The 96,368-nt window shown below is 60.7% G+C and carries 81 protein-coding genes, 2 rRNA genes and 1 riboswitch (1 of these 84 only partly in view); of the genes, 52 read left to right on the top strand and 31 right to left on the bottom strand.

Features of this window, described 5'->3' with window-relative positions:
- Together GM668_RS04710 and rrf are read left to right on the top strand one after the other, a co-directional pair.
- Positions 1-80 (top strand): 23S ribosomal RNA (locus tag GM668_RS04710); the annotation flags it as partial.
- 105 nt (positions 81-185) lie between these two features.
- A 5S ribosomal RNA gene (rrf, locus tag GM668_RS04705) occupies positions 186-298 on the top strand.
- A gap of 47 nt (positions 299-345) precedes the next feature.
- Here rrf and GM668_RS04700 read toward each other — a convergent pair.
- Together GM668_RS04700 and GM668_RS04695 are read right to left on the bottom strand one after the other, a co-directional pair.
- A complete protein-coding gene (locus GM668_RS04700; RefSeq protein WP_155437712.1) occupies positions 346-933 on the bottom strand; it encodes a C39 family peptidase in 588 nt (195 codons plus the stop codon).
- A 12-nt stretch (positions 934-945) separates the two neighbouring features.
- Positions 946-1,668, bottom strand: coding sequence for a hypothetical protein (locus GM668_RS04695; RefSeq protein ID WP_155437711.1), 723 nt, complete (start codon positions 1,666-1,668; stop codon positions 946-948).
- 210 nt (positions 1,669-1,878) lie between these two features.
- Positions 1,879-1,970, bottom strand: a riboswitch (glycine riboswitch).
- A 254-nt stretch (positions 1,971-2,224) separates the two neighbouring features.
- On the opposite strand from GM668_RS04695, the gene GM668_RS04690 reads away from it, so the two are divergent.
- Complete coding sequence (locus tag GM668_RS04690; RefSeq protein ID WP_155437710.1) at positions 2,225-3,952, top strand: M4 family metallopeptidase; 1,728 nt, start codon at positions 2,225-2,227, stop codon at positions 3,950-3,952.
- A gap of 105 nt (positions 3,953-4,057) precedes the next feature.
- Here GM668_RS04690 and GM668_RS04685 read toward each other — a convergent pair whose 3' ends face one another.
- Positions 4,058-4,600: an acyloxyacyl hydrolase gene (locus GM668_RS04685; protein ID WP_155437709.1), complete on the bottom strand. Its 543-nt coding sequence runs from the start codon at positions 4,598-4,600 to the stop codon at positions 4,058-4,060.
- Between the two features lie 127 nt (positions 4,601-4,727).
- Here GM668_RS04685 and GM668_RS04680 point away from each other — a divergent pair, with 127 nt between their 5' ends.
- On the top strand, positions 4,728-5,618 hold the full coding sequence (locus GM668_RS04680) for an NAD(P)-dependent oxidoreductase (protein WP_155437708.1): 891 nt from the start codon (positions 4,728-4,730) through the stop codon (positions 5,616-5,618).
- Between the two features lie 7 nt (positions 5,619-5,625).
- Here GM668_RS04680 and GM668_RS04675 read toward each other — a convergent pair whose 3' ends face one another.
- Positions 5,626-6,816 (bottom strand): M20 aminoacylase family protein, encoded by a 1,191-nt coding sequence (locus GM668_RS04675; RefSeq protein WP_155437707.1) that lies wholly within the window; start codon positions 6,814-6,816, stop codon positions 5,626-5,628.
- 157 nt (positions 6,817-6,973) lie between these two features.
- On the opposite strand from GM668_RS04675, the gene GM668_RS04670 reads away from it, so the two are divergent.
- From GM668_RS04670 to GM668_RS04655, 4 genes are all read left to right on the top strand, one after another.
- A complete protein-coding gene (locus GM668_RS04670; protein WP_155437706.1) occupies positions 6,974-9,055 on the top strand; it encodes a molybdopterin-containing oxidoreductase family protein in 2,082 nt (693 codons plus the stop codon).
- A gap of 41 nt (positions 9,056-9,096) precedes the next feature.
- Positions 9,097-10,224, top strand: coding sequence for an aminopeptidase (locus GM668_RS04665; protein ID WP_155437705.1), 1,128 nt, complete (start codon positions 9,097-9,099; stop codon positions 10,222-10,224).
- 233 nt (positions 10,225-10,457) lie between these two features.
- Positions 10,458-12,149, top strand: coding sequence for a long-chain fatty acid--CoA ligase (locus GM668_RS04660; protein WP_155437704.1), 1,692 nt, complete (start codon positions 10,458-10,460; stop codon positions 12,147-12,149).
- 35 nt (positions 12,150-12,184) lie between these two features.
- The gene (locus GM668_RS04655; RefSeq protein ID WP_155437703.1) at positions 12,185-13,867 is read left to right on the top strand and encodes a long-chain-fatty-acid--CoA ligase; all 1,683 of its coding nucleotides are present in this window, start codon (positions 12,185-12,187) and stop codon (positions 13,865-13,867) included.
- A 59-nt stretch (positions 13,868-13,926) separates the two neighbouring features.
- On the opposite strand, the gene GM668_RS04650 is transcribed toward GM668_RS04655, so the two are convergent.
- A complete protein-coding gene (locus GM668_RS04650; RefSeq protein ID WP_155437702.1) occupies positions 13,927-14,376 on the bottom strand; it encodes a nuclear transport factor 2 family protein in 450 nt (149 codons plus the stop codon).
- Positions 14,377-14,466: 90 nt separating this feature from the next.
- Between GM668_RS04650 and pdxR the strand changes: the two genes are divergently transcribed.
- On the top strand, positions 14,467-15,927 hold the full coding sequence (gene pdxR, locus GM668_RS04645; RefSeq protein ID WP_155437701.1) for a MocR-like pyridoxine biosynthesis transcription factor PdxR: 1,461 nt from the start codon (positions 14,467-14,469) through the stop codon (positions 15,925-15,927).
- Between the two features lie 4 nt (positions 15,928-15,931).
- On the opposite strand, the gene GM668_RS04640 is transcribed toward pdxR, so the two are convergent.
- The gene (locus GM668_RS04640; protein WP_155437700.1) at positions 15,932-17,758 is read right to left on the bottom strand and encodes an ABCB family ABC transporter ATP-binding protein/permease; all 1,827 of its coding nucleotides are present in this window, start codon (positions 17,756-17,758) and stop codon (positions 15,932-15,934) included.
- 63 nt (positions 17,759-17,821) lie between these two features.
- Between GM668_RS04640 and GM668_RS04635 the strand changes: the two genes are divergently transcribed.
- Positions 17,822-18,247 carry an acyl-CoA thioesterase gene (locus GM668_RS04635; protein WP_155437699.1) on the top strand — a complete coding sequence of 142 codons (426 nt, stop codon included), beginning with the start codon at positions 17,822-17,824 and terminating at the stop codon, positions 18,245-18,247.
- Between the two features lie 13 nt (positions 18,248-18,260).
- A complete protein-coding gene (locus GM668_RS04630; protein WP_155437698.1) occupies positions 18,261-19,850 on the top strand; it encodes an alkaline phosphatase D family protein in 1,590 nt (529 codons plus the stop codon).
- Between the two features lie 18 nt (positions 19,851-19,868).
- Here GM668_RS04630 and GM668_RS04625 read toward each other — a convergent pair whose 3' ends face one another.
- Together GM668_RS04625 and GM668_RS04620 are read right to left on the bottom strand one after the other, a co-directional pair.
- Positions 19,869-20,975, bottom strand: coding sequence for a serine hydrolase domain-containing protein (locus tag GM668_RS04625; protein WP_170305476.1), 1,107 nt, complete (start codon positions 20,973-20,975; stop codon positions 19,869-19,871).
- Between the two features lie 185 nt (positions 20,976-21,160).
- The gene (locus tag GM668_RS04620; RefSeq protein WP_155437696.1) at positions 21,161-22,453 is read right to left on the bottom strand and encodes a dicarboxylate/amino acid:cation symporter; all 1,293 of its coding nucleotides are present in this window, start codon (positions 22,451-22,453) and stop codon (positions 21,161-21,163) included.
- 183 nt (positions 22,454-22,636) lie between these two features.
- On the opposite strand from GM668_RS04620, the gene GM668_RS04615 reads away from it, so the two are divergent.
- The 8 genes from GM668_RS04615 to GM668_RS04580 all read left to right on the top strand — a co-directional run bounded on the left by GM668_RS04615 (position 22,637) and on the right by GM668_RS04580 (position 29,986).
- A complete protein-coding gene (locus tag GM668_RS04615) occupies positions 22,637-23,362 on the top strand; it encodes an amino acid ABC transporter ATP-binding protein (protein WP_155437695.1) in 726 nt (241 codons plus the stop codon).
- Between the two features lie 23 nt (positions 23,363-23,385).
- On the top strand, positions 23,386-24,336 hold the full coding sequence (locus tag GM668_RS04610; RefSeq protein WP_155437694.1) for an amino acid ABC transporter substrate-binding protein: 951 nt from the start codon (positions 23,386-23,388) through the stop codon (positions 24,334-24,336).
- A 6-nt stretch (positions 24,337-24,342) separates the two neighbouring features.
- Entirely contained in the window at positions 24,343-25,095 is a 753-nt protein-coding gene (locus GM668_RS04605; RefSeq protein ID WP_155437693.1) for an amino acid ABC transporter permease, read from the top strand.
- Positions 25,095-25,787 carry an amino acid ABC transporter permease gene (locus tag GM668_RS04600; RefSeq protein ID WP_155437692.1) on the top strand — a complete coding sequence of 231 codons (693 nt, stop codon included), beginning with the start codon at positions 25,095-25,097 and terminating at the stop codon, positions 25,785-25,787. Before GM668_RS04605 ends, GM668_RS04600 begins: the two co-directional genes overlap by 1 nt.
- Before the next feature lie 86 nt (positions 25,788-25,873).
- On the top strand, positions 25,874-26,923 hold the full coding sequence (pyrC, locus tag GM668_RS04595) for a dihydroorotase (RefSeq protein ID WP_155437691.1): 1,050 nt from the start codon (positions 25,874-25,876) through the stop codon (positions 26,921-26,923).
- Between the two features lie 14 nt (positions 26,924-26,937).
- A complete protein-coding gene (locus tag GM668_RS04590; protein WP_170305475.1) occupies positions 26,938-27,744 on the top strand; it encodes a DUF3025 domain-containing protein in 807 nt (268 codons plus the stop codon).
- A complete protein-coding gene (locus tag GM668_RS04585) occupies positions 27,745-28,755 on the top strand; it encodes a Gfo/Idh/MocA family protein (protein WP_155437689.1) in 1,011 nt (336 codons plus the stop codon).
- Between the two features lie 10 nt (positions 28,756-28,765).
- Positions 28,766-29,986 carry an MFS transporter gene (locus tag GM668_RS04580; RefSeq protein WP_155437688.1) on the top strand — a complete coding sequence of 407 codons (1,221 nt, stop codon included), beginning with the start codon at positions 28,766-28,768 and terminating at the stop codon, positions 29,984-29,986.
- A 182-nt stretch (positions 29,987-30,168) separates the two neighbouring features.
- Here the strand turns inward: GM668_RS04580 and GM668_RS04575 are convergent, their stop codons facing one another.
- On the bottom strand, positions 30,169-30,867 hold the full coding sequence (locus tag GM668_RS04575; RefSeq protein ID WP_170305474.1) for a M23 family metallopeptidase: 699 nt from the start codon (positions 30,865-30,867) through the stop codon (positions 30,169-30,171).
- Between the two features lie 166 nt (positions 30,868-31,033).
- Between GM668_RS04575 and GM668_RS04570 the strand changes: the two genes are divergently transcribed.
- From GM668_RS04570 to GM668_RS04560, 3 genes are all read left to right on the top strand, one after another.
- Positions 31,034-31,615, top strand: coding sequence for an HD domain-containing protein (locus tag GM668_RS04570; RefSeq protein WP_155437686.1), 582 nt, complete (start codon positions 31,034-31,036; stop codon positions 31,613-31,615).
- A gap of 180 nt (positions 31,616-31,795) precedes the next feature.
- Positions 31,796-32,332, top strand: coding sequence for a hypothetical protein (locus GM668_RS30885; protein ID WP_211923342.1), 537 nt, complete (start codon positions 31,796-31,798; stop codon positions 32,330-32,332).
- Positions 32,313-33,392: a GGDEF domain-containing protein gene (locus tag GM668_RS04560; RefSeq protein WP_155437685.1), complete on the top strand. Its 1,080-nt coding sequence runs from the start codon at positions 32,313-32,315 to the stop codon at positions 33,390-33,392. The genes GM668_RS30885 and GM668_RS04560 overlap by 20 nt, the downstream gene beginning before the upstream one ends.
- Positions 33,393-33,407: 15 nt before the next feature.
- Here the strand turns inward: GM668_RS04560 and recG are convergent, their stop codons facing one another.
- Entirely contained in the window at positions 33,408-35,516 is a 2,109-nt protein-coding gene (recG, locus tag GM668_RS04555) for an ATP-dependent DNA helicase RecG (protein ID WP_155437684.1), read from the bottom strand.
- 96 nt (positions 35,517-35,612) lie between these two features.
- On the opposite strand from recG, the gene queA reads away from it, so the two are divergent.
- From queA to GM668_RS04525, 6 genes are all read left to right on the top strand, one after another.
- Positions 35,613-36,638 carry a tRNA preQ1(34) S-adenosylmethionine ribosyltransferase-isomerase QueA gene (gene queA / locus GM668_RS04550; protein ID WP_155437683.1) on the top strand — a complete coding sequence of 342 codons (1,026 nt, stop codon included), beginning with the start codon at positions 35,613-35,615 and terminating at the stop codon, positions 36,636-36,638.
- 20 nt (positions 36,639-36,658) lie between these two features.
- Positions 36,659-37,798, top strand: a complete 1,140-nt coding sequence (gene tgt, locus GM668_RS04545) for a tRNA guanosine(34) transglycosylase Tgt (RefSeq protein ID WP_155437682.1) — start codon at positions 36,659-36,661, stop codon at positions 37,796-37,798.
- Between the two features lie 127 nt (positions 37,799-37,925).
- Positions 37,926-38,255 (top strand): preprotein translocase subunit YajC, encoded by a 330-nt coding sequence (gene yajC / locus GM668_RS04540; RefSeq protein ID WP_170305473.1) that lies wholly within the window; start codon positions 37,926-37,928, stop codon positions 38,253-38,255.
- 66 nt (positions 38,256-38,321) lie between these two features.
- Positions 38,322-40,187 carry a protein translocase subunit SecD gene (secD, locus tag GM668_RS04535; protein WP_155437680.1) on the top strand — a complete coding sequence of 622 codons (1,866 nt, stop codon included), beginning with the start codon at positions 38,322-38,324 and terminating at the stop codon, positions 40,185-40,187.
- Between the two features lie 12 nt (positions 40,188-40,199).
- Positions 40,200-41,228, top strand: a complete 1,029-nt coding sequence (gene secF / locus GM668_RS04530; protein WP_155437679.1) for a protein translocase subunit SecF — start codon at positions 40,200-40,202, stop codon at positions 41,226-41,228.
- Positions 41,229-41,337: 109 nt separating this feature from the next.
- Positions 41,338-42,030 (top strand): helix-turn-helix transcriptional regulator, encoded by a 693-nt coding sequence (locus GM668_RS04525; protein WP_211923341.1) that lies wholly within the window; start codon positions 41,338-41,340, stop codon positions 42,028-42,030.
- A gap of 141 nt (positions 42,031-42,171) precedes the next feature.
- On the opposite strand, the gene GM668_RS04520 is transcribed toward GM668_RS04525, so the two are convergent.
- Entirely contained in the window at positions 42,172-43,767 is a 1,596-nt protein-coding gene (locus GM668_RS04520) for a DUF4214 domain-containing protein (RefSeq protein ID WP_155437678.1), read from the bottom strand.
- 285 nt (positions 43,768-44,052) lie between these two features.
- Between GM668_RS04520 and GM668_RS04515 the strand changes: the two genes are divergently transcribed.
- Positions 44,053-44,709, top strand: coding sequence for a glutathione S-transferase family protein (locus GM668_RS04515; RefSeq protein WP_155437677.1), 657 nt, complete (start codon positions 44,053-44,055; stop codon positions 44,707-44,709).
- A complete protein-coding gene (locus tag GM668_RS04510) occupies positions 44,700-44,846 on the top strand; it encodes a hypothetical protein (protein ID WP_155437676.1) in 147 nt (48 codons plus the stop codon). The genes GM668_RS04515 and GM668_RS04510 overlap by 10 nt, the downstream gene beginning before the upstream one ends.
- A 12-nt stretch (positions 44,847-44,858) precedes the next feature.
- On the opposite strand, the gene GM668_RS04505 is transcribed toward GM668_RS04510, so the two are convergent.
- The 4 genes from GM668_RS04505 to GM668_RS04490 all read right to left on the bottom strand — a co-directional run bounded on the left by GM668_RS04505 (position 44,859) and on the right by GM668_RS04490 (position 47,857).
- Entirely contained in the window at positions 44,859-46,055 is a 1,197-nt protein-coding gene (locus GM668_RS04505) for a pyridoxal-phosphate-dependent aminotransferase family protein (RefSeq protein ID WP_155437675.1), read from the bottom strand.
- A 109-nt stretch (positions 46,056-46,164) separates the two neighbouring features.
- Entirely contained in the window at positions 46,165-47,001 is an 837-nt protein-coding gene (locus tag GM668_RS04500) for an HDOD domain-containing protein (RefSeq protein WP_155437674.1), read from the bottom strand.
- Positions 47,002-47,101: 100 nt separating this feature from the next.
- Entirely contained in the window at positions 47,102-47,392 is a 291-nt protein-coding gene (locus tag GM668_RS04495) for a hypothetical protein (protein WP_308506808.1), read from the bottom strand.
- Between the two features lie 27 nt (positions 47,393-47,419).
- Complete coding sequence (locus tag GM668_RS04490) at positions 47,420-47,857, bottom strand: MarR family winged helix-turn-helix transcriptional regulator (RefSeq protein WP_155437673.1); 438 nt, start codon at positions 47,855-47,857, stop codon at positions 47,420-47,422.
- Between the two features lie 80 nt (positions 47,858-47,937).
- Between GM668_RS04490 and GM668_RS04485 the strand changes: the two genes are divergently transcribed.
- Both GM668_RS04485 and GM668_RS04480 read left to right on the top strand, forming a co-directional pair.
- On the top strand, positions 47,938-48,852 hold the full coding sequence (locus GM668_RS04485; protein ID WP_155437672.1) for a DMT family transporter: 915 nt from the start codon (positions 47,938-47,940) through the stop codon (positions 48,850-48,852).
- Positions 48,853-48,869: 17 nt separating this feature from the next.
- On the top strand, positions 48,870-49,823 hold the full coding sequence (locus GM668_RS04480) for a GlxA family transcriptional regulator (protein WP_155437671.1): 954 nt from the start codon (positions 48,870-48,872) through the stop codon (positions 49,821-49,823).
- Here the strand turns inward: GM668_RS04480 and GM668_RS04475 are convergent.
- A complete protein-coding gene (locus tag GM668_RS04475; RefSeq protein WP_170305472.1) occupies positions 49,820-51,631 on the bottom strand; it encodes an ATP-binding protein in 1,812 nt (603 codons plus the stop codon). The two genes, GM668_RS04480 and GM668_RS04475, sit on opposite strands and share 4 nt — an antisense overlap.
- Before the next feature lie 210 nt (positions 51,632-51,841).
- On the opposite strand from GM668_RS04475, the gene GM668_RS04470 reads away from it, so the two are divergent.
- The 9 genes from GM668_RS04470 to GM668_RS04430 all read left to right on the top strand — a co-directional run bounded on the left by GM668_RS04470 (position 51,842) and on the right by GM668_RS04430 (position 65,918).
- The gene (locus GM668_RS04470) at positions 51,842-52,906 is read left to right on the top strand and encodes a porin (RefSeq protein ID WP_155437669.1); all 1,065 of its coding nucleotides are present in this window, start codon (positions 51,842-51,844) and stop codon (positions 52,904-52,906) included.
- A gap of 112 nt (positions 52,907-53,018) precedes the next feature.
- Positions 53,019-54,263 carry an acetylornithine/succinylornithine family transaminase gene (gene astC / locus GM668_RS04465; RefSeq protein WP_155437668.1) on the top strand — a complete coding sequence of 415 codons (1,245 nt, stop codon included), beginning with the start codon at positions 53,019-53,021 and terminating at the stop codon, positions 54,261-54,263.
- Positions 54,264-54,411: 148 nt separating this feature from the next.
- The gene (locus GM668_RS04460) at positions 54,412-55,443 is read left to right on the top strand and encodes an arginine N-succinyltransferase (RefSeq protein ID WP_155437667.1); all 1,032 of its coding nucleotides are present in this window, start codon (positions 54,412-54,414) and stop codon (positions 55,441-55,443) included.
- Positions 55,444-55,461: 18 nt separating this feature from the next.
- A complete protein-coding gene (gene astA / locus GM668_RS04455) occupies positions 55,462-56,508 on the top strand; it encodes an arginine N-succinyltransferase (RefSeq protein WP_155437666.1) in 1,047 nt (348 codons plus the stop codon).
- Positions 56,501-57,973, top strand: a complete 1,473-nt coding sequence (gene astD, locus GM668_RS04450) for a succinylglutamate-semialdehyde dehydrogenase (RefSeq protein ID WP_155437665.1) — start codon at positions 56,501-56,503, stop codon at positions 57,971-57,973. Before astA ends, astD begins: the two co-directional genes overlap by 8 nt.
- Before the next feature lie 18 nt (positions 57,974-57,991).
- Complete coding sequence (gene astB / locus GM668_RS04445) at positions 57,992-59,332, top strand: N-succinylarginine dihydrolase (protein ID WP_155437664.1); 1,341 nt, start codon at positions 57,992-57,994, stop codon at positions 59,330-59,332.
- Between the two features lie 281 nt (positions 59,333-59,613).
- Positions 59,614-64,335 carry an NAD-glutamate dehydrogenase domain-containing protein gene (locus tag GM668_RS04440; protein ID WP_155437663.1) on the top strand — a complete coding sequence of 1,574 codons (4,722 nt, stop codon included), beginning with the start codon at positions 59,614-59,616 and terminating at the stop codon, positions 64,333-64,335.
- Positions 64,336-64,350: 15 nt separating this feature from the next.
- Positions 64,351-65,361 carry a succinylglutamate desuccinylase gene (locus GM668_RS04435; RefSeq protein ID WP_155437662.1) on the top strand — a complete coding sequence of 337 codons (1,011 nt, stop codon included), beginning with the start codon at positions 64,351-64,353 and terminating at the stop codon, positions 65,359-65,361.
- A gap of 47 nt (positions 65,362-65,408) precedes the next feature.
- Complete coding sequence (locus GM668_RS04430; protein ID WP_155437661.1) at positions 65,409-65,918, top strand: DUF1993 domain-containing protein; 510 nt, start codon at positions 65,409-65,411, stop codon at positions 65,916-65,918.
- Between the two features lie 78 nt (positions 65,919-65,996).
- On the opposite strand, the gene GM668_RS04425 is transcribed toward GM668_RS04430, so the two are convergent.
- A complete protein-coding gene (locus GM668_RS04425; RefSeq protein WP_155437660.1) occupies positions 65,997-66,269 on the bottom strand; it encodes a hypothetical protein in 273 nt (90 codons plus the stop codon).
- Between the two features lie 281 nt (positions 66,270-66,550).
- On the opposite strand from GM668_RS04425, the gene GM668_RS04420 reads away from it, so the two are divergent.
- Both GM668_RS04420 and GM668_RS31055 read left to right on the top strand, forming a co-directional pair.
- A complete protein-coding gene (locus tag GM668_RS04420; RefSeq protein ID WP_170305471.1) occupies positions 66,551-68,050 on the top strand; it encodes an APC family permease in 1,500 nt (499 codons plus the stop codon).
- A 353-nt stretch (positions 68,051-68,403) separates the two neighbouring features.
- Positions 68,404-70,374, top strand: coding sequence for a sensor domain-containing diguanylate cyclase (locus GM668_RS31055; RefSeq protein ID WP_229498884.1), 1,971 nt, complete (start codon positions 68,404-68,406; stop codon positions 70,372-70,374).
- A gap of 30 nt (positions 70,375-70,404) precedes the next feature.
- Here GM668_RS31055 and GM668_RS04410 read toward each other — a convergent pair whose 3' ends face one another.
- Positions 70,405-70,731, bottom strand: coding sequence for a YkgJ family cysteine cluster protein (locus tag GM668_RS04410; protein WP_155437659.1), 327 nt, complete (start codon positions 70,729-70,731; stop codon positions 70,405-70,407).
- A gap of 136 nt (positions 70,732-70,867) precedes the next feature.
- On the opposite strand from GM668_RS04410, the gene GM668_RS04405 reads away from it, so the two are divergent.
- Positions 70,868-71,596, top strand: coding sequence for a substrate-binding periplasmic protein (locus tag GM668_RS04405; RefSeq protein WP_155437658.1), 729 nt, complete (start codon positions 70,868-70,870; stop codon positions 71,594-71,596).
- A gap of 6 nt (positions 71,597-71,602) precedes the next feature.
- Here GM668_RS04405 and GM668_RS04400 read toward each other — a convergent pair whose 3' ends face one another.
- Together GM668_RS04400 and GM668_RS04395 are read right to left on the bottom strand one after the other, a co-directional pair.
- Positions 71,603-73,759: an FUSC family protein gene (locus GM668_RS04400; protein ID WP_155437657.1), complete on the bottom strand. Its 2,157-nt coding sequence runs from the start codon at positions 73,757-73,759 to the stop codon at positions 71,603-71,605.
- A 134-nt stretch (positions 73,760-73,893) separates the two neighbouring features.
- Positions 73,894-75,582 (bottom strand): M14 family zinc carboxypeptidase, encoded by a 1,689-nt coding sequence (locus GM668_RS04395; protein ID WP_155437656.1) that lies wholly within the window; start codon positions 75,580-75,582, stop codon positions 73,894-73,896.
- 190 nt (positions 75,583-75,772) lie between these two features.
- Between GM668_RS04395 and GM668_RS04390 the strand changes: the two genes are divergently transcribed.
- A complete protein-coding gene (locus tag GM668_RS04390) occupies positions 75,773-76,516 on the top strand; it encodes a hypothetical protein (RefSeq protein WP_155437655.1) in 744 nt (247 codons plus the stop codon).
- A gap of 12 nt (positions 76,517-76,528) precedes the next feature.
- Here GM668_RS04390 and GM668_RS04385 read toward each other — a convergent pair whose 3' ends face one another.
- Positions 76,529-77,083, bottom strand: coding sequence for an NADPH-dependent FMN reductase (locus GM668_RS04385; RefSeq protein WP_155437654.1), 555 nt, complete (start codon positions 77,081-77,083; stop codon positions 76,529-76,531).
- Positions 77,084-77,117: 34 nt separating this feature from the next.
- On the bottom strand, positions 77,118-78,029 hold the full coding sequence (locus GM668_RS04380; protein ID WP_155437653.1) for a LysR family transcriptional regulator: 912 nt from the start codon (positions 78,027-78,029) through the stop codon (positions 77,118-77,120).
- A gap of 93 nt (positions 78,030-78,122) precedes the next feature.
- Between GM668_RS04380 and GM668_RS04375 the strand changes: the two genes are divergently transcribed.
- Complete coding sequence (locus GM668_RS04375; RefSeq protein ID WP_155437652.1) at positions 78,123-78,860, top strand: glutathione S-transferase family protein; 738 nt, start codon at positions 78,123-78,125, stop codon at positions 78,858-78,860.
- A complete protein-coding gene (locus tag GM668_RS04370) occupies positions 78,857-79,180 on the top strand; it encodes a DMT family transporter (RefSeq protein ID WP_308506807.1) in 324 nt (107 codons plus the stop codon). The genes GM668_RS04375 and GM668_RS04370 overlap by 4 nt, the downstream gene beginning before the upstream one ends.
- A 28-nt stretch (positions 79,181-79,208) precedes the next feature.
- On the opposite strand, the gene GM668_RS04365 is transcribed toward GM668_RS04370, so the two are convergent.
- The 5 genes from GM668_RS04365 to GM668_RS04345 all read right to left on the bottom strand — a co-directional run bounded on the left by GM668_RS04365 (position 79,209) and on the right by GM668_RS04345 (position 85,918).
- Entirely contained in the window at positions 79,209-81,368 is a 2,160-nt protein-coding gene (locus GM668_RS04365) for a S46 family peptidase (protein WP_155437651.1), read from the bottom strand.
- 84 nt (positions 81,369-81,452) lie between these two features.
- A complete protein-coding gene (locus GM668_RS04360) occupies positions 81,453-81,956 on the bottom strand; it encodes a nuclear transport factor 2 family protein (RefSeq protein WP_155437650.1) in 504 nt (167 codons plus the stop codon).
- The gene (locus GM668_RS04355; RefSeq protein WP_155437649.1) at positions 81,953-83,791 is read right to left on the bottom strand and encodes a tetratricopeptide repeat protein; all 1,839 of its coding nucleotides are present in this window, start codon (positions 83,789-83,791) and stop codon (positions 81,953-81,955) included. The genes GM668_RS04360 and GM668_RS04355 overlap by 4 nt, the downstream gene beginning before the upstream one ends.
- A 13-nt stretch (positions 83,792-83,804) precedes the next feature.
- A complete protein-coding gene (locus GM668_RS04350; protein WP_155437648.1) occupies positions 83,805-84,983 on the bottom strand; it encodes a hypothetical protein in 1,179 nt (392 codons plus the stop codon).
- A 665-nt stretch (positions 84,984-85,648) separates the two neighbouring features.
- Positions 85,649-85,918, bottom strand: coding sequence for a GlsB/YeaQ/YmgE family stress response membrane protein (locus GM668_RS04345; RefSeq protein ID WP_155437647.1), 270 nt, complete (start codon positions 85,916-85,918; stop codon positions 85,649-85,651).
- Between the two features lie 210 nt (positions 85,919-86,128).
- Between GM668_RS04345 and GM668_RS31560 the strand changes: the two genes are divergently transcribed.
- Positions 86,129-87,436 carry a hypothetical protein gene (locus GM668_RS31560; protein ID WP_308506806.1) on the top strand — a complete coding sequence of 436 codons (1,308 nt, stop codon included), beginning with the start codon at positions 86,129-86,131 and terminating at the stop codon, positions 87,434-87,436.
- Positions 87,437-87,491: 55 nt separating this feature from the next.
- Here GM668_RS31560 and GM668_RS04335 read toward each other — a convergent pair whose 3' ends face one another.
- From GM668_RS04335 to purB, 4 genes are all read right to left on the bottom strand, one after another.
- Positions 87,492-88,061, bottom strand: coding sequence for a YceI family protein (locus tag GM668_RS04335; protein WP_155437646.1), 570 nt, complete (start codon positions 88,059-88,061; stop codon positions 87,492-87,494).
- Between the two features lie 31 nt (positions 88,062-88,092).
- Positions 88,093-88,653 carry a YceI family protein gene (locus tag GM668_RS04330; protein ID WP_155437645.1) on the bottom strand — a complete coding sequence of 187 codons (561 nt, stop codon included), beginning with the start codon at positions 88,651-88,653 and terminating at the stop codon, positions 88,093-88,095.
- A gap of 20 nt (positions 88,654-88,673) precedes the next feature.
- Positions 88,674-89,198, bottom strand: a complete 525-nt coding sequence (locus GM668_RS04325; protein ID WP_155437644.1) for a cytochrome b — start codon at positions 89,196-89,198, stop codon at positions 88,674-88,676.
- A 169-nt stretch (positions 89,199-89,367) separates the two neighbouring features.
- The gene (gene purB / locus GM668_RS04320) at positions 89,368-90,744 is read right to left on the bottom strand and encodes an adenylosuccinate lyase (RefSeq protein ID WP_155437643.1); all 1,377 of its coding nucleotides are present in this window, start codon (positions 90,742-90,744) and stop codon (positions 89,368-89,370) included.
- A 213-nt stretch (positions 90,745-90,957) separates the two neighbouring features.
- On the opposite strand from purB, the gene GM668_RS04315 reads away from it, so the two are divergent.
- The 4 genes from GM668_RS04315 to GM668_RS04300 form a co-directional block, all read left to right on the top strand.
- Positions 90,958-91,566 (top strand): glutathione S-transferase family protein, encoded by a 609-nt coding sequence (locus tag GM668_RS04315; protein WP_155437642.1) that lies wholly within the window; start codon positions 90,958-90,960, stop codon positions 91,564-91,566.
- A 10-nt stretch (positions 91,567-91,576) separates the two neighbouring features.
- Entirely contained in the window at positions 91,577-92,656 is a 1,080-nt protein-coding gene (locus GM668_RS04310) for a LacI family DNA-binding transcriptional regulator (protein WP_371868626.1), read from the top strand.
- 238 nt (positions 92,657-92,894) lie between these two features.
- Entirely contained in the window at positions 92,895-95,222 is a 2,328-nt protein-coding gene (locus GM668_RS04305; protein ID WP_155437641.1) for a TonB-dependent receptor domain-containing protein, read from the top strand.
- Positions 95,223-95,248: 26 nt separating this feature from the next.
- Positions 95,249-96,368 carry the 5' portion of an amylosucrase gene (locus GM668_RS04300; protein WP_155437640.1) on the top strand. 773 nt of this gene lie beyond the right edge of the window, so only the first 1,120 of its 1,893 coding nucleotides appear in the window; the start codon lies at positions 95,249-95,251; the stop codon falls past the right edge of the window.

The following is a 96,368-nucleotide window of genomic DNA, read 5'->3' as shown; positions in this document are numbered from 1 at the left end:
CAGGACGTTGATAGGCTGGGTGTGGAAGTGCAGTAATGCATTAAGCTAACCAGTACTAATTGCCCGTACGGCTTGTCCCTATAACCTTGCCGGTTATACGCATTTACTCGATGATGAGTTACCCAACCAATTACTTCTTCCGGATTGCAGTCACACGCCACAGCGTGTGACGCGACAAGTCAAAGCCTGATGACCATAGCAAGTCGGTCCCACCCCTTCCCATCCCGAACAGGACCGTGAAACGACTCTGCGCCGATGATAGTGCTGCAACCAGTGTGAAAGTAGGTTATCGTCAGGCTAGTTATATAGAAAAGCCCGCTCAGTGATCTGAGCGGGCTTTTTGTTTTACTGCCGGCTGATATTCATGCGCTGCGTGTGCGTCCAGTTATGGTCCGACGCGCTGACGGCCGATGCATACGTGCGGTACGTCTGTCCTTCACCCGGCCACGGATTCATGATGTACACGTAATTCACGCCGTTATACGTTTCATAGCCGCGTCCCACCATGATGTGGCCGCCGCCGCCGGTCCAGCCGTAACGGATCACGAATGGGCGGTTGGCATTGATGTCCGCCACCACGGTATTCCACGACAGGTAGTTATTGATGGCGGTATTCGGCACGCCCCAATTCGACAGGATGTTTTGCACACTGCCCGGCGTGCCATACATGGAATTCGGCTGGTTGGCAGGGCTGTACCAGTCAAACGTGGTATTGCCGCATGCGTAATTGAGACCATACGCCCAGTTCACGATCTGGCACTGGCTCGGATAATTCGCCCAGTAATAGCTGAGGATCGCTTTGCTGGATCCGGCCCAGCACCACTGGCTGTGTTCTTGCGTCGTCAGCGGTACGGACAGCGTGCGCCATTGCGCCATGGCCATCGGCATGGCCAGCGCCAGGGCGGCGCCGATTGCGAGGTTCTTCAGTTTCATAAGTTCTCCCGATCAGTGGAACGCATCCAGGTTGGCTTTGACAGCTGCGCGCAATGGCTGCAGCACTTCGGACGCTTCCATCAGCGACGTATCTCCCTGGCCCGACTTCATCGCGCGCGCTTGCAGCAGCAGCGATTCGCGCGCTGAATGCAATGGCGCATAACGCGGGTGGCTTCCGCCCGACACTTCCAGGAAGTCGGCGCGGGCCTGGTAAATACGGATGAAACGCAGGTTGCTGCGCGCTGCATTGCCGTGATGGGACGTCAGCGCTTCCACATCTTTAGCCAGGATGGCGCCGCCATAAGCGACGGTTTCATAGCGGCCGTTGACTTGTTCGACGCTCGCCAGTCCCACCGGCTTGCCTCGCACGGAGACAATGAAACGCCACTCGCCGGTCGGCTTGGCCATGGCCTGCAAATCCGTGCGGCCCGCAACGATATCTTTGGCTTCCACGGTATGGACAGGAAAACCATAGCTGATCACGGCATCTTTCAAGTCTTGCATATCGTTGATATCAAGCGGGAAATCAGCCGGAGCAATCCCTGGCCGCGTGCGCATCTGGTACGCGGCAAATTGCGCGAAATCGCGCTGTGCGGCAGCTTGCGCGGAAATGCCATCTTTGGCGGCAACGGCAGTAGCGTTTTGCGCCATGGCCGGTACGCCGGCGAAGCCCAATATCGTGTACAGGGCTAATGGCGCCAGCAATGCGCGCCGGGTGAAACGTGGGTGCTGCATAGGTGCGTCTCCTTTTTTAGGGTGCACGAAGCCTACACCGCAAAAGCGGCGTTAAAGCAGTCGTGATCATGGTTCGGGGGCTGCGCGCACAGGACGTACGCACAGCGGATGCCCCCTCTGTTCCGGACCTGAGAGATTCGCGGGCGGTAGCGCCGCTTGCTCCTTCGGTGCGCCAGGCCAGGTAGGGCCGGGCGGCTCTTCAGAGTTTGATCAGCTTAGCCGGTTCGTGGGCCTGAGAGTTTCCGGGGCGGTTGCTCCTTCGGCGCCGGTTCTGGTGGACCGGGCTCTCCCGACTATGCTGCAACCGGCCATGCAACTTGCCGATTACTTAATTCAGCATAGCCCAGGCAATGCAAATGATTCAATTGTGCGCAAGTGATACGTTGTTTCTGTATTGCTCGCAAAGAAAGAATGGTTTTTTCGACAAAAAAGTACAAATTTAGACAAGTGCACACTTTTCGTCGTAATTTCCGATTTTTTTGATTAGGTCTGTAACGCTTCGGTATTGTGTTGCCACGAGGTAGCCGCCGCTACCCAATACAACAACGGAGAGATTATGGCAATTCGCAAGACCCTGATTGCAGCAGCAATTGTTTCGATCGCAGGCACCGCATTCGCCGCCCCGATGATGGGCAATCCAGTTTCGATGTCCAAGCAAGACAATGACCGCCTGGTCAGCACGCTGAATGGCGAGCGCGGCAAGCATGGTCTGGACGCTGACCACGGCTACGCCCTGGGCAGCCAGCACCCAGGCGCGAATGGCCACGCCATCAACCGCGTGCACCACACCTACAAAGGCGTGCGCATCTTTGAATCGGAATCGGTTGTTGTAACCGACAAAAACGGTGCGATCGTCAGCGAAGCTGCGACCGACCGCCGCGGCAGCCTGTCCGCCAAGCGCTTCGACGTCAAGCCTACCCTGTCCGGCAACGACGCCATCGCCAAGGCCATGAAGTCGCTGCCATCGACCGCAGCGCACATCGACCCGCCATCGGCTGAACTGATCATCTACCCAGTCATGAAAACTGTGCGTGTTGCCGGCGCCGAGAACAAGGCAGAAGCCGACCTGAACGCGCTGGACGTCCAAGACGTGGTAGACAGCTACCAGCTGGCCTACCTGGTGAAAACCCGCATGAGCAAGGGGCAGGAAGCTGTCTTCCACAACACCATCGTGAACGCCAAGGATGGCAGCCTGATGGACCAGTGGAACATGGTGCAGAGCATCGTCGGCACCGGCCACAGCCAGTACAACGGTGACGTGCCGATCCAGACCACGCTGGTTGGCACCACTTACCAGATGCTCGATTCGACCCGCGGCACCGGCGGCCAGTTCGGCGGCATGGCCATCACCAACGCCAACCACGCATCGACGTCCAACCCAACCCCGGGCGTGATCTACACCAACAGCACCAACGTATGGGGCGATGGCAAGAATTACATCAGTGGCGGCAGCACCACCAACGCCAACGGCCAGACCGCAGCAGTGAATGCACTGTGGGGCTTGCAAAACACCTACGACACGATGAACAACGTGCTGGGCTGGAAGTCGCTGGACGGTAACAACACCGCGACTTACATCGCCGTTCACGTGGGCACCGCTTACGACAACGCCTTCTACACCGACACTTGCAAGTGCATGTACATCGGCGACGGCTCGTCGTTCTACAGCCTGGGTTCGATCGACGTGATCGGCCACGAAATGGGCCACGGCGTCACCGCCGCAACGTCCAACCTGACCTACCGTGGCGAATCGGGCGGCCTGAATGAATCGGCGTCCGACATCAACGGTGAAGCAGTGGAAGCCTATGCCCGCAACGGCGGCACCGGCACCGTCATCAACGCCGGCAACGACTGGATGATGGGCAAGGAAATCTCGAAGACCGGCACCCCGCTGCGCTGGATGTACAAGCCAAGCAAGGATGGCTCGTCGCTGGATGCATGGAGCACGTCGCTGAAGCGCCTGGATCCACACTATTCGAGCGGCCCGAACAACCGCATGTTCTACTTCCTGGCCATGGGTTCCAGCGCCACCACCACCAGCGATTACTACTCGAAGTACCTGGTGCAGGCGCCGAAGAACATGACCGGTATCGGCATCGACAAGGCATACCGCATCTGGTTCAAGGCCAACACCACCAAGCTGACTTCCGGCTCGACCTATGCTGACGCACGTGCAGCCGTGATCGCCGCCGCGCAGGAACTGTATGGCGTGGGCAGCAAGGAAGCCAAGGCGGCACAACGCGCCTACGCTGCCATTAACGTGGGCGCCGACATCGCTGAATAATCAGCGCTCACAAAATAAAAACCTCCGCAGGCTTGCGCTTGCGGAGGTTTTATTTTTTATGGGTGCCGGGTCTGCAGGCCGGGCATCCACATTATTCAACAAGAATCAGAAACGGTAAGTCAGGCGCACTACCCCGAAATCCACACCGCTGTTCGGTTTCTTGATGCCGCCATTGGAAAAGTGCTGGTATTTGGCGGTGACTTCCCAATTCCTGTTGAAGACATAGCCAACGCCAACGTGATCGCCGAACTGGAAATCCGTCGACAGCTTGTCATCGTTGTTGTCATATTTCTTCGACAGCAGGTGGGCGCCGATACCGGCTTCCGCATAAAACCCCTGGCCATCATCGCGCTGGAAACGGAACACGGGCGTCAGGCCCACGTCCATCAAGTTCTGGTGCGCGCCGGGGATATTGCGGGCCTGGGTGCCGCGCCACGCGCCGGCGCTGACATCCCAGTAGGCACGGACACTGGTGCCGTTGGATTGGAACCAGCGGTCATTCCAGTCGGAAGTGACGCCGGCGCGCACCATGCGGACTTTTGATCCGGTGCCGAATTCCGTATAAACAGTATTGATGTCTGGCGCTGCTTGCGCGGATTGCATGGCCAGCATGGCGCTTGCAATCGCGATCATTTTGAATGTGTGCATAGGCTCTTTCATAGTCGATGCCATATCTCGAGTTATATAGCATTCCACAATTGTAGCGACATTCACAAAATCGAGCCGGAGAGGCTAAGATGATTGTATCGATTTTAATCCTGCTCGGAGTCACTAAATGCAAATCACTTTTCTCGGCATCGGTTTAATGGGGGAACCCATGGTGCGGCGCCTGCTCAATGCCGGTTACGCCGTCACCGTGTGGAACCGTACGGCCAGCAAAGCTGAACCGCTCGCTGAATTTGGCGCGATGCCGGTGGCGGACCTGGGCGATGCCGTGTCGTCAGCCGATATCGTGATTTCCATGCTGGAGGCGGGACCGGTAGTCGGCCTGGTGATCGATGCGGCGCTGCCATCGCTGCGGTCCAATGCGCTGTGGATCGACATGAGTTCCACGCGCCAGTCGGAAGCGCAAGCGTTTCACCGCAGTTTGACGGCGGCCGGCTGCCGCTTTATCGATGCGCCGGTGTCGGGCGGTGTTGGTGGTGCGCAGGCGGGCACGCTGGCCATCATGGCGGGCGGCAGTGAAGACGATTACGTGCAGGCGCAGCCAGTGTTTGCCGCCATGGGCCGTTCCACGCGCGTGGGGCCGGCCGGTGCGGGGCAGGTGTCGAAACTGTGTAATCAGCTGATCGTGGGCGGCACCATCAATATCGTGGCGGAAGCGCTGTTATTGGCGCAGGCCGCAGGCGCCGATCCTGCCGCCGTGCGCGATGCGATCCGAGGCGGCTTCGCGGAAAGCCGCGTGCTGGAAGTGCACGGCTTGCGTATGCTGGAACGGAACTTCATGCCGGGCGGGCAGGTCAAGACGCAGTTGAAAGACCAGCACAATATCCTGGCGGCCGCCGCCGATGCCGGGGTGGAATTGCCGGTCACGGACCTGGTGACGCAGCGCTATGAATCGATAGTGAATGCGTTCCCGCATGCGGACCATTCGGCAGCGCTGCTGGCGCTGGAACAGTTGAATACGGGCCACCGCGTAGGCAGCGGCCCAGACCAGTTACCGTAACCAGGCCCTACCTTGGCAGCGCCGCTTCCACCAGCTTGACCCAGAAGCTGGCGCCGATCGGCAGCAAGTTATCGTTGAAGTCATAGCTGCCGTTATGCAGCACGCACGGGCCCAGCCCGTGCCCGCCGTCGCGGTGTTCGCCATCGCCATTGCCGATAAAGATGTAGCAGCCCGGCTTTTCTTGCAGGAAGAAGGCGAAATCTTCCGCGCCCATCGTGGGCTCAACTTTATCGTTGACCTTGTCTTCGCCCACCATGGCTTTCATGACTTCCACGGCAAAGCGGGTTTCTTTCGCATGGTTGACCAGCGGCGGGTAATTGCGGCGGAACGTGAAGTCCACTTCCGCGCCAAAGCCGGCGGCAATGCCCTCGGCCAGCGCGCGCATGCGGCTTTCAATCATATCCAGCACCGGCATCGTGAACGTGCGCACGGTGCCGATCAGCTTGGCGTCGTCAGGAATTACATTGGTGGCGCTGCCCGCATGGATTTGCGTAATCGACAACACGGCGGTATCCAGCGGGCTCTTGTTGCGGCTGATGATGGTTTGCCAAGCTTGTGCAATTTGCACGGCAATCATGACGGGATCGATGCCGTTATGCGGTTGCGCGGCATGGGCGCCTTTGCCCCGCACCGTGACGTGGAATTCATTACTGGAAGCCATCATCGGTCCTTCCGTCACGCTCAGCGTGCCGGCGGCTTCGCCCGGCCAGTTGTGCATGCCGTAAATCGCATCCATCGGGCACTGCTCGAACAAGCCATCGTTGATCATGGCCCGCGCCCCGGCGCCGCCTTCTTCGGCCGGCTGGAATACGAGGTACACGGTGCCATCGAAGTTGCGGTGTTTGGCCAGGTAGCGCGCAGCGCCCAGCAGCATGGCCGTGTGGCCGTCATGGCCGCAGCCGTGCATCTTGCCCGGGTGGCGCGACGCATGGGGGAAGGTATTCACTTCCTGCATCGGCAGCGCATCCATGTCGGCCCGCAAGCCGATGGCACGGCCGGACGAACCGTTTTTAATGATGCCGACCACGCCCGTGGTGCCCATGCCGCGGATGACGGGAATGCCCCATTCGGCCAGCTTGTCCGCTACCACGTCGGACGTGCGCTGTTCTTCATAGCAAAGTTCAGGGTGCGCGTGGATATCGCGCCGGATTTGTTGCAGTTCGGATTGAAATGCAATGATGGGTTCTACAAGTTTCATCTGCCAGGTCTCCGCGTCTGTTGCTCTGGCGGCGGGATCCCCGGCACACCAGTTGCTGTATCGGCATTGTAGCCTTGGCAGCGCCGGATGGGCAGCCTGAGCGCACTGCGGAAATGGTTTACGATGGCGGTTTCAAGTCAGTATTTCAGGGAATTCCATGACCACCACCCATGTCCGTGCCGCCTGCCCGCACGATTGTCCCGATACGTGCGCGCTGATCGTTACCGTCGAAAACGGCGTCGCAACGGAAGTGAAAGGCGACCCCGATCACCCGCCCACCGCCGGCGTGCTGTGCACCAAGGTGGCCCGCTATGCGGAGCGCACATACCACCCGGACCGTCTATTGCACCCGCTGCGCCGCGTCGGCAAGAAGGGGGAAGGCAAGTTTGAGCGCATCAGCTGGGATGAAGCGCTCGACACCATTGCCGCCAAATTGAAGCCGATAGCCGCGCGCGATCCGCAAGCCATCCTGCCCTACAGCTATGCGGGCACCATGGGCCTGGTGCAGGGTGAATCCATGGCGCAGCGTTTCTTCCACCAATTGGGTGCATCGCTGCTGGACCGCACGATTTGCGCGACGGCCGGCGCCACCGGCTACCGCTATACGGTGGGCGCATCGATTGGTACGGATCTCGAACAATTCCAGGATGCCAAACTGATCATCATCTGGGGCGGCAACCCGATTGCATCGAATTTGCACTTCTGGACCCGCGCGCAGGCCGCCAAACGCAATGGCGCGAAACTGATCGCCATCGACCCGTACCGCTCGCTGACGGCGGAAAAATGCCACCAGCACATCGCACCGCTGCCCGGCACGGATGCGGCGCTGGCGCTGGGCCTCATGCACGTGCTGGTTGCGGAAGATTTGCTTGACCACGAATACATTGCCGATTACACCTTGGGCTACGAAGAACTAAAGCAGCGTGTGGCGGAATGGACGCCGGTGCGCGTAGCGCAAACTTGCGGCATTACCGAAGATGAAGTGGTGCAGCTGGCGCGCCTGTACGGCGGCATGGCGAAAGCCGGCGAACCTGTCGCTATCCGCGTCAATTACGGCGTGCAGCGCGTAAAGGGCGGCGGCATGTCGGTGCGTAACATCGCGTGCCTGCCCGCGCTGGTGGGCGCGTGGCGCCATCCTGCCGGCGGCGTGCAACTGTCGTCGTCCGGTTCGTTCCCGACCAATAAGCCGAAGCTGCAGCGTCCGGATTTGCTGGCAGGCCGCACGCCGCGCACCATCAATATGTCGACCATAGGCGACGACTTGTTAAAGCCATCGTCGCCGGAGTTCGGTCCGCAAATCGAGGCGGTCATTGTCTACAACTCCAACCCGGTGGCCGTGGCGCCGGAATCGCCGAAAGTCGCCCAAGGCTTTGCCCGCGAAGATTTATTTACCGTGGTGCTGGAACACTTCCAGACCGATACCGCCGATTACGCTGACATCGTGCTGCCTGCCACCACGCAGCTGGAACACGTCGATACGCACACCTCGTATGGCCACCTGTACATGATGGCAAACAATGCCGCCATTGCGCCGATGGGCGAAGCCAAGCCGAATACGGAAATCTTCCGCCTGCTGGCCGCGCGCATGGGCATGGATGACGCGTGCTTCAAGGAGTCCGACGATGAACTGGCGGCGCAGGCATTCAATGCGCAAGACGCGCGCGCCATCCACTTCGACTGGGAATCGCTGAAGCGCAATGGCTGGCAAAAGCTCAACATGCCGGCCGCACCATTTGCGCTGGGCGGCTTCCCCACGCCATCGGGCAAATGCGAGTTTTATTCCGCCGCCATGCAAGCCGACGGCCTCGATCCGCTGCCAACGTATATCGCGCCATACGAGTCGGTGGCCAGCAATCCGGAACTGGCAAAACGCTATCCGCTTGCCATGATTTCACCACCGGCGCGCAACTTCCTGAACTCCACCTTTGTCAATGTGTCCAGCCTGCGCGCGACGGAAGGCGAGCCGCATCTGGACATTCATCCAACAGACGCCGCAGCACGCGGTATCGGGCACGGTGACATGGTGCGCATATACAACGATCGCGGCAGTTTTTCGTGCAAGGCCCGTGTGACGGATAAAGCCCGTGCCGGCCTAGTGGTGGGGCTGTCGATCTGGTGGAAAAAGCTGGCCGGAGATGGCAAGAACGCCAATGAAGTCACCAGCCAGCGCCTCACAGACATGGGCCGTGCGCCGACTTTTTACGATACACTGGTTCAGGTAGAAAGATATACCGCCTGAGATGCCAAAACCTGGCCAGGACGGTCCCTCGAAGGTGAGAAATGCGCAAAGTTGCCCGCCAATTAAAGCGCGCCAGATTCTGGCTGGCGGCGGGCGCGTGCGCACTGATGCTCGCGGGTTGTGCACAGTTCAAGTATTACTTCCAGGCGGCCCAGGGCCAGTACGCGCTCTGGTCCGACGCCCGGCCCATTGAAGACTGGCTGGGCGATCCCACCACCGATCCCAAACTCAAGGCGCGCCTGGAAAAGGCGCTGCTGATCCGCCGCTTCGCCGTCAAGGAATTGGGCTTGCCGGACAATGCCAGCTACAAGAATTACGCAGCGCTGAAACGCCCCTACGTGCTGTGGAACGTCGTGGCCACGCCGGAATTGTCGCTGCGTCCCATCCAGTGGTGTTTCCCGATTGCCGGCTGCGTCAGCTACCGCGGCTATTACAGCAAGGAAGATGCGGAAAGCTACGCCGATGAATTGCGCAAGGAAGGCAATGACGTGCAAGTGGGCGGCGTGCCTGCGTATTCGACCTTAGGCTGGTTCAGCGACCCGCTGCTGTCTTCCTTCATCAATTATTCGGACGTGGAATTGGCGCGCATGGTGTTCCATGAACTGGCGCACCAGGTCGTGTATGCGGAAGGCGATTCCCGTTTCAATGAAGCGTTTGCGTCGGCCGTGGAAGAAGCGGGCGTGCAAAAGTGGCTGGAAATGTATGGCAATGAAGCCATGCGCGAAGGCTACCTGCGCTACAACGCGCGGCGCCAGGATTTTATGGAGCTGCTGGTCAAGCACCGCCAAATGCTGGCCGACAATTACGCACGCAAAGTCAGCGACAAGAAAAAGCGCGAAGAAAAGGCGCGCATCTTTGCGTCGTTGAAATCGCAATACCAGGAGTTGCGCAATGGCGCATGGGGAGGCTATGCCGGCTATGACAGGTATTTCGCCGAACATTTAAACAATGCCCACCTTGCCTCAGTTGCAACCTATAATGATTTCCTGCCCGGGTTCCGTGCCCTGCTGGCGCAGGAAAAAACCTTCCCGCGCTTCTATGCTGCAGTGCAGCGCATGAAAAACCTGAGCCAGGCCGAGCGTCAAGCCCAGCTGTTGCAACTGGCCCAGCCTCAACCGCCAGCGGCTGATACCGTGGCTACGCAATCGATAGCTTTGCCTGTGCAGTAACGACGCAGTAGGGCTTGCTGCAAAGCAGCAATAGCCATACGGCGGCAAGCGTTGGTTTTCTCGTAGAGGGGGCGTTCAAAAAATACAAAACTGCTTGCATACCGGGCGGCAGCCCGATAGCATCATCATAGTATTTGTGTACGAGCGTACTATTTTTCGTTTGCAGCAGTTTCCACCGCCGGCACTGTGCGCCGCGCGCCACATATAAAAATGACTGAGAGACGAGGCACAGGATGGAAAAAATTTGGCTGAAGTCCTATCCCCCCGGCGTTCCCGCGGAGATCGATCCAGACCAATACCGGTCGCTGGTACACCTGCTGGAAGAGTCGTTCCAGAAATACGCCAACCGCAATGCCTACGTGTGCATGGACAAGTATTTGACCTATGCGGACGTGGACAAGATGTCGCGCCAGCTGGGCGCATGGCTGCAAAGCCGTGGCCTGAAAAAAGGCGCGCGCGTGGCCATCATGATGCCGAATGTCTTGCAATACCCGGTCGCCATTGCCGCCATCCTGCGCGCCGGCTACACGGTGGTCAACGTCAATCCCCTGTATACGCCGCGCGAACTGGAACACCAGCTCAATGACTCCGGTGCGGAAGCCATCATCATCCTGGAAAACTTTGCCACCACGCTGGAGCAAGTCTTAACGCGTACCAAGGTCAAGCACATCGTCGTGGCCAGCATGGGTGAAATGCTGGGCGGCTTGAAAGGCATGATCGTCAACTTCGTCGTGCGCAATGTGAAGAAAATGGTGCCGGCGTTTTCGCTGCCCAATGCCGTGCGCTTCAAATCCGCGCTGTCGCAGGGCGCCGGCATGAAGTTGACGCCAGTGGATTTGAAAGCCACTGACGTGGCCTTCCTGCAATACACGGGCGGCACTACGGGTGTCTCCAAAGGCGCGACGCTGACGCACCGGAACATCGTGGCCAACTTGCTGCAAAACGAAGCATGGGCCCAGCCAGGCTTGCAAAAGCCGCCGCAAGTGGAACAGCTCACTATCGTCTGCGCACTGCCGCTGTACCACATCTTTGCGCTGACCGCGTGCGCCATGTGGGGCACGCGCATGGGCGCGCTGAATATCCTGATCCCGAATCCGCGCGATATCGGCGGCTTCATCAAGGAACTGTCCAAGTACAAGTTCAGCATGCTGCCGGCCGTGAATACGCTGTATAACGGGCTGGTCAACCATCCTGAATTTGCCAAGCTGGATTTCTCCGGCCTCAAGATTTGCAATGGCGGCGGCATGGCGGTGCAGCAAGCCGTCAACGACAAATGGCTCAAGGCGACGGGCGTGCCCATCATCGAAGGCTACGGCTTGTCGGAAACGTCGCCAACGGCCACGTGCAACCGAGGCGACACGACGGAATTCACCGCCACCATCGGCTTGCCGGTCTGCTCGACGGAAATCGCTATTCTCGACGACGATGGCAAGGAAGTGCCGCTGGGCCAGCCAGGTGAAATCGCGATCCGCGGTCCGCAAGTGATGGCCGGCTATTGGCAGCGCCCGGAAGAAACCGCGAAAGTCATGACGCCGGACGGCTACTTCAAGTCGGGCGACGTGGGCGTCATGGATGCGCGGGGCTACGTAAAAATCGTCGACCGCAAGAAAGACATGGTGCTGGTGTCCGGCTTCAACGTGTACCCGAATGAAGTGGAAGGCGTGGTGGCGTCGCATCCGGGCGTGCTGGAATGCGCGTGCATCGGCGTGCCGGACGAGCACTCGGGTGAAGCCGTCAAAGTATTCGTCGTGCGCAAAGACCCGAACTTGACGGTGGATGCGCTGATGGCGTTTTGCAAGGACAACCTGACCGGCTACAAGAAGCCGAAATACATAGAATTCCGCGATGAATTGCCGAAGACGAACGTCGGCAAGATTCTGCGACGCGCCCTGCGAGACGAGGGCGAAAAGAAAAAAGCGGCTTGACCGCACTCTACATTACACATCACACGAGGCTATAGATGGAAAAGATCTGGTTGAAGTCCTATCCCGAAGGCGTGCCGGCGGAGATCGACAACACGCAGTACAGCTCAGTAACCCAATTGCTGGAAGAATCTTTCCGTAACTATGCCGACCGTGATGCGTATGCCTGCATGGACAAGAAGCTGACGTACCGCGACGTTGACACGCTGTCGCAGCACGTCGGCGCGTGGCTGCAAAACAAGGGCCTGCAAAAAGGTGCGCGCGTGGCCATCATGCTGCCGAACGTGCTGCAATATCCGGTTGCCATGGCGGGCATCATGCGCGCCGGTTATGTGGTGGTGAACGTCAATCCGCTGTACACGCCACGCGAACTGGCGCACCAGTTGAACGACTCCGGCGCGGAAGCCATCATCGTGCTGGAAAACTTTGCCACCACGGTGCAGCAAGTGGTGGGCCAGACCAAGGTCAAACACGTGATCGTCGGCAGCATGGGCGATTTGCTGGGCGGCTTGAAAGGCATGATCGTCAACTTCGTCGTGCGCAACGTGAAGAAGATGGTGCCGGCGTATTCGTTGCCGAAGTCCGTGTCGTTCAAGCAAGTGCTGGCCGAAGGCGCGCGCCTGAAGCTGAAACCCGTGAAGCAGTCGCACGACGATATCGCGTTCCTGCAATACACGGGTGGTACGACGGGCGTATCGAAAGGCGCCGTGCTGCTGCACAAGAACATCATCTCCAACGTGCTGCAAAACGAAGCGTGGCTGCAATTCAAGCCGACCAGCGAGCAAATGGTGTTCGTGGGCGCACTGCCGCTGTACCACATTTATTCGCTGACGATTTCGTGCTTCATGAGCATGCGGATTGGCGGTTTGAACGTGCTGATCCCGAATCCGCGCGACATCCCTGGCTTCGTGAAGGAATTGGCGAAATACCGCGTGTCCGTATTCCCGGCCGTGAATACGCTGTACAACGCGCTGCTGAACAATGCGGAATTCGCCAAGCTGGACTTCTCCACCTACAAGATTTGCAATGGCGGCGGCATGGCCGTGCAACAAGCCGTGGCGGACCGCTGGCTGAAATTGACTGGCACGCCGATCATCGAAGGCTACGGCTTGTCTGAAACATCGCCGGTGGCCACGGCCAACCGTGTCGACATCAAGGAATTCACGGGCACCATTGGTGTGCCGATTCCTTCGACGGAAGTGCAAATCCTGGACGACGATGGCAACGTGCTGCCGATCGGCGCCACTGGTGAAATCGCCATTCGCGGGCCGCAGGTGATGGCCGGCTACTGGAACCGTCCGGAAGAAACCGCGAAGTCGATGACGGCCGATGGCTTCTTTAAAACGGGCGACGTGGGCATCATGGATGAACGGGGCTATACCCGCATTGTCGACCGCAAGAAAGACATGATCCTCGTGTCGGGCTTCAACGTGTATCCCAACGAAGTGGAAAACGTCGTGGCGTCGCATCCTGGGGTGCTGGAAGTGGCGTGCATCGGCGTGCCAGACAAGAATTCCGGTGAAGCCGTGAAACTGTTCGTCGTGCGTAAAGACCCGAACCTGACGGCGGAAGCGCTGCAGGAATTCTGCAAGCATGAATTGACCGCTTACAAGAAGCCAAAATACATCGAATTCCGCGACGAACTGCCGAAGACCAACGTCGGCAAGATCTTGCGCCGCGAATTGCGCGATGAAAAGCCGAAGGCGAAAGAAGCCGCGTAAGATTAACAGCTTGCCTGCTGAAACGGCGTCGTGTGTGGTGCACGGCGCCGTTTTTTTATTCAGCCGCCTGGCGGCAACGCCAGCGATGCCTGGCCAAAATAATATTTCCAGCCCTGCGGCGTGCGCACATAGGTGTCGCTGAACCACAGCACCTTGTCGATGGCGCCGCCGTTTGCGAATGTTCCCTTGATCCACAGCTTGGCCGTCACCACGGCTGTGTCGCCGAGCACGCGCACCTGGCGCGACTGGTCGATGACTTCCTGGTGTTCGTAGCGCACCGTTTGCTTGATGGCTTCATCGAGCAGCGCGGCTTTGCGCGTCACCACGCCTTTGCCGTTCACCAGTGTGAAGTCGTCATGGACGATGCGGGCCATGGTGTCGGCATCGTTGCGTTTGACGGCGTCCTGGTAAGCGATATCGAGCGCGGCGACTGTGTCGGCGTCGCTTGGGGCGGCATGGGCGAAGCCCAGTTGCAGCGCCAGCAGCGCGGTGGCCAGTCTGGTTTTCATTCGAGTCTCCTGTGGGATGGCAATGGCGTCATCGTATGGAATAATTGGCCTTGCTGACAGAGCCAATTATTAAAAATCCGGGGAGCCAATTTGCTGAGCGAACAAATTGCCGCGCAATTGCAGCGTGACGGACCAGCACCGCTGGCAGAGCAAGTCTACGGCGCCATGCGAACGCTGGTGCTGGCCGCCGTGCTGAAGCCGGGACAGCGCTTGCCGCCGTCGCGCCAGCTGGCGCAAGACCTCGATGTGTCGCGCAATACCATCCTGGCCGCGTACGCGCGGCTGGCCGATGAAGGGTATCTGGCGGGGCGGGTGGGGGCGGGCAGCTATGTCGCAGAGACGTTGCCGGAAGCGCGGCTGCATGCGAAGCCCGGGACAGTGGCGCGGGAACTTGCCGGGCCAGTTGGCGGCACGCTGTCGCAGCGCGCCCACGCCGTGCTGGGGGAAGCCGTGATTGCGGATGGCGCGGCATTTGCGCCGTGCGTGCCGGATTTGTCGCATTTTCCTTTTCAGGTCTGGCAGCGGCTATTATCCCGCGCGTGGCGCGACGTGCGCATGGCGGACGTGCGCTATGCGTCGCCGGGCGGCTTGCCCGCACTGCGCGCCGCCATTGCCAGCCACGTGCAACTGGCGCGCCAGGTGCGCTGCACGCCGGAACAGGTGGTGGTGGTCAATGGCGCCCAGCATGGCCTGGATTTATGCGCGCGGCTGCTGGCCGATCATGGCGAACGCGCGTGGGTGGAAGATCCCGGTTATCCGGGCGCGCGCCGCATGTTCCGCGCGGCGGGATTGGAACTGGCGCCCATTCCCGTCGATGACGAAGGCTTGGCGCCGCAAGAGCGCCACTGGCGCAAGCCGCCCCGCCTCGTGTACATCACGCCGTCGCACCAGTTTCCCACGGGCGCCGTCATGAGCCTGCAGCGCCGCCGCGCATTGCTGGAAGCGGCGGCCGCTTGCGGTGCATGGATTATCGAAGATGACTACGACGGCGAATTCCGCTTCGAAGGACGGCCCATCGCTTCGCTGCAGGGCATAGACCGTGGCGGGCGCGTTGTCTACCTGGGCACATTCAGCAAGGCCATGTTCCCCGGGCTGCGGCTGGGTTACCTGGTCTTGCCGGAAAGCGTGGCGGCGCGTTTTACCGAAGCGGCCAGCCGGCTGTCATTTGAAGGGCGCCAGGTCACGCATGCGGCGCTGGCGGCGTTCATGCAAGAGGGCCATTTCGCCGCGTACATACGGCGCATGCGTTTGCTGTATGCGCAGCGGCGCGCGCTGTTTGCGCATGTGTGGCAAGAAGAACTGCGTGAACTGGCGCCGCTGGCGGGAACCGATGCGGGCATGCATGTGATTGCCCGCCTGCCCGATGGCATGGATGAGACGGTCAGCCGCCTCGCGCAGCAGCACGGCATTGCTGCACAGGCGCTGTCCGGTTTTTATCTGGGCCGGCCAGACCGCTATGGGCTGGTGCTGGGCTATGGCGCCGTGGATGAAGAAGCGATACGGCGCGAAGGGAAAGCGCTGGCGCGGCTGGTAAAAGGCGCGCTGGCATAACGCACTACGCAACTTCTGCTTCCTCTTCCCCTTTGGCTTGCTGGCGCGCCCACATTTGCGCATATAAGCCATCGGCGGCCAGCAGCGACTGGTGCGTGCCCCGCTCGACAATGCGGCCATGATCGAGCACGATGATTTGCTGCGCTTCCACCACGGTGGACAGGCGGTGGGCAATGACCATCGTCGTGCGGTTCCTGGCGATCTCTTTCAATTGCGCCTGGATTGCCTGTTCCGCCTTGGAATCCAGCGCGGACGTCGCTTCATCGAAAATCAGGATCGCGGGATTTTTCAACAAGGTGCGCGCAATCGCCACGCGCTGCTTTTCGCCGCCCGACAATTTCAAGCCGCGCTCGCCCACTACCGTCGCATAGCCGTCCGGCAGGCTGGCAATGAAGTCGTGGATCGAAGCCGCGCGGGCTGCCGCCACGATATCGTCTTTGGTGGCGCCAGGCTTGCCATAGCCAATGTTGTATTCAATGGTGTCATTGAACAGCACCGTATCTTGCGGCACGATGCCGATCGCATGGCGCAGCGAGTTTTGCGTAACGGCGCGGATGTCCTGGCCATCGATCGTGATGGCGCCCGCGCCCACTTCGTAGAAGCGGTACAGCAGGCGTGACAGCGTGGATTTGCCGGAACCGCTGTGGCCGACAACTGCCGTCGTGGTGCCGGCTGCAATCGTGAAGTCCACGTCAAACAGGATTTGCCGCTTCGGCTCATAGCTGAAGTCCACGTGCGAGAAATGCACTTGCGCGCCATGCGTTACCAGCGGCTTCGCATCCGGCGCATCGTCCACTTCGCGGTTCTGGTCCAGCAAGCCAAACAGGCGCTCCATATCGGCCAGGCTTTGCTTGATTTCACGGTAAATCACGCCGAGGAAGTTCAGCGGAATATACAACTGGATCATGAATGCATTGACCAGCACCAGGTCGCCCAGGGTCATCTTGCCATCGATGACGCCTTGCGTCGCGCGCCACAGGATCAAGGTGACGGCGGTGGCAATGATCATCGACTGGCCCGTGTTCAGGAACGACAGCGACGTTTGCGATTTGACGGCCGCTGCCTCGTAGCGCTGCAAGCCTTCGTCATAGCGCTGCGCTTCGTAATCTTCATTGCCGAAGTATTTGACGGTTTCATAATTGATCAGCGAATCAATGGCCTTGGTATTGGCTTTCGAATCCAGGTCATTCATCGTGCGGCGGAAGTGCGTGCGCCAGTCCGTGACGACCACCGTGAACGTGATGTAGCAGGCCAGCGCGGCAAACGTAATGGCGGTGAACCAGATGTCGTAATGCGTGACGAGGTAGCCCAGCACCAGTGAAATTTCCACCAGGGTTGGCAAGATATTGAACAGCGTGTACGAAATCAGCGACCCCACGCCGCGCGTGCCCCGTTCGATATCGCGCGTCATGCCGCCGGTCTGGCGGTTCAAATGGAAGCGCAGCGACAGCGAATGCAAATGGCGGAACACTTTCAGCGCAATGGTGCGTACGGCGCGCTGCGTGACGCGTGCAAACAGGAATTCGCGCAACTCTGTAAACACGGTGGTCGACAGCCGCAGCAAGCCATACGCCACCAGCGCACCGATGGGCAACACCAGCAGCGCATGCGGATGGCTTGGGGTGACGGTCATGTCGTCCACCAGCTTTTTCAGCACGACGGGTACGCCCACGTTGGCCAGCTTGGCGCCGACCAGCGCCATCAGGGCTGCCAGCACGCGCCATTTGTACACCCATAAATAGGGCAGCAGGGTTTTAATGGTGGCAATATCGCTGCGGGGCGGCTTGCCTGAAGGGTCGGGGGGCAGGGGGACTTGAGACTGGCGGCGCATGGCAGGGCTGGTTCCTGTGGTTTACAATTTCCCTTCAATTGTAGCCCTAGTGAGAAAAAGCCGATGACCACACCCGATATTGCCGCGGAACGCCGCGGACTGCCGCCCGGAAAAATGCCGGAATTGCGCGTGATGCCGGCGCCGGCCGACGCCAACGTCTACGGCGACGTGTTTGGCGGCTGGATCATGGCGCAAGTCGACATTGCCGGTTCGCTGCCGGCCACCCGCCGCGCCAATGGCCGCGTGGCGACGGTTGCCGTGAATTCATTCGTGTTCAAAAATCCCGTATTTATCGGCGATTTGCTGTCGTTTTACGCGGATATCGTCAAAGTCGGCAATACGTCGATCACCGTGAATGTGGAAGTGTATGCAGAGCGCAACCGCCTGCAGGCATCCATCGTCAAGGTCACGGAAGCCACGTTGACGTACGTGGCCACGGGCCCGGACCGCAAGCCGCGCCAGGTGCCGCCGCTGGAAACGTTCCAGTAATTCACTCGCCATCATGCCGCCCAACCTTGGCCGCCGCGCACTGCTGTTGACGGCCGCCCGGGTATCGGCGCTGGCCGGACTGGCTGGCGCTGGTGTTATCTCATCATCCGCGCCCGGCGCACAGAATGGCAAATACCCGTTTGCGCTGGGCGTCGCTTCCGGTTCGCCGTTGCCCGATGCGGTCGTCATCTGGACCCGCATCCTGCACGACCCCCTCAATGCACAGGCCAACCCGCCAGTGGCGCTGCCCGTGCGGTGGGAAATGGCGGCTGACGATCAGTTCCGCACCATTGTTGCGCAAGGCGCCGCCACAGCCTTGCCTGAGCTGGCCCATAGCATCCACGTCGATGTGCGCGGCTTATCGCCGGCGCGCTGGTACTGGTACCGCTTCATGCTGGGCGATGCCGTCAGCGCCGTGGGACGGACCCGCACGGCGCCGGCATTGCAAGACATGCCCGCTGCGTTGAAACTGGCGGTGGCCTCATGCCAGCACTGGGAATTCGGCACGTATGCGGCATACCGCCATATCACGGCGGCAGCGCCGGACCTGGTGGCGTTCCTTGGCGATTACATTTACGAGTGGGGCCCTTACCAGCTGCATCATCCGCCGCACGCCGTGCGTTCCGATGAAAGCTTTACGCTGGCGGAATACCGCGCCCGCTATGCGCAATACAAGAGCGATCCACTGCTGCAGGCGGCGCACCATGCGGCGCCGTGGATACTTGCATGGGATGACCACGAAGTCGCCAACGATTACGCGGGCTTGCGCGATGAACGGCTCGACGTGAACTTTGCCGCGCGGCGCGCTGCCGCGTACCAGGCGTATTACGAACACCAGCCGTTGCGCCTGCCCGCGCCGGGTATCCAGAATGGCATGATGCGCATGCACCAGCGCTACGACTGGGGACGGCTGGCGCGCTTCCACGTGCTCGATAACCGCCAGTACCGCGCCGCGCAGGTGTGTACGCCGGGCCGGGGCGGTTCATCATCTGTGCGGCCGCGCGATTGCCCGGCATTGCTGGATCCGCGCCGCACCATGCTGGGCGGAGAACAGGAACAGTGGCTGGAGCAAGGGTTGAAAACGTCGGCGGCGCGCTGGAATATCCTCGCGCAGCAAACCTTGATGGCGCAATGCAGCCAGTTGCCGCTGGCGCTGCAAGGCAATAGCCGTGATGGGCGCTACTGGACCGATGGCTGGGATGGCTATCCGGCGGCGCGGCAGCGGCTGTATGACACGCTGCGCGCCAGTGGCGCGGCGAATCCGCTGGTGCTGTCCGGCGATGTGCACACGTTTTATGCGGCGGAATTGCGGCCTGACCCGCTCAAGCCTGTCCGCAACGGCAATGCGCTGGTGGCGACGGAATTTTGCGGCACGTCGATTACGTCCAGCTCACGGCCGCAAGCGCGCACGCAGCAGTATGTGGACATGAATGCGCAGCTGAAATTCGGACGCAGCGACAAGCGCGGTTTCATGCTGCTCGATGTGCGGCCGGAGCAGTGCGTGATGGATTTTCGGGCGCTGGATGATGTGCAGGATGCCGGCAGCAAGATTGCGACGCTGGCATCGTTCACCGTGGTGGAAGGAAAACCCGGGTTGTCATAAACCCGGGCTTGTCCTGTGTTACGCCGTGCGCGCCCGCTCCAGCAAGCGCTCCATGGCTTCTTTCTGGAAGACCCGGAACTCATCATTGCCCGTCACATTGCTGAACATCAGCGCGCCGACACGCTTGTTCAAGTCCAGCGCCGCCACGGAATCGGCTCCCATATCGCCACCGTAATGCATGGCCAGGTGGCCGTTTTGCTCGCGCAGGGTCCAGATCAGCGCTTGCTGCACGTTCTGATCCACTGCCACCGGCTGCGGCGACAGGAACGTCGCCAGCGTGCCTTGCTGCAGGTAGCGGCGGCCATCGACAGCGCCTTCGCCGCTGAAGATTTCCAGGATGCGGGCGAAATCGCGTGCGGATGAACGCAGCAGGCCGGCCGGCCAGCTTGGCGTGCCATTTGGCGCCAGCGCTTTCAAGCCGTGGTCCAGGCGCGCATACGGCTGCGCCAGCGGCGCCTTGCCCATGGCTGCCAGCGACCAGCCTGTATGGCGCATGCCCAGCGGCGAGAACAGGCGCTTTTGCGTCAGCACGTCCAGTCCCTGGCGCTCCGCATTGACGCGGCCTGCCAGGTAGCCCAGCAGCGTAATGCCGACATTCGAATACGCCCACGTGGCGCCCGGCTTCGATTCCGTGAACGAACCGGCCTGCGCATACCAGCGGCCATTCGGCGACAGGTAGCCGGCCAGGAAGTCGCGCATTTGCAGCGCCGGATCGCCGCTGGCGGGGAAGTCGCCATTGCGCTCGTTGTACACGTTATCTGAAATACCGGACGTGTGGCTCAGCAAATGGCGGAACGTGATCGGCGTGTCGGGGAAGGCCGGATGCACGACCGGGAAGTCCAGGTACGGTGCGATCGGGTCATCGAGGCGGAACGCGCCCTGTTCATGCAGCATCATCATGGCCGTGCCGGTGACGACTTTGCTGACGGACGCGATGTGGAATGCCGTGTCGGGCGTGACCGGGGTGCGCGCCTGTACGTCGGCCAAACCAAAACCCCGTACGAACTGGGTGCGGCCATTGCGCACCGTGGCCACGCTGACGCCGGCCGTGCCGGTCTTGCGCAACCCATCTTGCATGAAGCGGGAAAAATCCTCTTCCCAGTTGCCGCTTGCTGCGAATGCCATGGGCGCCACGTACGATGCTGCAAATGATGTGGCAAAGATGCCCAACATACTCCTACGGTCCATCTGTCTCCTCCTAAGTGGAAGCGCCGGCCCATTCCCGGGAAAGTCCATGCTTTCCTTCTTGATAAGCCGTACGCCAAAAAAAGAGGCATCCTTGTGGGATGCCTCCGTTGATGCCTTGCCTGTTATGGCAGTGGCGAATCCGATAGTTCGCGTTGCAGCGGATCGACCATTTCGCCTTCCCACTTCGCGACCACGGCCGCGGCGACGCCGTTGCCGATCACGTTGGTGGCGGAGCGCGCCATGTCGAGGAAGTGGTCAATGCCCAGCAACAGCAGCAAGCCCGCTTCAGGAATATTGAACTGGCCCAGGGTGGCGGCAATCACCACCAGCGATGCGCGCGGCACGCCGGCAATGCCCTTGGACGTCAGCATCAGCACGGCCATCATCGTCATTTGCGTGCCCAGCGACATTTCAATGCCGTATGCCTGGGCAATGAACACGGTGGCGAACGTGCAATACATCATCGAGCCATCCAGGTTGAACGAATAGCCGATCGGCAGCACGAACGACGCGATGCGGTTGCGCACGCCGAAACGCTCCAGCCCTTCCAGGGTTTTTGGATAGGCTGCTTCGCTCGATGCAGTGGAGAAGGCCAGCAGCGCCGGGCCGCGCAATTCCGCCATCAGCGCGAAGATGCGTTTGCCCAGGAACAGGAAGCCGGCAATGATCAGCAAGGCCCACAGGATGGCAATGCTCAGGTAGAACTCGCCCATGAACACGCCATACGTGGCCAGCACGCCCAGGCCGCTCTTGGCAATGGTGCCCGCTACGGCGGCAAACACGGCCACCGGTGCGAATTGCATCACGTAGCCCGTGACTTTCAGCATGATGTGGGCCAGGCTGTCCATGGAATCGATCAGCGCGTTGGCCTTTTTGCCCACCGCGGCGGCGGCCGTACCAAAGAACAGCGAGAACACGACGATTTGCAAGATTTCATTTTTAGCCATGCCATCGATGATGGACGCCGGCACCAGGTGGGTAATGAATTCTTTCAGCGACAGGCTGCTGGCGGCAATGCCGGTCGACGCGGCGGCCGGCAAGTGGCCTACCAGGGCGTCTCCTGGACGGAACAGGTTCACCATGATCAAGCCCAAGGTCAGCGACATGACCGATGCTGCCAGGAACCAGCCCAGGGTTTTCAGGCCGATCCGGCCCACTTCCTTGGCGTCGCCCATGCGCGCGATACCCACGACGAGGGTGGAGAAGACCAGTGGCGCAATGATCATCTTGATCAGGCGCAGGAAAATAGTCGTTACCAGCGACATGTAGTCGGCAAAGTCAGTGGGCTTGGCCATGTTGGCGTTGGCGATATAGCCTACCCCGATGCCCAATATCAGGCTGATGAGGATATACGTGGTGAGATTGCTGCGAGGGGAATGGCTGGCGTCGGCGGCCGCACTGTTGGCGATTTTCATAAGCGTGTTTCCTGTGGTACTGTCCAGCAACACTGTTTTGCAGGGCTGGCAAGCATTACCTTTAGAATTGATGAATCTGTAAGCAGGGAAGTCGGGAGTATCCTTGCGGCCCTGATGCATGTCAAGCAACTGTGTGTCGTGCGGAAAACAAGTTTAAATTGCCGAATATTTTTCAGTGAATTTATGATAGACATCCAACACGTCTCCAAGTGGTATGGCCAGTTTCAAGTGCTGACCGATTGCAGCACCAGCGTAGCCCGGGGCGATGTCATGGTGATCTGCGGTCCGTCCGGTTCCGGCAAGTCGACATTGATTAAAACCGTGAATGGATTGGAGCCATTTCAGCAGGGGGAAATCATCGTGGATGGCACATCGGTCGGGGCAAAGGGCACGGATTTACCCGCGCTGCGCGCCCGTATCGGCATGGTGTTCCAGAATTTCGAACTGTTCCCCCACTTGTCTGTCCGCGATAATCTTACTCTGGGGCAAATAAAAGTCTTGAAGCGCAGCCGCGATGAAGCCGTTGAGCGGGGCTTGCGCTACCTGGACCGGGTGGGTTTGCTGGCGCAGCAGGATAAATTCCCGAACCAGCTGTCCGGCGGCCAGCAGCAGCGGGTGGCGATTGCCCGGGCGCTGGCAATGGACCCGATTGCCATGCTGTTTGACGAACCGACGTCTGCGCTGGATCCGGAAATGATCAATGAAGTGCTGGATGTGATGGTGGGGCTGGCGCAGGAAGGCATGACGATGATGGTGGTGACCCACGAAATGGGCTTTGCCCGCAAGGTGGCCAACCGCGTCGTATTCATGGACAAGGGCCGCATTCTGGAAGATTGCAGCAAGGATGAGTTTTTCGGCGCGCCGCGTTCCGAGCGCGCAAGGGATTTCCTGGCGCGTATTATTCATTAGCGGTGTTTATTACGGGGGAGGGCATGACGATGCTGCACAGACTTTCCGTATTACTATTGATCGCTGTTTCTGCCACGGCATCCGCCCAGGAACCCACCGGCACCCTTGCCAAGATCAAGCGCACCGGCGCCATCACCCTGGGCGTGCGCGACGGCTCCGTCCCTTTTTCCTATCTCGACGACAAGCAGCAATACCTGGGCTATTCGATCGACCTGTGCATGAAAATCGTCACGGCCGCGCAAAAGCAGCTGGGCATGACGGACGTGAAAGTCGTCATGCAGCCCGTGACGCCGGCCAACCGCATTCCCCTGATGGCCAATGGCACCATCGACCTGGAATGCGGTTCCGCCACCAATAACGCGGAACGGCAAAAACAGGTGGCGTTTGCGCCCACCATGTTCGTGGTGGCCAATAAGCTGCTGGCCAAGAAAGCATCGAATATCCGCACGCTGGCCGACATGAAGGGCAAGACCTTGGTGGCCACGGCCGGCACCACGACGCTCAAGCAAATGACCATCTTGAATAACGAGATGGGGCTGGGCATGACGATTTTGGTCGGCAAGGACCACCCGGAATCGTTCCTGATGCTGGAAACCGGACGGGCGGTGGCGGAAGCCAATGACGATATTTTGCTGGCTGCGCAAGTGGCCGCCGCAAAAAATCCCGCCGACTATGCGATTACGCCGGAAGCGCTGTCGGTGGAACCCTACGGCATCATGCTGCGGCGCGATGACCCGGAATTCAAGAAGCTGGCCGACGCGACGCTGACGCGCTTTTACCAGACCGACGATTACCAGAAAGTCTATGCAAAGTGGTTCCAGAGCCCCATTCCACCCAAGGGCATCAATTTGAACTTCCCCATGCCGCCGCAATTGAAGGCGGTGCTGATGAAACCCACCGATTCGCCTGACCCGGCAGCGTATGCGGCCGTGCCGCCGGCGCAGCAAGCCGCGTCAAAAAAGAAGGCAAAATAACCGCCTATGAATTACCACTGGAACTGGCGCATCTTCTGGGAAGAATCGCCGGACGGTGTGCGCACGTATGGCGAGACGCTGATTGACGGCTTGCAGTGGACGCTGGCGGCGGCGCTGGGCGGCTGGGTCATTGCGCTGCTGATCGGGGTGCTGGTCGGGACCTTGCGCACGTTGCCGCAAACGGACCGCGCGGGCCGCTGGCTGCGCGTGGCCGGCAACGCGTATATCGAAGTATTCCGCAATATCCCGCTGCTGGTGCAAATGTTCCTGTGGTACTTCGTCGTGCCGGAATTGTTGCCGGGCGCCGTGGGCGCGTGGGTCAAGGTGTTGCCGAATTTACCGTTTGTCGCCGCCGTCGTGTCGCTGGGTTTTTATACGTCGGCGCGGTTGGCCGTGCAGGTGACGGCAGGCATTGAAGCGCTGGCGGGCGGGCAGCAATTGGCCGCGCTGGCGCTGGGCTTGTCGAGACCGCAGGCTTACCGCTACGTGCTGCTGCCGCTGGCATTGCGCATCATCTTGCCGCCATTGGCCAGCGAGTGCCTGAACATCATCAAGAATAGCGCCGTGGCGCTGACCATCGGGCTGGTGGAATTGATGAACAGCGCCAATGCAATCCAGGAATTCTCGTTCCAGACGTTTGAAGCGTTTACGGCGGCCACGGTCATTTATGTGGCGCTCAACATCCTGGTCGTGACAGGCATGCACTGGCTGGAACGGCGGCTGGCGCTGCCCGGCACGCTGGCGGAAGGTGTACGCTGATGTTCTCGCAATTCGACTTTGACGTGATCGCCCGCTCATGGGTCTACCTGTTCCAGGTGGGCATGCTGTTCACGTTAAAACTCACCGTGCTGTCGATGCTGGGCGGCGTCGTGCTGGGGACTTTGCTGGCGCTGGCGCGCTTGTCGCCCATAGCGCCGCTGGCGTGGCTGTCGGCCGGGTATGTGAATTTGATGCGGGCCGTGCCGCTGCTGCTGGTGATTTTCTGGTTTTATTTTCTCGTGCCGTATATCGGCGCGTGGCTGATTGGTGCGCACGAACCCGTGAAGGTGGGTGCATTCTGGTCGGCGCTGGTGACGTTCATTTTGTTCCAGGCCGCGTATTACTGCGAAATCATGCGGGGCGGCATACAGGCGATTCCCCGCGGCCAGATCTGGGCGGCGCAAGCGCTGGGCATGCATTATTGGCAAGTGATGGGGACGGTCGTGCTGCCGCAAGCGTTCCGCAATATGCTGCCCGTGCTGCTGACGCAAACCATCGTGCTGTTCCAGGATGTGTCTCTCGTGTACGTGCTGTCGGCGCCGGATTTCGTGGGGCTGGCCAGCAAGGTGGCGCAGCGCGACGGACGGCTGGTGGAAATGTACCTGTTCGTGGCGCTCGTGTATTTCGTACTGTGCAGCGGCTTGTCGTGGCTGGTGCGGCGGCTGCAGCGCAAGGTGGCGATCATCCGGTAAGCGTTACGGCCGCGCGTGGCTGCCAGGCCCGCCCGCTCGCGGTAAAATGGCGGGATTCTTTCCTCAGACACACGTGAGCAGCCGCCATGTCCCAAATTGACACCCCAGACAGCATTACCCTCATCCGCCCAGACGACTGGCATTTGCACCTGCGCGATGGCGCCACCCTGGCCAGTGTGCTGCCGCACAGCGCGCGCCAGTTTGGCCGCGCCATCGTCATGCCGAACCTGAAGCCGCCAGTCACCACGGTGGCTGCCGCGGAAGGCTACCGCAGCCGCATCCTGGCTGCGCTGCCGCAGGGCATGTCGTTCGAACCGCTGATGACGCTGTACCTGACCAACAATACGCCGCCCGATGAAATCCGCCGCGCGGTCGACAGCGGCTTCGTCTACGGCGTCAAACTGTACCCGGCCGGCGCCACGACGAATTCCGATGCCGGCGTGACCGACATCGCCAACTGCTACAAAACGCTGGAAGTCATGCAGGAACTGGACTTGCCGCTGCTGGTGCACGGCGAAGTCACGGATCCGGATGTCGATGTGTTCGACCGCGAAGCCGTGTTCATCGAGCGCGTCATGCGCCCGCTGCGCAAGAGCTTCCCGGAATTGAAAGTGGTGTTCGAGCACATCACCACGCGCCACGCGGCGGAATACGTGGCGGAAGCGGAAGGCCCGATTGCCGCCACCATCACGGCGCACCACTTGCTGTACAACCGCAATGAAATCTTCAAAGGCGGTATCCGCCCACACTATTACTGCCTGCCGATCCTGAAGCGCGAAGAACACCGCCTGGCGCTGGTGACGGCTGCCACCAGCGGCGATGAACGCTTCTTCCTGGGCACCGACTCTGCGCCGCACGCACAGGGCGCCAAGGAAGCGGCTTGCGGCTGTGCCGGCTGCTACACGGCGCTGCACGCAATGGAACTGTATGCGGAAGCGTTCGAGCGCGCCGGTGCGCTGGACAAGCTGGAAGCCTTCTCCAGCCTGAATGGCCCGGCCTTCTACGGCGTCGAGCCGAACGCAGACACCATCACGCTCAAGCGCGAAGAGTGGACGCTGCCGGCCACGCTGCCGCTGGGCGACCAGGAAGTGGTGCCGTTGAACGCGGGTGAAACCATCCATTGGAAAATGGTTTAACCAGTTTTCTCAACGTGTTTTCTGATATTGACTGGCAGCGCCCCTGGTACGACTCGGTACGGGACGCTGCCGGCGGCATCGACGTCGATGCCGCCAGCATCATCCCTTCCTTTTGTGCGCAAGCAGCGTCGCGCGAATTGTGCAATCATCAAGGCTTGCCATTGCAGTTCGTGCCGCAAAGCGCGCTGCCGGAAGGCGTCGCCTATGAAGAATTCATTGGCGCCACCGGCAACGTCCCCACGCGTGAAAACTTGCATGATTTTTTCAACGCGCTGGTTTGGCTCAGTTTCCCCCGCATCAAGCAGCAATTGAATGCCTTGCAGGCTGCGCAAATCGCGCAAGATGGCGTCGGCAAATCGCGCGGTCCCGCGCGGGACGCAGCCACCTTGTTCGATGAAAATGCGGCGCTGCTGGTGGTGCGCGATGATGAACAGGGCAGGGCGCTGATAGAGGCGCTGCGCGGCCATGAATGGCGCAAGGCGTTTGTCGAATTGCGCGAACTGTTTAAATGCGATGCGCAAGTCTGGCTGTTCGGCCACGCGCTGATGGAAAAGCTGGTGGCGCCATACAAGGCGATTACCGCGCATACGCGGGTCGCCTTTGCCGGTGACGACTATTTTGCGCTGGATGGCGCTGGCCGCCGCGCATGGCTGGACGACAAGGTGGCCACGGAACTGGCCGCTGATGGTTTGCATAAGAGCTGCTTCACGCCGCTGCCCATGCTGGGCGTGCCGGGCTGGTGGCCGCAACAGGACGAAGCATTTTATGGCGATGTGGCGGTGTTCAGGCCGAAACGTATGCCGCAACAGAAGGAGCGCTAAATGGAAAAAATCATCCGCTGGGGCATACTGGGCACGGGCAAAATCGCCAAGGCCATGGCGCACGGCTTGCGCGACATTCGCGGCGCTGAACTGGTAGCGGTAGCTTCGCGCACGGAAGCCGGCGCTGCGCGCTTTGGCGCGGAGTTCGGCGTGGCGCGCTGCCACGGCAGTTACCAGCAACTGGCGGATGACCCGCAAGTCGACGTGGTGTACATCGCCACGCCGCACACTATGCACTACGAAAATGCCATCATGTGCCTGCATGGCGGCAAGGCGCTGCTGGTGGAAAAAGCGTTCACGGTGAACCGCCGCCAGGCCGAGCATATTGCCGCACTGGCCAAAGAGAAAAACCTGTTCGTCATGGAAGCCATGTGGAGCCGCTTCCTGCCAGCCCTGCAGGAAGCCAAGCGCTTGCTCGACAGTGGCGCCATCGGCGTGCCGGGCAGCCTGACGGCGGATTTCGGCTTTGCCGCCGTGGTAGGACCTGAACACCGCTTGTTCAACCCGGACCTGGGCGGCGGCTCGCTGCTGGACCTGGGCATATATCCACTGTCGCTGGCGGCCTACTTCCTCGGCCCCGTGGCCGGCGCCAAGGCCGTGGGCGAGCTGGCCGGCACCGGCGTCGATATGCAAACGTCGTTCGTGCTGCGCCATGAAAGCGGCGCCGTGTCGTGTTGCGTCAGCAGCTTGCGTGCGCACACGCCGAATGAATTGACGATTTCCGGCAGCAAGGGATACTTGCGGCTGAACAACCGTTTTTATTGCACCGAATCGCTGACCATCGGCTTGAACGATGGCAGCAAGCGTGAATTGTCCGCGCCCCGCATCGGTAACGGCTATGCGCATGAAGCGCTGGAAGTGAACCGGTGCCTGCGCGCGGGCTTGCTGGAAAGTCCCGTGATGCCGCTGGCGGAATCCGTTGCGCTGATGGGCTGGCTCGATACGATGCGCGAACAGATCGGCGTCCGCTATGTTGCCGATACTGCAGCTGACATGGCAGCCGACGATTGAGGAGAACGGAATGTTTACTGCCGACCGTATGCCGTCGCTGAAATCCGTGCTGCTGGCCAGCGGCGTCGTATTGACCCTGGCCATGGGTGTGCGCCATGGTTTTGGCTTTTGGATGCAGCCGATTTCGCAAGCCAATGGCTGGACCCGCGAAACGTATTCGCTGGCGCTGGCCGTGCAAAACTTGATGTGGGGCGCGTTTGGCCCGTTTGCCGGCATGGCGGCCGACCGTTTCGGCACTATGCGCGTGGTACTGGCCGGCGCGCTGGCGTATATGGCGGGCTTGCTGTGGATGGCGTGCGTGACGCAGCCCATGCTGTTCGTCATGGGTTCCGGCGTGTTCATCGGGCTGGGGCTTGCGTGCACGGCATTCGGCGCCGTCAGCGGCATCATTGGCCGCGTGGCGCCAGTGGAAAAGCGTTCGTGGGCGTTTGGCATTTCCGGCGCGGCCAGTTCATTTGGCCAATTCCTGATGATGCCGGTCGAGCAATTCCTGATTTCATCGCTGGGCTGGCAGCAAGCGTTTTATTTGCTGGCGGGCTTGGTGGTGCTGGCCATGGTGCCGATGTCATTTTGGCTGCGTGAACCGGCCGCCACCCATGCCGATGGTCCGCGCCAGAGCATAGCCGAAGCGTTGGGGGAAGCGCTGGGCAACCGCTCGTTCCTGCTGCTGGTGGCAGGGTATTTCGTGTGCGGTTTCCAGGTGGTGTTTATCGGCGTGCACTTGCCTGCGTACCTGAAAGACAAAGGCGTCGCGGATCCGAAAGTCGCCGTGCTGGCGCTGGCCCTGATTGGCTTGTTCAACATCTTCGGCTCTTTCCTGGCCGGCAAGTGGGGCGGCAAGGTGCCGAAGCGCTATCTGCTGTCGGGAATTTATTCGCTGCGCTCTGTCGCCATTGTGCTGTTCCTGCTGGCGCCGTTGTCGCCGCTGACCGTGTACCTGTTTGCCGCTTGCATGGGTTTCCTGTGGCTGTCCACCGTGCCGCTGACGAACGGCATTATCGCCGGCGTGTTTGGCGTGCGGCACATGTCGATGCTGGCTGGCGTCGTGTTCTTCTCGCACCAGATTGGCAGTTTCCTTGGCGTGTGGCTGGGCGGCTACCTGTTTGCGCTGCAAGGCAATTACGACATCGTGTGGGGCATAGCGATAGGCTTGGGCGTGTTTGCCGGGCTGGCCAATTTGCCCGTTGACGAGCGTCCGCTGGTACGCGGCGGCGCCCTGAAGGCAGCGTGATGAAGACGTGGCTGGCGTGGGGGCTGGCCATCGCGGCAATGGCGCTGGCCTTTGCCGCGTATTTGCGGCCGGACTTCATGGTGGATTTGGGGAGCCGGATCGCGTTGTGTTTGTAGACCAGGCGACGCCGCAATATCAATCTGCGGCGCCAGCGTGCAGGCGGGTTTTTAAAACCCGCCCGATTAACCGTGTTTGCTTCGTTTGGCTGATTTGGATGCGACTGCTTTCGCTTTAGCCGGCGCTTTCGCTGTTGCGGCCTTGCCGCTGCCATGGCGCGCATGTTTGCCATGCTTGCCGCCTGCCCTGGTTTCAAAGCGGGGCGACGAGTACACGGCATCGGCTTCGCCTGCGCGCTTGGCGTTCAGGGCCTGGGCCAGTGCATTGTCTTCTAGTGGCTTGTCCAGCAAATTTTGCGGGTCGATGCGTTTGCCATCCTGGAAGGCTTCCAGGTGCAGGTGCGGGCCCGTCGAGCGGCCCGTCATGCCGGAATGGCCAATCAATTCACCGGCCGACACCATGTCGCCCACGCGCACCAGGCGCTCTTTCAAATGCGCATACAGGGAACGCAAGCCGTTCGGGTGTTCGATCACGACGACTTCGCCGTATTTCTTGTCGCCTTCATAGCGGTTGGTGGAAGCCACCACCGTGCCGCCATCGGTGGCCTTGATCGGCGTACCGGTGGGCGTGGAAAAGTCGACGCCGCCGTGCGCGCGTTTGCCGCGCAGCGCGCCAAAGAAACTGCTGACTTTTCCGCCATCCAGCGGCAAACTCCAGCGCGACGTCGCGGCTGGTGCTTCGGAAGGCTCTGGCGCACCAGAGGCGTGTGCCGGCAGATTGGCGGCCAGCAACAGGGCAAGTGTTAGTTTGGCAAGTTTCGGCATAGCAGGCGAGTTTCGCACAGGGCTTGCTATCACGCAAGACATTTTAATTCCTTGTTGCAACATTGATATTTTCCATACGGATTCGGCGCCGTGTTGTGTATTGCTGACGTCCGTGGCGGTATCGGCGGCGCACAATGGATCCATCTCAATGCCGAGGAGGGGAACCATGAAAGCCGCTGCATTTACCAGCCTGGACCAGAGCACCCGCGAAGATTGGCAAACCATCGCCGGGGAATTCATGCAATTCGCGCAAGGCTTGCCGGACCGGGTGGCCGCGCACCTGGCGTTGTTGCGGGGCGACTTTGGCGGGTTTCCGGTGGACCGCTACACGCATTCGCTGCAAACGGGTACGCGGGCATTGCGCGATGGCCGTGATGATGAATATGTCGCGTGCGCGCTGCTGCACGATATCGGCGACACGCTGGGCACGTTCAACCATCCGGATATTGCGGCGGCCATCCTGCAGCCATTCGTGTCCGATGACAACCTGTGGATGGTCAAGCACCACGGCATCTTCCAGGGGCATTACTTCTTCCACCACCTGGGCATGGACCGCGACATGCGCGACCAGTTCAAAGACCATCCGTGCTACCAGCGCACAGCGGAATTTTGCGAACTGTATGACAACCCGGCGTTTGACAGCGCCTATGCCAGCTTGCCGATCGAAGAATTCATGCCGATTCTGCGCCGCGTGTTTGCCGCGCCGCGCCGCAGCTTGTACCAGCAGGCAATACGAGATCAGCATTGACGCGCGGCATACTCGGAAAGTGCTAGGTGACTCGGCGCCACGGGTGTACTGTGGTTGTCTAAACCGGGAGTGATAAAAGTGAATGAACGGCAGCGGCGCGTGGACGCTGGTACGGCAAGAGTTGTGGCGCGCGGAATCAATATCCTGGGTGTGCGGAACCTCTCCCTGGCGCGGAAGTATATGGAATACAAACGCGTGTCCCCGGAAGTGATCGCGCGTGTTCTCGATAACCCGGCATCGCGCCGCAAGCAGAGTACGGAACAACTGGTCTCGGAAGCCATCACGCCTTCCGCCCCGCTTCCACAGGCAGCCGAACGTCCCGACGACTTTCCAGTGGCGCAGTTTTCTGATGAGGCGGCAATGCCCCCTTCGGCGGCAGCGTTAGGTGTGTCGTTCGATGGACGGACCTATCACTACCGGCAATACAGTTACGAGCAACTGGCGGACGCGCTGGACTATGCCAGGCGGGACCGGGCCAAGCCGGGTTTCCGCGAAGACGCCACACCGTATTATTGGCGGCAATGGGCCAGCCCCACGCCGGAAGAGCGGCTGCAAATGGCGCGCCATGGCATTGCATATGAACAAGGCCATTACTGTTATGGCCCGTATCGCTACGATACGCTGTCCGCTGCCGTCAATTATGCGGCGCATGCACCGGGGCTCGGACGGCCGGGCGCTGACAATGGAGGTAAAGCGCATGACGAAAGCTTTGACTGAAGCGCAGCAACTCCCGCCGGACCAGTTGCGAGTGCTGTTGACATTGTCTCGCGATTTGCTTCAGAACGACGAAGCTGGCGGGTCGCTGCAACTGGTTGGCCGGGCCTTGGCTGAAATGATCCAGTGCGATTCGGCCTTGCTGCTGCTGCGTAGCGACCAGCTCAATGCCGTCGGATTCGACTGCCACGGTATTGCTCATCCAGCCAGCGCCGGCCACCCGCTGTATCAAACCGCCATGTCGTTGCTGTCCGGTGCGAGAAGCGCCACCGACATGCGAGGAGAGTGGCAGCGCACACAGGACGGGCAATGCATGCTTGCGCTGGCTGTGCCTGCGCCTGCACCGGTGCAGGATACGGTGGCCGTGCTGGCTGTGGCATGGGAACACCAGTTGGATGTTGCCGCGCTGGAGAAGGGGCGGCGGGCGCTGTCGTATATCCTGCAATTGGCTGCCGCGGCGCTGGGCAAGCTCGAGGCGCACAGTGAGTTGGAGCGGTGCGTGACTGACCAGCGCGACGAAATCGCGCACACGTCCGTGACGCACGCCGCGGAACTGGCGCGGCGGGACGAGGCGGCCGCGGAAATGCGGTTACTGTCGCTGACGGATGTGCTGACTGGCTTGTATAACCGGCGCGGCTTTTTCCTCCAAGCGGAACAGATCTATAAGCTGGCGCGGCGCAACCGGACCAAGAGCGCCGTGATCTTTGCCGACATTGACGGCCTCAAACGCGTGAACGATGAACTCGGCCACGAGGCCGGCGATCGCCTGATACAGGATGCCGCGCAGGTATTCCGCGAGTCCTTTCGCCATGCCGATGTGGTGGCGCGCCTTGGCGGCGACGAGTTCGTTGCCTATACGCTGGATGATGAAAAGCCAGGCGTTATCCTGCATCGTATCCAGGCCAACCTGAGTGCGTTCAATCTGATGAAGGAGCGGCCGTATATGGTTTCCATCAGTGCCGGCGTCGTGCAGTGCGATGCCAGTGGTGGACAGCTGCTGTCACATTATGTGCTTTTGGCGGATGAACAAATGTATGCCCAAAAGCGCAGCCGCCTGCACTGATGGGGCGCCGGGTGCTCAAACCTTGAGGAATTCTTCCCGTCCGCCCAGCCACCGTTCCAGGTGGCCTTCGACGACGGGCAGGTATTTTTCATCTTTCAGCAGCGCAGACGCCACGTCGCGCGCCCGGTCCACCAGCCACGTGTCCGTTTCCAGGTCCGCGAAACGCAGCATGGCCTGTCCCGACTGGCGCGCGCCGAGGAATTCACCGGGACCCCGGATTTCCAGGTCGCGCCGCGCGATTTCAAAGCCATCGGTGGTTTCGCGCATCGTCATCAAGCGCTGCTTCGCCACGCCGCCCAGCGGGCTTTGGTACAGCAGCAGGCACACGGACGCCGCCGAACCCCGTCCCACCCGGCCCCGCAACTGGTGCAGCTGCGACAAGCCAAACCGCTCCGCATGTTCAATCACCATCAGCGATGCATTCGGCACGTCCACCCCCACCTCGATCACGGTGGTGGCCACCAGCACTTGCATGTCGTTGGCGGCAAAGGCATCCATCACGGCCTGCTTTTCCGCCGGCTTTAATTTGCCGTGCACGAGGCCGACGTTCAAGTCCGGCAGCGCTTCCGCCAGCAGCGCATGGGTTTCCGTCGCAGTCTGCAATTGCAGCGCTTCGGATTCTTCAATCAGCGGACACACCCAATACACTTGCCGCCCCTCCAGCGCGGCTGCATGCACGCGCTCGATGACTTCATCGCGCCGGTTCTGGTCAATCGCGCGGGTGACGATGGGACTGCGGCCAGGCGGCAATTCATCGATGACGGACACTTCCAAATCCGCGTAATACGTCATGGCCAGCGTGCGGGGAATCGGCGTGGCCGACATCATCAACTGGTGCGGCACGGCGTTTTCATTGCCCTTGTTGCGCAGCGTAAGGCGCTGGCCCACGCCGAAGCGGTGCTGTTCATCGACAATCACGAGACCGAGATTGGCGAATTGCACGGTGTCCTGGATGATCGCGTGCGTACCGATAACGAGGCGCGCTTCGCCTGTTTCCACCAGTTGCGTGGCGGCGGCCTTGTTCTTTTTTGTCAGGCTGCCGGTCAGCCATGCCACCTTGACGCCCAGCGGTTCCATCCACGCGGCGATCTTGCGGAAATGCTGGTCCGCGAGGATTTCCGTCGGCGCCATCAATGCAGCCTGGTAGCCGCTGTCGATCGCTTGCGCGGCAGCCAGCGCCGCCACCACGGTCTTGCCGGCGCCCACGTCGCCTTGCAGCAAACGCTGCATGGGGAAGGGTTGGCTGATGTCCGCGCGGATTTCATCGAGCACGCGCTGCTGCGCGCCCGTCAGCTTGAAAGGTAGCGCCTGCTGGAATTGAGCCGACAATTCCCCGATGACCGACAGCGGCGGCGAACCCTTGGCGCGGCGTGCTTTTTGCGCCCGTTTCAAGGACAACTGCTGCGCCAGCAATTCATCGAACTTCATGCGCGTCCATGCCGGATGCGAACGGTCCAGCAGTGTGTACGTATCGACATCCGGCGGCGGATTGTGCAGCAGCCGCACCGATGGTTCGAAATTATCCAGCTCCAGCCGCTCCAGCAGGCGCGGCGGCAGGGTATCTGTCCAGTCCACCCGTTTCATCGCATCGGCAATGGCTTTGCGCATGACGTGCTGCGGCAAGCCTTCGCCAGCCGGATACACGGGCGTTAGCGATGTCGGCAGCGGCGCTCCCGCATTGACGATCTTATAGTGGGGGTGCACCATTTCCGCGCCAAAGAAGCCGTGCTTTAACTCGCCCCGGGCGCGCACCCGCGTGCCTTCCGCCAGTTGCTTGACCTGGCTGCCATAGAAATTCATGAAGCGCAGTTGCAAATCGCCCGTGCCGTCATCGATATGCACCAGCAGTTGCCGCCGTGGCTTATACGCGATTTCATTTTTCGTCACGATGCCTTCCACCTGCGACGTCTCGCCGCCATGCAGGCACGCTTCCTGGATCGTCACCACTTGCGTTTCATCTTCGTAACGCATGGGCAAGTGCAGCACCAGGTCCATATCCGTACGCAAGCCCAGCCGGGCCAGTTTGGCTTCCAGCGGTACGGCTTTCTTGGCAGGGGCGGCAGCCTTCTTCTTCGCAGGTTTCTTGGCTGCAGCGGGGGAGGGCGGCGCGGCTTCAGGCGGCATGTGAGGCTGGGTAGACGGCATCGGGCGGCAATTCAGGGTGTTTCGCAAGCTGGTGTACAATAGAGGGTTGCCCCACAGTTTTATACACGCGTTTTCATGTATTCCTTATCAGACTTCGATTTTAACTTGCCGCCAGAGCGGATAGCGCAATTTCCCCTGCCGGATCGCAGTGCTTCGCGCCTGCTGCATGTCGATGGTGATCAGCTGCACGATCGCCAGTTCACCGACGTCCTTGAATTGCTGCAGCCCGGCGACTTGCTGGTGATGAATAACACGCGCGTACTCAAGGCGCGGTTCTTCGGCATGAAAGAAAGCGGCGGCAAGGTGGAAGCGCTGGTCGAGCGCGTGCTCGATACCCGCACCGTGCTGGCGCAAGTGCGCGCATCCCGCTCGCCGCTGCCGGGCACCAAGCTGCGTCTGGCCGATGCGTTTGACGTGACGGTCGGCGAGCGCGCCGGTGAATTCTTCACGCTGCACTTTGAGGGCGACGTGTTCGATTTGATTGAGACGTATGGCCGCCTGCCGCTGCCGCCTTACATTGAACACGATGCCGATGAGTTCGATGAAAACCGCTACCAGACCGTGTTCAACAAGGTGCCGGGCGCCGTAGCTGCGCCGACTGCCGGCCTGCATTTCGATGACGCGCTGCTGCAAAAGCTGAAAGACAAGGGCGTCAACTTTGCTTTCGTGACCTTGCACGTGGGCGCCGGCACGTTCCAGCCGGTGCGTACGGAAAACCTGTCCGAGCACAAAATGCATACGGAGTGGTACACGATGCCGCAGGAAACCGTGGACGCCGTGCGCGCGGCGAAAGCCGCCGGCCGCGATGTGGTGGCAGTGGGCACGACCAGCCTGCGCGCGCTGGAATCTGCGTCGCAAACGGGCCAGCTGGAGGCGGGCAGCGCCGATACGTCGCTGTTCATCACGCCCGGTTATCAATTCAAGACGGTGACTCGGCTGATCACCAACTTCCACTTGCCGAAGTCGACCCTGCTGATGCTGGTGTCCGCCTTTGCCGGTTTCGAAGAAATCCGCAAAGCCTACGCCCATGCGATCGCCAGCGAATACCGCTTCTTCAGCTATGGCGATGCGATGCTGCTGACCACGCAAAATCGCGCTTAATAAAATACGAAAGAATACCAATGCTGGAATTTAAACTGATTAAGACCGATCCCAGCGGTCTGACCAAGGCGCGCCGCGGCACGGTCAAACTCAACCATGGCGAAGTGCAAACGCCGATTTTCATGCCGGTCGGCACCTATGGTTCCGTGAAGGCGATGTCGCCGCTGGAATTGAAAGAAATCGGCGCCCAGATTATCTTGGGTAATACCTTCCACCTGTGGCTGCGCCCTGGCAACGACATCATGTCGAAGTTCGGCGGCTTGCACGGCTTCATGGGCTGGGATAAGCCGATCTTGACGGACTCGGGCGGCTTCCAAGTGTTTTCGCTGGGTGAAATGCGCAAGATTACGGAAGAGGGCGTGACGTTCCAGTCGCCCATCAATGGCGATAAATTGTTCCTGTCGCCGGAAATCTCCATGCAAATCCAGCGCGTGCTGAACTCCGACATCGTCATGCAGTTCGACGAATGCACGCCGTATAAAATCAATGACCGTCCGGCCACGCTGGATGAGGCGGCGAAATCCATGCGCATGTCGCTGCGCTGGGCGCAGCGCTCGATGGATGAATTCAAGCGCGGTGAAAACCCGAATGCCCTGTTTGGTATTGTGCAGGGCGGCATGTTTGAAACCTTGCGCGATGAATCGCTGGCCAAGCTGGAAGAAATCGATTTCCCGGGCCTGGCCATTGGCGGCCTGTCGGTTGGCGAGCCAAAAGAAGACATGATGCGCGTGCTGGAACACGTGGGCCCGCGCTTGCCGGCCAACAAGCCGCACTACCTGATGGGTGTCGGCACGCCGGAAGACCTGGTCGCGGGTGTCTCGAACGGGGTCGACATGTTCGATTGCGTGATGCCGACCCGGAATGCCCGCAATGGCTGGATTTTCACCCGCTTTGGCGACGTGAAAATCAAGAATGCCCGTTACAAGGAAGACAAGGAGCCGCTGGATGCCACGTGCACGTGCTACACGTGCCGCAATTTCTCGCGCGCTTATTTGCACCACCTGCACCGAACGCAAGAAATCCTGGGCGCGCGCCTGAACACCATCCACAACTTGCATTACTACCTGGACATCATGCGCCAGATGCGGGAAGCGCTGGATGAAGACCGCTTCCACGCGTGGACGCTGGAATTCCACAAGGATCGTGCGCGCGGCGTGTAATACCCGCTGTCGCGCAATTGTCACTTGTAAAACATTTCAGCAACCCCACATGCGCCTGACATCTTTGCGCCCCGTCACGGGTGCTAGAATACAGCGCTAATTTTTTCACAATCTATTGGAGTTTACTGTGTTCATTTCCAACGCCTACGCTCAAGCCGCTGCTGATCCGCTCGGCCTGGGTGGCAACCTCACCAGCTTCCTGCCGCTGATCCTGATGTTCGTGGTCATGTATTTCCTCATGATCCGTCCTCAGCAAAAGCGCGCGAAAGAACAGAAAGCCATGATGGACGCCCTGGCCAAGGGTGATGAAGTAGTCACCGCCGGTGGCATCCTGGGTAAAGTTTCCAAGGTGTCCGACGTCTACGTGACGCTGGAAATTTCCGCAGGTAACGAAATGATCGTGCAAAAAAATTCGGTCACTACGCTGCTGCCTAAGGGCACGCTCAAAGCGCTGTAATCCCCCGACGGGCCTGCCGATCCAGCATCCAGGCCCGTTTACGTTTCTTCCCGAACGCAGATAACCATGAATCGCTATCCTGTCTGGAAATATATCGTCATTGCCATTACGGTGTTGCTGGGCGCACTGTATACGGCGCCTAACTACTTCGGCGAATCGCCTGCGCTGCAGGTCACCAGCGGCAAGTCCACCGTCAAAGTCGGCAGCGACGTGACGGCCAAGGTCGAGCAAGTGCTGAAGCAAGAAAACATCAAGACGGACGGCATTGCGCTGGACGGCACGGGCAGCCACGTTTCCGTGCGCGCCCGCTTCTTCGACACCGACACCCAGTTCAAAGCCAAGCTGGCGCTGGAACACGCGCTGAACGCAGACCCGAATGACCCGACTTACATCGTCACCAATAACCTGACCGCCAACACGCCGGTGTGGATGCAGAAAATCCGCGCGCTGCCGATGTACCTGGGCCTGGACTTGCGCGGCGGCGTGCACTTCCTGATGCAGGTGGACGTCAAGGCTGCGCTGGAAAAGCGTGTGACCGGCATCCAGACGTCGGTCCGCACGGCGCTGCGTGACAAGAACATCCGCCACGCCGGCATCGAGCGCAAGGACAACACCGTGGAAGTGAAATTCCGCGATGACGACACCCGCAAGAAAGCCCGCGCCGTGCTGGCCGACATGCAAGAGCTGAACATTGCCGATGCAGCCGATGGCGCTGACTTGAAACTGGTGCTGAGCCTGAAACCAGCCGCACTGAAAGAAGCGATGGACAATGGCGTGAAGCAGAATATCGCGACCCTGTCCAAGCGCGTCAATGAACTGGGCGTGGCTGAACCGATCATCCAGCAGCAGGGCGCCGACCGTATCGTCGTGCAGCTGCCAGGCGTGCAAGACGTAGCCCGCGCGAAGTCCATCATTGGCCGTACCGCCACGCTGGAAGTGCGCATGGTCGATGAAACCGTCGTGCCAGGCACGGAATTGCAATCGGCTGTGCCATTCAATTCTGAACTGTTCACCGTCGGCAAAAACGTGCCGGTCGTGCTGTACAAGGACATCGTGCTGTCCGGCGACTACATTTCCCGCGCCACCGCTTCGTTCGACCAGAACCACAACGCTGCCGTATCGATCGACTTGAACGGCGACGGCGGCCGCAAGATCCGTGAAGCCACGCGCGACCGCGTGGGCAAGAAAATGGCCATCGTGCTGTACGAACAAAAGGGCAAGCCTGAAGTGCTGTCCGTGGCCACCATCCAGAGTGAACTGGGCAGCTCGTTCCAGATCACCGGCATGGGCAATTCGGAAAACGCGGCGGAACTGGCGCTGCTGCTGCGCTCCGGCGCGCTGTATGCGCCGATGACGGTGATTGAAGAGCGCACCGTCGGTCCTGCACTGGGTGCGGAAAACATCCAGAAGGGCAAGATGTCGATGATTTACGGCTTCTCCGCCATTGCCGTCTTCATGGTGATTTACTACATGCTGTTCGGCTTCTTCTCCGTGCTGGCGCTGGGCGTCAACCTGCTGCTGCTGATGGCGCTGCTGTCGATGATGCAGGCGACGCTGACCTTGCCGGGTATTGCCGCTATCGCGCTGGCGCTGGGTATGGCAATTGACGCCAACGTGCTGATTAACGAGCGTATCCGTGAAGAGCTGCGCAAGGGGAATACCCCGCAAGCAGCCATTGCGGACGGCTTCAAGCACGCATGGGATACGATTATCGACTCCAACGTCACCACCCTGATCGTCGGTATCGCACTGTACGTGTTCGGTTCCGGTCCGGTGCGCGGCTTCGCCGTGGTGCACTGCCTGGGTATTTTGACGTCGATGTTCTCCGCAGTGTTTGTATCGCGCGGCGTGGTCAACCTGTGGTACGGCCGCAAGAAGAAACTGCAGTCGGTGTCGATCGGCACGGTCTGGGTTCCAGGCCAGTCGAAATAAGGGGTAAGAGAAATGGAATTTTTCCGCATTAAAAAAGACATTCCGTTCATGCGCCACGCGTTGGTCTTCAACGCGATTTCCGCGCTGACCTTCGTGGCGGCGGTGTTTTTCCTGTTCCACAAAGGCTTGCACCTGTCGATTGAATTCAAGGGCGGCACCGTGATGGAAGTGCAGTACCAGCACGCGGCGGACCTGGAAAAGATACGAAGTACTGTGGCCGGCATCGGTTACGAACAGCCTGAAGTCACCAGCTTCGGCACCGCGCGCGACGTGATGCTGCGTTTGCCGATTTCCGGCGCCGCCGGGAAAGATGCGGCAAGTGCCTCGACCCGTGTGTTCGACGCACTGTGCAAGGCGGACGGTGGCGCGATCAAGCGCATGGACACGACGACCGACAAAGGCGAACAGGTGGCGAAAGACGCTTGCCTGGATGCTGCCGGCAAAGAAGCCGTGGTGCTGCACAAGGTGGAATTCGTCGGCCCGCAAGTGGGTGAAGAGCTGGCGCAAAACGGCTTGAACGCACTGGTGATGGTGGTGATCGGCGTGATGATTTACCTGGCGATCCGCTTCGAGTGGAAATACGCTGTGTCGGCCATCATCGCCAACCTGCACGACGTGGTCATCATCCTGGGCTTCTTCGCGTTCTTCCAGTGGGAATTCTCGCTGACCGTGCTGGCCGCCGTGCTGGCCGTGCTGGGTTACTCGGTCAATGAATCGGTGGTTATTTTCGACCGTATCCGCGAAAACTTCCGCAAGCAGCGCAAGGCATCCGTGCATGAAGTGATCGACAACGCGATCACGTCGACCATCTCGCGTACCATCATCACCCACGGCTGCACGCAGATGATGGTGTTGTCGATGCTGGTATTCGGCGGCCCGACCCTGCACTACTTCGCCATGGCGCTGACGATCGGTATCTGCTTCGGTATTTACTCGTCCGTGTTCGTGGCGGCTGCCGTGGCGATGTGGCTGGGCGTGAAGCGCGAAGACTTGATCAAGCCAGTGAAAGAAAAAGACGAGACTGACGGAGCTGTGGTGTAATAACGCAACTGTGTCAAACCGAAAACGCCGGGTCACAATCCCGGCGTTTTTATTTTTAGCCATGCGTGCCGGGCCTTCAGGCCGGGCATCATCAATTTATCGAGGGTGTATGAGTCGCGCCGGCCGCCTGTTTCAGTTGATGGATGCCTTACGGGGCAACCGCCGTCCCGTGACGGCAGCCACACTGGCGGAGCAGCTGGGTGTGTCGGAACGCACGATATACCGCGACATGCAAACCCTGGCGGAACTGGGCGCGCCGCTGCAGGGCGAGGCGGGCCTCGGCTATATGCTGAAGACCGGGTTCTTTTTGCCGCCGCTGATGTTTGGCGCCGATGAGCTGGAAGCGCTGGTCTTGGGCGCGCGCTGGGTGAAACGGCAGGGCGATGCCGAATTGGCGAAAGCGGCTGCCAGCGCACTGGCCAAGATCGCGACAGCGTCGCCGAAAGATTTGCGGGACAGTATGGCGGACACCAGCCTGTGGGTACCGATCGGCATGGATGACCAGCCGAATGAAACTTTTATCACGCCCGCGCGGCTGGCCATCCGCCACCAGCACAAGATGCGCATCAGCTACAGCGATGAAGCGGGGCGCACGTCGGAGCGGGTCGTGTGGCCTTTCGCCCTGGCGTATATGGAAGGCAAGCGCTTGCTGGCCGCATGGTGCGAGATGCGGGAAGCGTTGCGCCATTTCCGCATCGACCGCATCAAGGCGGCCGACACCATTACGGAACGCTACCCGACACCGCGCCACGCCCTGCTGAAAGTTTGGCGGGCGGAAAACAATATCCGCGAAGACGCGTAAAAATGCTTCAAGTGTGAAGCAACGCACAGAGTGTGCATGGAAGCAGGCTTACCATGGACTCGTCTCTTTCAGGACATCCCTAGTTTTGGACTTCACCCCGCTGCTCCCCGGCGGGGTTTTTTTTATAGGATGGGTCTTAAATCAGTGGCCGATGCACTGGTCGATATCCCCATCCGAACCTGCCTGCAGAGAGCCGCTGGCGTGACCCTTGCTCAATGCATAGAGCACCATTGGCGCCGTGCTGCTGGTACGGCAGCGCATCGTTGAGCCTAGTGGTACTGGTTTGACATTCAGATTGTTACCGCTCATGACTGCGGACAGCATGCCGTCGACCGCCATACTGACCTGCGCCTGGATAACCTGGTTCGCGTCGCCCAGAATGCTGGTGTTATTGCTCATCTGGCCTCCGGTTGCGCAGTACTTATCCAGTACCCCGTTGCAGCTTGGCGGAGCCCAGGCGCCCGTGCCATTGAACAGCACGATGTCCGAATGCTGTTTCTCGCCTGCGAAAATCGTATTGTTGGTATAGCCGGTGCCGGAGAAGCGGCAGGCGCTGGCCGATCCGAGGCATTGGGTGGCATCCAGTCCCAGCGAACCATAGGCCGAGTGGCCGGAATGTACGATCACGTTATTCGACGCGGTGCTGGCTTGCGTACTGCCGTCGTGGCCGAAAATCACGATGCCGACGTCGGTGGGATCAACGATGTCGTTGCCGGTGATCGTCGCGTTGGTGATGTGGTTGGAAATACCGTCAGCCCATGCCACTGGCGTGCCATCGAAGTAATGGCTTTGCGCATAGCCGGTGGTCAAGTTGTTCTGGATGGTGATGGAACCCTGGAAGGCCGTTGGCGATGTCGGAACGGATGGTGTCGGTACCGGGAAGGTAGCGATGTGCGTGGCCGCCAATGGCGCATCGCTGCGCACGCCGAGGATGGCGCCGCCGCCGCCGCCAACGTAATTGATGTTCGGGAACACATTTTCTTGCGGCTTATCGCTCTTTACTAACGCCCCCTTGTACAAGTCGCGGCCCCCGCTGACCCAGATGTTGCGGACGACGGACGCGGGCTGCATGACGATCAAGATGCCTTGCGCGCTGCTGTTACGCACAATACGGGCTTGCCGTGCATACATGGTCCGGTCATAGCTGCCCTGGGTTTGCACAGTTTTGCCATTTGGAATGGTCAACGTGGAATTCAAGTACACCACGGTACGTGGCGGGATATTGCAGACCCAATTGCTGGCAATGCAGGATTCCAGCTGTGCCTGCGTCCAGGTGCCGGAGCCGATATCCATCGCTTGCTTCGGAGCACCGATCGGGCCATAGGCTTCGCCTGCGCAAATGGCAGGAACCATGTCATTGAATTCCTGGCTGGAGAACATGAATGGCAATGCTTCCACGATCGTGTGGCCGGACTTCAGGTAATTGACGTAAAAGTTAAAGCCAGACGGATCCGGTTCGCGGCTGAACACGGCACGGTAAGCCGTCAATACTGCTTCTTCCGGCGTATAGCCTTTGGCCTTGTATTCGGCGGAATCAAAAAAGCCCAGTGAAATGTTTTTCAGCGTATTGGCAGAGCAGCCCTGCGATACGGCGTAATTGGTAAATCCCTGCCAGCCGGAAGGCTCGGGGGCGCGGCCCAGCGCTTCCGTGTATTGCTTGGCGATGAATTGCGATGGAAGGGCGGCGTGGCAGGAGGCGCTTGCCAGAGCGGTGAGGAGTAATGATTTCTTGATCATGGGTGTAAAAAAATCCTGAACGTGATATAAGTTTGTTGCAATATAAATAATAACATGAGGCAATGGAAAATTATTTTCTATGTAATATTTTTTATTTTGCTAAGAAAGCCGGTAATATCATCACGTGAAGAATGATCGTTGGGACAATCCCGAGCCATTTTCGCCCCCTGTGCGCAGTGTTGACTTTGCAGCGCAGCGCTCCCTAGCGCAAGGCTACTGACAGAAACTGTCACAGCGTCGTCTTATCATTTCCTTATCATCCACCCGCCGATAAGGAGACACGACATGCGCTTATACACCCACTCGATTTCTTCCAATGCCCGCCGTGTCAACATGGTGGTGGCTGCCCTGAATGCCGATGTGGAAGTCATCGAGATCAATCTGGCCAGTGAAGAAGACCGCCGCCGCCTGGGTGAAGTGAATCCCAACAGCAAGATTCCCGTGCTGGAAGACAATGGCTTCGTGCTGTGGGAGTCGTGCGCCATCATGCAATACCTGGCGGACAAAACCGCCCAGCAGCGAGGTGAACCGCATTCGCTGTATCCATGGGATATCAAGGTGCGCGCCGACATCAACCGCTGGATGTTTTGGGCTTGCCAGCACTTTGCGCCAGCCATCGGCGTGCTGACGTGGGAGCGGGTCTGGAAAGGCTTTGTCACGGGCCAGCCAGCCGATCCACGCGAAGTGGACCGTGGCTGCGAAGAGTTGGCGCAATACGCCACGGTGCTGGATGGTCACTTGAAAGACCGCCAGTGGCTGGTGGGCGATCACGTCACGCTGGCTGATTACGCGGTTGCGGCGCCGCTGATGTACCGCGTCAAGGCATCGCTGCCAGTGGATCAATACCCGAACATGCTGGCCTGGTTCAGCCGCGTACAGCAGCTGCCGGCCTGGCAACAAACCGTGGACCCCTCAATACAGGAACCCGAACCATGTGCATGATTTGTGAAACGGCGCGCCGTGCGCGCCAGCAGCAAGAAGCAGAGCGCCTGCTGCGGGAAGCGCAACGCGCCGCGGCGGCGCTGTGCGACAGCCTGCGGCGCTTGCCGCAAGATCAGAACCGCCGTAAAGCGGCCTGATTCAACAGCAGGTCAGGCGGAGATGGAGTGCTGCAGTCCGCGCTCCAGTTCCGCCACGCCGGACGCCACGTCCACGTCGGCGCCCAGGTCTTTCATCGTCGAGCCTAAAGCGTGCAATGTGCGGAACAAGTTGTGTTCGCGGCACTGTTCGCCCATCTGGCCGATACGCACGATATTCAAGCCGAACGACCCGGCGATTTCCACACGGTATTTCAGCGAAATCTGCTTGCAGATATCCGCACCTTTGATGCCATCCGGTACGTTGATGCCAACGACGGAATTCAAACGCGATTCCGCCGGCGCGAACAAGCTCAACCCCATCGCTTCGATGCCGCGCTGCAAGCCCAGCGAGCAGCGCAAGTGGCGCTCGAAACGGGCTTCCAGTGTTTCCTTGCACACCAGGTGCAGCGCTTCATGCAGCGCGAGGATGCCGGACACGGGCGCCGTATAGTGGTACGACGCGTTGTGCCAGAAATTTTCCGCCAGCTTGGCGTCCAGGCACCAATGGGGCGGCGCGGCCGGGCGGGAGTTGATGCGGTCCCACGCGCGTTCGGAAAACGCGATCAGCGACACGCCGGGGATCGACGACAAGCCTTTCTGGCCACCCGACACCACGGCGTCAATTTTCCAGTTATCCATTTCCAGCGGCATCGTGCTCAACGTGCACACGGCGTCGACAATCACATAGCAGCCATACTCGGCCGCCATGCGCGTGATTTGCGGCAAGTGGCGGTTGAACACGGTGGACGACGTTTCACCTTGCGCGATGGTCAGCACTTCCGGCTTGAAGCGCTCCAGGTGTTCGCGCACGGCGGCCACTTGCGCGGCCTCGCCGTCCGGCACATTCAGGGTTTCCACCACGCCACCCAAACGCGTCGACATGTCCGCAAAGCGCTTGCCAAAGTAGCCATTGCACACGCACAGCACACGCGTGCCGGGGTACACGAGGTTGGCCACGCTCATTTCCATGGCCGCCGAACCTGGACCCGCGACGCCGAGGATCCAGCGCGATTCTGTCTGGAACACATAGCGCGCCATTTCCTTCATCTGGTGGATCACCTTGGCCATCGTGTCGCCCAGGTGGTTGATGACGATGGAATTGGCTTGCGCCACGCTGTGCGGGATCGGCACAGGGCCGGCGCCCATCATCAGCAACGGTTCGGAAGGGAGGACAAGATTAAGGCTGTCGACTTGCGGTGCGGTGATCATTACAGTGCGGTTGGTTTGGTTGAGATTAGTTTCAATATATCATTAATCTCGCAACCTATTGCGCCGCACAAAATATGGGCTATAGAGGGAAACTGCTAATCCGCCCGCATCACAGCATGAGCACGGCAATCAGCGATTTCACTTCTTCATCGGATTCCCGCAAGATGTCATCGAGCGTGCCATCGCCCACCACGAAATCAATGGTGCGGGCGCCTGCACGGGTGGTGGCGCCGGGCGGCTGGTGCAGGGGGGAGGGAACGGGCGCCAGGTCGTTGGCCAGTAGCAAGGTGTCGCCCAGGTTTTCCGGTGGCAAGGCACGCAAGCCTTCCCACATGGCTTCCACCGAATTCATGACGGCTTCCGGCATATTCAGCTTGCGCAACACGCCGCGGCCGATTTCCACTTCGCCATGTTCGACCCAGTCTTCCGGATAGCCATCCATGATGCCGGGGAATTCCTGCGCCCGCGACAGTATGTAAAACCCGCCCACTTCGTGCACGATGCCGGTAAATAAAGCGGTATCCGGATCGACGTGCGTGACGCGGCGGGCAATCACTTGCGCCAGCGCCGCCACGTGGGCCGTGTGTTCCCACAATTGCGACGCCATGGTTTTCAGTGCGGGATCGGTAATCGTGCTGCCCAGCTGGCGCACGATCAGTGCCGCCACCAGCGATTGCAGGGTGCGGACACCGAGGCGCTGAACCGCCGGGCGCACGCCGGAAATTTGCGTGCCGGAACGGTTGTAAGCAACAGAATTCGCAATGGCGACCGTGCGGGCCGCCATCAAGGGATCGGCCTGGATCAGTTTGACGGCCGTATCCGCGTGGCAGTCAGGATCGTTGAGCGCCTGCTGCAACTTCAGCGAGGCCGCCACATTGGTTGGGAACGCAAGTTCCCCCCGCGCAGCTTGCGCGGAAATGTGCTTGAAGGCGGCCAGTCGATTCATTACGAAATCATCCAGAATGTTGCCATGTGGAACTAATCCATTGTGACATACTTTGCTGAAATTTTCCGCAAATTATGCGCCCAATTGGCGCACGTTGCGCTTATTCCGCGGCGCTGAAGATGGCGTCGCAGCCTTCCACCGTGCCTTCGGTATCTTGCAACTCATCCGTCAAGTCCAGGTCGAACAATTCTTCGATGGCGTTGTTGAAACTGTTGTGCTTGGTAGCGCCGATCAGGCGGTAGATGTCGCCGTCATCGTTGCGGATGCCGATCAACAGTTTTTGCTGGCGCACTTCTTCTTGCGTCACGTGGTCCAGCAACAGGTTGGTAATGATTTGTTTATCAAAGTCTGGCGCGGCAACACCGGGAATCAAGGTAGTTTTCAGAGACATGGTTTTCTTCAATGTTCTTGTTGGGAATTAGCTGTCGCTGCCGGCGGCAATCACTTGCTTCAAGCCGGACAGCGTTTGCTCCAGGGCGGCGAAATCATTTTCAGTAAAGTGCGCAAACACGGCGCTGCCTTCCGACACGACTTGGGGAAACACGTCGCGGAACATCCGGTCACCCTTCGGCGTCAGGCGGATGAACCATGAACGCTTGTCATCGAGACTGCGTTCCCGCTCCACCAGGCCTTTTTGCTCCAGCCGCTCAATCACGCCAGTCAGCGTGCCTTTCGTGATCAGGGTTTTTTCACCCAATTCCTTGTACGACATGCCTTCCGTATTACCGAGCGTGGCAATGATGTCGAATTGGGCATGGGTCAGTCCGTGCTTGCGCACGTGCTCACCCGACAGGCGCTCAAAGCCCTGCATGCATTCGGCCAGCAGCCGGATACTCTTCAAATATCGTTCGCCCATAGAGTTTGATTATAGCGTCCCGCACGCGGCAGACGCAGCCACGGTACTATATGCGGTTCATGTATATAGACAAAATGACCATGACTGCTCATTTCCGCGGCATTCTTGCCCTTTTCGTTGTCACCGTGGTGTGGGGCACCACGTTCCCCGCCATGAAAAACATGACGGATTATTTGTCAGCCAACTGGATAGTCGTGGTGCGTTTCAGTATTGCCAGCCTGCTGCTGTCGCCGTTCCTGCTGCGCGCATCGAAAGCGGATTTGCGCTATGGCGCCATCAGCGGCGTGCTGCTGTTCTTTTGCTATTTATTTCAGGTGGAAGGGCTGGCGCTGACGACGTCCAACCGCAATGCCTTCGTGTGCGGCCTGAACGTGCTGGTGCCGCCGCTGCTGGGCGTCTTTGCCGGCAAGCTGCCGGAGCGCCGCATCATCGTCGCGCTGGGATTGGCGCTGGCCGGCCTGTTTGCACTGTGCTGGGATGGTGCTTTTATCTGGGGTAAAGGCGATACGCTGGCGCTGGGGGCGGCGCTGGCGTTCGGCCTGTACGTGAAACTGATGGAAGTGCAGACCCGCAAGGCGGAGCGCCTGATGTCGCTGACGGCGGCGCAAATCTTTACCGTGGCCGTATGCGCTGCGCTGTGGATCGCGCTGCGCGAAGTGCCGCGCGGCGACGTGGCGGGACCGCAGGATATCAACGATTACTGGGCATACATCGCCAAGGGCTTGCAGCTGTACCAGGCCAATTTGCTGTACCTGGGCGTGGTGGCGACGGCAGCCATCATTTCACTGCAAACGTGGGGCCAGAGCCACAGCACGGCCAATGAAGCGGCGGTCATGTATGCATTCGAACCCGGCTGCGCCGCCATTTTCGGCTACATATGGCTGGGCGAAACACTGGCATGGAGCGGGATGTTGGGCGCGGTATTGATGATCTCCGGTATGATTGCCAGTCAGTGGAGCACGTCGCGTCCGCCGACTGTTCTCGCTCCTGAATAACAACCAGAATACCGCCGATGTCGTTTGCAAATTTGTCCCACCTGGCCCAGGAACAGCCGCTGCGCGTGCTGCTGGTAAACGCGGGCGAGGCGGATACCCTGACGTGGGCCGGCCTGGCGCAGCCGTTGCGGCTGGCCGCCCGCGTCCGGCCACAGCAACTGGTGCTGGATGTGTGCACGCCGCAGCAATTGCTCGATGGGCCGCATCACAGCCTGCCGAATCACAGCTGGCATATCGCGCTGCTGGTGGCCGATGAAACCCAGGCGCCGCTGCCGCAGCAGCAAATCCGCGCCGTCATTGAGCGCTGCCGCGGCGCGCAATTCTGGGGCGGCGTGGGGGCGGGCGTCTTGTGGCTGGCGCAAGCGGGCCTGATGGGCGGCGTGCGCATTGCGCTGCCGTGGAATTTATACGGCGACGCGGAAGATATCGATGCGCGGGCCATCCTCGCACCGAACCTGTTTGAAATCGATGGCCCGCATTTAAGCTGCTGTGGCGGCGGCGCCAGCGCGGACTTTGCGCTGACCCTCGTTGAGGCGCTGTACGGCGCCAACGTGCAGGCGGAAATCAAGGAAGCGCTGTGCATCGACAAGGTGCGTGGCCCGGAAGAACGGCAGCGGGTGGCCTTGCAGGCGCGCTTTGGCGCGCTGCAGCCGAAGCTGTCGGAAGCCGTGACCCTGATGGAAGCGAATATTGAAGAACCGCTGTCGACCGATGATATCGCGGGGCTGGTGGGGCTATCGCGGCGCCAGCTGGAGCGCTTGTTCAAGCAATACCTGGGGAGTTTGCCTTCCCGGTATTACCTGGAATTGCGCTTGCAGCGGGCAAAGCAGCTGCTGCTGGAAACCAATCATTCGATCGTGCAGGTGGGGCTGATGTGCGGGTTTTCTTCTGGCTCGCATTTTTCCACGGCGTTCGGCGCCTTGTTTGGCAATACGCCGCGCGAGGAGCGGCAGCGCAAGTTGACGGGTTAAGCTATCCGCCGTTGCGGCTCCGTTTCATTCACGGGCAGCCCAACGACGCCGTGCGTGGCCTGCGCCGTCGCATCATTCGGTTCCGGCGCCACCAGCGGCAGCGTGATGTGGAATTGCGTGCCGTTGCCAGGTTCGCTGTGCAGCGCGATCGTGCCGCCCAGGACGCCGGACACCAGTGTCTGCACGATATACAGGCCCAGTCCCGAACCGCCCTGACCCATGCGCGTGGTAAAGAACGGGTCATAGACCTTGTTGCGGAATTCGGTTGGGATCCCGGCGCCATTGTCGCTGTACGACAGGCACACGCGCTGCTCCGTCACGCTGGCGTGGATGGTCACCCGGCCGGCCGGATGATTGGCAAACGCATGCACCAGCGAATTTTCCAGCAAATTCGACAGTACTTGCGCCAGCGGGCCGGGGAAGCTGTCCAATTCGACCGTGTCGGGAATTTCCACGGTAATCGTGTGCGGCGTGCTTTTCCATGCATTGCGGTGCGTGATGATGACTTCTTCCACGGTGGTGCGCAGCCGGAAGCGGCGGCGCCGCTCGCTGGCCTGGTCGACTGCGATTTCCTTGAAGTTTTCTATCAGCCCGGCTGCCCGGTGCGAATTGCGCTCGATGATGCCGCACGCTTGCTGGCACTGGCGCACCAGTTCTTCCGCCTGCGACCTTTTCAGCGCACCGTTGGACAGGCCGTCGCCAAAGTCGCGTACCAGGTCGCGCAAGGTGGTGGCGGCAGTCAGCGTGCTGCCCAGCGGCGTATTTAATTCATGGGCAATGCCCGCCACCAGGCGCCCCAGCGATGCGACTTTTTCCGTCTGCACCAGCTGGTCGGCAGCCAGCTGCAATTCTTCATTCGCCTGCCGCAACTGGGCCGTGCGCTGTTCCACCCGCTGTTCCAGCGCCGCATTCAATTCGCGGATTTCTTCTTCGCGCGCACGCCGCACCGACACTTCATCCTGCAGTTGCGCCGTGCGCCGCTTCACCATCACGCGCAACTGCACGATAAATACAATAGCCACCAGCACGGCCAGCGCCAGGGCGCCCAGCGGACGGTAATCGATATCGTGTGAAAACTGGATCGTGCTCCATTTCTGCCGGATGGCGTCCCGCTCGGCGCGGGGAATCGCTGCCAGCGCCATATCCATCAGGGGCAGCAAAGGCGCCAGTTCGTTGCGGATGCCATAGCCGATCTGGTATGCATAATCCGTTTCACCGGCCACGCGGATATCGCTGGCGCCTTGTTCCACCAGCTGGTGCGTGCCCGTCATCAGCGGGCCGACAAACGCATCGAGGTCGCCGGAGCGCAGCCAGTCCGTGGCCTCGCGGAAGTTTTGCACGGGGACCGTATGGATTGCCGTCCAATCCTTGCGCAAGCTTTCTTCCACGTTGGTGCGGGCGGAAACGCCCACGCGCTTGCCGGCCAGTCCCGCCAGCCCGCCGGTGGGCGGGGCGCCGACCCGGTTGTAAATCACGATCGGCGTGGTGATGAAGGGCGCCGTAACGGACAGGTACTTGCTGCGTTCCGGCGTTTGTGAAATCGCGGACACGATATCGACTTCGCCCCGTTTGAGCTTGTCGATCTGGTCCGCAATGCTGGCGCTGGGCACCAATTCAAAGCGCACGCCCAGCATGGTTTCGATCCGCTGCAGCATGTTGGGTGAAATGCCCCGCATCACGCCGTCTTCGCCGCGCCATTCGACGGGCGCGCGGTTGGTGTCGACCGCGACTTTCAACACCGGGTGTTCCGCCAGCCATGCGCGCTGCGGCACTGTCAGGAACAGCGCGTGCGGCGTGTCGGCGGCCATTTCCTGGGCCTGTGGCGGGGATGCAACTAACGCCAGCAGCAACAGGCATAGCCAAGCTAGTGCCTGAGCATAAAGCGCGGCAATCCGGTCTCGTGCTGTTCGCATTTTGGTAGTAGTCTGGGTCGGACATCATGCATGTCCGTCCAGTACAGCATAGCTGACTAAAAGCCAGGAAAACAACCTCTGTGCAAGATTCTTGGAGAGTGCACCATGCGTCATCCCCGCCGCCACTGCGTAGCGCCCTGGCTGTTGCTTCTAAGCTGCAATGCAGCTTATTCCCAGAGCAATGTTTCCATGTATGGCGTGCTCGACGCCTTTGTCACGCACATCCACGCTGATGGCGCTCCGCCGGTCACGCGGCTCGATACCAGCAGTTTATTGGCCAGCCGCATCGGCTTGAGGGGCAGGGAAGACCTGGGGGGCGGCACGAGCGCGAACTTCACGCTGGAAATCGGCTTGAACGCCGACGATGGCACGGCGCCGGACGCCAACCGTTTCGCCAATCGCCAGGCGTGGATAGGGCTGGCGGGGCAACTGGGTGAAATCCGGCTGGGACGGCAAAACACGCCGCAATTCATTATGAATGGCAAATATGATGCGTTCACCAGCGCCACCCAGGCGTCAGGCTGGAATAATTTGCTGGGCGCGCCGCCGCGGGCAGATAACGCCATCGGCCTGTTTTCCGATATCGGCGGCATCAAAGTGCAGGCGTTGCTGGCCCGTGGCGCGACCGGGGGCGCGGCGCCGCTTGATGAACGGGCCGCCAACCGCAATACGCATCTAGCGGCGGAATACAGCAGGGACGACCTGTATATCGGCGCCAACTGGCAGGCCGTGCGCACGCTGGCGCTGAATGCGACGGCAAAACGCAGCACGGTGGGAGCGTCTTACCGGCTTAATGGCGCGTGGACAGTTTATGGCTCGGCAGGCGCGGAACGGCGCACGGATGGCGCCTTGAACACGCGCATTGCGCAAGTGTCGGCGCAATACCGCTTCCACCCGCAAGCTTCCGTCAGCGTGGGCTGGGCAAGCCTGCACGACCGGGTTGCCGGCGCAGGACATGGCGATGCGTCGCAACTGGGGGTGATGGGGCGTTATTTTTTGTCAACCCGAACCACGTTGTATGGCACGCTGTCGCGCCTGGAGCAACAGGATTTGCGTAACAGTTTTTTCCTCAGCGGCGCTGCGGTTGTATCACCTGGCGCGCAAGTGCGTTCCCCATTGCCTGGCGGGGATATCAGGGGCATGCAAGCGGGGATTTTGCATACCTTCTGAAAAATGAAAAACCTTGTCGCATCCACAAAAGAGTTTTAGCATCCCGCTTTTTATAATGGGACACCGCGCCTCGTAGTAATGGGGAAACGAATCTCTACTTTTGGGGAATGACATGAATGCAAAGCTTGACTCTTCTGTAACCACTCGCCCTGTCACCCGGCAGACTTTTGATGATGTGATCGTTCCAACCTACGCGCCAGCCGCGATGGTGCCGGTACGTGCTTCGGGCCTGGACCTGTGGGATCAGAACGGCAAGCAATACCTGGACTTCACGTCCGGTATCGCCGTGGCCTCGCTGGGCCACTGCAACCCGATCCTGGTTGACGCCCTGACCAAGCAAGCCAACACGCTGTGGCACCTGGGTAATGGCTACACCAACGAACCTGTGCTGCGCCTGGCGCTGGCGCTGACGGAAGCCACGTTCGCCGACCGCGCTTTCTTCTGCAACTCCGGCGCGGAAGCCAACGAAGCCGCCTTGAAACTGGCGCGTAAGCACGCCCACACCAAGTTCGGCGAGCACAAGTCCCGCATCGTGTCGTGCCTGTCGTCGTTCCATGGCCGTACGCTGTTCACCGTCTCCGTCGGCGGCCAGGCGAAATACACGGAAGGCTTCGAGCCGCTGCCGCCAGCAATCAACCACATCGAGTACAACAACATCGAAGCAGCGCGCGCTGCCATTACCGATGACGTGTGCGCAGTGATCGTCGAACCGGTGCAAGGCGAAGGCGGCGTGGTACCGGGCAACAAGGAATTCCTGCAAGAGTTGCGCAACCTGTGCGACAAGACTGGCGCAGTGCTGATCTTCGACGAAGTGCAGTGCGGCATGGGCCGTACCGGCCACCTGTTCGCTTACCAGGGCTACGGCGTGACCCCGGACGTGCTGACCTCGGCCAAGGCGCTGGGCAACGGCTACCCGATCGGCGCGATGCTGACCACCGAAGAACTGGCCAAGACGCTGAACGTGGGCAGCCATGGCACCACGTACGGCGGCAACCCGCTGGCTGCCACTGTGGCGCTGACCGTGCTGGACATCATCAACCAGCCAGCCTTCCTGGCGCGCGTGAAGGAAGCTTCCGTCAAGCTGGTGGCGATGCTGGAGGGTCTGTGCAAAGACTATCCGGAAATCCTGTCGTTCGTGCGCGGTTCCGGCCTGCTGCAGGGCGTGGTCGTGGCCGATGCGTGGAAAGGCAAGTCGAAAGATATCCAGAAGGCTGCTGAAGCACAGGGCTTGATGATGCTGATCGCCGGTACCGACGTGGTGCGCTTCGCGCCTGCGCTGATCGTCACCGATGCGCAAATCGACGAAGCGGGCCGCAAACTGCGCGCTGCGCTGGATGGGCTGAAGGCCGCGGCGTAAGCCGCTGGCGGAACTTGGCGGATTACGCCTTTGGCTAATCCGCCCTACAGCAGGTGACCGTAGGGCGGATTAGGCGTGAAGCGCCGTAATCCGTCACGCCCGCCGCCACAACCCGGCGTGTCCGTAAGATAAAAACAAAGGAGTTCTCATGTATGTAGTCCGTCCGGTAGAACTTGCGGATATCGCAGCGCTGGAAAAGCTTGCTGCGGTAAGCATGCCGGGTGTTCATACCTTGCCGAAGACGCGCGAAAAAATCGTGCAGGCGGTCGAAGCGTCGATCGCTTCGTTCGGCGCCCAGGTCGATATTCCCAGCGAAGAATCGTACCTGTTCGTGCTGGAAGCGCTGGCTGGCCATTCGCTGGTCGGTACAGCCGCGATCCACGCATCCGCCGGTTCCAATGGCACCTATTTCTCGTTCCGTAATGACGTTATCCAGCAAGTGTCGCGCGACCTGGGCATCAGCCACAGCATCCACGCGCTGACCCTGTGCTCGGAATTGACGTCGTATTCGCAGTTGTCCAGCTTTTATGTGGATGAACGCGTGCAAAGCCGTCCGGAAGCCGCGCTGCTGTCGCGCGCCCGCCTGATGTTTGCCGCGCTGGCGCCGCAGCGCTTTTCCGACCGTTTCTTCGTGCCGCTGGCCGGCGTGACGGATGATAACGGCGGTTCGCCATTCTGGGATGCGCTGGGCCGCAAATTCTTCCAGATGGATTTCCTCGATGCGGAGCGCACCATCGGTGGCGCCCGTAACCGCACATCCATCGTGGAGTTGATGCCGCACTATCCGGTGTACGTGCCGCTGCTGCCAGGTGAAGCGCAAGCTGTCATGGGCCAGATCCATCCGTCCGGCGAACTGGCGTTCGGCCTGCTGACGGCGGAAGGTTTCGAGGCCGACGATTATATCGACATCTTTGACGGCGGCCCGATCCTGCAGGCGCACAAGCACGCGCTACGCACCATGACGCAATCGATGCGGTGCACCGCCACGCTGTACCGTCCATCGCGCGCCGGTGAACCGGTCGTGCAATACGCGGTGGCGGCCAACGCGGGCCAGCAATTCCGCGCCGTGATCGTATCGGTGCCGTCTATTGAAGGCGGCATTTCGATCGCGCTGCCACAGGAGGTGCTGGATGTGCTGCAAGTGGCCGAGGGCGACGATGTCCTCTGTGTCCGTATCTAAAAAGTAAGAGAGAACGTTATGCTGGTAGTACGCGCCATTCAAGAGCACGACCTGGACGCCCTGTACACGATGGCGACGCAGGTTGGTTCAGGCATGACCACCCTGAAGCCGGACATGAAAATGCTGGGCGACCGTGTGGCCATCGCTTGCGCCTCGTTCGCAGAAACCATCGCGCCGGAAAAGCGCGACTACATGTTCGTCATGGAAGACACGGTCAACAAGCGCATCGCAGGTGTGTGCGCCATCAAGGCTGCCGTGGGCCTGGAAGAACCTTTTTATAACTACCGCATCGGCACGCTGGTGCACTCCAGCCGTGAGCTGAAAGTGTTCACGCGCATGGAAACGCTGTACCTGTCGAATGACCTGACGGGCAGCTCGGAACTGTGTTCGCTGTTCCTGGCCCCGGATTACCGGATCGGCAATAACGGCAAGCTGCTGTCGAAGTGCCGCTTCCTGTTCATCTCGCAATTCCCGCACCTGTTCACGCAAAAGATGATTGCGGAAATGCGCGGCTACCAGGATGAAAATGGCCGTTCGCCGTTCTATGAAGGCTTGGGCCGCCACTTCTTCAAGATGGAATTCGATGACGTCGACGCGCTGACGGCGGTCGGTAAAAAGTCATTCATCGCCGAACTGATGCCGCGCCAGCCGTTGTACGTCGCGTATCTGCCGAAAGAAGCGCAGGACGTGGTCGGCCAGGTGCACAAGTCCACCGTGCCGGCGCGCCGTCTGCTGGAACAGGAAGGCATGCATTACGAAGGCTACGTCGATATCTTCGATGCGGGTCCCGTGCTGCAAGGCCGCGTGTCGGAATTGCGCGCCGTGCGCGACAGCGTACTGGCCGTGGTCGATCCTGACACGGACATGGCGCACGCGTGCGCGCCTGAACTGGAACCGACGCTGGTTTCCAATACCAATTTGCGCGACTTCCGCATGATCCTGTCGGAAGCCGCCGCCGTGAACGGGCACATCGACCTGTCCACGGAAGAACAGCAAGCATTGGGTTGCCGCGCCGGCGACACCGTGCGTACCCTGACTCTCAACGCGAGGAAGAACAATGTCTGACGTATTATCGAATTTCATCAACGGCCAATGGCAAGCCGGCCACGGCGCCGAACTGGTCACCGTCGATCCTTCCAACGGCCGCCAGACCTGGTCCAGCCGTGAAGCCACTGTCGAAGACGTGGCGGCAGCCGCCACCGCGGCCCGTAACGCATTCGAAAGCTGGGCATTGACCTCGCTGGAAGAGCGTATCGCCATCGTGACCCGTTTCCGCGACCTGTTGAAGGAAGACGCGGAAGAACTGGCGCGCCTGATCGCGGAAGAAGTGGGCAAGCCATTGTGGGAAGCCCGCACGGAAGTCACGACCATGGCCAACAAGGTCGATATTTCCATCCAGTCGTACAACACCCGTACCGGCGAGAGCCGCAGCAAGATCGCTGACGGCGAAGCAGTGCTGCGCCACCGCCCGCATGGCGTGTTCGGCGTGTTCGGTCCATACAACTTCCCGGGCCACCTGCCGAACGGCCATATCGTGCCGGCGCTGATCGCCGGTAACACCATTGTGTTCAAGCCCAGCGAATACGCGCCGCGCACTGCCGTGAAAACCGTGCAGCTGTGGGAAAAAGCCGGTATTCCTGCCGGTGTCGTGAACCTCGTCAACGGCGGCCGCGATACCGGCATCGCGCTGGGCCAGAACGCTGAAATCGATGGCGTGCTGTTTACGGGCAGCAGCCAGACTGGCGCCGCATTGCACCGCCAGTTCGCAGGCCAGACCGGCAAGCTGCTGGCGCTGGAAATGGGCGGCAACAACCCGCTGGTGGTGTGGGACGTCAAGAATGTGGATGCAGCTGTCTTCATGGCGATTTCGTCCGCATTCATTTCGGCCGGCCAGCGCTGCACGTGCGCACGCCGCCTGATCGTCAAGGAAGGCGCCGATGGCGATGCATTCATTGCGCGCATGATTGAAGTGGCGTCGAAACTCGTGGTCGGTCCGTCCGACGCGGAACCACAGCCATTCATGGGCCCGGTCGTGTCGGCCGCCATTGCCAAACGCCTGGTGCAAGCGCAGCAAGACATGGTTGCCAAAGGCGGCAAGATGCTCCTGGAAATGAAACTGCTGCAAGAAGGCACGGGCTTTGTTTCGGCAGGTATCGTTGACACCACCAACGCGGCCGGCATTCCGGACGAAGAGTGGTTCGGCCCATTGCTGCAAGTGATCCGCGTCAAGGACTTCGACGCCGCCATCAAGGCTGCCAACAACACGGGTTACGGCCTGGCATCCGGCCTGCTGTCGGAAGATGAGTCGCTGTGGAAGAAATACCAGGTGCTGGCGCGCGCCGGTATCGTCAACTGGAACCGCCCAACGACGGGCGCCGCTTCCAGCGCTCCGTTCGGCGGCACCGGCAAGTCCGGCAACCACCGTCCAAGCGCCTATTACGCCGCCGATTACTGCGCTTATCCGGTCGCTTCGATCGAAAACAGCGCCCTTGAAATGCCGGCGAAACTGTCGCCAGGCATGACTTTCTAACCTCTGGAAAATATCACCATGCGCCCAGCACGCGAATACAACTTCGATGGCCTGGTAGGCCCGTCCCACAACTACGCCGGCCTGTCGTTCGGCAACGTCGCCTCGTTCAACAACGTCAAGAGCGCGTCGAACCCGAAACAGGCGGCCCTGCAAGGGTTGGCGAAGATGCGCGCGCTGGCGCAGCGCGGTTTTGCGCAGGCTTTATTGCCGCCGCAAGACCGCCCGAATTTCCGCCTGCTGCGCAGCCTGGGCTTCACGGGCAGCGACGCAGACATCATTGCCAAGGCATATAAAGAATCGCCGGTGATCCTGGCGTGCGCGTATTCCGCATCGCCCATGTGGACCGCGAATGCCGCCACCGTCAGTCCATCGGCTGACACCGGCGATGGCCGCGTACACTTCACGGCTGCAAACTTGAACAACAAGCTGCACCGCGCGTTTGAACATCCGCAATCGGCCCGTGCGCTGCGCGCGATCTTCCACGACAAGCGCTACTTTGCCGTGCATGATGCATTGCCAGGCACCCCGGCGTTTGGCGATGAAGGCGCCGCCAACCACACGCGCCTGTGCGCTGCACATGGCAAGGAAGGCGTGGAATTGTTTGTGTATGGCCGCGTGGAATTCGACCCATCGGCCCCGGCGCCAACCCGCTATCCTGCGCGCCAGACGCTGGAAGCTTCGCAAGCCGTGGCCCGTTTGCACGGCCTGGTGGACGAGCGCACCGTGTACATCCAGCAAAACCCGGACGTGATCGACCAGGGCGTGTTCCACAATGACGTGATCGCCGTCGGCAACGGCAACGTGCTGTTCCACCACGAACAGGCGTTTGCCGACGAAGCGGCCGGCCTGGCGCGCCTGAAAGCCGCGATGGAAGGCGTGGGCGCGCAATTGCAAACCATCCGCGTGCCGACGTCCGAAGTATCGGTGCAGGACGCCGTGTCGAGCTACCTGTTCAACAGCCAGCTGCTGTCGAAAGCGGACGGCAAGATGGCGCTGGTGATTCCGCACGAGTGCGAGGAAATCGGCGCCGTGGACCGCTATCTGAAAGCCCTGGTGGCGTCGGGCGGGCCGGTTGACGAATTGATCCACTTCGATCTGCGCCAGTCGATGCGCAATGGCGGCGGCCCTGCATGCCTGCGTTTGCGCGTGGCGCTGACGGATGAAGAGGCCAATGCGATGCACCAGGGTGTCGTGATGACGGAAACCCTGTACCAAACCCTCGTTGCCTGGGTCGAGAAACACTACCGCGACCGCCTGGAACCGGCCGACCTGGCCGATCCGAAACTGGCGCAGGAAGTGCACGCTGCGCTGGAAGATTTGAGCCGTATTTTGGGTTTGCCGGGCCTGTACGAGCTGTAAGAAGACAGCAGGACTGCGGCTTGAACATCGTCATTCCCGCGCAGGCGGGAATTCATAAGACGCCCGCAGGAATCGCTCAGCATGGATACCCGCGTTCGCGGGGATGACGATGCAGGCGATGCACTAAATGATTCAGTTGCCTTTGCGCCGTTTTAGAAGCAGAATTCGACACCAAATCAGGTTGCGGGGTGATCCCCCGCGCCGCCCAGCATTCAACGCCGGCCCAGCCACAAGCTAATCCGGGCCCGCAGTAATACCTACAACGTATTGGAGAAGCAACGATGACACAAATGCCACAAGATTTGCGCAAGCAGACGCTGGACTTGATCAATGCGAACAAGAGCGCCGACAGCGGCCAGGTTTCCGCACTGATCGGCGCCTGGCTCGCCGCGATCGATGAAGAAGACCTGTCCGGCATCGCGCCAGACAGCCTGGTTCCCGTGCTGTGGGAAGGCTTCGCAACGGCAGCCAAGCGCGAAGCGGCGGGCTGCGAAGTCACCAAGCTGCGCTACGCCGATGGCCGTGGCGGCATGGCGACCGCGTTGCTGATCCTGAACGATGACATGCCTTACCTGGTCGACTCCATCGTGATGGCGCTGCGCAAGCAGCGTTTGACCGCCAACGGCGTGTTGAACGCCGTGTTGCCGGTGACCCGCTCCGCCGATGGCGTGGCGACCAGCGTGGGCGGCGATGGCAAGCCTGAATCGTATGTACTGGTACTGCTGTCGGAAGAGCTGCATGGCGCCGACCTGGGCGCGCTGGTGTCGCGCATCGAGATGGTGGCAAGCGACGCCGCTGTCGTGCGCCGCGACCTGGTGGCAATGCAAAACCTGTTCGACAAAGTCGGCGCCGAAGCTGCCGCCGCGAACGGCGAAGAAGGCAAGGAAGTTGCCGCTTTCCTGGAGTGGGCCAAGACTGAAGGCTTCGAACCATTCGGCTACGCCTACTACAAAGTGATTCCAGGCGCCCGTGAACTGGAACGCGACATTCCATCGCGTATCGGCGTGCTGCAAGACACGTCGCACCCGGTCTATGGCACGTGCCTGGCCAATATCCCTGGCGACTTCGACACGCTGTCCAAGCGCGCGCACTCGCTGTCGATCGTCAAAGCCGACGTGGAAGGCACCCTGCACCGCGACCAGGCGCTGGACTTCATCGGCGTGCGCCACACGGACGCGCAAGGCGCCATCCTGGGCGAACATTGCTTCGTCGGCCTGTTCACGCGCGCGGCATCGATTACGCCGCTGGCCCGCATGCCATTCGCCCGCGGCCGCATCGCACAAGTGCTGCAAATTGCCGGCGTGCGCAAGGAAGGCTTCCGCGCCGAGAAATTCGTTGAAATCCTGGAATCGCTGCCTCGCACGGAAGCGATGGAAGCGGAACCGCAATGGCTGGCCGACGTATGCGGCGCCGTGGTATCGCTGTACAAGCAGCCGCGCACGAAAGTCTTCGCGCGCCGCGACGTGTATGCCCGCCACCTGAACGTGCTGGTATACCTGCCGCGTGAACGCTACTCGGCCAGTGTGGCGCATGCACTGGCCAAGGCGCTGCAGCAAAGCTCGGGCGCGGCCCACGTATCGACGCAAACGCTGGTGGCCGATGGCCCGCTGGCCCGCGTGTACCTGATCGCACACGCTGCGCGCTACCCGCTGGACCTGGAAAGCGACATCCAGCGTCCGCTGCTGTCCGTGCTGGATGGCTGGCACAACACGTTCTCCGCGCTGGCTGACGCTGAAAAAGATGAAGCCAAACGCACGTCGCTGCGCAAGCTGTGCGCAACGCTGCCGGTGGATTACGTTGCCGCTACCGCGCCGGCTGTCGCTTACCACGACCTGGGCGCGCTGCTGTCGCAGTCGGAAGGCAACCGCGTCGCTGCCCGCGTTGAACTGGGCACGGCAGAAAGCCCTGCCACCACGATCCGCATGTACTCGGTCGACAAGGTGCAATCGCTGTCGACCATCCTGCCTGCGCTGCACAATGCCGGCGTGGCCATCGACCGCGAACATACGTATTCGGTTTCGCTGGCCGACGGCAAGCGCCACTTCGTCACCAGCCTGCTGGTGGACGCTGCCAGCGCCGCCAAACTGGCGCAGCCTGGCGTGGCTGAGGTGGTGCAAGACCTGGTGACGTCGCTGTTCAACAATGAAGCCGAAGATGGCCGTTTAAATGGGCTCGTGATCGAAGGCGGCCTGTCGACCCGCCAGGTGCAGCTGGTGCGCGCCTACATGAGCTACTGGCGCCAGGCCGGCGCCCGTTTCCAGGTGCGCTATGTGGCGGAAACGCTGCGCAAGCAGCCGGCCCTGGTGAAGTCGCTGGTCGATGCATTCGAACAGCGCTTCAACCCGGCCAACGATGCAGCCACCCGCGAAGCCGCGAAAGACAAGCTGGCGGAAATCAAGGCTGGCCTGGGCAAGCTGAATCACGCCGATACGGAAGAAATCGCAGCGGCGTACATCGAACTGATTAACGCGACCCTGCGCACCAACTACTTCCAGAACAACCAGCAAGGCGACAAGATCATCTTCAAGTTCGACACCAGCCACCTGTCGCTGGTGCCGGAACCACGCCCATTCCGCGAAATCTACGTATTCTCGCGCCGCTTTGAAGGCGTGCACCTGCGTGGCGGCCCGGTTGCCCGCGGCGGCTTGCGCTGGTCGGACCGTATGGAAGACTACCGCACCGAAGTGCTGGGCCTGGTAAAAGCACAGATGGTGAAGAATGCCGTGATTGTGCCGGCTGGCGCGAAGGGCGGTTTCGTTTGCAAGATGATGCCGAAAGACGCGACCCGTGAAGTCATCGCGGCCGAAGGCGAAGCCGTGTACCGCCTGTTCATTTCCAGTCTGCTGGAAGTGACGGACAACCGCGTGCTGGGCGATATCGTGTCGCCGCAAGACACCGTGTGCTACGACGGCAATGACCCTTACCTGGTGGTGGCTGCCGACAAGGGAACGGCAACCTTCTCCGACATCGCCAACAGCATCGCCGTCAAGCGCGGCTTCTGGCTGGGCGATGCGTTTGCATCGGGCGGTTCGAACGGCTATGACCACAAGAAGATGGGCATTACCGCGAAGGGCGCTTTCGAAGCCGTCAAGCGCCACTTCTACGAGATGGACCACGACATGAACACCACGCCATTCACCGTGGTGGGCGTGGGCGACATGTCGGGCGACGTGTTTGGCAATGGCGTACTGCTGTCGAACCAGATCAAGCTGCTGGCGGCATTTGACCACCGCCACATCTTCCTGGATCCGAATCCGGATACCGCCGTGTCGTTCGCCGAACGCCAGCGCATGTTCGCGCTGCCACGTTCGTCGTGGGAAGACTACAACAAGGACTTGATCTCGAAAGGCGGCGGTGTGTTCCCGCGTACCGCCCGCACCATCGAACTGTCGCCGGAAGTCCGCGCGGCGCTGGATATCGAAGAGACGTCGCTGACGCCGGAAGAACTGATGCACCGCATCTTGCTGGCGCCGGTGGACCTGTTCTACAACGGCGGCATTGGTACCTACATCAAGTCGTCCAGCGAGACCCATGCGCAAGTCAAAGACCGCGCCAACGACAACATCCGTGTCAACGGCAATGAACTGCGCTGCAAAGTCGTGGCCGAAGGCGGCAACCTGGGCGCAACGCAGGCTGGCCGTATCGAGTTCGCACTGGCAGGCGGCCGTATCTTCACCGATGCGATCGACAACTCCGCCGGCGTGGATTGCTCCGACCACGAAGTGAACTGCAAAATGTGGCTGGACGTGGAAATGAATGCGGGCCAGCTGTCGGAAACCGCCCGTAACCAGCTGTTGAACGACATGACCATGGAAGTGGAACGCCTGGTCTTGCGCGACAACATCCAGCAAACCCGTTTGCTGGTGCGCGAACAGCAGGCGCAGGGCGAAGCGGCCGTGCAGGATGGCTACGCTGCGCTGATCGCCAGCCTGGAAGAAGAGGGCGCGCTGTCGCGCGAACTGGAACAGTTGCCATCGGTGGCTGAACTGGCCCGCCGCAAGCTTGACGGCCGTGGCTTGACGACGCCGGAACTGGCCGTGGTGATCGCCAACGTGAAGAACCGCTACAAGCGCCTGCTGCTGGCCTTGCCGCTGACGGATGAAAGCTGGGCGGAATCCGTGCTGCGTCCATACTTCCCGGCGCAACTGGTGGCTACCCGCAAACCACTGGCGCACCCGCTGGCCAATGCGATCCTGTCGACCATGCTGGCCAACGAAGTGGTGAACCGCTGCGGTCCACTGATGCTGCGCGAGCTGGCAAGCGAGCATAACGTCGATGAAACCGACGTGATCCTCGCTTGGGCACAGGCGTGGACTGCGCTGAACCTGGCGCCAGTGTTCGACACGCTGGATGCGGATGCGCTGAACGTACCGCGCGCGGTTGCCACCAAAGTGGATGCGCGCACCCGCGCCATGCTGCGTGCTGTGATGCAGGGCGTGCTGTCGGTCCCAAGCGACCAGCTGCGCAATGGCGCCGGCCTGGCGGAATTGACCCGCCTGTTCGCCGACCCGGCCATGCTGCAATCGATGACGGCCAATGTGGAATCGGAAGCGGATGCCGCGGCGCCGATTCTCAGCATGGAATTCGTGCAATCGTGGAAAGCCGTGGATGCCATCGAAGGCGTGGCGGCATTCGTGTTCGCAGCCCTGTCCGTGAAGCGTCCACAAGGCATGGATTTGCCGGCGTTCCTGAAAGTGGGCATGGCGCTGCGCAGCCAGGCCGGCATCGATACCTTGGAGCGCGGCCTGAAACTGCCGGCGCACACCCGTTCGCAAGAACAGTTGCGCAGCTATGCGCAGCAGGCGCTGCGCCGTACGCAACAGCGCCTGTTGACGCAAGTGTTGAGCCGCGCGACCAATGGCCACGATGCAGCCGAAGCAGTGGAGCTGGTGACCAATACGCTGGGCTTGTCGGGCTATCCGGCGGCCAGCGATCTGGAACAGGCGATGCTGGATGTGTGGGCGCTGTCTGAGGCAGTGAACGGTATCCCAATGGCGGCATAAGGACGGCAATAGTAAATGCAGCAGCAACAACAGCAACAGCTGCCGGAGGGTCTGGACGAATGCGTCCGGGCCTTCGCTACCGCCGATTTCACGGCGGTGGCGCAGCGTTTTTCCCACGCAGGTTTTGACGTTTCCCAGCCCGCCGATGGCGTGCTGACCATCCACAGCGATTCCGGCCACCAGCGCCCTGCAGTACTGGTGTCGGCCGGCGTGCATGGCGATGAAACAGGTCCGATTGAAATCATGGCGTACCTGCTGGACGCGCTGTCGCGCGAACCGCAGGCACTCAAAGTGGACTTGATGCTTTGCGTCGGCAACATCGGCGCCATCCGCGCTGGCAAGCGTTTTATCGACGCGGACTTGAACCGCATGTTCCGCACCGAGCGCGGCACGTTGGCAGGTACGGCGGAAGCTGCGCGGGCCGATGAAATGATTGCCGTCACCGATGATTTCTTCGTCAACGCCGGACCGCAGCGCTGGCACCTGGATTTGCATACGGCGATCCGTCCGTCGCACTATCCGGCGTTTGCCATCGTGCCGGAACTGATTGAAGACAAGGCCCGCACCCGGCTGATTTCGTGGCTGGGCCAGGCGGGCGTTGGCGCCGTCATCATGAATCCGAAATCCGTGGGCACGTACAGCTATTACTCGGCTGAACACCACGGCGCGGCCGGTACGACGGTGGAACTGGGCCGTGTCGGCACGCTGGGCCAGAATAACCTGGAACAGTTTGACGATGCGTCGAAAGCGCTGGATGCGCTGTTGCGCGGCAAGGCCGCGCCGGGCGACGTCCGGCAGCCGAACGTGTACAGCACGGCGCGCCAGGTCATCAAGTTAAGCGATGCGTTCACGATGGCGTTTGGCCGCGATACGTGGAACTTCACGCCATTAAAGCAGGGTGAGGAAATCGCCCGTGACGGCGATACCGTGTACCGTGTCGAGCATCCGGAAGAACTGGTGGTGTTCCCGAATCCGGACGTGCGGATCGGCTTGCGCGCCGCGCTGATGGTAGTACGCGTTTCCTAAGCGCAGCGGTGTAAGATAGGGACACGCCAACCTCTGGAGTCCTAGCCATGTCCCTATCCATGTTCCAGGTTTCCGTTCCCGCCTTCCTGCGCGCGCTGAATGTGCTATCCACATTGCTCGCCAAAGGTGAAGAACACGCTGCCGCACACGGCATCGTTCCCGATGTATTGCTGGGCGCCCGCCTGGCTGAAGACATGATGCCGTTGACGGCGCAAATCCAGCGCGTCAGCGATACCGCCAAATTCTGCGTCGCCCGCCTGTGCGGCATCGATGCGCCCAAGTTCGACGATGACGAAGCATCGTTCCAGCAATTGCAGGAACGGATCGCCAACACGGTGGCGTTCCTCAAGAGCGTCAACGACAAACAATTCGCAGGCAGTGAAACCCGTGAAATTACGCTGACGTTCGGGCCATACAGCCAGACGTTTACCGGGCAGGATTATTTGCTGACATTTGTGCTGCCGAACTTCTATTTCCACGTGACGACGGCGTATGACATCTTGCGTAGCCAGGGCGTCAAGATCGGCAAATTGGACTATTTGGGCAAGTACGCATGAACGTCCCCATGCTGCCTAACGAAAAAAACGCCCCGTGGCGTGAACCACGGGGCGTCGGGGAATGAGGGGAGGCAGTGATTACGTGGCCGATGCCGTTTGCAGCGCGCGCGGCGTGCGCTGCTTCACGGCCGGTGTGGCGGGCAGCGAGACTTTGCGCAGCGCGCCATCCACGGCTTCCGGCGCGGCCGATACCGGTGGCAGCGCTTCATCGGAATGCGCCTGATGCGCAGGCATCCAGCCCAGGATGGCGGCAGTGGCAGCCGCACACAGGATAATCACAGAACCTGCGGCCATGGCGGCCACGGCAGGCACACGATTGCTGACGGTAGGGATTTTCTTGATGATGGCCATCCTGGACTCCTGCATGTATTTGGTTTTGTACGAGCCTTAAGATTATCGTTTTGCAATAACTCAAAGCTAGGCAGTGAGCTGTATCAAAAGTAAGTATGTGTAACGACTTCCGTCACTTATAGTAGGGCCCTTGCCACAACTGGCCGCACAGTTGCCTTCTTGTACAAAAATTGCTCGTGAGCGCAACCGGTGTGGATCTATAATCGCTAGTTTTCCGAGAATCGCAGCAGGACGCGGCGGCACAACCGGCGCGGCAGCTTCACCTATACAAGGAATCGCCTGTGAATCAAACACTGGTCCAGAAATTGACCCGTACCAAGCCGCCTGCCGCCGACCATGGCGATGCGCATGCTACGAACACCCTGTCGCGCTCCATCGGCCTGTTCCCGCTGACGATGATTGGCGTGGGCGCCACCATCGGCACCGGTATTTTCTTCACGATGGTTGAAGCGGTTCCCAAGGCCGGACCCGCGGTGATCCTGTCGTTCTTAATGGCCGCCATTACTGCCGGCCTGACTGCGCTGTGCTATGCGGAACTGGCGTTTCGCATTCCCGCATCCGGTTCGTCGTATTCGTTTGCCTATGCGACGGTCGGAGAATTCCTGGCCTTTATCATGGCGGCCTGCCTGCTATTGGAATATGGCCTGGCGGCCAGCGCCACGGCCATCGGGTGGTCCGATTACCTGAACAATTTCCTGACGAATGCCTTTGGCTGGCAATTGCCGGCCGCGCTGCACAAGCCGATGGTGGTCTCCGGGCCGAATGGCGTGGAATGGCACATGGGCCAATTCAATTTGCCGCCGATGATCCTCGTCGGCCTGTGCTGCTTCCTGCTGGCGCGCGGCACCAAGGAGTCCGCCACCACCAATGCCATGATGGTGATGATCAAGCTGGCGATCCTGATTTTCTTTGTCGTCATCGCCTTCATGGGATTTGACGCGAATAACTTCACGCCCTTCTTCAAGGAAGCCACGGCGAAAAGCGTGGGCGGCATGGCAGGCGTGACGGCAGCTGCCGGCACGGTATTCTTCTCGTTCATCGGCCTGGACACGATTGCCACCGCGGGCGAAGAAGTCAAAGACCCCAAGCGCAACGTGCCGATCGGTATCCTGGCCGCGCTGGGCATCGTGACGGTGTTTTACCTGCTGGTGGCCGTTGCCGCGATGGGCGCGCAGCCTGCTGCCATGTTTGAAGGCCAGGAAGCCGGCCTGGCAGTGATCCTGTCCAATGTGACGGGTAAAACGTGGCCGGCGCTGATCCTGTCGGCCGGCGCCGTGATTTCCGTGTTCAGCGTGACCCTGGTGACGATTTATGGCCAGACCCGCATCCTGTACGCGATTGCCAAGGATGGCCTGATTCCGAAAGCATTTAAAACCGTGCACCCGCGCACGGCGACGCCGGTGGCCAATACCATCATCGTCAGCACCGTGGTGGGCATCGTGGCCGGCCTGGTGGATGCGACCTTCCTGTGGGATATGGTCAGCATGGGCACACTGACGGCGTTCATCGTCGTGTCGCTGGCAATTCCTGTCATCCGCCGCAAGGACAAGCTGACCGGCGACACCAGCGGCCGCCTGGGCTTCCGCGTACCATTCGGCCCTTACCTGATCCCAGGCTTGTCGATCTTCGCGTGCCTGTACATCATGCGCGACTTGTCGGCCACTACGTTCCGCATCTTCTCGATCTGGATGGTGGCTGCCGTGGCCACGTATTTCTTGTACGGCATGCGCAATTCCAATATGAACCGCAATGGCGCAGCAGCGGAAGCGCAAGTGGTGTAAGCGTTCCGCTCCCCAGTGAAACCCGGCTCGTGCAGCCGGGTTTTTTTATTTGCGCGACAGCGCTTCGAATTCTTCCAGCGTGCTGTCCAGCACAGGCACCAGGCACAGGCGGGCAGCAACGGCAGCGGCGCCGACAACGGAAGTAATGATTGCGATGAATTCCATGATGTGTCCTTTCATTTGGTTGTTGCAGTGCAGTATAGGGATGCCTGAGAAATAATTGAACTTTTCATTTGTGATGCATGCGATTCACAATGGGAATATCTTGTTGTGAGATTGGCACCCTGATGATTTACAAACTCGCACTCGGGTATCATTAATACTTATAAGCAAGTAATTCACGGGAGCGGGAAATGTCATTGCGCATCAAGCTGATGCTGGCGCTGTTTGTCACCGGGCTGGCGGCAGTCGCCATGGTGGGCGGTTTAACGTATTACAGTGTCAATTCCAAATTCGACACCATCCGCAGCCGGCAGGCGGCTGACCATTTCCACCACTATATGACCGCGTACTTCACCGAATATGGTGACTGGGAAACGGCGATTTCCACTGAATCGTTTGACCGGTTTGTGCAGCGCAAGGAATCGCAGGAAGGGCCGCCTCAGGGGGAGCGCGCCAGCGACATGCTGGAACGTATGCCGCCGGGTATTGACCAGAAGTCGCACCGCGCTGCCGGGGAAGAAGGCGGGCCTGAGTCTCGTCGTGGCGATGCCGGCCCGTCCCGCTCCGGCCAGCCTGGCGATCCCCGTCCGTCAGCCGATAAACCACTGCAGGATGGGCCACGTGCTCCTGCTTATGGTGTTCCGCGCCAGCAGGACGGCCAGCCGGATCAACGTCCTCCCGCCTATGGTGTGCCTCGCGCAGGCAGCCAGCCGCCGGAAGGCCCAGGGCAATTCCGTTCCGGCGGTGCGGACGACGGCCGTCCGCCACGTGACGGCGTCCGTCCGCCGCCACAAGACGGTATGCGCCCGCCGCCGCCGGATGGCCAGCCCTGGCCGCCGCAAGATGGCATGCGCCCGCCGCCAAGGGACGGCATGCGTCCTCCCGCTGATGGTTCGCGCCCGCCGCCACGCGACGGTATGCGTCCGCGTCCCGGCGACGGCGAACGTCCGCCACAGATCCAGGGGGCGCTGCCGCAGGCGCACGTGCACCGCGCAGCTTATGCCGCCGCACAGGACCCGGCCGCAGCTTCCGCCGGCGGGCAATCAAACGCCCCACGTCCGCGCGATGACCGCCCCGGCGAGCCGCGCGAGGCCGGACGCCGCGCGCTGGACGGCACGCCATTCCCGCCGCCACCGGCGGAAGAGCGCGACCACCGCCGCCGCGAACGTGAAGACCGTGCAGGCGGTCCGCCGCCATTCCGTTTCGTCCTGGCAGACAAACACTACACCGTGCTGCTGGGCGCCGGCCAATACGGTCCCGGCGCAGTGCTGGACAGTGCCGCCCGCGCCAAGGCGCGGCCTATCGTCGTCAACGGCAATACCGTTGCCTACATGTCGATGGAAGGCGTGGTCACCCCCAGCAAGAAAGAACAGGAATTCCTCGATGCGATGCGGTCATCGCTGCTGGCCGGGGCAGGCGCCGCCGCGGCCCTGGCGCTGGGCCTGGGCATGCTGCTGGCAGGCGGCCTCAGCCGCCGCCTAAGCAAACTCATGGGCGCTGTGCGCGCCATGCAGGGCGGAGCGTTGCGCCAGCAAGTGCCGGCCGAGGGCAAGGATGAAGTGGCGGCATTGGCGGGCGCGTTCAATGAAATGAGCGAGCAGCTGGCGCGCAGCCATGAAGAATTGAAGGCGTCGCACCAGACCATTTTGGAACAGGCGGAACAACTGAAAGAGTTGAGTATCCGCGACGCGCTGACCAGCCTGTACAACCGCCGCCACTTCGATGAGCAGGCCAACACGCTGTACCACCAGGCGGTGCGCCACAAGCGCCCGATCAGCCTCGTGATTGGCGACATCGACTTCTTCAAGAAGATCAACGATAACTTCTCGCACGCGACGGGGGACGTCGTGCTGCGCCACGTGGGGGCGATCTTGCGCCAGCACGTGCGCCTGTCCGATCTGGTGGCCCGTTATGGCGGCGAAGAATTCGTGCTGGCGCTGCCGGACACGGATGGCAAGCAAGCCGCCGCGCTGTGCGACAAGCTGCGCTCGCTGATCGAAGCGCACCCATGGCATGAAGTACACCCTAACTTGAAGGTCACGATGAGCATGGGCGTGTTTGCCGACTATGCGGTGGGCACGGCGGAAGCCATGCTGCAAAAGGCTGACGAGTTGCTGTACAAGGCAAAAGAAACCGGCCGCAACCGCGTGTGCCACGCGTGATGTGACAGGCGGTCGATGTGCAGCAGGCCGTTATGGCACGTCAGCCAGCGCGGCCAGCGCGGGCAAGCCATGCGCCGCCCGCGCGCTGTTGCATTCCGGCGTGCCTTCCGTGAATTCGCGGCACGTCGACGAACGCTGCAGGTAAATCGAACAGCCTACCGACTGTCCCACTTCTCCCTGCAGCGCGATGCAGCGCACCGGCTTGCGCTCCGTGCCGCGCATGGCCACGTGGTGCGGCGTTACAGGGATTACCAGCTGTGCAGGCACGCTGCCGCCCGGATGGTCGTCGGACTCGGCCCAGTAAAACGAAACGCGGAAATTGGCGCAGCACGCGCCGCAGCTTTGACAAGATGACATCTGGTAGCAATGAAACAAGTACTGGCCGCCATGATACCTGCTGTTGCCATGCTGTGGCGCGGTTGTCGCGCCACAGCCGCTATCCGGTGCTGTGGATGGATTGCTCAGCTATACTGGGTAAACACACGCGCCGCCCATGAAACGCTTTCCGACCAGCTTGCTGATACTCTGTGCTGTTGCGCACGGCGCTGCTATCGCCGGCCAGCAAGACATGGTTTTCATCGCGCCGACCAACCACACGATGCCGATGGCGCGGTTTGAAAACGGCGTGCTGGTCGAAGGCGTGCTGAAAGACCTGGGCGATTTGATTGCGCTGCGGATGGGCAGGCGCGCCGTGTATGTCAGCGTGCCCAGCAAGCGGGTCGGCGACGTGCTGGCTGCAGGCGGCGCCGATGCGCTGTGCTATGTGGTGCCCGTGTGGATAGACGGGCACTTTAACTGGACCAAGCCGTTCATCACGTCCAATGCCGTGGTGGTGGCGCGCAAGGATGCGCCCGTGGTGAAATCGCTGGCCGACCTGGCCAATAAACCGCTCGGCACAGTGATGGGCTACCGCTATCCGGAAATCGAGCGCATGCTGGGCAAGCGCTTCGTGCGCGAAGATGCGCCGAACACGGAACTGAATTTCCGCAAGCTGGTGGTGGGACGCATGCAATATGCGACGATCGACCAGATCGCCTTTGAATACCGCGTGCGCCAGGACCCGTCGCTGGCGCTGCGCAAGGATGTCGTGTATGCGTCGGTGGCGACGCAGTGCGCATTTTCACTGCAATCGAAAATCCCGTTTGCGCAGGCCGAACACGCCATCGATGCGCTGGTGCAGGACGGCAGCGTGGCGGCCGTCCTCAATCAATACGCCAAATAGCGCGCACTAAACCGCGCTGACGTTGCGCCCGATCGCTTCGCTGTGCACGATGATTTTTTCCGCATCCGCTTGCAGCAGGCGGATACGGCGCTGCACCAGCGGCCAGCCTGGCCAGGCCACGGCTTCGCCTTGCTGCTCAGGCGCCGGCGCGTCCGGTGCGGCAGGTGCGCCGCCGCCATGCGGAGCCAGGGCGCGCGCCAGCGGCTTGCACACTTGCACATGGCTGTGCTCCAGCAGCGCGTTGACAGGGCCGGCCGGGATGTCTTTCACATGGCGGCGTAAAATCGCCCGCAGCGCTGCCACGTGCGCCACCAGCAAATAATTCTGCACGACGAATAAATTGATATCTTCCGCCGCGCGCTGCTTGCTGGCCGGTTCATCGAGCATGCGCACCATCGCCGCCGATAAAGCCGCCAGGCTGTCCATCAAGCGTTTGCGGTCGATGCGGTAGCGGAAATCATTGCGGCACTTGCCCTGCAACAGTTCAAAGCTCGATTCCATGTAGCGCAAATTCGCTTCCAGTACTTGCCGCACGAGGCGGGGCAGCGACTGGAATTCCCAGTTCGGCAGCACAAAGCTGAACAGGGTTGCCACGGCTGCGCCGATGAACGTATCGACCAGGCGCTCCATCACGAGGTCCGTATTGCCGGGCGCGATCAAATGCATTTGCAGCAAGATCATCACGGATACGGCAATCGCCGCATAGCGGTAGCGCACATACAGGAACGTGGGCGTGGCCACTGTCGCGAGGATCAGCACACCGACAATGACAGGCGTGTAGTGGGCAAACTTCAGCACCAGCGCCGTGATCACGCAGCCGATGATCGTGCCAATAATGCGGTCGGAACGGCGCTGCTTCGTCATCGCAAATGACGGCTTCAAGATGATGACGATGGTCAGCACGATCCAGTAGCTGTGGGCCGCATAGGGCAGCCACTCAGCGACGGCCAGGCCGGAAGAAATCGCCAGCGCCACGCGCAGCGCAAAGCGGAACACGGGCGAGTCGCGCCGCAAGTGCGACAGCATCAGCTGCAATTCATACTGTTGCTGCGACAGGAAAGGCTGCATGTCCGCATCGACCCAGAAGGGCGTGCCTTCATATTCCTTTTGGCTGGCCACATGCAAATCGCCGATGGCGCGTATGATGGCGCGGAGCTTATTGTGCTGCGCGCGCAGCACGGCCAGCGCTTCGTGCACCGGCGCCCCTGCCGCTACCTGCTGCTGCAATTGTTCGATATGGCTTTCCACGGCAGCCAGTTCCGCGCTGTAGTCGATCGCTTGCGTGGACGCCTGCTTGCGCGCGACGGCATAGCCGACGGATTCGATATCGCGCGCAGCCTTGTACGCCAGGTCATGCAGCGCCTTCAGCACGGGCGAATCCGCCAGGTGCGTGCGCAGCTGCGCGTAGTCCGTGTGCGTGGACAGCACCAGTTCATACAAATCCAGCATGCACACGTGGATTTGCACGACGATGGCATCCTTGCGGTTCTGGTGCGAACGCAAGATCAAATCACGCGACGCCTGCTGGCGGTCAGCCAATAAACTCTGGTGGCGCACCAGGCGGTTGAACTGTTCCGTAAGATTGAAGCGCGTGTCGTAAAAGTCCGCCTTGATATCGATGTACGCGGCCAGTTCAAACAGCGCTTCGGCCAGCACCTGCTGCTTGATGCGGTGGCGCAGCAGCCATGCCAGCGCCATCGCATATCCCAGATAAGCGACGCTGCCCAGCAAGAACAGGGCCGTATGCGACAACGCCTGGCGCACCGTCATCGTGTGCTCCATCGACATCGTCATGATGAACAGCGCCGCCAGCTGCAGCGGCATCGACTTCTTGCCATACACCACCATCATGCAGGCAAAGAAGCTGACAGCCACCATCATCGGCATCAGCAGCCAGGGATACGGCCCGCACAGGCTGATGATCAAGGTCACGCCCGTACACAGCAGCACCGACGCCAGCATTTCATTGAACTTGTGCCGCAACGGGCTGGGCATGTCCATCAGCGCCGTGCACAGCGCGCCGATGCAGACCGTCATTGCCGTGTTCATGTCGGACAGCGGCAATGCGATCAGCGTGACGCCGATCAGGCCCGCGGCAAAGCGCAGGCCCAGGTGGAAGTAATGGCTATAGAAAAACGTGCGCAGGCTAAGTGCGTAATGCATAGGAGGCCATAGCTGTAGGGCGGATTAGCCCGCCGGGCGTAATCCGCCATTGCATGCGTTGCGGTGGCGCCAGCATGGCGGATTACGCTGCGCTAATCCGCCCTACGTAAAGCGTTACAGGATAAATGCGAAACTTAGAACACCGACAGCACCGGATAGCGGCGCCATTCAGGTTCCGCATGGCGTTTGCCGTTATGGAAGATGAAGGTCAGCACGGCATCCTGGTTGGCCAGCAGTTCCGGATTGGCCTGTTTCCATGCAGTGAATTTGGCTTTCAGCTCCGGTTCCGTTTCCAGCATTTCCAGCGCCAGGTCTTCAAACACGTAATCGGAAAACGCTTCCTTCTTTTCCAGCACGCTGTTGAAGAAGCCCCAGCGGAAGAAGCTGTCATGGCCTTGCGGCTCCAGCGTCTCTACCGCATAGCGGGCATTGTCCTGGTCCAGCGGCACCAGGAAATCGCCCACGGCCAGCTGGAACGCGCCGGTGCGCGCTTCCACTTGCACGTCGTCGTGGAACATGTGGCCTTCATACGCGGTCGGACGGGACGTGACGGAGGCAATGTGGTAGTACTGCGCGTTGACCGTGGTGGCTTGTTCCACGCGCGTCATCTGCACGCCATTCCATTGCAGGCGTTCGATGACTTCGCGCCACTGCTGCGGCACCACGTACATTTTCGGCGCGCGCACGGCCACGCTGGCAGGGAAGCTGTTGTAGTACTTGATGTCGCGTTCCCACGGCTGCGAGCGGTCATACGACAGGCGCGTGTAATTGCCGATCACGCTGGCGTGGCGCCTGGCAGCATAACCCTTGAAGCGGAACGTCGACGTATTGGTTTCATCCAGTTCCCACATGACGGGCCATTCGGCGCGGGTGCGGCCTTCAGCTTTGGCGGCGGCGCGCAAGCGCTTGATTTCCGGGCCGTTGGCGACGGTGAACGCCATCACGGATTCCACCAGCGCGCGCATTGAATCGTAGCGGTCCGCGAACGGTTTGAGCATGTGCGTTTCCGGCATGAAGCCGATGATGTGGTGCAGCGCCGTGAAGCCCGTCGAGAAGCGGGGCACTTCGAGGAATTCCACCAGGCCGTCGTCCGGGATGTCCGTCATCGGGTTGACGTATGGGCAGGTTGGCCAGCCCCGCTTGTCCATGTCCGAATAGATGGCCGGCAGCATGGTGTTGCGCAGGAATGAACCCAGGCCGCCTCCGAGCTTGTCAGCCTGCGTGTGGATCAGCGTCATCGTGTACGTGTAATCGGCGCCGTTCGACGTGTGGGTGTCGACCATGACGTCCGGATCCCACGTGGTAATGAGCTTGTTGAACACTTGCGCATTCAGGCTGTCGCACTTGATGAAGTCGCGGTTCAAGTCCAGGTGGCGGCTGTTGCCGCGGAAGCCGAATTGTTCCGGGCCATCCTGGTTCACGCGCGACGTATTGCTGCGGTTCAGGCAACCGTCCACGTTATAAATTGGCACGAACAGCAGCACCGTATCGCCCAGTGCGGCCAGGCGCTCTGGCTGGAAGCACAGGTCGCGCACCATGGCCATGCAGGCGTCCACGCCTTCCGGTTCGCCCGGGTGGATGCCGTTATTGTTGAAGAACACCGTGCGGCCAGCGCGCTTGATGGCGTCGCGGTCGAAGACGCCGTCCGCGCTGACGACGCCCTGGTGGATAGCAATCCCGCCGTCGGACACGCCAATTTGCTCAAAGCGCAGCACTTGCGGGAAGCGGCGCGCCAATTCTTCATAAAAGGCGATGCATTCGGTCCACAGGGTGGTCTGGTTACGGTTGCCCTTTTCATAAGGCGTGAGCATTTCTGCGTGCATGGCGTCTGGATCTCAGAGGAATGTCGTTGGGGGATGGGCCGGGTAGGCGCAGGGGAGGAATTGTATCACCGGTGTGGCGTGAAAGCCGCGCGCCGCCCCGTTTGCCAGACCTTTTCCACGGGGCTTGCGCTCCTTCATATGGCAGGCCGGAGCGGCATGCTCCACTGAAGCCTACCTGTGGAGGTGGACTATGAAACTAACGTTGGGTTTAAAGGTGGGCATATGCACGGCGCTGCTGTCAACGCTGGCAACGGTGGCTGTGACGCCAAAAGTGCAGGGTGCGGGCAGCACCATCCATACGGCGCAGGATGGGCGCGATGCGGTCCACCTCGATGGCGGCCAGGCGCTGGTGCGTTTCAAGGGGATGACGGTGCTGGTCGATCCCGATGCGGCAACGGCGGAGCTTGCGCCGGTTGACCTGGTGCTGCTGCGCGGCTGCGGCGCCGTGCAACTGGCATGGCTGGCGCGCCAGCGGCTGGACCGCGCCGTGGCCGTGGTGGCGACGCCGGGCGGCCAGTGCGCGACGGAAGTGCGGGGGCAAGGCGTGCGCCGCATCCAGGTGCTCGGCATGTGGGGCGCTTATACGCTGAAACTGGGGGCTGGCGCCGTGCGCTTGACGGTTATGCCGGCCATGATGGCGGACGGGCCGGAGGCCGGCGCCCCGGACCTGGCGGCCGTTCCGGGTGTCATGATGGATTTCTCGGACAGTCAAGGCGCGTCGTACCGCATTTACGCGGGCGGCGAAACCGATGGTCCTGCGCTGGCCGCGCTGCCGGCGCGGTTTCCCGGTGCGGATATGGCCATTGTGCGGCGCGATGGTGCGCCGGTGCTGGCTGCCGTCGAAGCGCGGCGTGACGGCAGCCGTGTGATGCGGGAAGTGGCGCTGAATCCGGAAGACCCGGCGTATGGCATCGTGGCCGTCAAGCGCCGCTAATCAAGTGTTTCTTTAAGTGTTTTTTTCAGTCCATGCGGCAAAGGCGTTGACGAACTTGGCCAGCACTTCGCGCGTCTGGTCATTGTTGATGCGGCCATCCGGGCCCAGCAGGTTGGCCGCATTGCCGATATAGGCTTCCGGCGATGGCATGACGACGCCATTCAAGGTCACCAGCGCCTGGCGGATATTGTGGTTGGCGCCAAAGCCGCCCACGCCGCCTGGCGACGCCGTGGCAATCGCGATGGCCTTGCCATTCCAGATGCTCTTGCCCCATGGGCGCGAACCCACGTCGATGGCATTCTTGACCGATGCGGGCATGGTGCGGTTGTATTCCGGCGAAACAATCAATACGCCATCGACTTTGGCCAACTGTTCGCGGAAGCGGGTCCATGGTGCAGGCGGCGTGCCGGCGTCGTCCAGGTCCTGGTTGTACAGGGCCAGGTCGCCGATCTCGGCCACTTCAAATTCCAGCGACGACGGCGCCAGGGCGATCATTTCCTGGGCGAGTTTGCGGTTGATCGAATCTTTGCGCAGGCTACCGATCAGGACAGCGATTTTCTTGGGCATCACAGACTCCGGTTGTTGTTGAAGGAACAAGTGCTCAATGTACCTCAGACTCGAAAAACTTGCGCAACTCGTCGTACAGGAAATCCATCAGCGCGCGGATGCGGGCCGTGTCTTTCAAGTCGCGGTGCGTCAGCAGCCATAGCCCGGTATCGAAGGCAGGGTCATGGGGCGTCAATTGGCGCAAATTGCGGTCATTGCCTGCCAGATGCACGAGCAGCGGCGCCAGGCCGACGCCTTCACGGACCGCGTCCACCATCGTCAACAGGCTGTCGGTGCGCAAGGCGATGCGGTGGTCCGGCACGTTGCCGGCCAGCCAGCGGGCTTGCGCCAGGTGGGCCAGGGAATCGTCGAGGCCGACCCAGTCGTGTTCCGCCCAATTGTCGGGCGCAATGCCGCGGCCCCTGGCAGCTTTCAGGTAGCCAGGCGCGCCAAAGATGGCGCTGTGCATGGCGCCCAGCCGTTTGCCCACCAGCGTGTCCGGCGGCGTGTTCGATGGACGCAGCGCCACGTCCGCTTCGCGGCGGTTCAAGTTCAGGAAGGCATTGTTGACCACCAGGTGCAGCCGCACGTCGGGATGCAGGCGGCGGAAGCAGGCCAGCGCAGGCAGCAGCATCGAGCGGGCCAAGGTGTCCGTGGTGGTGATGCGGATGTCGCCGGACAGCGCCGTATCACGGCCTTCGACAGCGCGCTGGGCGGCCGCCACCTGTTCCGCCAATGGACCCATCCGTTCGCGCAACGTATCGCCGGCCGGCGTCATCACGTAGCCGGTCTGGAACCGTTCAAACAGGCGCACGCCCAGCGTGCGTTCCAGGCTGTCCAGGCGGCGCAAGACAGTCGAGTGGTTGACGGCCAGTGTCCGCGCCGCGGCGGCAACACTGCCGCCGTCGCAGACCGCGGCGAAATACCGCAAATCTTCCCAGTCCAGGCTTGTGCTTGAGTTCTGCATATTTGCATAACGATTTTGAGAATATTGGGAATATTAATGCGTTTTTGCCGAACCTATACTGGCCTGCATCCATTACTTAAAAGGAGTAACGCCATGCTGACCCTGTACACCGCTGATACGCCGAACGGCCACAAAGCCACCATTGCCCTGCAAGAACTGGAACTGCCCCATGTGGTGGAACTGGTGGACTTGAATGCGGGCGAACAGCACACGGAAGCGTTCGCCGCCATGAGCCCTAACCACAAGATCCCGCTGCTGGTCGATGATGGCCGCGCAATCTTTGAATCCGGCGCCATCCTGATCCACCTGGCGGACAAGGCGGGCCGCCTGTTGCCGGCAACAGGCGCGGCGCGCAGCGAAGTATTGCAGTGGCTGTTCATGCAAGTGGGCAGCATCGGCCCGATGCTGGGGCAGCTGTGGTGGTTCCGCCATGCCGGCAAGGATAACGAGCAGGCGCTGCAGCGCTATGGCCGCGAAGTGCGGCGGCTGTATGGCGTGTATGACCAGCGGCTCGCGTCCAATGAATGGCTGGCGGGCGGCGCGTATTCCATTGCGGATATCGCGACGTGGCCGTGGCTGGCCTCGCACCATGAACTGGGCGTGGAGATGGCGGACTACCCGCACGTGGCGGCCTGGCTGGCCAGGATTGGCGCGCGAGATGCTGTGCGGCGCGGCGTGGCGCAGACCAGGCGCGTAGCGGCTTGCTCGGTGGAGCAGCGGCACGACGGCGCGATAGCGGTTGCGCAGGCAGCTCGCCACAGCGGTAATGGCACAGCGGCCGGAACGAGTGAAGCCGGCGCCGGCGGGCACGTGGCGGACGCGAGTGCATGATGGCTGCCTGGCTGTTGTTGCTGGCGGCCGCCATGGCGGACATTGGCATGGCGGTCGCGCTGAAATATGCGCAAGGCTGGACGCGGCTGTGGCCCAGCCTGATCGGGCTGGCGCTGGCCAACGGTGCGATTGCATTGCTGACGGTGTCGCTGCGCCAGTTGCCGGTAGGGACGGCGTTTGCCGTGTTCACGGGGCTGGGTGCGGCCGGGGTGGCGGCGCTGGGTATCGTGTATTTCGGGGAGAGCGCGTCGCCGTTGCGGCTGATGCTGATTGCGCTGATTGTCGTGGGGATTGCGGGGTTGAAAATGGCGCCGGCATAAATGACGTAACCGGCGCCATTGGGCGCGATTATTCCGCGCCCATTTCTTTCAGCAGATTATCCGCATGGTCCACATGCTTCATGTTCCACAAGATGTAGCGCAGATCCACCTGGATGTCACGCGTATTGGCCTTGTTGAAGTCCCAGTCGGAAATGATGGAGTCCAAGGTGCCGTCAAACGCCAGGCCGACGAACTCGCCCTTGGCATTGAGTGCAGCGGAACCCGAGTTGCCACCGGTGATGTCCAAGGTCGCCAGGAAGTTCACCGGCACCGTACCCAGTTTCGGATCCACGTATTTGCCGAAGTCCTTGTGCTTGATGGCGTCCAGCTGGGCTTTCGGCGCATTGAACTCGCCTTGTCCCGTGGCTTTGGCGGCAACGCCTTTCACGGTGGTGAATGCATTCCACGCCAGGCCATCGGCCGTACCCCATGGGCGGCCCATGATGTTGCCGAAGGTGACGCGCAACGTGCCGTTGGCGTCCGGGTACACTGCCTGGCCTTTCGACGTCATGTAAGCAATCTTGGCTTTCATGTAGGTCGCATAAGCTTGCTGCAGGTTGCCCGCCAATTCTTCCTCTTCCGCTTCTTCCTTGATGACGCCGGGGTACATGGCCACGGCAGCCTTGATGAAGGCGTCGTCGCTGGACTGGAACTCGGCCACGGATTTGCCGATCCACGCTTCGCGGGTGGCGGCGTCGCCCAGCTTGCTGCCGGCGTACAGCTTGTCCATCGCGGCTTTCAGTTCAACGGCGCCCATGCCGGCCTTAATGCCGACCGACGCATCCCAGTTGGCATTGTGTTCTGCCGCAGGCTGCGCCGCATACTTGGCCAGGTGATGCATGACCAGCGCCTTGTCGACTTTCTCGTCATAGCTGCGCGACAAGGCGGCAATGCTGGCCTTGATGCGCGGCAAGTCACGTTCCTGGAAGCCCGCCTTGCGTTCCGCATTCGGCTTTTGCGATTCATTGGCCAGGCGGTACATCAGGCGCGCCGCGTTCAGCAGGCGCGGCTGCGAATAGTTCAGTTCGAAGTCGCGCTTGACGTCGGCGTCGCGCTTGGCGATCAAGCCTTCCACTTTTTCAATATCCGCCGCGTATTCCTGCTTGCGCTTGGCGTCTGCATTGACCCACGCTTTCATGTCCGCGTGTTCTTTGGTCTTGCGGGCCAGGAAGTCGCTGTTCGCGTACGAATCCAGCATGCCCTGGCGGTTCTTGTAATAGTTGTTGGTGCTGGCCACGGTGCCGGCATACTTCAGCGCCATGTCGCGGTCACCCTTGGTTTCGCGGTCGATGATGGCCAGGTTATCGCCCGACGCTTTGACGAAGTTCGGGTAATTCCAGCCAAACGTGAAGTCCACTTCCGATGGCAGGCGGTGGCGGTTGGTGCGGCCCGGATAACCGAGCGCCATGACGAAATCGCCTTCCTTGACGCCTTCCTTGGCCAGCTTCAGGAATGACTTCGGCAGGTAAGGCACGTTGTCACGGCTGTAGTCGGCCGCCTTGCCATCCTTGCTCACGTAAGCGCGGTAAAACCCATAATCGCCCGTGTGGCGCGGCCACATCCAGTTGTCCGTATCGCCGCCGAATTTGCCGACGCCGGCCGGCGGCGCGTGCACCAGGCGCACGTCGCGGATTTCCAGCTGCTTGATCATGTAGTACTCAAGGCTGCCGTAGAAGGCGGACACGGTGCAGCGGTGGCCTTCATCTTTTTCACACTCGGCCACCAGCGCTTTCTGGTTCTTTTCAATCGCGTCATTGCGCGCCTTGCCGGTCAGCTTGGCCACGGCAGGCGTGATGACTTTGGCCGTCACGTTGGCCACGTCCTTGGTCACGTAAATACGGCTGCCTGGCTTGGCCGGCACTTCATCGGCCAGCGTCTTGGCCAGGAAACCGTTGGCCAGGTAATCGTGTTCAGGCGTGGAATTGTGCGCCACGCTGTCATACACGCAGTGGTGGTTGGTCGCCACCAGGCCCTGCGGCGAAACAAACGATGCCGAGCAATTGCCCAGGCTGACGATCGCATTCATCGGGAATTCAGTCAGGCGGGTCAGTGTCGCGGGATCCAGCTTCAGGCCGGCGGCCTTCAATTGTTTGGCAACTTGCGGCAGTTGCTGCGGCATCCACATGCCTTCGTCGGCATAGGCGTTGGCGGCGCTCAGCATCGCGAGCGCGATCAGGGTCTTTTTCATCTACAGGCTCTTGGCGGGTTGAATATGGCTGTGGCCCGGATCGGGCCACAGCGCGCGCCAGTATCCGCCTGCTTGACGTATACGTCAACTCGATTTTGGCGGCCGGATGCCCGTGTAGTGCGCCGACACCAATTTCCACCGATGATCTTGCTTCTGCGCAACGTAGCTGGCCATCATGGCGAAACTTTGGTTCTGGCCCGCCATCGTGTAGACGAGTTTCGCGACGACCAGCGCAGTATCGCCCATCATGCGCACCACCGGCGCTTCCACTTGCACGGCAGGCGCGGGGCGCTGCTGCCCCGGCGCGTAAAAGCTCAGCATTTTTTCACGGCTGTCCAATTCACCCACGGGCGACACTTCAATGTAATCGTCGGTGGTCAGCGCTTGCAGGCGCGCCTGGTCGAAATTGCGCTGGGCTTCCGCGTGGGCGCGCACCAGTTCGGCCAGCGGGTTCGATGGTACGTCGGCGGCAATCGCTTGCGTGTACATGATGAAACCTCCCATCAATAAAATCAGGGCCACAAAGGTGGCGCTCAGCGCGGCGACCAGCAGCAGCGTGCGCCGCGAAAGCGAACGGTAGCTGTTCATGCCGCCTCCTGGTATTGCCGCATGGCGGTAATGTCGCGCAATTGCAGCGCCTTGTAGATTTCCGCGCGGTTGGCGTAATGGCCGGCCACCATGGGTTCCAGTTCCAGCACGCGGTCCATGTCAGACAGTGCGGCGGGCAAATCGCCGTGCGCATAGTGGTTGACGGCGCGGTTCACGCGGGCTGGAACGTGGCCGGCATCGAGTTCGATGGCGGCGCTGTACGCGGCTTGCGCTTCATCGCGCCGCTGCAGCATGTCGAGTGCTTCCCCCAGCAGCAGCCAGGCTTCCGGCTGTTGCGGATGTAATTCCAGGCTGTTGCGCAGGCACGCAATGGCGGCATCCCACTGTTCCAGTTGCGCATGGCATGCCCCCTTGTTGAAATACACTTCCGCGTACGGTGCGCTGTAGCGCGCCGCCAGGCTGTACATGGCCAGCGCTTCATCGTAGCGGCCCAGCCGCTGCAAGATGTTGCCGCTCTCGTTGTAATATTCGGAGTAATACGGATCCATTTCCATGGCGCGGTAGTAGTAATGCAGCGCCTCTTCCTGCTGGCCCAGCGCGGACAGCACTTGCGCCGAGTTATACAGCAGCACCGAGCGGTGCAGCCGGTGCACGTCATCGCCCAGCATGTCCGTCAAATACAGGAAGCCTTGCTGGCACAGCATCAGCGCATCTTCCGGACGGCCCTGGCGCACGCGCACGAACGCGAGGCCATTGTTGAGGAAGACATTCAAGAACGCGAATTGTTCATCGGGGATTTCGCCTTCCGCCATTTGCAGGCTGTGCAGCGCTTCTTCGATATGGCGGTGCGACAGCGGCACATCCTGTTCTTTCAGGTAGCGCAAATGCACCATCGCCAGCAGGTAGTGCAGCTTGGCTTTCAACACGTTTTGCGTCAGGCAAGGCAGCGCATATTTTTCCACCACAGCCAAGGCGCGCTGTTCTTGTCCTGTCGTCACGAGGCCCTGGAAGATATTGCCGATGTAATCCCAGCGCGCCGCTTCATCGCCGCCGACCAGCTTGTCCAGCCATGGCAGCACGGTATCGACAAAGGTCGATGCTTCGTAATAAAAGCCATAGTGGTTGTGCACGCACAGTGCGCGCATGGCGACGCGGGCGGCATTCAAGCCATCGCCGCGGTTGCGGTAATAGCGCAGCAGGGGAATGTACAGCCGCTCCCACTCATCCATGCCGGCGCCATACAAATCTTCAAACGTCAGCCCCTCCGCTTGCGGCGGCGCGTCGTCTTGCGGCGTCAGGAGGATGATGGGCAGGAATCCGGCCTCGGGCGTCACGGAAGCCCAGGGCAGGGCAGCGGTGTCCGGTACGGCCGGGCATTCGATGCACACGATGATGCGGCTGGGAATGGACAGGCGGCGTGCCAGTTCCGTCACAAAGCGCGACGCCAGGTGGCCCGCTTCGTGAAAGTTGCGTATCAAGAGCGCCCACTGTTCATCCGCAGCGACTTCCGCCTTCCACGCGGCAATCAATCCCACGGCGCCATTGACGAGGCGGTAAGCGCGGTCCAGCGGGAAATTGCGGGTTTTTTCCGTCATGCTGGCCGTGTCGGTCAGGCACGCATATTTCAGCCCGATGGTGTCGCGGTATTGCGGCAACATCATGTACAGCGCGTAATTGTGTTCATCCAGCACATCCTGGCGGCCCTGCACGGCGAAGTACAGGTAAGCCTGTTCGACCAGGCTGCTGACGCCGGCCCACACGCCGTGGCTGGTAAAACTGGCGTCCAGTTCATACGTGCGCACGGCGGTCGCCAGCACGGGGGTATCCAGCTGCTGGATGGGACGGAGGCGGTACAGGTGGGTGGTATTCAACATGTTGCATTCCCTCTTACGTTTTTTGGGTAGGCGCCCGGCCCCGTATCCAGACGACTAGTCCGGCAGCGAGGAGCGAGGCAGAGAAGACAAAGAACAGGCTCAAGTCCCACTGGCGGCTGGCGGACGCGGCGCTGCCCAGCGCATTCCACGCATCCTTGCCATAGCGCAGCACTGTGGGGATTACGACCACGAACAGGAAAGCCAGGGAGGCGACCCGTCCCGCCACCCAGACGGCGGCAAAGGCGCGCAAGGTGGGTAAATGGTGGTAATCCGTGTCGCGCGCTGCCCCTGCCCATCCCAGGCTGAGCTGGTGCAGTTTTTCGCGCAAATAGATGCGGGCCTCGCTATCGAGATTCGGGTAGTTGCAGTAAGTACAGAGGACATAATAGATATCCGTTTTCAGGAAGACATTGAATTGCCACGACAACGTCACCAAAATCTGCAATATCAATGCCTGGAAAATATTAATAATAAAAGGATCGCTGCCTCGAATAATTAATGCTTTAATCAGCAGCGTAATGAACGCGATGTTTAATACATCCACCAGCATGCCGGCCATTAACGGTAAATAGCGCGACTGCCGGGGTAAAGCGTGTAAGCCGGATAAATCTGCTTCCGCTACGATATTCCACAGCCGGTTACCCCAGCCTAAGCGGGATGGCACGCCATATTTGGCGGCAGCCATCATGTGGCCCAATTCATGCAGCCCTGTTGCGCAACTGTGCAATACCAGTAAGGTCAGCAGTGAAATCGTGAAATGGTCTTGCAAGTACAGCGCCGTGGGGTTAATGCGCAGGCGGGGATCGGCAATGGCGGCGGTCAGCGCATACGCAATCAGCGTGCAATACGCGCCCCAGGCGGGCCAGGAAAAGAGCAGGCTGGCGATGGGGGCGGGGACGGCAAACTTCCAGCGGCGGTCCGTGCCGGACGCTTCCGGCGGCGGTGCGTCTGGCGCATGGATAAAGCGGGCTTCCAGCAGCACATTCAGAAAGTCATCGATATCTACCGCATCCCCGAATTCCCGTTTGATATCAGCCACGGCCGCGCCTTGCTGCAACTGGCGGATGATGCGCACGCCTTCTTCGGGAAACTGATAATACTCCTGCAGATCCTGGCTCCCCACCAGGAAATCCTCGCCCTCGGGCTGGATGGACAGGGGAATGACGCAGTACGTGTCGCAGTGAGTTGCCATGGTGGGTTCCGGGTCATCAGGGGTTTGCGGCAGATTTTTTTATTGGGTATCAAAGGCGGCAGTGGCCTGCTGCCAGCCAGTGAACACTCTTTCAGGATTTAAAAACGCGATGCGGACTGCCGGCTTAGAAAGGCCAGCACATAAAGATTGGATACATCGCAACGGCGGTGGTTTTCAGTTTTTGTGCTTTGATTGCAGAAATCTTTTTCATGGTAATAACTCCTTCAGGTTTGTATATTTTAAAATCCGGTATTTTCCGGATTAGAAAGGCCAGCACATAAAGATTGGGTACATGGCGACTGCCGTGGTTTTCAATTTTTGTGCTTTAATTGCGGAAATTTTCTTCATTTCAATTCTCCTTAAAAGGTTTGTTTTTAAATCAAATTGGGCATTTCGTAACACCCGGACCGAACTTTAGACCCCGCAAATTCGAATGTCAACTATCGAAATAAAAAAATTTTTCAATTGTCAATAGGGTGACAAATTAAATGTCAATCGAATGACAAATTAAAAATAGGAAAAAGGCTTTATTAATTATTTTAAAGAAATTGGAATTATTATTTGCTCAATTGCGGCGGGAAATAATAGTGAGCATTCCTGCAAACTATCGGGGGAATTTGGAAGAGGGGAGATGGCCGGACGGGCGTCCGGCCAGAGGGGGGATTTCAGCGCAGACGGCCGCGGAACAGCAGATTGACGATACCCAGCAAGATCACCGCGCCCAGGAAGGACACGACCAGCGACATGACGCTGAAATCATCGGTATTGATGGTGCCGCCGCCAAAGTATGGCGTCAGCAGCCAGCCGCCCAGCAGGGCGCCAACGATCCCCACGACCATGTTGAGGAAGATGCCTTGCTGCGCATCGGTCTTCATGACCATGCTGGCCAGCCAGCCCAGGATACCGCCTATGACAATCCAAAGTACAAAGCTCATGTTGCCCTCCTATCGTTATGACGACAGGCCAGCCCGGCCGGGATGGCCATTGGACTCATTTTGGCCGCGCCCTCAAAGGGCGTCCGTGCGCCAGCGTACGAACGCTGAAGGGATGTCCCGGCGCCGGGCGGCGTGTGCGCGCCCGCACAGAAGCCTTATGGCCGGGGCCGTAAGGTGGCCATCTCGCATTGACAACCATTTGGGAGACTAATGATGAGTAACTACGACAGTTCGCGGCTGGTCACCGGCTTGTTTAACGACCGCAACAGCGCCGAGCGCGCCTATGAACGGGCTGCGCAGCGCGGCTATAACAAGGACGACGTCAACCTGGTGATGTCGGATGACGCGCGCAAGCGCCACTTTGCCACCGATGACACGGACCTGGGCAGCAAGGCTGCCGAAGGGGCCGGCGTGGGCGCCGGCATCGGCGGCGCCGTGGGCGCCGTGCTGGCCGCCATCGCCGCGGTGGGCACGACGGTTGTGCTGCCAGGCATAGGCGTGGTGGTGGCGGGGCCTGTGGCGGCTGCCATTGCCGGCGCTGGCGCCGGGGCCGTAACGGGCGGCGTGCTGGGTGCGCTGGTGGGCGCGGGCATTCCCGAAGAGCGCGCGCACTTGTATGAAGAAGGCGTGAAAAAAGGCGGCATCTTGATGGGCATACACGCCCGCTCGGACGAAGACGCGGCTTACCTTACCGACAGCTGGAAACAGGAATCGGGCCAGCACGTGCTGGGGACCGGGGTCGGCGCTGGCGCCGGCGCGCTGGCTGGTATGGCAGCGGGTACCCCTGCGGGCCCGGTAGGGATGGCGGCCGGCGCCGTGATTGGCGGCGTGGCCGGGGGCCTGGCAGGTAAAGGCGCGGCCGAAGTGGTCAATCCCAAAGCCGGCGACCACCTGGAACACCACCATATGGCGGAAGGCGTGGGCGCCGGCGGCGGTGCGCTGGCTGGCGCTGCGATGGGCTCTGCCGGCGGACCTGTCGGGATGGCGGCTGGCGCCGTGATTGGCGGCGTGGCCGGTGGCCTGGCAGGCAAAGGCACGGGGGAAGTGGTCAACCCGGCAGCCGGTGACGACCTGGAAGACCACCATATGGCCCAGGGTGTGGGCGCTGGCGGTGGCGCGATGGCTGGCGCTGCGATGGGCGCTGCTGGCGGACCGGTGGGGATGGCGGCCGGTGCAGCCATTGGCGCGCTGGCCGGCGGCGCCGTGGGTGTGGGCGTTGGCTCGGCAGTCAACCCTGCGGAAGAGCAGCGCTACTGGCAAGACCACTTCCACAACGAGAATTACTACGTGCCCGGTTATGACTTCGACGATTATGGCCCCGCGTATGCGCTGGGCTATAACAGCCGTCACCGTTATGGCGGCACGTGGGATGCGGCTGAGGAACGCCTGCGCAATGACTGGGAATCCACGAAGGAACGGTCGCGCCTGAACTGGACGCAAGCCAAGTCGGCGGCGCGCGCTGCATGGGATCGCGTGAGCCATCCGAACCCGGGGGATCCGTACCACGAAACCCCGTAAAGCAGCAGGGCCGGCAGGTTTTACCCGGCCGGCCCCTGTATGCCACTGACTGCGATTAGTCAGCTTTGATGGCTTCCACCTGGATCGCCAGCTTCACGTCCGGCGAGAATTTTGGCAAGCCATAGTTCAGGCCGAAGTCGCTGCGCTTGAATTCCGCAGCGACGTCCGCGCCGCACACTTCGCGCTTCAGCATCGGGTGCTGGATGCACTTGAACGATTTCACGTGTAACGTCACTGGCTTGGTCACGCCCAGCAGGGTCAGGTCGCCATCCACCGACACCAGCTTGTCGCCGTCAAATTTCAGCGCATTGCTCTTGTACGTAATTTCCGGGAATTTCTCGACATTGAACATGTCCGGCGAGCGCGCGTGGTTGCTCATTTTTTCATGGCCAAAGTCGATCGACTTGGCATCGATGACGATATTGAGCGAACCGGTTTTCGCTGCACGGTCTACCGTCACGGTGCCGGAAGTCTTGGTGAACTTGCCGCGCCATACCGAAATACCCAGGTGGTCGGCTTCGAAGCTGGGGTACGTGTGGTTGGGATCGATGTTGTACGTATCGGCTGCAAACGCCGAACTTGCGGAGGCGGCGATCAGGGCGGCGATCAGGACTTTGGCTTTCATGCGAGGGTCTCCCTAGTGGAATAATCGTGGTTTATGGTGCTGCTACTACGTGGAACTTGATGGTCACGTCATCGGCGACCATGCTGGTGTCTTTCCATTCGCCTTCGCCAATGTTGTAGGCGAGGCGCTTGATGGGCAGGGCGCCATCAAACACCTGGTTTTTACCATCGGCTTTCACGCTCAAAGGGAACGTCACATCGGTGGCTTTGCCTTTGATGGTCAGCTTGCCCGTCACGGTCAGCTTGCCGGGGCCTGCGCTCTTGATGGCCGTGGACGTGAACGTGGCTTTCGGGAACTGGCTTGAGTTGAACCACTCTTTCTTCGCCACTTCCTTGTTCATTTCCGCTTCGCCCAGGTCCAGGCTGGCCGTGTCGATGTCTACGGTGGCCTTCGATGCTTCCGGCGACTTGTCGTTGTAATCAATGATGATGTTGTGTTTCTTGAATTTCGCTTCGACCGGCACATTCATTTGCTTGAACGTGGCGGACACGGTGCTTTTTGCCGCATCGGTTTTCAATACGGCGGCGCCGGCAGCCAGCGACAGGGTGAGCAGGGAGGCCAGCAAGGACGTCATCAATGCGGTTTGTTTCATAATTAACTCCGGTGTAAGGATTACGGCAGCATGCGCTTGAGCACACCGTCACGGTCAATGAAGTGATGTTTTAACGCGGCGCCCGCGTGGGCGATGACAAACAGGGCCATCGACATGTTCAGCCAATAGTGGATGGGCTTGAAGAACGCTTTCAATTCCGGCGTGCCTTCAAACAGCACCGGCATTTGCCAAACGCCCAGGTACACGACCGGCACGCCGGCCGCCAGCGTGTACAGGTAGCCGGAAATGGGCACGGCGAAAATAAAGAAATACAGCAGGTAGTGGACCACGTCCGCCGCCTTGTTTTGCCAGGCCGGCGCATTGGCAGGATGCGGCGGCGGCGTATGCTTGGCGCGCCACAGGGCGCGGGCCACGGCGAGGAAGAGCACGGTGACGCCCATCCATTTATGCCACGAGTAGTATTTCAGCTTGGTGGGGGTGATGCCCTTGATGTCGACCATCGTCAGGCCAAGCAAAAAGGCGGCAATGATCAGGATGGCTACCAGCCAGTGCAACAGCATGGCGGTCTTCGTGTAGCGTTCCATGGCAGTCCTTCAGAAAATTAGTACGTGTTAGAACTAAATATAACAAAGAAACTTAAACTCTGCCGAGCAGAAGAATTACGGGACGCTTAAAGCAAAGAGGGCGGATCATTGATCCGCCCTCAACTCTACCTCAGTTCCGACGTGTTGCATGTCGGAACTTAAATATTGATTAGATAGCTTTGGCCAGCTTGTCGGCGATACCGATGTAATTAGCCGGCGTCATTTGCAGCAGCACGTCCTTGGCTTCCTGCGGGATGGCCAGGCCGTTGATGAACACTTGCAGCGCATCTTTGGAAATGCCTTTGCCGCGGGTCAGTTCTTTCAATTGCTCGTACGGATTCTCGATGCCATAGCGGCGCATCACGGTTTGCACCGGCTCGGCCAGCACTTCCCACGATGCGTCCAGGTCGGCTGCCAGGCGCTGTGGATTGACTTCCAGCTTGTTCAGGCCGCGCAGGCAGCTGTCGTACGCCAGCAAGGTGTAGCCCAGGCCCACGCCGATGTTGCGCAGCACGGTGGAGTCGGTCAGGTCGCGCTGCATGCGCGACACCGGCAGTTTTTCCGACAGGTGCTTCAGCACGGCATTGGCCAGGCCCAGGTTGCCTTCCGAATTTTCAAAGTCGATCGGGTTGACTTTGTGCGGCATCGTGGACGAACCGATTTCACCGGCTTTCAGCTTTTGCTTGAAGTAGCCCAGCGACACGTAGGTCCAGATGTCGCGGTTCAAGTCCAGCAAAATCGTGTTGGCGCGGGCAAACGCGTCAAACAGTTCCGCCATGTAGTCGTGCGGTTCGATCTGGATCGTGTACGGGTTGAACACCAGGCCCAGGCGCTGTTCGATGACGTTCTTCGAGAACGTTGGCCAGTCGAACGATGGGTAAGCGGACAGGTGGGCGTTGTAGTTGCCGACGGCGCCATTCATCTTGCCCAGGATTTCCACTTGCTCGATACGCTTGATGGCGCGCTGCAGGCGGGCCACGACGTTGGCGAATTCCTTGCCCAAGGTGGTCGGGCTGGCGGTCTGGCCGTGCGTGCGCGACAGCATCGGCAAGTCCGCGTTGGTGTGGGCGATTTCCGTCAGCTTGGCCACCACGGTGTTCAGCGACGGCAGCATCACGTTGTCACGGGCGGCTTTCAGCATCATGCCGTGCGACGTGTTGTTGATGTCTTCCGACGTGCACGCGAAGTGGATGAACTCGCTTGCTGCCACCAGTTCCGGCACATCCTTGACCTTTTCCTTCAGCCAGTACTCAACTGCTTTCACGTCGTGGTTGGTGACGGCTTCGATTTCCTTGATGCGGGCGGCATCGGCTTCCGAGAAGTCCGACGCCAGCTTGTCCAGCAGCGCGGTCGCGTCAAGCGAAAATGGCTTGATTTCAGCAAAGCCGGCTTGCGACAGAGCTTGCAGCCAAGAAATTTCAACTTTCACGCGGTTGTGCATGAAGCCGGCTTCCGACAGGATCGGGCGCAGCTTATCGGTCTTCGATGCATAACGGCCGTCCAGCGGGGACAGGGCCGACAGGGTGGAGTAGGGCGTAGTGGTCATGGGCAGCGGGGTGCTTAAGTTAAAAGTGGGATGCTGGCCTGCGTGGTGGGAAAACCACGGTGCAACAGTGCCGCAAGTGCGTTGCGGGGGCTGAAAAAAACAGGCGAAACAAGATTTTACCATTGCCCGGCTACCCGATGCCGGTGGCTGCCGATAGCCGATGGGCGCAAACGCGATGCTATACTGCTACCTAACCTCCTTTTGTTAGCGTCTATGAAACTTATCGGTTCTCTCGCCAGTCCTTACGTAAGGAAAGTCCGGGTTGTCCTGGCTGAAAAAAAGCTCGATTACCAGTTCGAGCTGGAAAACGTGTGGCAAGCGGATACCCGCATCCACGATGTGAATCCGCTTGGTAAAGTGCCATGCCTGATCATGGAAGATGGCCATGCGCTGGTGGATTCGCGCGTGATGGTGGAATACCTCGATACGTTGACGCCGGTATGTAAGCTGTTGCCGCCGAATGGCCGCGAGCGCGCCGATATCAAATGCTGGGAAGCTGTTGCCGATGGCGTGCTCGATGCCGGTGTGCTGGTGCGCCTGGAGCGTACGCTGCGTCCCGCTTCACAGCAAAGCCAGGAGTGGATCGAACGCCAGTTGCAAAAGGTCAGCCAGGGCCTGGCATTCTTGTCCGATAAACTGGGCGAATCGCCGTATTGCGCGGGCAACCATTATTCGCTGGCCGACGTGGCGGTCGGGTGCACGGTCGGCTGGCTGGCGTTCCGCTTCCCGGAAATCGACTGGCGCGGCAAGCACCCGAACCTGGGCCGCCTGTACGATAAATTGTCCGAGCGCCCATCGTTCCGCGACACGGTCCCGCAATAATTCGCTGCTGATGCCGAAAAAAGCACCACCTGCGCAGCCGGATGCGGCTGCGCCTGCCCCATCTTTGTCGAATGCAGAAAAGCGCCGCCTGCAAATGGCGGACATCGCGCGCCTGGCGGGCGTGTCGACGTCGACCGTGTCGCGCGCCCTCAGCGGCAGCAAGCTGGTCAACCAGGAAACGCGCGACCGCGTGATGGAACTGGCGCGCTCGCTGAAATACACGATCAATATCGGCGCGCAAAATTTGCGCCTCAAGCAAAACCGCACGGTGGGCGTCGTGATTCCCGCGGTTTCCGACGCACACACGCGCCAGCACCTGACGGACCCGTTCTTCCTCGGCATGCTGGGCAGCCTGGCCGACGCACTGACGGAGCAGGGCTTCGATATGCTGCTGTCGCGTGTCGATGCCGACCAGCTCGATGCGGCGGCGCAGCCCTATGACACGGGCCGCGTGATCGGCGTGATTCTCATCGGCCAGTGGCGCCACCATGACCAGTTGAACCAGATGGCGGCGCGCGGCGTTCCCATTGTCGTATGGGGCGCGCAATTGCCGCAGCAACTGTATTGCACGGTGGGGGGCGACAACGTGGCGGGCGGCTTGCTGGCCACGCGCCACTTGCTGCAGCAGGGGCGGCGCCGGATCGCCTTCCTTGGCGACACCAACATGCCGGAAGCCGCCATGCGCCACCAGGGCTATTGCCAGGCGCTGGAAGAGGCGGGGCTGTCTCCCGATCCCGCCTTGCACGTGCCGGTATCGTTCTTGCCGGAAGGGGGCACGGAAGGCGTGCAGGAACTGGCGCGCCGCGGCGTGCCATATGACGCGCTGTTTGCGTGCAGCGACTTGCTGGCCATGACGGCGATTAATTCATTGCGCGAACTGGGCCGCTCCGTGCCGCAAGACGTGGCCGTGGCCGGCTACGACGATATCGAATTGTCGACGTACTTCCATCCTCCGCTGACCACCGTGCGCCAGCCCATGGCCGATGCGGGCCGCGCGCTGGTGGCCACCGTGCTGGACCTGGCCGAAGGCCGCAGCGTCACGTCGCAGCAACTTCCCACCGAACTGATCATCCGCGCCAGCAGCGTTTGACGCTGTCCGTTCCTGTCGCCCGTTCGTCATCCTCGCGCAGGCGAGGATCCATGGACCGCTAGCGTCCTGCCTCATTTGCAACCGTTTGCATAAAAAATACATTTTTGTTCCAGATGACATTAAAAATGTCATTGCAATCGATTGCAATAAAAATTAAGTTGATGAATAATGTGGCATCTGCAGTGCAGACGCCGCCAGCGCAGCGGCACTTAAAAAACATTACAACCGGAGAAGAATCATGCAAGTTCGTACCGCCCAGCGCGGCCGCATGGCGACTGCTGTCGCCGCCGCCCTGATGCACTTTGCCGCCCAAGCCCAGCAGGCATCCGACACCGCCGCCGAAGCCCCCACCGCTGCTGAAACCGCCACCCCCGCCGCCGCCCCGGCCGACGGCTTGAAACTCGAACGGATTGTGGTGACCGGCACGGCCCGCGGCCAGTCGAAAATGAAAACCAGCGTGTCCGTGTCGACCTTGGATGACGACGCGATTGCCCGCGCCGTCCCCACCAGCGCCGCCGAGCTGCTGCGTTCGATCCCTGGCTTGCGTGCTGAATCGTCCGGCGGCGAAGGCAACGCCAACATCACCGTGCGCGGCGTGCCGATTTCCGCCGGCGGTTCGCGCTACGTGCAAATGCAGGAAGATGGCTTGCCTGTGCTGCAATCGGGCGACTTCAACTTCATCACGCCGGACAGCTACGTGAAAATCGATGGCACGCTCGATCACGTGGAAGCGGTGCGCGGCGGTTCCGCCTCGACCTTGGCCAGCAATTCGCCGGGCGGCATCATCAACTTCATCAGCAAGACCGGCGACAACAAAGGCGGCAGCATCGGCATCACGCGCGGCCTCGGCTATGACCAGACGCGCTACGATTTTTCGTATGGCGCACCGCTGACCGATAAAACCCGCTTCTTCATCGGCGGCCATTACCGCACAGGCGAAGGCATCCGTCCCACCGGCATGAGCACGGAAAGCGGCGGCCAGATCAAGGGCAACCTGACGCACGAATTCGACCGCGGCTACCTGCGCCTGTCGTTCAAGCACCTCGACGACAAGGCGCCGACCGCGCTGCCGGTGCCGGTGTCCGTCACCGGTGGCCGCATCAGTGAAATCGCCGGCATCGATCCGCGCACGGCCAGCTTCTATTCGCCATACTGGGTACAGGATGTCTCGCTGGCCAAAGGCAACGGCAAGGTGTCGTCCAACGTCAATGACGGCCTGGCTGTGAAGAGCGACACGTTTGGCGTGGCGCTGTCGCTGGACCTGGGCCAGGGCGTGGCGTTGACGGACAACTTCCGCCATGCGCGCAACTCGGGCCGCTTTATCGGCATCTTCCCGGCCGATAACGGCGCCGTCGGCACGTACACGATCGCCACCGGTCCGCAAACGGGGCAAGCCTACAATGGCCGCGCCTTCCACGCGGTCGTATTCAATACGTCGATCGATGACGCGGGCAATACGCTGAACGACGTCAAGCTGTCGAAGACGTGGGCGCTGGGCGGCGGCAAATTGACGGGCACCGCAGGCTTGTACACGTCGCTGCAAGACCTGGGCTTGACGTGGAACTTCAATGAATACCAGCTGCAAGCGAAGACCGGCAGCCCTGCATTGCTGAAAACTGCCAGCGCCACCCCCGGCTATATCGGCCCGGCATGGGGCAACTGCTGCATGCGCGCAGTCGATATGGAATACAAGCTGGTGTCGCCGTATGCCAACGTGGGCTGGGAAGACGGCCCGCTGAACGTGGACGCCAGCGTGCGCCGCGACAACCAGCGCGCCACCGGCAGCGCCAATATCGCCACCGGCGGCACGTATTACGACCCGGCCACGCAGCAAATGGTCAATTACAAGGCGTCGCACACGTCGTATTCCGTGGGCGGCAATTACCAGTTGCAGCGCAACCTGTCCGTATTCGCCCGCGTCAGCGATGGCGTCGCATTCAATGCAGACCGCATCCTGTTTGGCACACCGCTCGATGGCAGTGCGCCCATCAGCATCAACACGGTCAAGCAGGCAGAGGGCGGCTTGAAATGGCGGCAGGGCGGCGCCAGCGCATTCGTCACGCTGTTCCACGCGAAAACTGCAGAGAGCAATTACGAAGCGACGACGCGCATCAGCACGGCGAACCGCTACAGTGCGAAAGGCGTGGAACTGGAAGCGGCTTACAGCGCGGGCGATTTCCGCATCAATGGCGGTTTGACGTTGACGGATGCAAAAATCACCGGCACGGCGCCCGGCCAGGAAGCCGTCATCGGCCACACGCCGCGCCGCCAGGCGAAAGCCGTGTACCAGCTGGCGCCCAGCTACGTGATTGGCGACGCCACTGTCGGCGTGTCGCTGATCGGCACGGGCAAGTCGTGGGCGGACGATGCGCACACCATCACCATGCCGGCCTACCACGTGGTGAACGCAACCGTGCAATACCAGGTGACGCCGCAAGCGGCGTTCACGCTGTCCGCCAATAACCTGTTCAACAAACTGGGTTACACCGAAGTGGAAGGCGACGGCCACGCCGCCCGCGCCATTGCGGGCCGCGCCGTCAAGGCCAGCCTGCAATATGCATTTTGATACATGCATTTTGATGATCGCACGTAATGACTGATTTCCCTGACTCCCTGCCGGCGCTGCTGGCGCCCCTGGCCGCGCATTCGCACCATGCGTTGCGCGACACGGCAACCCGCCGTTATACAGCGCAGCATGCCGTGCTGCACCAGCGGCTGCACGCGCTGTATGGCCACCGGCCTGACTTTGCGCTGTGGTATGGCAAGCTGCTGGGCGCCATCGGCAGTTTGCTGGCGCAGCGCCCGGCGGCCTTGCAGGCGCAGGATGCGCGCCGTGAAGCGGATCCCGGCTGGTTCCTGGACCAGCGCATGCTGGGTTATTGCAGCTACGTGGACCGCCTTGGCGGCACCTTGCGTGGCGTGGCGCACCGCATTCCCTACCTGGAAGAACTGGGCGTGCGCTACCTGCACCTGCTGCCATTCCTGCGCCCCCGCGCGGGGGAAAATGATGGCGGGTTTGCCGTGGCCAGCTTCGATGAAGTGGACCCGAAGCTGGGTGAAAATGGCGACCTCGATATGCTGGCGGCGAAATTGCGCAATGCCGGCATCAGCCTGTGTTCGGATTTCATCCTGAACCACGTGGCGGATGACCATGCGTGGGCAAAGGGGGCGAAGGCGGGAGACCAGGCATTGCGCGACTACTTCCTCGTGTATCCGGACCGCACCATGCCGGACCGCTATGAAGCCACCGTGGGCCAGGTATTCCCGCAAGTCGCCCCCGGCAACTTCACGCACGTGGAAGCCATGGGCGGCTGGGTGTGGACCACGTTTTATCCGTACCAGTGGGATTTGAATTACGCGAATCCCGCCGTGTTTGCGGACATGGCGCAAACGCTGCTGCGATTGGCGAACCGGGGCATCGAAGTGTTCCGCCTGGACTCCACGGCCTTCCTGTGGAAGCGGGAAGGCACCAATTGCATGAACCAGCCGGAAGCGCACATGCTGCTGCAGGCGTTGCGCGCCATCGTGGCCATTGCCGCGCCGGGCGTGCTGTTGAAGGCGGAAGCCATCGTGCCGACGCGGGAATTGCCCGCTTACCTGGGCAGCGAAGGCGGCAATGGTGGCGCGGCGGAATGCCATATCGCTTACCACAGCAGCCTGATGGCGGCAGCGTGGGGCGCGATGGCCGAGCAGGATGCCGCGCTGTTGAAAG

The sequence above is a fragment of the Pseudoduganella ginsengisoli genome, from assembly GCF_009720865.1.
GTDB classification, from domain to species: Bacteria; Pseudomonadota; Gammaproteobacteria; order Burkholderiales; family Burkholderiaceae_D; genus Rugamonas; species Rugamonas ginsengisoli.
The sequence above is the reverse complement of the archived record's forward strand: the minus strand, read 5'-3'. Positions and strand labels throughout refer to the sequence as shown.

What these genes read in the sequence shown, in the direction of transcription:
- GM668_RS04370 (WP_308506807.1), top strand. Translation starts at nt 78,857, where the DNA reads ATGATGGCTGCCTGGCTGTTGTTGCTGGCGGCCGCCATGGCGGACATT.
- GM668_RS04430 (WP_155437661.1), top strand. Translation starts at nt 65,409, where the DNA reads ATGTCCCTATCCATGTTCCAGGTTTCCGTTCCCGCCTTCCTGCGCGCG.
- GM668_RS04685 (WP_155437709.1), bottom strand. Translation starts at nt 4,600, where the DNA reads ATGCACACATTCAAAATGATCGCGATTGCAAGCGCCATGCTGGCCATG.
- GM668_RS04395 (WP_155437656.1), bottom strand. Translation starts at nt 75,582, where the DNA reads ATGCACGCAGAAATGCTCACGCCTTATGAAAAGGGCAACCGTAACCAG.
- GM668_RS04330 (WP_155437645.1), bottom strand. Translation starts at nt 88,653, where the DNA reads ATGAAACAAACCGCATTGATGACGTCCTTGCTGGCCTCCCTGCTCACC.
- GM668_RS04675 (WP_155437707.1), bottom strand. Translation starts at nt 6,816, where the DNA reads ATGAAACTTGTAGAACCCATCATTGCATTTCAATCCGAACTGCAACAA.
- GM668_RS04660 (WP_155437704.1), top strand. Translation starts at nt 10,458, where the DNA reads ATGGAAAAAATTTGGCTGAAGTCCTATCCCCCCGGCGTTCCCGCGGAG.
- recG (WP_155437684.1), bottom strand. Translation starts at nt 35,516, where the DNA reads ATGCCGCCTGAAGCCGCGCCGCCCTCCCCCGCTGCAGCCAAGAAACCT.
- GM668_RS04410 (WP_155437659.1), bottom strand. Translation starts at nt 70,731, where the DNA reads ATGTCATCTTGTCAAAGCTGCGGCGCGTGCTGCGCCAATTTCCGCGTT.
- GM668_RS04525 (WP_211923341.1), top strand. Translation starts at nt 41,338, where the DNA reads ATGAGTCGCGCCGGCCGCCTGTTTCAGTTGATGGATGCCTTACGGGGC.
- GM668_RS04520 (WP_155437678.1), bottom strand. Translation starts at nt 43,767, where the DNA reads ATGATCAAGAAATCATTACTCCTCACCGCTCTGGCAAGCGCCTCCTGC.
- GM668_RS04490 (WP_155437673.1), bottom strand. Translation starts at nt 47,857, where the DNA reads ATGGGCGAACGATATTTGAAGAGTATCCGGCTGCTGGCCGAATGCATG.
- GM668_RS04665 (WP_155437705.1), top strand. Translation starts at nt 9,097, where the DNA reads ATGCGCAAAGTTGCCCGCCAATTAAAGCGCGCCAGATTCTGGCTGGCG.
- astB (WP_155437664.1), top strand. Translation starts at nt 57,992, where the DNA reads ATGCGCCCAGCACGCGAATACAACTTCGATGGCCTGGTAGGCCCGTCC.
- GM668_RS31055 (WP_229498884.1), top strand. Translation starts at nt 68,404, where the DNA reads ATGTCATTGCGCATCAAGCTGATGCTGGCGCTGTTTGTCACCGGGCTG.
- GM668_RS04670 (WP_155437706.1), top strand. Translation starts at nt 6,974, where the DNA reads ATGACCACCACCCATGTCCGTGCCGCCTGCCCGCACGATTGTCCCGAT.
- GM668_RS04600 (WP_155437692.1), top strand. Translation starts at nt 25,095, where the DNA reads ATGTTCTCGCAATTCGACTTTGACGTGATCGCCCGCTCATGGGTCTAC.
- GM668_RS04435 (WP_155437662.1), top strand. Translation starts at nt 64,351, where the DNA reads ATGCAGCAGCAACAACAGCAACAGCTGCCGGAGGGTCTGGACGAATGC.
- GM668_RS04375 (WP_155437652.1), top strand. Translation starts at nt 78,123, where the DNA reads ATGCTGACCCTGTACACCGCTGATACGCCGAACGGCCACAAAGCCACC.
- GM668_RS04515 (WP_155437677.1), top strand. Translation starts at nt 44,053, where the DNA reads ATGCGCTTATACACCCACTCGATTTCTTCCAATGCCCGCCGTGTCAAC.
- GM668_RS04640 (WP_155437700.1), bottom strand. Translation starts at nt 17,758, where the DNA reads ATGCGCCGCCAGTCTCAAGTCCCCCTGCCCCCCGACCCTTCAGGCAAG.
- GM668_RS04345 (WP_155437647.1), bottom strand. Translation starts at nt 85,918, where the DNA reads ATGAGCTTTGTACTTTGGATTGTCATAGGCGGTATCCTGGGCTGGCTG.
- GM668_RS04380 (WP_155437653.1), bottom strand. Translation starts at nt 78,029, where the DNA reads ATGCAGAACTCAAGCACAAGCCTGGACTGGGAAGATTTGCGGTATTTC.
- GM668_RS04440 (WP_155437663.1), top strand. Translation starts at nt 59,614, where the DNA reads ATGACACAAATGCCACAAGATTTGCGCAAGCAGACGCTGGACTTGATC.
- GM668_RS04365 (WP_155437651.1), bottom strand. Translation starts at nt 81,368, where the DNA reads ATGAAAAAGACCCTGATCGCGCTCGCGATGCTGAGCGCCGCCAACGCC.
- GM668_RS04580 (WP_155437688.1), top strand. Translation starts at nt 28,766, where the DNA reads ATGTTTACTGCCGACCGTATGCCGTCGCTGAAATCCGTGCTGCTGGCC.
- GM668_RS04620 (WP_155437696.1), bottom strand. Translation starts at nt 22,453, where the DNA reads ATGAAAATCGCCAACAGTGCGGCCGCCGACGCCAGCCATTCCCCTCGC.
- GM668_RS04505 (WP_155437675.1), bottom strand. Translation starts at nt 46,055, where the DNA reads ATGATCACCGCACCGCAAGTCGACAGCCTTAATCTTGTCCTCCCTTCC.
- GM668_RS04635 (WP_155437699.1), top strand. Translation starts at nt 17,822, where the DNA reads ATGACCACACCCGATATTGCCGCGGAACGCCGCGGACTGCCGCCCGGA.
- GM668_RS04700 (WP_155437712.1), bottom strand. Translation starts at nt 933, where the DNA reads ATGAAACTGAAGAACCTCGCAATCGGCGCCGCCCTGGCGCTGGCCATG.
- astA (WP_155437666.1), top strand. Translation starts at nt 55,462, where the DNA reads ATGCTGGTAGTACGCGCCATTCAAGAGCACGACCTGGACGCCCTGTAC.
- GM668_RS04470 (WP_155437669.1), top strand. Translation starts at nt 51,842, where the DNA reads ATGCGTCATCCCCGCCGCCACTGCGTAGCGCCCTGGCTGTTGCTTCTA.
- GM668_RS04560 (WP_155437685.1), top strand. Translation starts at nt 32,313, where the DNA reads ATGACGAAAGCTTTGACTGAAGCGCAGCAACTCCCGCCGGACCAGTTG.
- GM668_RS04650 (WP_155437702.1), bottom strand. Translation starts at nt 14,376, where the DNA reads ATGAAAACCAGACTGGCCACCGCGCTGCTGGCGCTGCAACTGGGCTTC.
- GM668_RS04690 (WP_155437710.1), top strand. Translation starts at nt 2,225, where the DNA reads ATGGCAATTCGCAAGACCCTGATTGCAGCAGCAATTGTTTCGATCGCA.
- GM668_RS04305 (WP_155437641.1), top strand. Translation starts at nt 92,895, where the DNA reads ATGCAAGTTCGTACCGCCCAGCGCGGCCGCATGGCGACTGCTGTCGCC.
- purB (WP_155437643.1), bottom strand. Translation starts at nt 90,744, where the DNA reads ATGACCACTACGCCCTACTCCACCCTGTCGGCCCTGTCCCCGCTGGAC.
- GM668_RS04425 (WP_155437660.1), bottom strand. Translation starts at nt 66,269, where the DNA reads ATGGCCATCATCAAGAAAATCCCTACCGTCAGCAATCGTGTGCCTGCC.
- GM668_RS04625 (WP_170305476.1), bottom strand. Translation starts at nt 20,975, where the DNA reads ATGGCATTCGCAGCAAGCGGCAACTGGGAAGAGGATTTTTCCCGCTTC.
- GM668_RS04335 (WP_155437646.1), bottom strand. Translation starts at nt 88,061, where the DNA reads ATGAAAGCCAAAGTCCTGATCGCCGCCCTGATCGCCGCCTCCGCAAGT.
- GM668_RS04475 (WP_170305472.1), bottom strand. Translation starts at nt 51,631, where the DNA reads ATGGCCGCCGACACGCCGCACGCGCTGTTCCTGACAGTGCCGCAGCGC.
- secF (WP_155437679.1), top strand. Translation starts at nt 40,200, where the DNA reads ATGGAATTTTTCCGCATTAAAAAAGACATTCCGTTCATGCGCCACGCG.
- queA (WP_155437683.1), top strand. Translation starts at nt 35,613, where the DNA reads ATGTATTCCTTATCAGACTTCGATTTTAACTTGCCGCCAGAGCGGATA.
- GM668_RS04485 (WP_155437672.1), top strand. Translation starts at nt 47,938, where the DNA reads ATGACTGCTCATTTCCGCGGCATTCTTGCCCTTTTCGTTGTCACCGTG.
- GM668_RS04460 (WP_155437667.1), top strand. Translation starts at nt 54,412, where the DNA reads ATGTATGTAGTCCGTCCGGTAGAACTTGCGGATATCGCAGCGCTGGAA.
- GM668_RS04325 (WP_155437644.1), bottom strand. Translation starts at nt 89,198, where the DNA reads ATGGAACGCTACACGAAGACCGCCATGCTGTTGCACTGGCTGGTAGCC.
- GM668_RS04405 (WP_155437658.1), top strand. Translation starts at nt 70,868, where the DNA reads ATGAAACGCTTTCCGACCAGCTTGCTGATACTCTGTGCTGTTGCGCAC.
- GM668_RS04605 (WP_155437693.1), top strand. Translation starts at nt 24,343, where the DNA reads ATGAATTACCACTGGAACTGGCGCATCTTCTGGGAAGAATCGCCGGAC.
- GM668_RS04350 (WP_155437648.1), bottom strand. Translation starts at nt 84,983, where the DNA reads ATGGCAACTCACTGCGACACGTACTGCGTCATTCCCCTGTCCATCCAG.
- astC (WP_155437668.1), top strand. Translation starts at nt 53,019, where the DNA reads ATGAATGCAAAGCTTGACTCTTCTGTAACCACTCGCCCTGTCACCCGG.
- astD (WP_155437665.1), top strand. Translation starts at nt 56,501, where the DNA reads ATGTCTGACGTATTATCGAATTTCATCAACGGCCAATGGCAAGCCGGC.
- GM668_RS04575 (WP_170305474.1), bottom strand. Translation starts at nt 30,867, where the DNA reads ATGCCGAAACTTGCCAAACTAACACTTGCCCTGTTGCTGGCCGCCAAT.
- GM668_RS04655 (WP_155437703.1), top strand. Translation starts at nt 12,185, where the DNA reads ATGGAAAAGATCTGGTTGAAGTCCTATCCCGAAGGCGTGCCGGCGGAG.
- GM668_RS04400 (WP_155437657.1), bottom strand. Translation starts at nt 73,759, where the DNA reads ATGCATTACGCACTTAGCCTGCGCACGTTTTTCTATAGCCATTACTTC.
- GM668_RS04385 (WP_155437654.1), bottom strand. Translation starts at nt 77,083, where the DNA reads ATGCCCAAGAAAATCGCTGTCCTGATCGGTAGCCTGCGCAAAGATTCG.
- GM668_RS04480 (WP_155437671.1), top strand. Translation starts at nt 48,870, where the DNA reads ATGTCGTTTGCAAATTTGTCCCACCTGGCCCAGGAACAGCCGCTGCGC.
- GM668_RS04570 (WP_155437686.1), top strand. Translation starts at nt 31,034, where the DNA reads ATGAAAGCCGCTGCATTTACCAGCCTGGACCAGAGCACCCGCGAAGAT.
- GM668_RS04390 (WP_155437655.1), top strand. Translation starts at nt 75,773, where the DNA reads ATGAAACTAACGTTGGGTTTAAAGGTGGGCATATGCACGGCGCTGCTG.
- GM668_RS04610 (WP_155437694.1), top strand. Translation starts at nt 23,386, where the DNA reads ATGACGATGCTGCACAGACTTTCCGTATTACTATTGATCGCTGTTTCT.
- GM668_RS04695 (WP_155437711.1), bottom strand. Translation starts at nt 1,668, where the DNA reads ATGCAGCACCCACGTTTCACCCGGCGCGCATTGCTGGCGCCATTAGCC.
- GM668_RS30885 (WP_211923342.1), top strand. Translation starts at nt 31,796, where the DNA reads ATGGAATACAAACGCGTGTCCCCGGAAGTGATCGCGCGTGTTCTCGAT.
- GM668_RS04615 (WP_155437695.1), top strand. Translation starts at nt 22,637, where the DNA reads ATGATAGACATCCAACACGTCTCCAAGTGGTATGGCCAGTTTCAAGTG.
- GM668_RS04585 (WP_155437689.1), top strand. Translation starts at nt 27,745, where the DNA reads ATGGAAAAAATCATCCGCTGGGGCATACTGGGCACGGGCAAAATCGCC.
- pyrC (WP_155437691.1), top strand. Translation starts at nt 25,874, where the DNA reads ATGTCCCAAATTGACACCCCAGACAGCATTACCCTCATCCGCCCAGAC.
- GM668_RS04500 (WP_155437674.1), bottom strand. Translation starts at nt 47,001, where the DNA reads ATGAATCGACTGGCCGCCTTCAAGCACATTTCCGCGCAAGCTGCGCGG.
- GM668_RS04495 (WP_308506808.1), bottom strand. Translation starts at nt 47,392, where the DNA reads ATGTCTCTGAAAACTACCTTGATTCCCGGTGTTGCCGCGCCAGACTTT.
- tgt (WP_155437682.1), top strand. Translation starts at nt 36,659, where the DNA reads ATGCTGGAATTTAAACTGATTAAGACCGATCCCAGCGGTCTGACCAAG.
- GM668_RS04315 (WP_155437642.1), top strand. Translation starts at nt 90,958, where the DNA reads ATGAAACTTATCGGTTCTCTCGCCAGTCCTTACGTAAGGAAAGTCCGG.
- GM668_RS04360 (WP_155437650.1), bottom strand. Translation starts at nt 81,956, where the DNA reads ATGAACAGCTACCGTTCGCTTTCGCGGCGCACGCTGCTGCTGGTCGCC.
- secD (WP_155437680.1), top strand. Translation starts at nt 38,322, where the DNA reads ATGAATCGCTATCCTGTCTGGAAATATATCGTCATTGCCATTACGGTG.
- GM668_RS04630 (WP_155437698.1), top strand. Translation starts at nt 18,261, where the DNA reads ATGCCGCCCAACCTTGGCCGCCGCGCACTGCTGTTGACGGCCGCCCGG.
- GM668_RS04310 (WP_371868626.1), top strand. Translation starts at nt 91,577, where the DNA reads ATGCCGAAAAAAGCACCACCTGCGCAGCCGGATGCGGCTGCGCCTGCC.
- GM668_RS31560 (WP_308506806.1), top strand. Translation starts at nt 86,129, where the DNA reads ATGATGAGTAACTACGACAGTTCGCGGCTGGTCACCGGCTTGTTTAAC.
- GM668_RS04355 (WP_155437649.1), bottom strand. Translation starts at nt 83,791, where the DNA reads ATGTTGAATACCACCCACCTGTACCGCCTCCGTCCCATCCAGCAGCTG.
- GM668_RS04680 (WP_155437708.1), top strand. Translation starts at nt 4,728, where the DNA reads ATGCAAATCACTTTTCTCGGCATCGGTTTAATGGGGGAACCCATGGTG.
- GM668_RS04510 (WP_155437676.1), top strand. Translation starts at nt 44,700, where the DNA reads ATGTGCATGATTTGTGAAACGGCGCGCCGTGCGCGCCAGCAGCAAGAA.